Here is a 111249-nt window from a genome sequence, read left to right on the forward strand (position 1 = left end):
TCACGACAGATGGCGGTCAGCGACTTAGTATCTTCGTCGCGTCGACGACGTCGATAGTGATCACCTCCAATACCGTCGCGCTCGACAGCGCAGCGGCCGACGGCGACGCATCAGTTCGTCAATCGCAGCCGCCAGACGTCTTCGGTGAATGCGACGACCCGTACGACTACCTCTAGCGCGCGCGGGTCATCGCGTGCGATCACGTCCGGTCTTCTCTCCCCAGTCGGCGGCTGGCGGACCGGGATTGCCCATCGTCGCGAGGTAGGCGACGTGCACCTTGTGGCATGCGAGACGGAGCGTGTGGGCCCATCCGATGACCTCACCGCGCATGGTGACCCTGTATGCGACCTGTTCACCGTTCATCACGCGGCGGATATCGATAGTCCCGTACTCGCGGTCCTGTGGGTCGATCATTCGCCAGGTGCCGGTGGGGCCTTCGACGGCCGCCATGATGGGGTGCCATTCGCTCACGGGTGCGCCGGATCCTTTCTCCGGCCGAGAGGACACCAGGCTAGGTCAGACCGCCGACATCGTCGGAGCTCAGACGGGTTCCCAGCTCTCCATCCATGCGTCGAGATCTTCGCGGAACAGGATGATGTCTCTCCCATGTCGCACTGCGGGTAGCTCGTTCCAGCGGATCGCGCGCTTCACCTTATCGATGCTTACCGCACAGTAGTCGGCGGCCTGCTCGCGGCTGAACCCGCGTTTCCACTTATAGGGGTCTGGGACTTCACTGTTCATGCGGGCACGCTAGCAGGCGCCCGGGCACATAGAAATACCTGATGAGAGACGTTATCAGTGGGGATAACGAGCGCCGTGCTCTAGAAGGGGGCGGGAGGGAGCCGACACCCTGCCGGGGGGCGTAAAGAACCCGGACCCAGAGGGTCACGTTAGCGTCCGCAGTCCGCAGAGAGTCCGCGGAATCGCCTATCAGCACCAATCACTCTCAACTAGGCTCAACAAGATAAGACCAGGTGGGAGCAACATTGCCCACAGTTTCCAATCACGCCCAACCAGGTGGTCCCGATTCACGAACTACCGCTGAGCCCGTCCGCGGGGAGGATGACATGGCCGTCCGCGTCGATCTGAACATCTCCCTCGACGGCGTCGCCGCGCCCGCCGATCCGACGCCCGAGAACCCCATGGGCGCGGACTGGGGCCGGCTCGTCGAGGACTACATGGCGACGCGCACGTTCCGCGCGCGCGTGTTCGGCGACGCTTCCGGTGCCGGTACCACCGGGATCGACGACCGCTATGCGGCCGCGTACTTCGAGGGCATCGGCGCAGAGGTGATGGGGGCCGCGATGTTCGGCCTCCATTCCTTCCCCGACGACCCCGACTGGCGCGGATGGTGGGGCGACGAACCGCCGTTCCGTGTGCCCGTCATCGTGCTGACGCATCGACCGCGCGAGCCGATCTCGTTCGCCAACGGCACGCGCTTCGAGTTCTCGTCGGAGGCGATCTCGGATGCCGTCGCCCGAGCACGCGATCTCGCCGACGGCGCCGATGTCCGTGTCGGCGGCGGACTCTCCACCGTCCGCGCCGCCCTGGCCGCCGGTCTCGTCGACCGCCTGCATGTGGCGGTGCGCCCCGTGATCCTCGGTCGCGGCGGCCGCCTGTGGGACGACCTCCCCGGTCTCGACACCGGCTACACGGTCGCCTCGGAGGTCGCGGAGAGCGGCGTCGTCCACGTGACCTTCTCGCGATGAGCCGGCCGCTCGACCCCCTGACCTGCCCGACGTGCGGCGATCCGTTGCGCTTCGAGATCCTCGACGACGAGCGCTTCCTCGTCGCGTGGTCGTGCGTGAACTGCGGCCTGATCCGCACGACCGAGCCGGTGTGACCGTGCCGCGGGCGCGACGAGAACCGACGCCCGGGCCGGCCGTCAGTTGACGATCTCGGCGTTCTCGTCGCGCAGCGTCGTCAGGCGCTCGCGCCACGAAGCCAACGCCTCGGGGGTGAGTCGCGTCCAGTCGTCGCGCTCCGCGACGATGCGCAGAGGGGACGTGGTGCGGAACGAGCGGGTCGGGTTGCCCGGGAACTTCTTGTCGGTGACGTTCGGGTCGTTCTCGAAGGCTCCCAGTGGTTCGACCTCGTAGACGCGGGGTGGCGCGTCTCCGGGGATGATCTCGGCGGCCAGGCCGGCCCCGTCGAGCAGCGCCGTGAAGTAGACGTGGTTCATCACGATCTCGGGGCGGTAGTTCGACCGGAAACCGGGGGTGAGGAGGTCGCCCACGCCGAGAGCCGCCTTCGTGCCGTGGAAGAACGGACCGGGGTCGAGCACGTCATCCATTCCGTGAGTGTCGCACGTTGCGTGGCGAACGCGCGTCAGTACGTCAACGCCGCCAGGACGGCATCGGCGATCGCCCGGTGCCCGGCGTCGTTCGGGTGGAACTCGTCGCCCGCCCCGGCGAAGGTGTCGCGCCCCGCGGGCCCATGGAAGTCCGCGTTCGCGAACGGTTCGGCGAGCGACACGTACACGCCGGCGCGCGCGGCGCACGTGCGCGAGACGACCTCGTCGTAGGCCCCGCCGTCGGCGGTCCAGGTGCCGAGGCACACGAGCCCGGCCCGGGGGGATGTCGACCGGATGCGATCGAGCAGGCCTGCGTACTGCTGCTCGAAGTCGGCGAGAGGGGTCGGCACGCCGACGTCGTTGGTGCCGAGCTCGACGACGGCGACCCCGACGTCGGCGGGCACGTCGGTCACGGCCGCGACCGTCGACAGCGTCTGCTGCGCCTGCGCGGCACCCGTGATGTCGACCCGTCCGATCTCGGCGGCCACCAGGTGGATGAACCCCTCGTCCTTGGTGGTGGCGAAGAACCCGGCGGTGAGCGAATCCCCGGCCACGAGCATGCGAACGCTCTCGTCGCCCTTCCGCTCGACGAGCACGGTTCCCGGCCGCGCCGTCGGCGTCGGCGTCGGAGTCGGAGTCGGAGTGGGCGTCGGCGTCGGGGTGGGCGTCCGGGTAGCAGATGCGCTCGGCCGGGGGGACGCGGATGCCGCGGGGGCCGTCTCCGGCGCGTTCCGTCCGGCGGAGATCACCACGGCGGCGACACCGACGACGGCCGCGACCGCGACGACGCTGATCGCGACCGTCCAGGCCGCTCGGGGACGCAACGAGGGACTCAGCCCTCGATGCCGTTGATCATCTGGGTGATCTCGCGCTCGGTGTCGCGTCCCACGTTGCGTTCCTCCTGCAGCGAGGGCATGTCGCTCTCGTCGTCGACGGTGGGGTTCTCGAAGGGCTGCTTCTTCTCGTGGTCCATGTACCGATGCTCACATGTCGGCGGGCGCGATGCGAGGGGTTGCGGGCCGTGTCATCCGCGAAGGGAATCGTCGCGCCACTCCACGCAGACCACCTCGCCGCGGAACACCGCCTCCTCCCGCTGACGCAGTTCGACCCGGCGGATCTTGCCCGAGATCGTCTTCGGCAGATCGAAGAACTCCACGCGACGCACGCGCTGGAAGGGAGCCAGTCGCTCGCGCGCGAAACGCAGGATGTCCAGCGCCACCTCTTCGCCCTCCTCGTGCCCGCCCGCCAGCACGATGTACGCCTTGGGGACGGCGAGGCGCAGGTCGTCGGGGGCGGGGACGACCGCGGCCTCGACGACGGCGGGGTGCTCGATGAGGACGCTCTCGAGCTCGAACGGACTGATCTTGTAATCCGACGCCTTGAAGACGTCGTCGGTGCGGCCGATGTAGGTGATGCTGCCGGTCTCGTCGCGGCGGGCGACGTCGCCGGTGTGGAAGAGATCGTCGGCGAACGCCTCGGCGTTGCGCTCGGCATCCCCCACGTACCCCGTCATGAGGTTGACCGGGCGCGCGGACAGGTCGATGCAGATCTCGCCCTCGTCGGTGCGCTCACCGGTCACCGGATCGACCAGCACGACCGGGCACCCCGGGAGCGGACGCCCCATCGACCCCGGCACGAGGTCGGCGCCGGGCGTGTTCGCCACGACCGCCGTCATCTCGGTCTGCCCGTAGCCGTCGCGGATGTCGAGGCCCCACGCCCGCTGCACCGAGGCGATGACCTCGGGATTGAGCGGCTCGCCCGCCGACACGACCTCGCGCAGCGCCCCACGGCGACCGGTCAGGTCGGCCTGGATGAGCATGCGCCACACGGTCGGCGGAGCGCAGAAGGTCGAGACACGGTCGCGCTCGAGCTCGGCCAGGAGGCGCTCGGCCGAGAAGCGCGTGTAGTTCAGGGCCAGCACTGTCGCGCCCGCGATCCACGGCGCGAAGAACAGGCTCCACGCGTGCTTCGCCCATCCCGGAGAGCTGATCGCCAGGTGCACGTCGCCGGGCTGCAGTCCGAGCCAGTACATGGTGCTGAGGTGTCCGACCGGGTACGAGGCGTGCGTGTGCTCGACGAGCTTCGGCTTCGACGTCGTTCCCGAGGTGAAGTACAGCAGCAGGCGCTCATCGGCGGTGGTTCCCGGATGCCCTGCCGGCTCGGCATCCTGGAGGAAGGCGTCGTCGTACGAGACCCAGCCCGGGTGGGTTCCGCCCACGACGATGCGGCCGAGGCCCTCGGGCAGGTCGTCGAACTTGTCGGCGTCGGCGGCTCCCACCACGACGTGGCGGATGTCGGCGCGCGCGATGCGGTCGCCCAGGTCGACGCGGCCGAGGGCGGTCGTGGTGGGGGCGATGACCCCGCCGAGCTTCATGATGGCGAGCATCGCCTCCCAGAGCTCCACCTGGTTGTTCAGCATGAGCAGCACGGCGTCGCCGCGAGCGACGCCCTGCGACGACAACCAGGCCGCGACCTGATCGGAGCGACGCGCGAGCTCGTCGAAGGTGCGCTCGTGGTGCGTCTCGTCGTCGTCGACCACGATGAGCGCCGTCGCGTCGTTCCCCCGCGCCATCGGGTCGAACCAGTCGATCGCCCAGTTGAACGGCCCCTCGAAGCGGGGCCACGCGAAGGCGGCGGCGCGCGCCGGGTCGGTGCGGGCGGCGAGGAGTTCGTCTCGGGCGGCACGGTAACGCTCGGTCGCGGACGTCGACGCGGATGCGGTGGGGATCATGGTGCTCCTTGGATCGCGTTCTACGCTAGACCCGTCATCCCCCTCCGCAGCGCCGCGTACGCGGCATCCCGCGCCGCGGGCGCCGACAGGAACACGTCGTGCAGCGCCCCGTCGATGCGGGCCAGGGTGACGGTCGCCGAGATGCGGGTGGCGGCTCGCGCGATGTCGTCGACGACGAGCACCGAGTCGCTCGAGAGCATCGCGTCGCTCCAGCTGAGCGCCGAGGTCGACCGCTTCGACAGCAGCACGAGGGCCGGGCACCCGACGTCGAGCCCGGATGCCACCCGTGCGTGCCCCGCGATGATCGCCGCGAGCCAGCCGGGGTGGGTGGGAAAGCCCTGCGCCGGACGCCATCCGTCGGGGGCGTCGGGCAGCGTCCCGATCTCCCGCTGAGCGCGGGTGTAGAACCCCAGATCGACGACCGGATGGGTGCCGAGCGGGTCGAGCCTGGCGCGGACGTTCACGATCGGCGCGAGCGCCTGACGCCCGAGCGGGCCCAGCTGCAGCTCGAGCCACGGGCTGTTCAGCACGAGCAGATCGGCCACTCCCGGGTGTCGCGCCGCCCACAGCGTGAGGGTGAGGCCACCTGTGCTGTGCCCGAGCAGCACGAGGCGACGCCCCTCGCCGGCGGTGCCCATCGCATCGAGGGCCGCGGCGATGTCGGCGTCGTAGACGTCGAGCGACACGGTGTAGCCGGGTGTCTGACCGGGCCGGAGGCTGCGACCGTACTTGCGCAGATCGAGGGCGTGAAACCGCGCGCCGCGATCGGTGAAGAAGTGCGCGAGGTCGGTCTGGAAGAAATAGTCCGACCACCCGTGCACGTACAGCACGTCGACGTCGCGCCACTCCCCGAACAGGCGCGCGCCCGGGTGGGGACGTGAGCGCACGAGGGTGGCGACGACCTCCCCCTCGTCGTCGGGGCGCAGCGGGAGAGAACGCTGTTCGAAGCCCTCGCCGAGGACGTCCGGATGCCACTCGCCCATCGCCTCAGCCTACGGCGGCGATATCCGCCTCGAGGATGACGCAGCGCCCTCTGCCGGCGGACGCGCGGACGGCCGGGTCTTCCTAGCGTGGGAACGTGCACCCCCGCCACTGGCTCGTCCCCGCTCTCTCCGTCGCCGCCGCCTCGCTCGTCCTCGGTGGACTGACGAGCGTCGGCCAGACCGTGCTCCCCGCCGCCCTCGTGTCGTTCGCCAACTCGGCCGGCGGCTGGACGATGCTCGCGTTCGGTCTGGTCTGGCTGACGCGCGCACGTCCGCCGGTGGCCGCGGCGCTGGGCATCGTGTCGTTCGTGCTGCTGATCGAGGGCTACCGGATCGTTTCGGGCTGGCGCGGTTTCTTCTACGCCGAACCGTTCCAGGACACGTTCACGGTCATCGGAGTCTTCGCCGGGCCCGTGGTCGGACTCTCGGCGTCCCTCCTGCGCAGAGGTGCCGCCGCGTGGAAGCCGTTCGCCGCCGCGCCCGTCGCCGCGGTGCTGATCGGCGAAGGGGTGTACGGCCTCACGGTCGTCGCCGCCTCGACGAGCCCGGTGTACTGGGTGGTGCAGATCGTGGCCGGGCTCGCGCTGATGACCGCCGCCGTGCATGCCGCGCGACACCGGATCGTGCCCGCGGTCGTCGGCGTCGTCCTCGCGCTCGGCGGTGCGGCGGCGTTCATCGCCTTCTACCTCTGGTTGGGGCAGCTCGGCTCCGCCGGCTGAGGACCGGGACGGTCAGCTCGACGCCGAGGCCTCCTCGCGCGACGCCCGTTCCTTGGCCCGCTCCAGCGCGCGCTTGCGTGCGGCCCGGGCGTCCTCCTCGAGCTTCTCGGCCTTCGCCTCGTCGCGCGTGAGGTTCACGCCCGTCTCCGGGTCGAACAGGTGCAGCGAGTCCGGCGAGAACCACAGGCGCGCCGCGTCTCCCGCGCGGATGGAGCTCATGGCATCCAGGGCCACGACGAGTTCGGTCCGCAGGCTCTCGCCGTCGAGGTCGCGGTCGAGCTCCGACAGCTTCTCCTTCACGGTGGCGTCGGTCTCGTAGGGCACGTAGGCGTAGAGCACCTCTCCGAGCCATTCCGTCATCTCGATGTCGAGCTCGGCGGTGATCCCTCCCGCGAGGTCGCGCTCGGTGGCATCCGCGTCTTCGAAGGCGTCGGGGCGGACCCCGACGATCACGAGGTCGCGGCCCTCGACCGCTTTGCGCAGCCGGTCGTCGAGCGGCACGTCGGCGATGGGCAGGCGCAGCACGTCGCCGTCGACCGTGCCGCTGAGGAAGTTCATGGGCGGCGACCCGATGAAGCCCGCGACGAAGAGGTTCACCGGCTGGTCGTAGAGCCCGCGGGGGCTCGCGACCTGCTGCAGCTCACCCCGGCGCAGCACCGCGACCCGGTCGCCGAGGGTCATGGCCTCCGTCTGGTCGTGCGTGACGTAGACGGTCGTGATGCCGAGCGAGCGCTGCAGCCGCGCGATCTCGGTGCGCATCTGGCCGCGCAGCTTCGCGTCGAGGTTCGACAGCGGCTCGTCGAAGAGGAACGCGCTGGCGTTGCGCACGATCGCGCGCCCCATCGCCACGCGTTGGCGCTGACCGCCGGACAGGTTCGCGGGCTTGCGCTCGAGGTGCTCGTCGAGCTCGAGCAGCTTCGAGGCGCGTCGCACGCGCTCGTCGATCTCCTTGTCGTCGAGGTCGCTCGACTTCAGACGCATCGGGAAGGCGATGTTCTCGTAGACCGTGAGGTGCGGGTACAGCGCGTAGTTCTGGAAGACCATCGCGAGGTTGCGGTCCTTCGGCGCTTTGTCGTTGACGACCTCGTCGGCGATCTTGAGCTCTCCGTCGGAGATGTCCTCGAGACCGACGATCATGCGGAGCAGCGTCGACTTTCCGCAGCCCGACGGCCCGACGAGGATCACGAACTCCCCGTCGGCGATGTCGAGGTCGACGCCCTTGACCGCGGTGAAGCCGTCGTCGTACGTCTTGACGATCCTGTTGAGAGTGATGGATGCCATGGACTCGCTCCTTAGCCTTTGACGGCGCCCTGCGTGAGACCGGACACGATCCGGCGCTGGAAGATCACGACGACGATGACGATGGGGATGGTGACGACGATGGCCGCGGCCGAGATCGCGCCCGTGGGTTCCTCGAACTGCGAGGCCCCGGTGAAGAACGACAGGGCCGCGGGCACCGGGCGGGCGGCATCCGTCGATGTCAGCGAGATGCCGTAGACGAAGTCGTTCCACGCGATGAAGAAGGCGATGATCGCGGTGGTGAACACCCCGGGAGCCGCGAGCGGCACGACCGTCTTGCGGAACGCCTCGAACGGGGTCGCGCCGTCGACCTGCGCGGCCTGCTCGAGCTCCCACGGGATCTGGCGGAAGAACGCGGCGAGCGTCCAGATCGAGATGGGCAGCGTGAGCGACAGGTACGGGATGATCAGGCCGAGCCACGTGTCGTAGAGGCCGATCACGCGCCACAGGTTGAACAGCGGCGTGACGATCGACACGATCGGGAACACCGAGACCGCGAGCGCCGTGGTGAGGATGATGCGCTTGCCGGGGAAGTCCAGGCGCGCGATCGCGTAGGCGCAGAGGGTCGCGAGCACCACGGCGATGAAGGTCGCGATGAGCGAGATGCCGATCGAGTTACGCAGGGCCGGGAGGAACAGGTCCTGCGCGCTGCCGCCCGGGGCGAGGATCGTGGCGTAGTTGTCGAGCGTCCACTCCTGCGGGAGGAGCGTCCCCGAGAACAGGCCCGCCTGGGTCTTGAACGACGTCATCGCGATCGAGAAGACCGGGAAGAGCGACCAGACGAGCACGGCCGCGATGATCACGAGCCACATGATCCGCTGGGGCCAGGTCATTGCGCGCATCAGGAGTTCCTCCCCGCCGACAGGTCCACTTTGAAGCCCTTGATGAAGATGCCGGCGATGATCAGGACGCTGAGGAACAGCAGCACCGAGATCGCCGAGCCGAGTCCGATCTCGAGGCGCCCGATCGAGGTGTTGTAGGCCAGCAGCGACAGCGCCTCGGTGTCGTTCGCCCCCGCGGTCATGATGAAGATGTTGTCGAAGATGCGGAACGCCTCGAGCGTGCGGAAGAGCACGGCGACCATGATCGCGGCCTTCATGTTCGGCAGAATCACGCGGCGCAGCACCTCCCAGCCGGTGGCCCCGTCGACCTTCGCGGCCTCCTCGAGGTCGCCGGGCACCTGTGCAAGACCCGACAGCAGCAGGAGAGAGATGAAGGGTGTGGTCTTCCACACCTCGCTGAGGATGATGACCGTGAGCGAGGTGCCCTGATAAGCGAACCAGTTGAGGTTCTCGTCGAACCCGGGGATCCACGACAGCCAGCTGTTGACGTACCCGCCGGAGTTGATGTCGAAGGCGTAGAAGAACGCGAAGGCCGAGACGACGGTGATGATGCCGTAGGGCACGAGGATCGCCGTGCGGGCGAAGCCGCGGAGCTTCTTGATCGCGCGGTGCATGACGAGCGCGAACCCGAACCCGATGATCAGTTCGAGCAGCACCGTGACGACGGTGATGAACAGCGTCACGCCCATCGACTGCCAGAAGGCCGGGTCGCCGAGGATGACCTGGTAATTGCGGAACCAGATGAACTCGCGGTCGTCGGGCGCGGTGAGGCGCAGGCTGAACAGCGAATCCCACAGCGCCTGCACGATCGGGTACAGCGTGACCAGGAGCATGATGCCGAACGCGGGGCCCGCGAGCATCCAGCCCAGCCGGGCCTCCGCCCGCGCGCGGTCGGAGCGGCGCTTCTTGGGCTTCGCACCCGGTTCCTTGTCGGCCCGGATCTTGCCGGCCGCGGCGATTTCGGCGGTCACAGCAGTCGCTCCCCTCTGAGCACCGCGAGGATGAAGTCGGTCGAGGTCTGCGGCGTCGTATCGGGGGTGACGGCGTTCGGCGGATGCCACGTGCGCTGCAGTCCGATGGAGATCTCGTTGTAGTAGGGCGTCTGCGGTCGGGGCGCACCCAGCTGCAGGGACTCCGCGATCGTGGATGCCATCGGGAACTTCTCGTTCACCTCGGCGTCGTCGTACGCGGCGAGGTTGGACGGCGGGTTGCCGTTGGTGACGAAGTACTGCGCCTGATTCTCCGGGGTCACGATGCACTGCACGGCCTGCCAGGCGAGGTCGACGTGCTCGCTGTACGCCCCGACGCCGAGGTTGATGCCGCCGACGGGAGGGGCGGCCGGGGTGCCGGCATCCACTCGGGGGTACACCGCCCAGCCGAGGTCGTCGACGACCTCGGGAGCTGCCCCCTGCATGGCCGGGTAGACGAAGGGCCAGTTGACCATGAACGAGCCGTTGTCGCCCTGGAAGAGGTTCATGCTCGCGTTCTCATCCGCGGTCGGCAGCCCCGCGCCGCCCAGGCCCGAGGAGCCGATGCGCCCGATGATCTCGGCGGCCTTCTTGCCCGCGTCGGACTCGAGTCCGAGCTGCATCTCGTCGGGCTTCGCCTCGGGGTCCTCGAGGATCTTCCCTCCGCCCGACGCGACCAGGGCGTTGATCCAGACCGTGAGCGACTCGGCGAGGGCGCCCTGCACGCCCAACTGCTTGTTCTGGTCCTCGGCGGCTTGGATGATCTGGTCCCAGGTCACGGGCTGCGTCATGTCGAGGCCCGCGGCCTCGGCGACCGACTTGCGGTACCAGAGCAGCTGCGTGTTCGCCCAGAAGGGCACCGTCACCAGCTCGCCGTTCCAGCTGGCCGACTGCACCGCCCCTTCGACGATGCCGTCGGTGTTCTGCAGGTCGTCGGGAACCGGCGCGAGGAAGCCGGGCTCGGCGAGCTCGGGGATGAACGGAGGGTCGAGGCTCATGATGTCGAGCGACCGGTCACTCGCCGCCAGACGGCGGGCGAGCTGCTCGCGCTGCGAGGCGGCATCGCGCGGCAGCAGCGAGGTCTCGATGCGGTACGCCCCGTCGGCGGCCTCGGTACAGGATGCCGCGATCTCGGCCTGACCGCCGTCGTCGGGGTTGATGTACCAGGTCAGGGTGGGCACCCCGTCACCGGCGGAGCAGGCCCCGAGAGTGCCCGCGAGGGCCAGCGCCGAGGCTCCGGCCACGATCCGTCTCACCGTTCGCATCCGGCCCCCTCGCCTCGGTGCGGGAACCGGACGGCCCCCTCGTCGTGGGCTCCATCCTGCCGAGCAAAGGATTTTCACAGCCTCAGGCTTGCCCCCACGACGGGCGGATGATATTCGCGAGGAGCCGCCCCGGCGGCGCGGAGAGACGGCGGTCGCGCGCTCCTGCGGGCGCGCCGGCGCGGCTGGGCCCGACGCGGAAGAGCCGCCCACGTCGCGACGACGGGGCGGCTCTTCGCACACGCGGGTTACTCTCCGCGCGAGATCGCGATCATCTCGTCACGGGGCACGACCTTGATGCGCGCACGCTCGTGCGGCGCGCCGAGGGCCATCTCGTGCTCGTCGAGGCGGTGCCAGCCGTCGAGGTCGGTCCAGCGCACGCCACGCTCCGCGAGCAGGGCCGGGATCGACTCCTCCTCGGGGTGCTCGGGGCGCCACCAGTCGCCCTGGTCGTTGATGACGTGGCGCACCGTCTCCATGGCGTCCGACTTGGTGTGTCCGATGAGACCGACGGGGCCGCGCTTGATCCAGCCGGTGGCGTACAGACCCGGCATGCGGGAATTCGAGTCGGCCGAGAGCACCTGGCCCTCGTGGTTGGGGATGACGCCGCGCAGTTCGTCGAACGGGATGTCCTTCAGCGGGGAACCGAAGTAACCGACCGCGCGGTAGATCGCCTGGATCGGGACCTCGCGGACCTCGCCGGTGCCGACGACCCCGCCCTCGGCGTCGGGCCGGGTGCGCTCGTAGCGGAGGGCGGCGACGCGGCCGTCCGCGTTCTTCACGACCTCGAGGGGCTTGGCCCAGAAGTGCAGGTGCAGGCGGCGCGAGGCTTCTCCCCCGGCGTTGTTGACGCCCGGGCGGGTGCGCCACTGCTGCAGCACCCGGTCGATGACCTTGACCTGCTTGTTCGTCTCGATCGCGGTCTTCGACGCCTCGTCGTAGTCGAAGTCCTCGTCGTAGACGACCATGTCGACGTCGCGCAGCTCGCCGAGTTCGCGCAGCTCCAGGGGGGTGAACTTCACCTGCGCGGGGCCGCGGCGGCCGAAGACGTGCACGTCGGTGACGGGCGAGGCCTTGAGTCCCTGGTAGACGTTGTCGGGCACCTCGGTGGGCAGCAGGTCGTCGGCGTGCTTGGCGAGCATGCGCGTGATGTCGAGGGCGACGTTGCCGTTGCCGATCACCGCGACCGACTCCGCCTCGAGCGGCCACTCGCGCGGCACGTCGGGGTGCCCGTCGAACCAGCTGACGAAGTCGGCGGCGCCGTAGGAGCCCTCCGCGTCGATGCCGGGGATGTCGAGGTCGGCGTCGCGGATCGCGCCGGTCGAGAAGATCACGGCGTTGTAGTGCTTCTTGAGGTCGTCGAGGGTGATGTCCTCGCCGAAGCGGACGTTGCCGAAGATGCGGATGTCGCCGCGGTCGAGCACCTCGCGCAGGGCCGTGATGACGCCCTTGATGCGCGGGTGATCGGGGGCCACGCCGTAGCGGACCAGGCCGTAGGGCGCGGGGAGCTGCTCGAACAGGTCGATCGACACGTCGAACTGACGCTCGGCCTTCAGCAGGATGTCCGCGGCGTAGATGCCGGCGGGGCCGGCTCCGACGATGGCGAGGCGCAGCTTCGTCATGGGTTCCTCTCGATCGCGATCGGGGGGGGTGGGGGAAAAGGGTCAGGCCGAGCGGTCGGCCACGGCGCGGGCGAAGCGCGTCAGCGCCTCGCGCACGGCACCGTCGGGCAGCGGCGCGAGAGCGTCGATGGCCTCCTGCGACCAGCGGTGCGCGAGAGCCAGGGTCTCGTGCGTGGTCTCGTGGTCGCGCAGTTCGGCGAGCGCGCCGTCGAGGATCGACGGATCGGCGCCCGCAGCGATGCGCTCCTGGCCGTCGTCGATGCGCGCGCGCAGATCGGTGGATGCCGCGTCGGAGCGATGCCCGAGAAGCAGGTACGGCATCGTCGGCACGCCCGCACGCAGGTCGGTGCCGGGCACCTTGCCCGTCTCGGACGGGTCGGGCGAGAGGTCGATGACGTCATCGAGCAGCTGGAAGGCGACGCCCGCCTTCTCACCGAAGACGACCATGGGCTCCTCGAACTCCTCGGGAGCACCGGAGTAGATGATTCCCGACTGCGCGGCAGCCGCGATGAGCGACCCCGTCTTGTCGGCGAGCACCTGCAGGTAGAAGTCGACGGGCTCGTCGCCGTCCTGCGGGCCGACGGTCTCGTGCATCTGCCCGAGCACGAGACGCTCGAACGTGTCGGCCTGCAGCTGGATCGCCCGCTCGCCGCGGCGGGCCATCAGCTGGCTCGCGCGGGCGAAGAGCAGATCGCCGGTGAGGATGGCGATGTTGTTGCCCCACACCGTCTGAGCGCTGGGCACACCGCGACGCTTGTCGGCACCGTCCATGACGTCGTCGTGGTACAGCGAGCCGAGGTGGGTCAGCTCGAGGGCCGTGGCGACCTCGACGACCTCCTTGGTCGTGCCCTGACCGAGCTGCGCCGTGAGGATCGCGAGCATCGGCCGGACCCTCTTCCCGCCGGCCTCGTAGAGGTAGCGGGCGGTCACGTCGGCGAGCTTGTCGGCGCTGCGTACCTCGCCCTCGAGCTCGCTCTCGACGCGCGCCAGTCCGGCCTCCACGGTGGAGAGGAGGGTGCGAGAACGCAGGCCGGCGAAGATGCGGTCGCTCAGGCCCAGCTTTCCCGACAGGCGGGTGCTGGCCGCAGACGGTCTCGGGGTCACGATTTCAGCCTATCCTGGCGCAGCCGGAGGCCGCCGCGGGTATCTCGACGGTTGACAGGGCCCTAGGAGGCCGGGCGGATGCCGCGGTGCAGCGCCACGATCCCGAATGACAGGTTGCGGTAGGCGACGTCATCCCATCCCGCGTCGCGCATCCAGCGCGCCAGGGTGGGCTGGTCGGGCCAGTCGCGGATCGACTCGTTGAGGTAGTCGTAGGCCTCGGCGTTGCTGCTCATGGCCTTGGCCACGACGGGGAGGACCCGGTCATTGTAGAAGCGGTAGAGACCGTTGAACGCGCGGGACGGCGGGTGCGAGAACTCGCACACGACGATGCGGCCGCCGGGGCGGGTCACCCGGCGGAGCTCCCGGAGCGCGCGACGGGGGTCGTTGACGTTGCGCAGACCGAACGACATCGTCACCGCGTCGAACTCGCCGTCCTCGAACGGCAGGTCGGTGGCATCCGCCTGCACGAACTCCAGGTTCGGCACGTCGCCGTGACGACGGCGCCCCTCGGCGATCATGCCCTTCGAGAAGTCGGCCGCGACCACGTGGGCCCCGCTGGGCACGAAGGCCATCGACGAAGTACCGGTCCCGGCCGCGAGGTCGAGGATGCGCTCCCCGCTCTTCGGCGCCACGGCCCGCAGGACGGCCGCGCGCCACAGGCGGTCGTTGCCGAGGCTCAGGACCGAGTTGGTGCGGTCGTAGGCTGCGGCGACCTGGTCGAACATGCCGCTGACGCGCTGCGGGTCTTTGCCGAGGTCGGCGCGGTTGGGGTCGCTGCTCACCCGTCGAGTCTAGGCGCGCGCCGGGTCGTCGTCGCCGGGGGTTGCCAGCGCCGCCAGGCGTTCCAGCCAGGGACCCGTGACGTCGTCCGAGAACGGCGCCTCGCGATCGCGCACGCGTCGCTCGAGGTCGCTCGCCGTGGCATCCAGGTGCTCCACGATGTCGAGGGGGTAGCCGTACCGCACGCGGTGCTCGTCCCACTCGTCGCGGTCGTCGATCCAGGTGCCGCGTTCGTCGGTGCGGCGCACCACGTCGAGGTCCATGTCGATGCCCCGGGGCACACCGTCGTCGTGCCACCGCACGTCCCACGCGAGGTCGATGTAGACGGCGACCGGGTGGGGGTCGGCGTTGTGCGTGAAGGCCCAATCCCCACTCGCGGGAACGAGGGTCACGTTCGGCTGCCGGCACACGAACTCCGCCCCCGGTCGCGCGCTGCGCCAGCCCACCTGCTGACCGAACCACTCGCCCCATTCGTCGGAGCCGAGGTACACGCTGTCCTGCACCCAGTGCGGCGAACCGTCCCACTTGCGCCATTCGAAGAGCAGGCGGGTGCCGGGAGCGGGACGGTTATCCATGTTCCGGAGTCTAAATCGCACCGCGGCGCCGGGCTCTGGTCTCCACGCGAGCCACGGCGCACGACATCTGCGTCCGGGGCGGCGGACACCCGCCGGCGCGACCATCTCGGCCGCGTCCCCTCGACGCCGTAGCATCCGGAGACCGCGGACCGCCGGGGCGAGGAGCGCGGGTCTACGCTGAAAGACGTGCTCGAACCCGCGGATGACGTCGTGCCGCGCCTGCGCGTGGTGACACGAGAGCTGGCCCCGATGGACGACGTGCTGGCGTACACGACGCCGTACGACCCGCTGTTCTGGAGCCGTCGCGGCGAATCGCTGGCCGCCTTCGGCGACCTGCTGACGCTGCGCTACACCGGCGCGCAGCCGGGCGACGCGACGATCTCCGAGCGCTGGCGCGCGATCGCGGCGGCCGCCGAGGTCGACGATCCCGTGCAGGTGCCGGGCACCGGACTCGTCGCCTTCGGATCCTTCGTCTTCGACCCGCAGTCCGAGCGCGACAACGTGCTCCGCGTGCCGGGGACCATCGTCGGGCGCCACAGCGGCCGCGCGTGGGTCACGCGCCTCGCTTTCGACGACACCCCCGACGAGCCCGAACCCGAACTTCCGCCGCGCTCCCCCTTCGGTCCGCACTGGTCGGCGACCCTGGGCCCCGGTCGGCAGACGGCCGAGAAGTACCAGGATGCCGTCCGCCAGGCGATCGAGGCGATCGGCGCCCGCGAGGTGGCCAAGGTCGTGCTGGCCCGCGACATCGCGGGGACGGTGCCCGCGGGGTCCGACCTCCGCCGCCTGGTGAGGTCGCTGCTCGAGGGCTACCCCGACTGCTGGGTGTTCGCCGTCGACGGTCTCATCGGCGCGAGCCCGGAGACGCTGGTGACCGTGTCGAAGGGCACCGTGACCGCACGCGTGCTCGCCGGGACCGTCGCGCGCGGAGGAGACGCCGACGCCGACGTCGCGGCATCCGTCGGTCTCACGCGGAGCACGAAAGACCAGGACGAGCACCGCTTCGCGGTGCAGAGCGTGCTCAAGGCCCTTGCACCCCACACGTCGTCGCTCGCGGCCGAGGACCAGCCCTTCACCCTCAAGCTCCCGAACGTCTGGCACCTCGCCACCGACGTGGAGGGGGTGCTGAGCGAAGACGCCTCGTCGCTCGATCTGCTCTCGGTGCTGCACCCCACCGCGGCCGTCGCGGGAACGCCGACGACCGCGGCGATGGAAGTCATCCGCCGCCTCGAGCCCTTCGACCGCGGCCGGTACGCCGGAGCGGTCGGCTGGACGGGGGCCTCGGGCGACGGCGAGTGGGCGATCGCGCTGCGGTGCGCCCAGATCGACCGCGCGGCTCCGTCGTCGCCCACCGCGCCGATCACCGCCTACGCGGGGGCGGGCATCGTGGCCGACAGCGTCCCGGAGTCGGAGCTGCTGGAGACGCGCGTGAAATTCCGTCCCATCGTCGAGGCTCTGGCCTGAGTCAGGACTCGGCGAGACGCCGGCGCTCCACCTCGACGTCGTAGTCGGCCGCGGGCCACTGCGGATCGATGTCGACCAACGCGTCGATCAGCAGCTGCTGCACGGCGAGGCGGGCGTACCACTTGCGGTCGGCCGGGACGACGTGCCACGGCGCGACCGGTGTCGACGTGCGCTCGATGGCGACCTGATAGGCGTCCATGTAGTCGTCCCAGAGCTCGCGCTCGTCGACGTCGGAGGGGTTGTACTTCCAGTGCTTGTCGGGGCGCTCGAGCCGCTTCGCCAGGCGCTCGCGCTGCTCGTCCTTCGAGATGTGCAGCATCACCTTCACCACCCGGATGCCCATCTCGGCCGCCTGCGCCTCGAAGGCGACGATGGCGCCGTAGCGGCGGTCGATCTCATCCGCCGGCGCGAGGGAACGCACGCGTCCGATGAGGACGTCTTCGTAGTGCGAACGGTCGAACACCCCGATGTGGCCGGTGTTCGGCAGGCGTTTCTCGATACGCCACAGGAAGTCGTGCGCGAGCTCCTCGGCCGTGGGCTTCTTGAACGACGCGAGCTCGACACCCTGCGGGTCGACCGCGCCGACGACGTGGCGCACGATCCCGCCCTTGCCCGCGGTGTCCATCGCCTGCAGCACCAGCAGCACCGACCCCGTGGCCGTGCCGGCCACGCTCTCCGCGAAGAGTCGTTCCTGCAGGTCCTCCAGCGGCTCCCGGCCGGCATCGAGATCGGCCTTGCCGTCGTCCTTGTCTCCGTCGTAGCCGGGCGTCGACCGCGTGTCGATGTCGGCGAGGCGGAACCCCGGGTCGACGCGCAAGGCGTCGGCGGCGGGTGTGGACCATCTCTGGCTTCTGCTCATCCCGACATGGTGCCGTGGCATCCGGGATCGACGCGAGAGGTTGACGGGATCGACCTCTGCGCGGGACGGAGCCACCGGCGGGGGCGAATCGGCGCTCGGTCCGCCGATGAACGCGATCATCACCCCTGCTGCGACTCGGAACACGCGTCAGGGTACGACGATGACCTTGCCGGCGATGCGCCCCTCGGCCGCCTCGGCGTGCAGAGCGGGCAGGTCGGTGAGCGGGATGCGGCGGGTGACGTCCACCGCGAGGTCACCCGCGTCGACGAGCCGGACGATCTCGGTGAGACGGGCCGAGTTCGGGCGGACGAACACCGTCGCCGCACGGACGCCGCGTTCGTCGTCGCCGGGGGTCGTCATGAATGCGGTGGTGCTGACGACCACGCCACCGTCGCGGACGAGGGGCACCAGCGCGGTGAATTCCTCGGGGGAGATCGGAGCGAGGTTGAGCAGCACGTCGACCGGCTCGGCGACCGCGTCCCGCAGCATGGTGCGGGTGTGGTCGACGACCTCGTCGGCACCCGCGGCGCGGACCGCCGACGCACTGCGCGGGCTCGCCGTCGCGATGACGTGCGCTCCGGCACGGCGAGCGAGACGGATCGCGTGAGCCCCCACGGCGCCGCCGGCCCCGACGATGAACAGGCGCTGGCCCGCCTGAAGCCCACCCTCGTCAAACAGTGCCTGCCACGCGGTCAGAGCGACCGAGGGGAGAGCCGCCGCATTGGCGAGATCCACCCGGGAAGGAGCAGCGGTCAGGGACCGGGCCGGGGCGACGACGTACTCCGCGGCGCCGCCGTCGCCCTCCATCGGCAGGAAGCCGATCACCGCGTCGCCCACCGCGAGGTCGTGGACGTCCTCGCCGACCGCGTCGACCGTGCCCGAGACGTCGTAGCCGGGAACGTGGGGCAGCTGGATCGGGATCGGGAGGAATCCCGCCCGCATGCCGTTGTCCGCGGCGTTGAACGCCGACGCGGCGACCCTCAGGCGTACCTGATCGGCGCCGGGCTCAGGAAGCTGGATCTCCTCTGCGCGCAGCACCTCGGGTCCGCCGATCTCGTGGAATCGCATTGCCTTCATGATGTTCCCCTTCGTCAGATACTTCGTATTCGAAGCAACATCGGAACCCTAGCACTGCTACGAATTCGAAGCAACGCTAAGATGGGGGAATGAGCCGCGACGCATCCACGGTCAGTCCCACGCAGCTGCGCGCCTACCTCGCCTTCACCGAGGTCAGCAACCTCCTGCGACACGCGGTCGAGAAGCAGCTGCGGGATGCCGGCGAGCTGAGCTACGTGCAGTTCCAGCTCCTCGCGACCCTGGGGGAAGCGGAGGACGGACGCCTGCGCATGACCGATCTCGCCGATCAGCTGGTGCACAGCCGCAGCGGCCTGACCTACCAGGCGCAGACGCTGGAGCGGCGCGGACTGGTGACACGTTCGCCGTCGCCCGACGACGAACGCAGCGTCGTGGTCGCCCTCACCGCGGCCGGGCGGGACGTGCTCGCCAACGTGTTCCCCGGCCACATCGACGCGCTGCACCGATTGCTGTTCTCGTCCTTGACGGACGCGGACATCGACGATCTCGCCCGCATCCTCCAGCGCGCGGCCGACCATCTGCGCGCCGATCCGCCCCGCTCAGCCGCGCCGCGGTCGGCGTCGAGCCGCTGAAAGCGCAGAACCCCGACACGAACCGCTGACGGCACGCGCGGTGTCGGATGTCAGCGCGACAGAGGCACCTCGATGAGCTGTCGACGCCCGCTCGGGGCCGTCAGCACCTGATCGAGAGCGACGCGGGTGGTGCAGCGGTGGTACTCCCACCCAAAGGCGAGGGCGAGCTGCTCGAGACGCGCGGTCTGGGGGGTGTACTGCACGCGCGTCATCGCATCGTCGCCGGCGACGGATGCCACCTCGAGGCCGTCGAAGATCGTGCCGCCTCCGTCGTTCCCGACCACGACCTGCAGGCGCGGCTCCTGCTCCCCCGGCGGCAGCAGCAGCGCGCCCATGTCGTGCAGGAAGGCGAGATCGCCCAGCAGCAGGCGCGTGACGCCCGGTCTCTCGTCGACCTGGCTGGCAAGGGCGACGCCCGTCGCGGTGGCGATCGTGCCGTCGATGCCCGCAAGGCCGCGATTGGAGTGCACGGTCACCTTCTTGCCCCCGAGCAGCTCATCGGCCACGCGGACGATGCGCGACGAGCCGAACACCAGACGGTCGTGCGGCCAGGTGGCCCGCCACAGCGCGTCGACGAGGGCGGCCCGATCCACGGGCGCCCGCATCACGCCGACCTCGGCGTTGATCGCCCCGAGCCGCTCCGACGGGACGACGGATGCCAGCCCCTCGGCGTCGGGAGCGGGCGGCGACAGGTCGACGGCGGCGTCGCGCGAAGCGCGCATCCACTCGCCGAGCCACGCCCGATCGCCGGTGCCCGCCGGTCGCACGGCATCGACCGCGACCGTCGCGCCGTTCAGGTTCACGGGCTCGCCCGGTCCGCGCACCGCGAGGATCTCGACGTCGTCGCGCATGAGCAGCCGGGTCACCTCGCGGCTGAGCGTCGGGCGACCGAACACCACGACGCGCTCGATCCGCCCGCCGAGGTCGGGGTCGCGCAGCAGAGCGCGGTAGCCGTGCACCACGTGGCGGCCGAATCGCGCGCCGCTGACGATCTCGGCGACGAGGGGGAACCCGCCGTCGTGCGCGAACTGCTCGGCGGCGGGACCGGCGTCGGCTCCCGCGACCACGATGGTGCGGAGGCCGGAGGGCACGGGGTGCGCCGCCTCGGTCTCGGGCGCGACGTCGGCGACGCCGATGCCGCCGCCCCCCTGGTACAGCGCGCCGGACACGTCGGGATCTTCGGCGGCGGCGACGTCGTCGGATGCGGGGGATGCCGCCCGCGCGGCGAGCCACGACGGGGCGGCGCCGGCGAGGGGCTCGCGGAAGGGCACGTTGAGGTGCACCGGACCGGCGGCACGCGCTCCCTCGCCGAGAGAGGCGGCGAGCGCTTCGGCCGCGACCTGGTCGAGAGCTGCGCTCTGCTCGTCATCCCCGGTGTGGTCGACCGCCTCGGGAACGGCGAGATCGGCCTCGAACCGGGTCGCCGAGCGGAACAGCCCCGGCTGCCGGGTGGTCTGGTTCGCCCCGACCCCGCGCAGCTCCGGCGGGCGGTCGGCGGTCAGCAGCAGCAGCGGCACGCCGGCATGGTGGGCCTCGAGGGCGGCCGGCACGAGGTTGGCCACGGCGGTGCCGGACGTGCAGACGACGACCGCCGGCATCCCGGTCTCTCGACCGATGCCCAGCGCGGTGAAGCCGGCGACGCGTTCGTCGATGCGCACGTGCAACGCGACCAGGCCCGCGCGCTCGAGCTCGGCAGCGACGAGGGCGAGAGCCTGCGAGCGCGAGCCGGGGCTGACCACGATGTGCCGCACGCCACGGGAGACGAGACCGGCGAGCAGCGCGGCGGCCGCATCCGTCGAGGGCGCGGCGGACCGATCGTTCGGCGAGGTCACGAGCGGCTCAGCCGACGGTGCCGCGCTGGCCGCGGGTGTCGTCGTCGCCGGGCTTGCCGCCATCGGGAGTGTCACCCGGGTCGGTCGTGCGGGGCGGGCGCGGCGGTTCGTCGGCGTCGGCGTCGAGCTGGGCGAGCTCCTCCTCGAGACGTCGGATGCGCTCGTCCTGCTCGGCGCGCGCCGAGGCGGTCATGCGCCCGAGGAACTCGGGGTCGTCGTCGGGGGCGCGACGTACGACCGGCTGACTCGCCCGGCCACGACCGATGAGGAACCACAGGATGCCGCCGAGCACCGGCAGCAGGATGACGATGGCCATCCACGCCGGCTTGCTGACCCCGCGGTGACGCGAGGGGGGTTGCACAGCGCAGTCGACGATCGTGTAGACCCAGAACAGGACCGCCACGAACGCCAGGATGAGAAGCAGCCGTGCCATGGACCGATTCTACGTGCGTCGGCTGGACGAGGGCCCGGAGCTCTTCCTCATCCCCCACCGTCGAACGACCCGGGAAGGAGGCGAAGGCCGCCGCCGTAGAATGGACGAATGCGCGCACGTTCGGCCCTCGTCTACACGGTGCTGCGATTGCTCGCGTTCCTCGTGCCGCTCGGCGTCCTGCTGCTGTTCCCCGTGTTCCAGGAGCTCCCCTGGCTCGCGGCGATCTTCGCGGCCCTCATCGGCTTCAGCCTCTCGCTGCTGTTCCTCCGCCGCCCCCTCGAGAAGGTCACCGGCGGACTCGCCGAGCGCCGCACGCAGCGCAGCACGACGACAGGACGCCGCTCCGGTGCGGACTCCGACGCCGATGCCGAAGACGCGGTGGTCGACGCCGCACGCGTCGACGTCGACCGCGAGCAACGGCCCGCCGCGGACTGAGCTCCCACCGGCCGACTCGGCCGCACGGGAACCCCCGGCCGGACGCCCGCACCCCTCCCGTCATCCGGTCCGACCGGCGCGCTCGACCGACGGCGGGGCGACGCAGATCACGGCGCCCCTCCGCAAGGGGCGGTCGGACCCCCGCGGGGTCCGGATCAGCCGGCGAACGCCCAGAAGAGCAGCGCGCCGTAGGCGACGGACGTGAAGCTCGTCACCTGCAGCGCCGTGATGAGCTCCCGGGGTGTGCGGTACGTCCACACGATGAGGATCGCGGCCAGGCCGCCGAGCGACGCGATGAGGGTCAGCCAGGCGATCGGGTACACGAACGCCAGGAACACGGCGATCGCGAACGGGACGAGCACGAAGAGCGTGAACAGCACCTGGGTGGGACGCCGGCCGATCAGCACCGACAGCGTGCGCTTTCCGGCGAGGCGGTCCTGATCGATGTCGCGCAGGTTGTTGGCCAGCAGCACGGCGCACGCGAGCAGACCCGCGGCGACCGCGCCGAACCATGCTTCCTGCGGTAGCGCCTGCACCTGCAGCCACGTCGTGCCGAGGGTGGCGACGAGGCCGAAGAACACGAAGACGAAGAGCTCGCCCATCGCGTTGTAGCCGTAGGGGCGCTTGCCCCCCGTGTAGAACCACGCGGCGACGATGCAGACGGCCCCGACCGCGAGCAGCCACCACTGTCCCGTGCGTACGACCAGCGCCAGCCCGATGACGGCGGCGAGCGCGAAGAACGCGAGCGCGACGATCAGCACCGTGCGCGGCTTCGCCTTCCGGCCCCCGGTGAGGCGTCCGGGCCCCACGCGCACGTCGTCGGTCCCCCGGATGCCGTCGGAATAATCGTTGGCGTAGTTGACGCCGATCTGCAGGGCGAACGCGACCGCCAGACAGGCGAGCGCGATCACCCAGTGGAGCCGCTCGTCGACGAGCGTCGCCGCTCCCGTTCCGATCAACACGGGGGTGATGGCGAGCGGAAGGGTCCGCAGGCGGGCGGCCGCGATCCAGTCGCGCGCCGTGGCCGGGGCGGTGGCCTGCGGCGCACCCGCCTTCGCCTTCTGCGGGTTGCCGCCGGGGCGACGCTTCTTGGCGGGGTGCGAACGCTTGCGAGAGGGTGCTGCCACGGAGGGCAATCCTATGCCCGCCGGTCGTGCCCCTGTCCGCGCGTCGTGCCCGTGCCCGTACGATCTCGCCCGCGGGTCGCGCTCATGCCCGCGAGTCGAGCGCGACCGCGGCGCGCAGCGCCGCTCGGTCGGGCTTTCCCGACGACAGCGTCGGGAGCTCGGCGATCGAGACGACCCGCGCCGGACGCGCCGGTGCCCCCATCGACGAACCCACCACCGCGCGGATGCGCTCGAGGACCGCGGCCTCCGCGGCCGGTGGGATGCCCGGGACCACGACGGCGGACCCCTGTCCCCACTCGGCATCCGGGATCGGGACGACCACCGCCTCCTCGAGCCCCGCGATGGCTCGCACCGCCGCCTCCACCCGGTCGAGGGAGACGTTCACCCCGCCCGAGACGACGACGTTGTCGATCCGACCGGTCACGCTCAGCACGCCGTCGACGATCTCGCCCCCGTCGCCCGTGCGGTACCAGCGGGTGCCGTCGGCGCCGACGGGAAAGACGGATGCCGTGCGCTCGGGGTCACCGAGATAGCCCTCCGCGAGCGTGGGTCCCGACAGGAGCACCTCGCCGTCGACGACCGTCATCCCGACCCCGTCGAGCGGCACGCCGTCGTAGACGCAGCCCCCGCTCGTCTCGCTCGAGCCGTAGGTGCGCACGATCCGGGCGCCGAGGGCCTCCGCACGCGCCGCCACCGACGGCGCGAGGGCCTGACCGCCGATGAGGATCGCCTCGAACGAGCGCAGCGCCTCGGCCACCGTCGGATCGGCGTCCGCGGCATCCACCAGCCGCTGCAGCTGCGCGGGGACGAGGGAGGTGTAGGTCGGCACGCGGGCGCCGTTGTCGTGCGACGCCATTCCGCGCGCCGCCGCGGCGAACGGCTCGGGGCGGAAGGGCCCCGCGACGACCGCGGGCTCGCGATCGGCCAGCAGGGCGCGCACGAGAACCTGCACGCCTGCGACGTAGGTCGCCGGCACGGCCAGCAGCCACGCCCCCTCCCCGATGCGCGCCGCGGTCGCGTACGCGCTCGCGATGAGGGCGTTCCGGCTGATCACGACCGACTTCGGCACACCGGTCGAGCCCGAGGTCGTCACGACGACGGCGGTTCCGGGTGGCACGTCCTCGGGCAGCGCACCGCCGCCCAGGGCGGCGGCGGGACCTGCTCCGACGACGGCCGCCCTCAGTGCTCGCAGCACATCGCGCGGATCCGTGGATGCCGGCGGCTCGAGCCTCACGGGCGGGTCCGAGCCATCAGTAGTGCCACGGCACGTCGGACCAGTCGGGCTCGCGCTTCTCGAGGAAGGAGTCACGTCCCTCGACCGCCTCATCCGTGCCGTACGCGAGACGCGTCGCCTCCCCGGCGAACAGCTGCTGGCCGACGAGCCCGTCGTCGACGGCGTTGAAGGCGTACTTGAGCATGCGGATCGCGGTGGGCGACTTCGTCAGGATCGTGCGGGCCATCGACAGCGCTTCGCGTTCGAGATCGGCGTGCGCGACGACTCGGTTGACCGCGCCCATCTCGTACGCCCGCTCGGCGGAGTACTCCTCGGCGAGGAAGAAGATCTCCCGCGCGAACTTCTGACCGATCTGGCGCGCGAAATAGGCGGAGCCGTACCCGGCGTCGAACGAGCCGACATCGGCATCCGTCTGCTTGAACCGACCGTGCTCGCGGCTGGCGATGGACAGGTCGCAGACGACGTTGAGCGAGTGGCCGCCACCGGCCGCCCACCCGGGGACGACGGCGATGACGACCTTCGGCATGAACCGGATGAGGCGCTGGACCTCGAGGATGTGCAGACGACCGGCGCGGCCCGGGTCGTGCACGATATGCTCTTCGTGCGAGTACTTGTAGCCGTCGCGCCCCCGGATGCGCTGGTCGCCCCCGGAGCAGAACGCCCACCCGCCGTCTTTCTGGCTCGGGCCGTTGCCCGTCAGCAGGACGACGCCGATCCGGTGGTCCTGCCGCGCGATGTCGAGGGCGCGGTACAACTCGTCGACGGTGTGCGGACGGAAGGCGTTGCGCACCTCCGGGCGGTCGAACGCGATGCGCGCGACGCGGCCGTCGTGGGTGACGTGGGCGGTGATGTCGGTGTACCCCTCGGCGCCGGGCGCCAGGGTCCATTCCGCGGGGTCGAAGAGCTCGGAGACGGTCACGGTTTCAGCCTACGCGCGGGCGCCCCGCACGGACCGGCGGGCGCCCACCTGTGGACGGACCCCGTGGAGCGCCGTAGCCTGGGCAACCCGACGATCGGAGTCAGCATGACGAAGAAGGTGTCGATTCTGGGCCGCATCCGCGAATACTTCCTGGGTGCTCCCTCACACGACCAGTCCGAGGATGCACGGCGCTCGATGAACCATCAGAGCGAGACGGCGTACCACGCCGGCGAGGCCGTGAAGAACTGGACGGGCACGTCCGGCGGAGCACAGTTCGAGCCGTGAACGACGACAGCGGCGCCCCGATCGAATCGGGGCGCCGCTGTCGTCGTGGGGCGCCCTCAGCGATCGGGGCGCCCGCGGTCACGCGTTCTTCGCGTCGCGCCAGCGCAGCCAGCGCTCGACGAGCGAGTAGTCCCACTCAGGACCCGAGAAGCCGAGCGTGAACAGGCGGGTTCCGGCGTCGAAGAGCGCGTCGGCGACGTCCTCGTCGCGGTCCTTGAGCTCGTTCGAGACGACGAGGTTCGAGAGGTCGCGCTGCTCGGTCTCGGCCCAGCGCTCGATGACCTCGAACTTGTGCGGCAGCTCGTCGGGCGTGACGAAGCTGTGCCAGATGTGGGCGTGACGGGCGACCATCCGAAGGGTCTTCTGCTCGCCCTTGCCGCCGATCATGACGGGGATCTCACGGGTGGGTGCGGGGTTGAGCTTCGACCAGCGGGCGGCGATGCGATCGAGGTCGGTCGCGAGGGCGTTCAACCGCGACCCCGCGGTGCCGAACTCGTACCCGTACTCGTCGTAGTCGCGCTGGAACCATCCGGAACCCGTGCCGAAGATGAAGCGACCGGTGTCGCCGCCCTTCTTGCTGATGTGGTCGACGGTGCGGGCCATGTCGGCCTGCAGGTCGGCGTTGCGGTAGCTGTTGCAGTTGACGAGAGCGCCGAACTCGACGCGCTCGGTCTGCTCGGCCCACGCGGCCAGCATCGTCCACGCCTCGAAGTGCTCGCCGTCGGGATCGCCGTAGAGAGGGAAGAAGTGGTCCCAGTTGAACAGGACGTCGACGCCCATCTCCTCGAGACGGAGGACGGCGTCGCGGATGTCGGAGTACTGCACGTGCTGCGGCTGGATCTGGACGCCGAGCCGGACGGGGGTGTCGAAGAGCATGGCGTCAGCCTATGCCCGCTGCCGGGCGCCGAGACGGGTGGACCTCGCGGGCGACCGCACGTAGCGTGGAGGGTTCACGACGATCGGAGTCATCATGACGAAGAAGGTGTCGATCCTCGCGCGGATGCGCGACTACCTGTTCGGCCCGCGACGCACGCGGGCGGAATTCGAGGGGGCGATGGAGTCGCTCGACCACCAGCGCAACCTGTCAGCGTCGTACAGTGACGAACGGCAGAAATTCCTCCCCGGCGGGCCCCCTGCTCCGAACCACCGCTGAGCACCATGATGAGGGCATGAGCACCGTCGCCCTCCCCCCGCTCGCCGACATCCTCGCCACCGCGCGGGTGGTGTCGCTTCCCCTCGCCGCCCGTTTCCGCGGCATCCTCACGCGCGAAGCGCTCGTGTTCGAGGGACCGGAGGGATGGACGGAGTTCTCGCCCTTCGTGGAGTACGACGACACCGAGGCCGCGACCTGGCTCGCCGCCGCCGTCGACTACGGGTGGGCGGCCTCCCCCGCCCCGGTCCGCGACGGCGTCGGAGTGAACGCGACGATGCCCGCGGTCGCGGCATCCGAGGTCGCCGGGCTCCTCGCCCGATACGACGGATGCCGGACGGTCAAGGTGAAGGTGGCCGAGGCCGGGCAGACCCTCGCCGACGACGTCGCGCGGGTCCGCGCGGTGCGCGAGAGCATGGGCCCGGAGGGGCGTGTGCGCATCGACGCCAACGCGGCGTGGAACGTCGACGAGGCGGAACGGGCCGTGCACGCCCTGGCCGAGTTCGACCTGGAATACGTCGAACAGCCGTGCGCCGAGATCGAGGAGCTCGCGCAGCTGCGGGAACGCATCGCCTACCTCGACATCCCGATCGCCGCCGATGAAAGCGTCCGCAAGGCGGCGGACCCGCTCCGCGTCGCGCGCAGCGGCGCGGCCGATCTGCTCGTCATCAAGGCGCAGCCCCTCGGCGGTGTCCACGCGGCACGCGAGATCGTGCGGCAGGCGGGACTCCCCGTCGTCGTCTCCAGCGCGCTCGACACCTCGATCGGGCTGTCGATGGGCGCCGCCCTCGCGGCATCGCTGCCCGCGCTCCCCTACGACTGCGGGCTGGGCACAGCCTCGCTGTTCGCCGCCGACGTGGTGGCATCCCCCCTTGTGGCCCGTGGCGGGGTGCTCTCCCTCGAGCGCCCGCGCCCCACCGGCCTCGACCTCGACCGCGTGGCCGCCGACGACGAACGGCGCGACTGGTGGGTGGCGCGCCTCGGCCGCTGCCACGACCTGCTCACTCGAGGATGAGGCCGACCACCTGTGACAGGCGATCCGCCAGACCGGACCGCGACTCCGACGGCGCCTGACGAGTGAGCAACGCCGTCTCGGACGTCGAAATCCACACCGACAGCAGAAGATCGGTGGCCACGTCCGCAGGAACGCGGAGCGAGAGTCCCCGCGCGGCGGCGATGTCACGGACGAGCTGGGTGACGCTCTCCCCCATGCCCTGGTTGAGAGCCAGGTAGGCCTCGGCGAAACCCGGGTTGCGCAGCGCCTGAAGGCGCGTTTCGGCCCCGAGGAGGACGTCCAGCCGGTCCTCGCCGGTGGCCTCGAGCACCTCCTGGACGAGCTGCAGCACGTCGCCGGCGTCTTCGAGGCCGCGACTCTCGATCGATGTGACGCGCGCGCGCACCGCCGCGATCGTCGTCTCCGCCGATCGCGCGCACAGGGCCAGGAAGAGCTCCTCCTTCGACCCGAAGTTGGAGTAGAACGCGCCGCGAGTGAAGCCGGCACGCTCGCAGATGGCCTCGACCGACGCTCCGTCGATGCCGACCTCGGCGAACATCTCGGCTGCGGCATCCATGAGACGGACGCGTGTGTTCTCGCGGCGGCGCGTCGTCGCGGGCGCGGAATCGGTCATCCGAGGCCTCCTGTTCTCGGGTGACATCCAGGTTCGACAGCACCCCCGAGGGTCTAGGATACATTGTTGTATCCGATACGGTGATGTATCGACCCGTTCACCGATCTGGGAGTCACCGTGTCGACATTCCTGTACACCCTCGGGCGTTGGTCGTTCCGTCACCCGTGGCGCGTTCTCACGGCCTGGCTGCTCGTGCTCGTGCTCGCCGGCGGAGGTGTCGCGCTGTTCGCGAAGGGCACCGACAACACCTTCACTATCCCCGGCACGGAGTCGCAGGCGGGTCTCGAGATGCTCGGGCGCACGTTCCCCCAGGTGAGCGGCGCCAGCGCCGAGATCATCGTGGTCTCCGCCGACGGGGCGAAGGTCACCGACCCGGCGTATCAAGACGCCGTGCAGAAGACGTCGACCGACATCGGCGACCTCGATTTCGTCGAAGCCGTGACCGACCCCTACGACACCCGCATCTCGGGCGGCATCTCCGACGACGAACGCGCCGCCATCGTCCGCATCCAGTTCTCCGGCGAGGCCACCGAGGTGCCGCAGGCCACCGAAGACGGGCTCCGCGAGGCCGCGACGGTTCTGGGCGAGGCACTTCCCCCCGGTTCGCAATCCGTTCTCGGTGGGCAGCTGTTCGCCACCGAGATCCCCGGCGCCTCACTCACCGAAGCCCTCGGCGTGCTCATCGCCGCGCTCGTGCTGATGGTGACGTTCCGCTCGTTCCTGGTGGCCGGGATGCCGCTGGCCACCGCCATCCTGGGCGTCGCCCTCTCGATCGCCCTCATCTTCATCGCGACCGGCTTCGCGACCGTGTCGTCGACGACTCCGCTGCTGGCGGTGATGTTGGGCCTGGCGGTCGGCATCGACTACGCGCTCTTCATCGTGTCTCGACATCAAGACCAGACGAGAGCGGGCATGGACCCCGAGGAGTCCACGGCCCGCGCGGTCGGCACCGCGGGTTCGGCCGTGGTGTTCGCCGGCATCACGGTGCTCATCGCCCTCATCGGGCTGAGCTTCGCCGGCATCCCGTTCCTGACGACCATGGGGATCGCCGCCTCCGTCGCCGTCGCGATCGCGGTGTGCGTCGGGCTGACGCTCACGCCGGCCTTCCTCGGCTTCGCCGGTCACCGTGTCGTCGGGTGGGGATACAAGCGCCCGAAGAAGCGCTCGCGCACCGCCACCGCCGAAGACGACACGGCCGCCGCCGAAGAGGCCGCCGCCGAGAGCGTGCGACGCGCCACCACCGCGGCCATCAAAGCCGAGCGGAACGGCCCCGCCAAGCGCTGGGTCGGCCTGGTGACCCGGCATCCGGTGGTCACCACCGTCGCGGTGATCGGGCTGCTCGGCGTCACCGCCGTTCCCGCCGCGTCGCTGGCCCTGACTCTGCCGAACGCCGGCCAACTGCCCGAGGGCGACGAGGCGCGCGTCGCCTACGAGCTGACCGACGAGTACTTCGGACCGGGAGCGAACGGGCCGCTCATCATGACCGGCACGATCGTGACCTCGAACGATCCCCTCACCCTCATGACCGACATCGGCGACGAGATCGCCAAGATCCCCGGGGTCGCCGAAGTGGCCCTGGCCACCCCCAACGAGACCGCCGACACCGGCATCGTGCAGATCGTCCCCGAGACCGCACCCGACGACCCCCGCACCGCCGACCTCGTGCGCGAGCTGCGGGCTCAGGAGGATCGCCTCTACGACGAGTTCGGCGTGCGCCTGCTCGTCACCGGCTACACCGCGGTGACGATCGACATCTCCGACCAGCTCGGAGCCGCGCTCCTGCCCTTCGGCCTCTTCGTCGTCGGACTCTCCCTCGTGCTGCTGATGATCGTGTTCCGCTCGATCTGGGTTCCGCTCACCGCTGCGGGCGGATATCTGCTGTCGGTCGCCGCCTCGTTCGGCGTGGTCGCCGCGGTGTTCGAGTGGGGCTGGTTCGCCGATGCGCTGCATGTCGCGAAGGTCGGGCCCATCATCAGCTTCATGCCGATCGTCGTCATGGGCGTGCTCTTCGGCCTCGCCATGGACTACCAGGTCTTCCTCGTCTCGCGCATGCGCGAGGACTACGTCCACGCGAAGCGCGAGGGGCGCACACCCCGCGAGGTGGCACTCGGCGCGGTGCGCAGCGGCTTCGCGGCATCCGCCCGTGTCGTCGTGGCGGCCGCGGTCATCATGTTCGCCGTGTTCGTCGCGTTCGTGCCCGAGGGCGACTCGAGTCTCAAGCCCATCGCCCTGGGGCTCGCGGTCGGCGTGGCCGTCGACGCGTTCCTCGTACGCATGACCCTCGTCCCGGCGATCCTCGCGCTGCTGGGCGCGAAGGCCTGGTGGATGCCGCGCTGGCTCGACCGCATCCTGCCCAAGCTCGACGTCGAGGGCGAGGCCGTCGAGCGCGAGGTGCACCTCGCCGAGTGGCCCTCCGAGCCCGCGATGGCGATCGCCGCCGACGACCTGCGCACCAGCGTCGCCTCCGAGACCGAGGAGCCGGTCTTCCGCGACGTGTCGATGCGACTGGGGTACGGCGGCACCCTGCTCGTGACGGGAGAGAGCCGCACCACGCGCGCACTTCTCCTCGCCCTCGCCGGTCGCCTGTCGAAGATCGAGGGGAAGCTGCGCGTCGACGGGCTCCTGGTGCCCGAACGCGCCGGTGCCGTACGCGCCCGCGTCGGTGTCGCCCTCCTCGACGACCCCTCGACGGCGGAGGCGGACGTGGCCCAGGCCGTCGCCCGCGGCACACGCATCGTCGTCGTCTGCGACATCGACCGCCTCGACGACGACGCCCGCGATGACGTCGCACACGTGCTCCGCCGCGCGGCCGTCGAGGCCCGCGAGCGGTCGGGCGACGCGTCGTCGCCCTTCACGCTCGTCGTCTCTGCCCGCGACGAGCGCCGTGCCCTCGCCCTGCTGTCCGAGGCGCACCGCCCCGACGTGACCTCCCTCCCGTTGCCCACGCCGCGACGGCACCGCTCCGAACCCGAAACCTTCGCCGATCTCTCCGAGGTGTTCGCATGACTCTCCCCGTCGAGCGCTCCCGCTCGCGCCGCCCCGTCACGTGGTTGACGCTCATCGGCGTGCTCCTGCTGCCCGCCGTGATCGGCGGCATCCTGGTGGGCGCGCTGTACAACCCCACCGACCGACTCGAGAACATCACGGCCGCGATCGTCAATGACGACAAGGCCGTCGAGCTGAACGGTCAACTCGTTCCCCTGGGGCGCCAGCTCACCGGCGGCCTCGTGAAGGGCGCTGACGACCAGCCGAGCAACATCGACTGGGTGATCTCGAATGACGAGGATGCCGCGGCCGGTCTCGCCGACGGCACCTACACCGCCGTCGTCACGATCCCCGAGAACTTCACCGCCGCCTCGTTGTCGACGCGCCCCGGCGAGACGCCGGTCAAGGCGACCATCGGCGTGCAGACCGCTCCCGACGCGCGCGTCGTCGACGGAGCGATCACCTCCGCGCTCGCAACGACCGCCACGAGCGTCTACGGGGGCGAGCTGTCCTCTCAGTATCTGAAGAACGTCTTCCTTGGCTTCACGACGCTGGGCGACCAGCTCGGTTCCGCGGCGAGCGGCGCCCATCAGCTGGCCGACGGGGCATCGCAGGCCGCGTCCGGCGCGGGTGATCTGCGCGACGGCCTGGGACAGCTCTCGAACGGAGCCTCGAGCCTCGCCGATGGGGCGTCGCAGCTCGCGGCCGGCGCGGGTCCGCTCGCCGACGGCGCGACGCAGTTGGCATCGGGCTCGACGGCGCTCGCGAACGGGACGCGGGATGCCGCGGCGGGAGTGAGCAAGCTCGCGACCGGTGCCGACGGCATCGCGGCCGGCAATCAGCAGCTCGCGACGCAGATCAACGGTCTCGCCGACCAGATCCCGCCGGGTTTCGCCGACGACGCGCAGAAGCTCGCCGATGCCGCCCCGCAGGTCAACAAGGCTCTCGTCGACGCGAACGCCGCCCTGCAGAAGGCGGCGGCGGAGTGCACGGGGACCCCGGAGCAGTGCCAGGCGCTGCGCGATGCGGCAGCCGCCGCCGCGGCCTCCCTCGACCGGGCCACCGACACCGTCACGCAGATCGGCGACCTCGCCGGTCAGGCGGCGCAGCTGCCCACGGGCATCCGTGCGATCGCCGACGCCAACCAGCAGCTCGCCGACGGCGCGACCGGCCTCGCCGGTGGCGCCCGCGAGGCGGCCTCCGGACTCGGCACGCTCGCCGGCGGCATGGACGGCATCGCCGGGGGCGCGACGAAACTGACTGACGGCGCGACGCAGTTCGGCACCGGAGCCGCGGCCCTCGGCTCGGGCGCCGCGCAGCTGGCATCCGGAGCCTCCGGCGCAGAGGACGGCGCCGGCCAGCTCGCCGACGGCGTGCAGCAGGTCGCGACGGGAACATCCTCCCTCGCCGATGGGCTCGACACCGCCGTCGCGCAGTTGCCGACGTACACCGACACCCAGGCGACCACCCTCGCCGACGTCGTCGCCGACCCGGTCTCGGCCACGGGCGCAGACAATTCGTTGTTCGGCCTCGCCGCGGTGCCCCTGTTGGCCATGGCCGTGCTGTGGTTCGGCGGGCTCGCCTCGTTCGTCGCATTCCAGGCGGTGTCGGCGCGCGCTCTCACCAGCCGTCGCCCGTCCGCGCTGGTCGCGCTGCGCGGCTTCGCCCCCGCTGCGCTCGTCGGCGCCGTGCAGGGCCTGCTGGTCGCCTCCGTCGTCCAGATCGCCTCGAAGTACGACTGGGGCGACTGGGCCCTCTTCGCCCTCGTGTGCATCGCGGCCGGCATCGCCTTCGCCGCCGTCCACCAGGCCCTCGTGGCGGTGTTCGGCGGAGCGGGCCGATGGATCGCGGCGGTGATCGGCGCCCTGGCCCTGGGCGCGAGCATCGTGTCGACCGTGCCGCCCGCGCTGGCCGCCGCGGCATCCCTGCTGCCGACCGCCCCCGCCTACGACGCGATGCTCGGCGCCCTGTCGTCGGCCGGCGGAGTCGGGGCGGGTATCGCCGGGTTCGTGGTCTGGGCCGTGCTGTCGCTCATCGCCACGACACTGATCGTGGTGCGCCGCCGCACCACCTCCACCCGCGCCGCCGCCCAGCCCGCGTAAGCGCGCGGGTGCCATGCGCGGCGAGGGCCTCGGCTCCGCAGCCGCAGCACGCCGCCGTCTCGATCCAGTGTCCAGAACATACGGACTCTTTCGTCAAGTGTCCGGGTGTTCTGGACGGTCGATCGGGCGCGAAAGCGGGATCCGCCGGGGCGCAGGCCATCTCGTACGGTTCCTCCCCTGCGCGATCGTTGTGCGATCGGGCCACAGAAGCCGAGGAACCCAACACCACAAGCGTCTCTGCTGCGCTGTGGTCAAGGTATGCAGAGGTTGCCCCTCCCGGAGGAATTGGGTCCCGCGTTCACCGTGAGTGAGGCGCGACGCCTGGGCGTGTCGCGCGACCGGCTCACCGCCCGAGACCTGCACGCCGCGTTCCATGGAATCCGCGCTCGTGCGCCTCTTCCGACGGATGACGTTCTCGCACGGTGTCGTGCGTACGAGCCGCGCCTGACCTCCGCGCAGTTCTTCAGCCACACCACCACGGCGAGCTTGTGGGGCCTCCCGTTGCCCGCGTTCGGCTCGATCGACCTGCATATCTCGGCCCTCCCACCGGCCCGAGAACCGCGGACCCGCGGGGTCAGGGGGCACCGCCTCGACCTGCCGATCGAGCACCTCACACTCCGACACGGGCTGCCCACTCCCACCCCGGAGGAGACCTGGGCGCAGCTCGGCACGCTGCTCGGCATGGATGATCTCGTCGCCGCCGGCGACGCCATCCTCACGGGGAAGCTGGCCGACCTCCGTGACCTGGAAGAGGCTGTCCAGCGCCCCGGCCGACGCGGTGCGCGTCGTCTGCGCGAAGCGCTGCCCCTTGTCCGGGCAGGCGCGGAATCACCCAGGGAGACGACTGTGCGTCTCATTCTCGTGCGGGCGGGCCTGCCCGAGCCCGAGCTGAACCCGGAGCTTCGCGACGAGGACGGCAACTTCGTCGCCCGCCTGGATCTCGCCTACCCCGAGTACCGGGTGGCCGTGGAGTACGACGGGAGACAGCACGCCGAGCTCGCCCAGTTCCGACGGGATGCGGACCGCTGGCCCGCTGTCGCGGCCCAAGGGTGGCTCCTCATCAGGGTGGTCGATCACCATCTCCTCGACCCCGTCAGAGGGGTCGTGCACCCGGTGTCTCGCGCTTTGCGCTCACGCGGATGGTGTCCCTGACGGGCTCGAGCGTCCAAAACACCCGGACGTTATCGAGAACTGTCCGGGTGCTTTGGACGCTCATGCGTCCTGCGGCCAGAACGGGACGTTCCCGCCGAGCGTCTTGCGACGAACGGCACGCCCCGGCACACACGAAGGGCCCGCCCGGCGACAGCCGGACGGGCCCGGGAACCGCGTGAGGGTCCTTACGTCGTCAGGCCGCTGTAGGCGTGCAGGCCCTTGAAGAAGACGTTGACGATCGTGAAGTTGAACAGCACCGCGGTGAAGCCGATGATCGACAGCCACGCCGAGCGGGTGCCGCGCCAGCCTCGCGTCGCGCGGGCGTGGATGTAGCCCGCGTAGAGCACCCAGATGACGAAGGTCCAGACTTCCTTGGTGTCGAAGCCCCAGAACCGGCCCCACGCGTCGTTCGCCCAGATGGAGCCGGCGATGAGGGTGAAGGTCCAGAAGATGAATCCGACGATCGCGAAGCGGTAGGCCAGCGACTCGAGGGCGTCGGCGTTCGGAACCGTGCGCAGGAAGCTGCGCTTCGGTTCGGCATCCACCGGGGCTTCGGCGAGCTTGCGCTCGCGCCGCGTCTGGATGAGCTGCACGACCGAGAGCCCGAAAGCGAGGGCGAACAGTGCCGTCGCGAGACTCGCGACGAAGACGTGCACGACGAGCCAGACCGACTTCAGCGGGTCGGCCAGCGGAACGACCTCGACGTGGAACGCCAGCGTCGCGCCACCCAGCAGCAGCACCGCGAGGCCGGTCATGAGCGAGCCGAGGAAGCGCAGGTCGTAGCGCGTCAGCACGGCGAGGTACACCGCGATGATCAGAAGCAGGCCGGTCATGGCGAACTCGTACATGTTCGACCACGGCACGCGCTCGGCTGCGATCCCGCGCAGGACCGTCGCCACGAGGTGGAAGACGAAGCCGAGCGCCGTCAGCACCGTGCCGAGACGCGCCCACAGGTAGCGGGGCTTGGCGGTGGAGGCACCGGATGCCGACGACCCGGCGCCCGCGGAGATCACTCCCCCGCCGCCCGCGGTCACGAGCTCGCGCGCGACGACCTCGTCTTTGGCCTTGAGCGCGAGGTCGGAGCGGCGCGCGAGATCGATGGCGTACGCGATGAACGCCAGCACGTAGATGGCGACCGCCGTCCACACCAGGAGGAGGGAGATCTCGTCGAGGAGAAGCGGGTCGGTTCCGGGCATGGTCTCAGTCTACTTTTCCGGTGTCGGGGTGGCTCTGGGGAGGAGGGCCGGGGAGGGTCGCGCCGTGCTTCTCGGCGAGCTGATCGACGGCGGCGGCGAGCGTCGGGTCCTCACCGCGCGCGAGGCCCGCGTACTCCACGAGCACCGAGCCGCCCTGCGGGGTCGCCTTGACCCACATGCGGCGACGCGGGACGAAGAGCGCGGCGAGCAGGCCGAGCAGCGCCAGCAGGGCGAAGGCGAGCACCCACGGTCCGGCGAGGTCGCGGTGGATCGACAGGGATGCGAAGCGCTTGACCGATCCGTCGTACCCGACGGCCCCCGCGGGCGCCTCGTTCTCGAAGGTGATGGTGCCGAGGCCGTTGGGCAGATCCTCGGTCTGCCCGGGCATGAGCTGGATGGCGGGGTTGCCGCTGTCGCCGCCGGCGATCTGCGTCATGCCCGACGGGTCGAGCGTGTAGACCGAGCGGGGCGTTCCGTCGTCGATGCCGAGGTCGCCCTCGTATACGCGCAGCGTCAGGGTCGGGTACTCCAGCGCCCCGTACGTGGAGGTCAGCGCGCCCGAGGGCAGCACGTCCATCGTCGGGTAGAAAAATCCGAGCAGACCGAGCTGTTCGGGCAGACCGTCGGCGACCTTGATGACGCCGAGCGAAGTCATGTTGGCATCCTGCGGCAGGAACGCGACCGAGTCGTGGAACACCTCGTTGCCCTCGGCGTCGCGGATCGTCACGGTCGGGGCGTAGCCGTTGCCGAGCAGGTAGACGCGGTCGCCCTGCACGTCGAGCGGGTGGTTGACGCGCACCTCGCCGTCCTGCGGGTCGGTGCCGGGGGCCTGCGTCGTCACGTGCGCCACGAAGTCGCCGGCTTGTCCCGAACCGGGCTGCCCGGGCGGAACGTACGACACGTCGAACTTGTCGAGCGTCATCGAGTAGGGCGTGAGGGTGTCTCCGCTGACGAAGCGACCCGGGTTGAACGAGGAGTAGTCGAGCAGGCTGTTCGCGAAGGCCTGGCCCTCGACGAGCACGCGTTGACCGGTGTAGGTGAAGCCCCCACCGACACCGACGGCGATCAGGACGCCCACGAGCGCGCCGTGGAAGAGCAGATTGCCGGTCTCGCGCAGGTACCCGCGCTCCGCCGACACCGAGAACGACCCGCGCCCGTCGTAGCGCGCCACCCGGTAGCCGCTCTTGCGCAGCTGCGCGGCCGCGCTCTCCACGGCGGCGGTCGCCAGGGCATCCGCATCCGCATCCGCGTCGACCGCGATCGAGCGGGAGCGGTGGTCGTCCAGGCGCGACAGACGCGCGGGCGTGCGCGGCGGCTGCGAGCGCAGCGCCTTCCAGTGGTGCTTCGTGCGCGGGAGCACGCAGCCGATCAGCGAGATGAACAGCAGCAGGTAGATCGCCGAGAACCAGGGCGAGGTGTAGACGTCGAACAGGCTGAGCTTGTCGAGTACCGGCGCGAGATCGGGGTTGTCGGTGAAGTACTGCGTGACGCCGTTGGGGTCGGCGCTGCGCTGGGGCACGAGCGATCCCGGGACGGCGGCGATCGCGAGCAGGAGCAGCAGCACGAGGGCCGTGCGCATGCTGGTCAGCTGGCGCCATCCCCACCGCAGCCATCCCACGACGCCCAGGCGCGGCTGGGTGACCTCGTCGGACGTGGAGTCGGCGTGGTCGGACGGACGCAGCGGGTCGGTCATCGTGTTCCCTCGATCAGAGCGGGAGTTGGACATTGCCCATCACCCCCTGCAGGGTCGACATCCACTGGCCCCACAGGCCCGTCACCATGAGCAGGCCGAGCACGATCAGCAGCGCTCCGCCGATGAGGTTCACGACGCGGATGTGCGTGCGCACGAACGCCACGGACTTCGTCGCCCACCCGAAGCCGAGGGCGAGGAGCAGGAAGGGGATGCCGAGGCCCAGCGAGTACATCAGCCCGAGCAGCGCCGCCCGGCCGGGGTCCCCGAGGTTGTACGACACGGAGATGATCGCCGCCAGCGTGGGCCCGATGCACGGGGTCCAGCCGATGCCGAGGGCGATGCCCAGCAAAGGGGCGCCGATGAGCCCCAGGTTGCCACGGGACTGCATCCGCACCGAACGCTGCGCGAGGCCGAACAGCCCGATGAACACCAAGCCCATCAGGATGATGACCACGCCCATGACGCGCGTGATCACGTCGGCGTAGGCGAGGAAGAAGGCGCCCAGCGTTCCGCCCAGCACATTGACGGCCATGAACACGACCGTGAACCCCGCGATGAACAGCAGGGTCCCGCCGAGCAGCCGTCCTCGACCGGGCCCGGATGCCGAGCCCCCGCGCGGGGCGACGGCACCGCCGATATACCCGAGGTAGCCCGGAACGAGCGGCAGCACGCACGGCGAGAGGAAGGAGATGAGGCCGGCCGCGAGCGCGATGGGAACGGCGACCCACAGCGCGCCGTCGAAGACGAGGGCGCCGGGGTTCACGCGCTCTCCGCCACGAGCGTGCGCACGATCGCCTCGAGGATCGAGGCCTCGGGCAGCTCGCCGACGATACGGGCGGCGACGCGGCCCTGCTTGTCGAGCACGAGGGTGGTGGGGGTGGCGTTCAACGGCGTGGCCTTGTTGAACGCGAGCTTCAGCTGGGCGTCGTCGACCGCCATCGCGCTGGAGTACGACACCTCGTGGTCGCGCGCGAACGACAAGGCGGTCGCGGGCTGGTCGTAGGTGTTGATGCCGAGGAAGGCGACGTCCTGTCCCTGGAAGCTCTGGTAGGCCTGCTCGAGACGCGGGGCCTCGATGATGCAGGGACCGCACGTGGCGTACCAGAAGTTGACCACGAGCACCTTGCCTGAGAAGTCGGCGCTCGAGACGGGCGAGCCGTTGTCGAGCGTGCCGGAGAACTCCACGGGCTCGCCGCGCTGATCCGCCGCGATCTCCTTGGTCTGGAAGCCGTTGGCGGCGATGTAGCCCTTGTTGTCGCCGGCGCGGTACTGGTCCGCGAGGGGGTCGGCGCTGCAGGCCGCCAGACCCGTGACGAGCGCGGCGGAGGCGAGGACCGCCCCGACCGCGGAGAGGATTCGGCGCATCACACGGCTCCTACGTCGACGGCGCCGGCGGTGGACGCCGGCGTTGCGTACGCCACCTCGACGAACCGCGGACCGCCGGCGCCGTCGCGCCGTTCGAAGCTCGTCACGCTCGACAGCGCGCAGCGACGCTTGCGCGGGTCGTGTCGGGTGGGCTGGTGGGACAGGGCGAGGTGGGTCACCCAGATGGGGAGCTGGTGCGAGACGACGACGACGTCGCCCGCGGGCACACGGTTCCAGGCGTCATCCATCGCCGCGACCATGCGGGCGACGATCCGCTCGTACGGCTCGCCCCAGCTGGGGACGGCCGGGCGGCTGAGGTGGCGCCAGTTGAGGGGATTCGCGAGCGCCTGCTTCATCCGGCGCCCTTCGAAGACGTTGGTGGGCTCGATCACCCGGTCGTCGATGAACGGCTCGGCACCGAACAGCTCGACGAAAGGCTCGGCGGATTCGCGCGTGCGCTGCAGCGGCGAGACCACGAGAGCGCTCACCGGCCGCTCGAGGCTCTTCACGTACTCGGCCGCCTGCCGCGCCATGCGCCGACCGTCGACGCTCAGGCCGAATCCGGGGAGCCGACCGTAGAGCACGCGACGGGGGTTGTACACCTCTCCGTGGCGCACGAGATGAAGGCGATCGGCGGGCACGATCCCAGTCTAGGCGCGGGTTCTGTGGTCTGACTGAGTCCGGATGCCGGTTGCCTCGACGTGGAGATATCCCGCCGGGTCAGGCGTCTTTGCGCGCGGCGAGCAGCGAGCGCACGCGCGAGTACAGGAACCACGCGAGACCGATGCCGACCGCCGCGATCACGATGTACTGCAGGATCGACGCGTACTCCTCCACGATGTGCCAGTTCTCGCCGAGCAGGTACCCGGCGAGAACGAAGATCGTGTTCCAGATGAGGCTGCCCGCACCCGTGAGGAGCCCGAAGCGCCAGAGCGGCATCTTCGCGACTCCCGCGGGGATGCTGATGAGGCTGCGGAAGATCGGGATCATGCGCCCGAAGAACACCGCCTTCCCCCCGTGCCTCTCGAACCAGGCGACCGTGCGATCGACGTCTTCGGGGTGCAGCAACGGCATCTTCGCGGCGAACGCACGCAGACGCCCCGCGCCCAGCCACCGCCCGAGCCCGTAGAGCGCGAAGGCGCCCACCACGGATCCGAGCGTGGTCCACAGCAGCGCCTCGAAGAGCGTGAACGAGCCGCGGCTCGCGGTGAGCCCGGCCATGGGCAGCACGACCTCGCTGGGCAACGGCGGGAAGAGGTTCTCGAGGGCGATCGCGACACCGGCGCCGACGGGGCCGATGACCTCCATGAGCGACACGGTCCAGTCGGCCAGCGAGGTCAGCCACGACTGGCCCTCCGTCGAGCCCGACCCGGCGCGCACCGGGGAGAGGGAGGGAGACAGGGAGAGGGTGACGTCGGTCATCGGGTGCCTTCGCGCTCGGTGATCGGCCGCCCGTGCGGGCGCCCACGAGTCAGGTTACGGGCCGGTCAGGCGCCGTTGCTGGGGGTTGCCCCGGAACGGTTCAGGATGCCGTGAGCCCGGCACCCACGAGCGCCGCGGCGATGAACCACACGGCGACCATCGAGAGGATCGCGACCAGCGGCACCCAGAACGCCAGGCGATGCCGTACGAGACGGATGATCGCCACGACGAGCCCGACCACGAGGATCACCCACGGCGCGATGACGGCGATCCAGAACCCGAGGTTCATCAGACCGGCGTCGCACGCCTGCGCTCCGCAGACGCGCGCGGCGGAGGCGAGGACGACACCCGCGTAGGAGGCCGCGAGCGCCAGGAGGGGCAGGAGCACCAGCAGAACGATGGTCGTCGCGACGTCCCACGGCCGGGGGGCACGCCCCCGTGGTTCCGGACGCAGCGTCCGGAACGACTCCGGGGGGAGGGAGAACGTCACGAGCGCCATCATAGGGATGCCGCGTCGGAATCCGAGGGTTCGCGCCCGCCCGGGCCTCGACGAGCGACGAGCGGCGTCTCTTCCGCCCGCCGCACGGGGCCCACGTCCCGCGACACCGGGCGACGAGGCGCGAGGACGGCGGGTGGGGGCCGCCACCACCCGCACGTAGACTGGTCGATCGTGAGCGAACGCGTCCTGGTCAACCAGCTGAAGTCCCTCCCCGCCGGCCCCGTCGAGGTGTCGGGATGGGTCGAAACCGTACGCGATCAGAAGAAGGTGCAGTTCGTCGTCCTCCGCGACGAGACGGGCGCCGTGCAGCTGGTCAACCCGGCGACCCGCCCGACGGAGGACGCCGCGGACCAGGATGCCGCGGCCCTCGCCCTGACCGAGACGATCGGCGCCCTCGCGACCGGCACCTTCCTGACGGTGCGCGGGGAGCTCAAGCACGACGAGCGTGTCAAGCTCGGCGGCGTCGAGATCAAGGTCGGCGAGCTCGTGATCGCTGCCGCGGCGAACCCCGAGACCCCGATCGCCGCCGATAGCAGCCCCGACAAGCGCATGGACTACCGCTTCATCGACCTGCGTCAGCGTCGCAACAACCTCATCTTCCGCGTGCAGACGACGCTCGAGCACGCCATGCGCACGTACTGGGTGGAGCGCGATTACATCGAGGTGCACTCGCCCAAGCTCATGGCATCCCCTTCGGAGTCCAACGCGGAGCTGTTCGAGGTTCCCTATTTCGAGGACAAGACGGCCTACCTCGCGCAGAGCCCGCAGTTCTTCAAGCAGATGGCCCAGGTCGCCGGCTTCGGCAAGATCTTCGAGATCGCGCCGGCCTTCCGCGCCGACCCCTCGTTCACGAGCCGTCACGCGACCGAGTTCACCTCGATCGACGCCGAGATCAGCTGGATCGACTCGCACGAAGATGTCGCCCGCATGCAGGAGGAGCTCCTGCAGACCGCGTTCCAGGCCGTCGCCGACAAGCACGGCGCGGAGATCCAGGAGCTGTTCGGCGTCGAGGTGCAGGTGCCCACCCTGCCGTTCCCGCGCATCCCGCTCGCCGAGGCCCGCGAGATCGTCGCCGCGCGCGGCTACGACATCCCCCGCACCGACGGCGACCTCGACCCGGAGGGCGAGCGTCAGATCGCGGCGCACGTGCAGGAGACCTACGGTCACCAGTTCGTGTTCATCACCGACTACCACCCCGCGATCCGCGCTTTCTACCACATGCGCGACGAGGAGACCGGACTCACCAAGTCGTACGACCTGCTGTTCAACGGCGTCGAGATCACCACGGGCGCGCAGCGCGAGCACCGCGTCGAGGTGCTCATCGAGCAGGCGAAGGAGAAGGGGCTCGACCCCGAGCACCTCGACTTCTACCTGGACTTCTTCCGCTTCGGCGCCCCGCCGCACGGTGGCTTCGGAATGGGCCTCGCCCGCGTGCTGATGCTGCTGCTCGGTGAGTCCTCGATCCGCGAGGTCACCTACCTCTTCCGCGGACCGACGCGTCTGGCCCCGTAAGTTTCGACCTGACGACGCCCGGGGTTCACCCCCCGGGCGTCGTCGTGTCATCCGGGGTCTCTAGCGTCGGGTCATGGTCGCCGTCACTCCGCTCGATTCCCCATCGGGAGGCGCGTCGCGCCCGACGGGCTGGACCATCGTGCTCGACGGCGTGCGTCGCGAGCGCGCGGGCACCGTCGTCCTGGACGACGTCGACCTCGATGTCGCCCCGGGCCGCATCGTCGGGCTGGTCGGCCCCTCGGGCTGCGGAGCCTCCACACTGCTGCGGCTCGTCGGCGGAGCCGAGCGACCCGACGCCGGGACGGTGACGATCGAGGGACGGGTGGGCGCTGCGGCGCCCCGCGTCGCGGAGGTGCGGGATCGCACCCCCGTCGCCCGCTTCGGCCGCGCCCGCGCGGCGATCGTGGCCGCAGCCCGGCAGGCGGGCGTGATCGACCCGGATGCCGAGGCCGACCGTCTCTGCGACCTGGTCGGCCTCTCGACGGGCCACAAGAGCGTGCACCGTCTCTCGCACGGCGACCGTCAGCGCTGGGCGGTGGCCCGCGCGCTGGCCTCGCGGCCCCGGGCCCTCGTGCTCGACGACGCCCTCGCCGCTCTGCACACGAGTGCTCGCGCCGAGACGCGCGACCGTCTCGTCCGGGAGCTCCGCGAGCGCGGTGTCACCACGCTCTGGGCGACGCGCGACACCGCCGAGGGGGCCGCGGTCGCCGATCACCTCGTCGTGATGGATGCCGGACGCATCGTGGCGGCGGGCAGCCCCGACGAGGTCTACGCCCGCGTCGCGGACGCGGCGGTTGCGGAGGTCCTCGGTCCGGTGAGTGCGGTGCCCGGGATCGTCGAGGGAGTGGTCGTCGAGGTCTGGGGGCAGGAGTTGCCGCTCGCGGGCTCCGCCCACGACGGGCACTGCGAGGTCGTCGTGCGGCCCGAGAACGTGCTGCTGGTCGGCCCCGACGTTCCGGGGATGGACGCCGTCGTGGAGGAGACGACGTTCCTGGGCAGCGTGCGGCGTTCGACCGTGCTCACCCGCGACGGCAGCCGCGTCGTCGTGGAACATGCGCCCGATCAGCGCGTCGACGACCGTGATGCGGTGCGCATCGCCCTCGCAGCCGTGCCGGCGACGGTGCGCCCGCTCGATTGACGACAGCCGACGGCGTCACCGCCGGCCCACGGCGACCCCTCAGAACGGGTAGTCGACGCAGGACCGCTCGGCGACCACCGAACGGACGAAGCCCGCGACCTCTTGGTGGGCCGGGTGCACCTGGTAGCGCTCCAGCGCATCCACGTCGGCGAACTCGCTGACCAGCGCGACATCCCAGTTGGACTGCGGGTTGGCCACGTTGCGCCCGACCTCGATGTGCGCGATGTCGTCGATGACCTCGCGAAGGGCCATCAGGCGCTCCGAGATCTGCTCGGCGTGCAGCGCACGGGTGTCGGCGTCGTCCGCCGCGAGCTTCCACAGGACGATGTGACGGATGCTCACGACGAGGCTCCTTCAGGATCTGCCGCCAGCAGCGCGGCACGGAGACGGTCGGCCGACACGCGCCAATGCGCGTGCAGGTCGCCGTCGATGAGGACGACCGGGATCTTCTCCCACCACGTGGCGAAGAGTGCGGGATCATCGGCGATCGACGCGTGCTCGATCTCGACGCGGTCCGCCACCTCGGCGGGGAGGCCGTCGACGACGCTCTCGACGATCTGCTCCGCCACGTCGCACAGATGGCACTCGGGCTTGCCGATCAGCGTGAGGGTCGTCACGCCTCCATCCTAGGAGGCGCGGACGGACGGGAGACGAAGGCTAGGCCTCGACGTCGTAGCCGGCGGCGATCCAGTCGCCCGTGCCGCCCTCGACGTTCGTCGCGTCGTGACCGCGCGCCGACAGGGCCTCGACGACACGCGCCGAGCGTCCGCCGGCCTGGCAGATCACATCGAACGGCTCGCCCGGGAGTTCGTCGAGGTGCTCGCCGATGCTCGACATCGGCATGTTGACGGCGCCGGGCACGTGGCCCGCGGCGAACTCGTGCTCCTCGCGCACGTCGATGAGGGGACGCTCGCGCCCCGCGTGCAGGTCGTGGACCGAGATGGACTGCATGCTTTCCTCCATGGAGACGGAACGAGCGGGCGCGGAGACGCCGCGCCGGTAGGCGGAACGTGCACGGATACACGAAGCGCCCGTCGCATCGGACAGGCGCTCGGTGTGGTGGCCGCGTTACTTCTTGTTGCGGCGCTGGTGACGAGTCTTGCGAAGCAGCTTGCGGTGCTTCTTCTTCGCCATGCGCTTACGGCGCTTCTTGATGACAGAACCCACGGAAAACCTCACTAAGTCGGGGTCTGGGTGCCGATGTCGGCGCCCGGGAACACTAGGCGTTCGGAAAAAAGCCTCGGATCAGTCTAGCCGACGTCGGACACCGGTCGCTGCACAGCCTCGACGACGGCCGATTCCGGCACGCGGTAGCTGCGTCCGAACCGCACCGCCGGCAGTTCGCCGGCGTGCACGAGACGGTAGACCGTCATCTTCGACACGCGCATCAGCTCGGCGACCTCGGCGACCGTCAGAAACCGCACGTCCGGCAGCTCGGCCATCGCTCACCCCTCGTTCCGGGTGAACTCACCCTCCTGATGCTGAGCACACTCTAGGGTCTGCGCGCGACGGCTGTAAACCTGTGGGCCCTCTGTGACGGATGTGCTGTGTGGACGCCGCACAGCGGCATCCGGATGCTCACCGGCCGGGAAGTTTTCGCAACGCCGTCGAGAAAGAGTGCTTGACGGATGCCGCGGCCCGGCCGACGACCTCGGCGGCGTGCACGGCGGACTCCGGCAGGGCCGGTTCGTTGTCTTCTTCGATGGAGAAGAAGGGCACCAGCCAATCATCGACCTCGTCGAGCGGAGCAACGGCGAGGCTGTAGTAGCGGTGCTGCCCCTCCTCGCGCACGGACACCAGCTCGGCCTCGCGCAGCACCTTCAGGTGCTTCGACACCGTCGGCTGGCTCACCCCGAGCGCCGCCACGATCTGGGAGACGCTCGTGCCCCGCTCACCGCCGGTCGCGCGGTCGAGGAGCAGCTGAAGGATGTCGCGACGCGTTCCGTCAGCGATCACGTCGAAGATGTCCGCCATGGCATCAGATTAGCCGCGCCCCGGCCCGAGTACCATGATTCGGGTTCGGGTATCGGAGGGAGCGGCGCATGGCGGCGACGCCGAATGAGGCGCGACTGCCGGTGCGCGCGCGGCGCATCGCCTACGAGGCATGGGATCGTCTGCGCAATCTCACGACGGCATCCCCGGCCCGTTTCGCCGTCCTCGTCTTCGCGACTCTCATCGCCCTCTTCACGGCGCTCTTCTCCCTCCCCGCCGCTTCCGCGACGGGCCAGCGCATCCCCCTCGCCGATGCCCTCTTCACCGCGGTGTCGACGATCTGCGTCACGGGTCTGTCGACGATCAACATGTACTCGGACCTGTCGCCGCTCGGCCGTGTCATCACGTACATCGGCGTGAACGTGGGCGCCCTCGGCGTGCTGACGCTGGCATCCATCCTCGGACTCGTCATCTCGAAGCGCCTGGGACTGCGGGCGAAGCTCATCGCCGCCGGAGACAGCAATCCGCTGCGCGCCCACGGCGGCCCGGTCAACGAAGGCCAGACCGTGCGCCTGGGAGAGGTCGGTCAGCTGCTGCGGACGGTGGCCCTGTCGACCCTCGTGATCGAGGCGGTCCTCACGGTGCTGATCTACCCCTCGTTGATCATCGGCGGCATCCATCCCCTGGTCGCCCTGTGGGAGGCGCCGTACTACGCGGCCATGGCGTTCACCAACACCGGCTTCATCCCGAACGCGGACGGGCTGACCCCGTTCGCCCAGGACTACTTCCTGCTGACCGTGCTGATGGCGGGGGTGTTCCTCGGGTCGATCGGGTTCCCCGTCATCTTCACGCTGTGGCGGCACTACTGGAAATTCCGCCTGTGGTCGCTGCACGCGAAGCTGACGATCATCACCACGGTGGTGCTCTTCTTCGTGGGAGCCGGCGTCATTCTCCTGCTGGAATACGACAACCCCCTCACATTCGGGAGCATGGATGCGTGGGACACCACGTTCCAGGCCTTCTTCCTCTCGGCCATGACGCGCTCCGGCGGCTTCAGCGTCATCGACATCGGCGACCTCAACGGGGCGACGCTGATCGTCGGATCCATGCTCATGTTCGTCGGCGGGGGTTCGGCATCCACCGCCGGCGGCATCAAGGTCACCACCCTCGCCGTGCTCGCCCTCGCGGTCTTCTCCGAGGCGAAGGGCCGCCCGTCGGTGCAGGCGTTCGGCCGCCGCATCCCCAGTGATGTGCAGCGCGTCGCCCTCTCGGTGGTCGCCTGGGGAGCGACGATCGTCGCGGTCTCGACGGTGACCATCAGTCGCATCACCGACGCGCCCATCGAGCATGTGCTGTTCGATGTCGTCTCGGGGTTCGCGACCGTGGGGCTCTCGACCGGACTCACCGCCGAGCTCTCCGACCCGGCCGTCTACGTGATGGCGGCCACGATGTTCATGGGGCGCATTGGTACAGTGACTCTCGCCGCGGCCGTGGCGGCATCGTCGCGGTCGCAGTTGTACGCGCTCCCCGTGGAAAGGCCCATCGTTGGTTGAACGCATCCGCAGTGACGCCCCCGTCCTGGTCATCGGCCTCGGGCGCTTCGGGGCGGCCTGCGCGGGCGAGCTCGACCGCCTCGACCGCGAGGTGCTCGCCGTCGACGGCAACCTCGAGCTCGTGCAGAAGTGGTCGGAGCGCGTCACCCACGCCGTCCAGGCCGACGCCCGCAACATCGACGCGCTCCGCCAGATCGGCGCGCAGGACTTCCAGGTCGCGGTCGTCGCCGTCGGGTCGCTGATCGAGGCCTCGGTGCTCATCACCGCCAATCTCGTCGACCTCAAGGTGCCGCAGATCTGGGCGAAGGCGGTGTCGCAGTCGCACGGCAAGATCCTCGCCCGCGTCGGCGCGAATCACGTCATCTACCCCGAGGCCGAGGCCGGAGAGCGCGTCGCCCACCTCGTGAGCGGGCGCATGCTCGACTTCATCCGCTTCGACGACGACTTCGTGCTGGCCAAGATGTACCCGCCGAAGCTCGTGCGCGGCGTGGGGCTGAACGAGTCGGGCGTCCGCAGCAAGTACAACGTCACGGTGGTCGGGGTGAAGAGCCCCGGACGCCCCTTCCGCTACGCCGAGGCGAACACGGTGGTCACCAATCACGACCTCATCATCGTCTCGGGCACGAACAGCGACATCGAGCGTTTCGCCTCCCTCGATCGCTGACACGGCGCCGCGGCGCGCCCTGCGTCCGCGCTGACGCGACCCTGCCGCGCGGCGGTCCCGGACGGGCGCCCTGCGAGCGCTCGACGCTCTCCCCGCCCGGGGGCTTTCGCCCCTTGCGAGAGCGGTCGCCGCGGGGAGACCCGTCACGCGTCGATGTCGAGCACGACCTCGATCTCGTCGTCGACGCCGAGCCCCTCGGCATCCTGGAGCGCCTTCTTGACCGGGACCACGTAACCGCCGTCCTTCGGCCAGAGGGCCGTCGCGACGCGCGTGGAGCCGACGGTGACGGAGGCCGGGATCATGCCCCAGCCGTACGTGACCACCCGCGAGACCTCGGCGATCATGGCCGCCTCCCGCGGCGGCACGGTGACGAAGTGGTACGGCGCGGGGCCGCGCCAGTACCAGATCGTGCCGGGGAAGCGCAGGCGCATGTCAGCTTCCGGCGGCGAGCTCTCTCGCCCGCGCCAGGGCCGCCTCGGCGCCCCGGGTGAACGTGTCGTCGAGGTGCGCCGCCTGCAGGACGGCGACCGCGCGCTCGGTGGTGCCCTTGGGGCTCGTGACCCGGCGGCGCAGCTCGGCGGGGTCGACGTCGGAGGCGTCCAGGAGCGTCGTCGCGCCGATGAAGGTCTGCTCGGCCAGCAGCCGGGCCTGGTCGTCGTCGAAGCCCATGCGTACGGCGGCCTTGGTGAACTCCTCCACCAGCAGGAAGACGTACGCCGGGCCCGAACCCGAGATCGTGGAGAGCGCGTCGATCTGCGCCTCGGGTACCTCCAGCACCGCGCCGACGGTCTCGAAGAGCGCTCGGACGACGGCGACGTCGTCGGCGGATGCCGCGGGTCCCGCCGCCAAGCCCGTCACGCCCTTGCCGACGAGCGACGGGGTGTTCGGCATCGACCGCAGGGTCGCGACCTCCTCGCCGAGGTGGTGAGCGAAGGTGGCGAGGGTCACTCCCGCGGCCAGGCTCACCACGATCGCCCCGGGCCGCAGGTGCGGCGCGATCTCGTCGAGCAGATCGGGCACCATGGCGGGCTTGACGCCGACGAGCACGATGTCGGCCTGCGCGACCGCCTCGGTGTTGCCCCGGGGGTTGGCCTCGAGAGCAACACTCGTCACGCCGTCGAGCTCGGCGAGCTCCGCGGCCTTGGCGATGGAGCGGTTGGTGGCGGTCACTCCCCCGTCGGCGAGTCCCGCGGCGACGAGTCCGCGGAGGATCGCACCGCCCATCGAACCGGCGCCGAGAATCGCGATCGGGGGCAGCGAGCTGGTGGCATCCGTCATGAAGCCCAGTCTACGAAGCAGCCCCGTCGCGCGGGGCAAGCCTGAGTGCGACCGAAAGGGGCGGGCGTTAGCATCGGAAGCCGGTGTACCGGGGCACCGGCGAGCGACACGGAGGACCTGCATGACTCTCTTCGACGGCATCAGCGCACGCCTGGTCGAGACCGACCGGCTGGGTGTCAACGTGCTCGAACGGGTCGGCGACGACCCGGCGACGACACCGGATCACACCGTCGTCTTCGTGCACGGCAATGTGTCGTCGTCGCTGTTCTGGCAGGAGATCATGCAGGACCTGCCGAGCGACCTGCGGGTGCTCGCGGTCGATCTCCGCGGGTTCGGACGCACCGAGCACACCCCGATCGACGCCACCCGCGGCGTCCGCGATTTCAGCGACGACCTCTTCGAGACCATGCAGGCGCTCGGCATCCCCGAGGCCCACCTCGTGGGGTGGTCGATGGGCGGGGGCGTCGTGATGCAGTACGCGCTCGATCACCCGGTGCGATCGCTCACACTGCAGTCCCCCGTGTCGCCCTTCGGGTTCGGTGGCACGCGACGCGACGGCACGCGCCTCACGGATGACGACGCGGGTACCGGCGCGGGCGGTGCGAACCCGGACTTCGTGCAGCGTCTCATCGATCACGACACCACGGCCGACGCACCCACGTCTCCGCGCTCGGTGTTCCGCTCCGGCTACGTCGCCCCGGGCTACACGAGCGAGCACGAGGACGTGTGGGTCGAGTCGATGCTCACCACCTCGACCGCCGGTGGCAACTACCCCGGGGATGCCGTGACCACCGCGACGTGGCCGGGATTCGCCCCGGGGACCACGGGCGTGCTGAACACCCTGGCGCCGAAGTACTTCGACGTCTCGGGGATCGTCGACCTCGACCCCAAGCCGCCCATCCTCTGGATCTACGGCACCGCCGACGCGATCGTCTCGGACGCGTCGTTCTACGATCTCAACCACCTCGGCGCCCTCGGCGTCGTTCCGGGATGGCCGGGCGCCGACGTCGCACCGGCCCAGCCGATGGTCTCGCAGACCCGCGACGTGCTCGCGGCCTATGCCGAGAAAGGCGGGGAGGTGACCGAGGTCCCGGTCGAGGGTGCGGGGCACTCGGTGCACCTCGAGCGTCCGGCGCAGTTCCGCCGCGCCCTGCTCACCCACATCGGTTACGTGGGCCGCCCCGCCGACCCGGCGCCGCCCACCGAGGCCATCATCCTGCGTTCGGCCGACTGACCTCCCCCCCTCGACCCCCCGGAGACCCTCGTGGAGTACTGCCTGTTCACCGAGCCCCAGCAGGGCTTCAGCTACGACGACCAACTCGCCTTCGCGCAGTCGGCCGAGCGCCACGGTCTCGACGGCTTCTTCCGGTCCGACCACTACCTCCGCATGGGCGAGGGCGACCCGCGCCCCGGCCCCACCGACGCGTGGACGACGCTCGCCGGCCTCGCCCGGGAGACCTCTCGCATCCGCCTCGGAACCCTCGTCTCGTCGGTCACCTACCGCGTCCCCTCGATCCTGGCGATCCAGGTCGCCCAGGTCGACGCGATGTCGGGCGGTCGTGCCGAGCTCGGCCTCGGCACGGGCTGGTTCGAGCGGGAGCACGCGGCTTACGGCATCCCGTTCCCCGCGAAGCGGTTCGACCTGCTCGAGGAACAGCTCCAGGTCGTCACGGGCCTGTGGCAGACCCCGGATGCCGAGACCTTCAGCTTCGAGGGCGTGCACTACCGGCTCGACGAGGCGCCCGCCCTGCCGAAGCCCGTCCAGCCGCAGGTCCCCGTGATCGTCGGGGGCGGAGGACCGAAGCGCACTCCCGCGCTCGCGGCTCGCTATGCGACCGAGTTCAACATCGGTTTCGTCGCCGAGGACGTCGTCGCCGAGAAGTTCACCGTCGTTCGCGCGGCGTGCGAGGCGATCGACCGCGATCCCGCCTCGCTGAAGCTGTCGGTGGCCCTGCCCACCATCGTCGGGCGCGACGACGCCGAGATCTCGCGTCGCGCCGAAGCCGTCGGCCAATCGCGGGAGCAGTTCGACAACGGCGCCAACCTCATCGGCACCCCCGCGCAGATCGCCGAGAAGGTCGAACGGCTGCGCGCGCTCGGCGCGGAGCGCGTCTATTTCCAGCTCATGGACCTGCGCGACATCGAGCACGCCGACCTCGTCGGCGCCGAGGTGCTGCCCCTCCTGCCTCGCTGACGGCCGTCGGGCGCGGGAACGCTCAGCGGCGGCCCGCGAAGAAGGAGCGCAGCTGCGCGGCCGCCCGCTTCTCCTCGACCCCGCCGACCACCTCGACACGATGCGGCAGGCGCCGGTCGCGCAGAACGTCGTACATGGATCCCGCGGCGCCCGCCTTGGCATCCCACGATCCGAACACGACGCGGGGCACGCGCGCCTGCAGGATCGCCCCGGCGCACATGACGCAGGGCTCCAGCGTCACCACGAGCGTGCAGTCGGCGAGGTGCCAGGACCCGATCCGGGATGCCGCTTCGCGCAGGGCCACGATCTCGGCGTGCGCCGTGGGATCGTTCGTGACCTCGCGGAGATTGCGGCCCTCACCGATGACGGTGCCGTCCGCATCGAGGACCACGGCGCCCACCGGGACGTCGCCGTCGCCCTGCGCGTCGTCGGCGAGGGCGAAGGCGCGACGCATCGCGGCGAGGTCGCGATCGGTGGGCGTCACGGGGGCTCCGGAAAACGAGGGCTGAGGCGCGCGGGGGAAGCGGTTAGCCTTGAGCCTATGCGTGTCCACGTCGCCGACCACCCCCTCATCACCCACAAGCTCACGGTGCTGCGTGACGTGCAGACGTCGTCGCCGGTGTTCCGGCAGCTCACCGAGGAGCTCGTCACGCTCCTCGCGTACGAGGCGACCCGGAACGTCCGCGTCGACCCCATCGAGATCCAGACGCCCGTCACCACCACGATGGGGGTGAAGATCAGCGAGCCGCGCCCGATCGTCGTGCCGATCCTGCGCGCGGGTCTCGGCATGCTCGAGGGCATGGTCAAGCTCCTCCCCACCGCCGAGGTCGGCTTCCTGGGCATGGTGCGCGACGAAGAGACCTTCGAGCCCACGACGTACGCCGAGCGTCTGCCCGACGACCTGAGCGACCGTCAGTGCTTCGTGCTCGACCCGATGCTCGCGACGGGCGGGTCGCTCGGCGCCGCCATCAAATTCCTCTTCGCCCGCGGAGCGCAGGACGTCACGGCGATCTGCCTGCTCGGCGCCCCGGAGGGTGTCGCGGCGATCGAGAAGCAGGTCGAGGGGCACGACGTGACCCTGGTCCTGGGCGCCGTCGACGAGCGCCTCAACGAGAAGGGGTACATCGTGCCCGGACTCGGTGACGCGGGCGACCGCCTGTACGGCACGGCCTGACGGAGCCCGTCGAGGTCAGGCGTCGGCGCCCACCGGACGCGCGGACGCACTGCGGCGGGCTCCCCTCGGTACCCCACCGCCCGACGCCGCCCCTCGACGTCAGGCGTCGGCGCCCACCAGACGCGCGAACGCACTGCGGCGGGCTGCCGTCGGTACCCCACGGCCCGACGCCGCCCGTCGACGTCAGGCGTCGGCGCCGATCAGACGCGCGAACGCGCTGAGGCGTGCGACGCCCTCGGGCGTGCGGGGCAGGTCGTCGAGCAGAGCAGGCGACGAGATGACGTACGCCGCCTGCATCGCGCGCGAGATGGCGACGTTGATGCGGTTGCGCAGTAGCAGGAACTCGAGCCCGCGCGGGGCGTCCCGGCCCGATGACGCCGCCAGGGTGAGGATCGCGACCACCGCCTCCTTCCCTTGGAACCTGTCGACCGTCCCGACGGGGACGTCGCCGTAGCCCGCCGCGGCCAGCGCTTCCTCGACGGCGACCTGCTGCGCGTTGTACGGGGTGATGACGATGATGTCGTCGGCGCGCAGTGCACGAGGAGGCTCCACCGTCGCGGAATCTCCGGCCCCGCCCTCGGCCCCCGTCCACTCGCGACCGACCAGGTCGGCGACAGTGCGCACGACCTCGTCGGCTTCCTCCGGCGATGCCGTGGCGTTGCCCCGGTGCGGCACCGGACGCACGTGCACGCCCGGGGCGATGCCGTCGAGCTGCCGGAGCGCCGTGGACGGGTGCGCCGCGAGGCGACCCTCGTACGACAGGCGCGACACCGGCTCCGCGACCGCGGGGTGCATACGGCGGGTGCGCGCGAGGAAGTACCCCAGTTCGGGGGGCACGACCTCGGCCCCGTCGATGATCCACCCCAGCGCCGACGTGTCGACGGGCTCGGGGTGCGTGCCCTGGCTGACCTGCGGGAGCTGCTGCGGATCGCCGAGAAGGAGCAGACGGGTCGCGGCGAGGGAGACGGCGATGGTCGAAGCCAGCGAGAACTGACCCGCTTCATCGATGACGAGGAGGTCGAGGCTGCCGCGGGGAATGCGCGCCTCGTGACTGAAGTCCCAGGCGGTGCCGCCCACGACGAATCCGTGCGCCGCGTTCTCGCCGGTGAAGGCCGCGACGCCGTTCTTGGGCAGCACCGTGAACGCGTGCGCGGCGCCGGGGTCTTTCGGCGCCTTGCCGACCCGGGACGCCGGCACACCCGCCGCGATGACCCGGTCGAGCATGTGCTCGATGGTGGCGTGAGACTGCGCCACCACGCCCACACGGAAGCCGCGCTCGGCCACCAGCCGCGCGATGACGTGCGACCCGACGTACGTCTTGCCGGTGCCCGGGGGTCCCTGCACCGCGAGGTAGCTGTGGTCGAGGTCGGCGACGCTGCGGGCGATCGCCGCGACCTCGTCGTCGCCGGCACCGCCCGCGGTGGCGGTCACGGGGGCGAGTGCGCCGGACCGGGTGCGCGGGGGGATGCGGCGCAGGATGTCGGCCGCGGGGCCGTCGGGGATACTCGGCGCGGCAGCGAGCACCGCATCGGCCCACGCGTCGATCGCCTTCTGCTGGTTGCCGGCCCGCGGCGGGGCGGGAGGAGTGAGGGCGAGCGGCAGATCGTCCCAGGTGACACCGTCGGCCGCGATCTCCTCGATCACCACGCCGTCGTCAAGCACCTCGCGCACCGTCACGCGGCGCGCACCGTGGATCCAGCGGGGGCGCGTCTCGAGGGGGAACGGCGCGGGGAGGTCGTAGACGGCGAAGGGTTCGGCATCCGGGCTCACCCGGGTACCGGGAGCCAGCTCGCCGCGCAGCTCGACCAGACGCCGCTCGGACCCGCGTCCCGATTCGGAGATGTGCCAGTCGGTCCGCACCCGGGAGCGCGCCGCGTCGACGACGATCACGTCGCGCGTCTCCTCCCACACCGACAGCGGCTCGCGCAGGCGCAGGAAGTGCGTGGCCCAGTAGGTCTTCTCTTCTCGCGGGTAGTAGTCGATCGCGGCGGCTGCGAGCCGCAGGGCTGTGGCGTCGGGCTCCGCGGCATCGGCGGCCCACCTCTGCAGCGCCGTCGCGCGCGGCGACGGCTCGTACGCCTGCTCGTCGGGCTCGGCACTGCGCGAGGGGACGGCTCCCGACTCGCGCGCCCGATCGACCAGCCAGTCGCGCAGGCGCCGGGTGGAGACGCAGTCGTAGCGGTTGTAGTCGGCGAGGTCGTCGAGCACGCGTCGGGCGCCCGCGGCGTCGCCGTCGGCGGCCAGGGCCCGCGCCTCGACGTACTTGACGATGGAGTCGTCGCCGCGCTGGACGTCGCTCGTGCGCACCTCGTCGCCCATGTAGAGCGGTTCGAGCTTCTTGATGGAGTAGGACCGCGACCCCACGCGCAAGGCGCGCCGGACCACCGGGTAGAGGTCGACGAACACCCCGTCGCGCAGGAGCCGGTCGACGTCGGCCTCGCGCACGCCGTAGCGGGCCGCCATGGTGAGCAGATGCGTCGGCTCGTAGGGGGCGTAGTGGTAGATGTGCATCCCCGGGTACTGCTGACGACGCAGAGCGACCATGTCGAGGAACCGTTCGAGGGCGGCGCGTTCCTCGGCGAACGTGTGCGCCCACAGGGCGCCGTAGGTCTCTCGGCTGTCGACCCAGCCGAAGAGGTAGTCGATGCCCCAATGCTCGCCGGTGCCCTCGGTGTAGAGCGGGTCGCCCTCGAAGTCGAAGAACAGGTCGCCGTGATCGGGCCGGGGCAGCACGCCGAGCGATTTGGGCGCGACGACCTCGAACGTCGGTACGGCGTAGGCGGGGACCTCGGCGCTGGGCACGCCCGCGGGGCTCTCGAGCTGCAGTCGCGCCTGTGTCCGCAGCGAGGCGAACGTGTCGGCGCTCATCGAGGTCGGAGCCTGCGCGCCTGCGGCCAGCTCGTCGATCGTTCGAATGCCGGCGGCGCGAAGCCGCTCGCGCTGCACCGGTCGCATGCCCGCCACGAGCAGCAGGTCGCGGTGCGCGACCACCTCGAGTTCGCAGGTCGCGCAGCGGCCGCACGCCACGACGTCGAGGGCACCCCGACCGTCGCCCCAGGCGATCGCCTCGCCCGCGGCCCCTCGCGCGACATCGCGATCGGCGATCAGGGCGCGCAGACGCGCACGGCGCAACGCGAAGACCGGCAACAGGTCGTCGACCCGATGCGTGCTGGTCGTGCCGTCGCCGAGGAGCAGCTGCACGTCATCGGACCTCCGTACGCCGAGCCGATCGAGCTGGTCGACGTAGGCCGCGAGCTGCATGAGCGCGGTGACACGCGCCCGACGTGCGAGCTTCGTGTCTTGCACGATCCAGGGACGGATGCCGTCGGCATCCGCTTCGTCGGCGCGCACGAGGAAGTCGGCGAAGCCGACGAACTCGGCCGTCGAGAACGCGGCCTGATAGACGACCTCGACGGCGGGATCGGCGAGGGCGTCGTCGGTGAGGCGCACCGCCTCGGCGAGGGCCTCGGCGTCGGACGAACGGGCGGCGGGGATCTCACGTACCGCGTCGCCGAACCGCGCGCGGTAGTCGTCGAGGACGCGCAGCTCGTGGGCGGTGCCGAGACGAGCGGCACGCTCCAGGGTGGCGTCTTCGGGATCGTCGACGGGGGCGACCCGTCCGAGCTTCGCGTCGATCGCTCGGAGCCAGGCGAACTCGCATTCCGCCGCCGCCTTGAGGTCGCTGGCGCTCCACACGACCCGATCGTCCTGCTCGATGTACCGCATGGTGTTCCACGCTAATCGCGACCTCCGACATCGGGTTCACGGCATCCACAGGGTGACCGTCGCGCACATCCGCCGTCGCGCTGTCGGACGGGCCTGACAGACTGGTCCGGTGATCACCGATCTGCCGTTCGAGAGCGTCTACCGGCACGGGTTCGCGCGCGTCGCCGCCTGCACCGTCCCCGTCGCGGTGGCGGACCCCGCCACCAACGTCGACGCCGTACTGACGTCCGCTCGCGCCTGTCACGACGAAGGCGTCGCCGTCGCCGTCTTCCCCGAGCTCTGCCTCACCGGATACGCAATCGACGACCTCGTCATGCAGGATCCGCTGCTCGACGCCGTCGAGGCGGCCCTCGACCGGCTGATCACCGCCTCGGCCGACCTCCTTCCGGTGCTGCTGGTCGGGGCACCACTGCGCCACGGAAACCGCCTCTTCAACTGCGCCGTGGTGGTCCACCGCGGGCGCGTGCTCGGGGTGGCCCCGAAGGCGTACCTGCCGACCTACCGCGAGTTCTACGAGCACCGCTGGTACGCCCGGGGCGACGATCAAGCGGGTCAGGTCATCACGGTGGCCGGCCGCAGCGCCCCGTTCGGCCCCGACCTCCTCTTCGAGGCGGTCGACGTGCCGGGCCTCATCCTGCACGCCGAGGTGTGCGAAGACGTCTGGGTCCCCGTACCCCCGTCATCGGGTGCGGCTCTGGCCGGGGCGACGGTGCTCGCCAACCTCTCCGGCAGCCCCATCACGATCGGCCGGGCCGACGATCGCACGCTCCTGTCCCAGTCGCAGTCGCTGCGCTGTCTCGCCGCCTACGTCTACGCGGCGGCGGGGCAGGGCGAGTCGACGAACGACGTGTCGTGGGACGGCCAGACGATGATCCACGAGGGCGGGCAGCTGCTGGCCACGACCGAACGCTTCCCCGACGGTCCCCGTCGCAGCGTCGCCGACGTGGACCTCGACCGCCTCCGCCAGGACCGCCTGCGGCAGGGAACCTTCGACGACAATCGGCGCACCGTCAACCCGGTGTTCCGCACGGTCTCGTTCGAGCTGGCGCCGCCCGCGACCGACGTCGGGCTGCGGCGCGCGCTCGACCGTTTCCCGTTCGTCCCCGACGACCCCGACCGCCTCGCCCAGGACTGCTACGAGGCGTTCAACATCCAGGTGTCGGGCCTGGTTCAGCGTCTCGAGGCGATCGGCCGGCCCCGTCCCGTGCTCGGAGTGAGCGGTGGACTGGATTCCACCCACGCCCTGCTCGTCATCGCCCGTGCCATGGACCGTATGGGGCGCCCGCGCAGCGACATCCTCGCGTACACCCTCCCGGGATTCGCGACCAGCGACAAGACGAAGAGGAACGCGATCGCCCTCGCCGAGGCTGTCGGAGCGACGATCGAGGAGATCGACATCCGTCCCGCGGCATCCGAGATGCTCTCCCGCATGGGCCACCCCTTCGCCGCGGGCGAACCGGTGCACGACGTGACTTTCGAGAACGTGCAGGCCGGCCTGCGCACCGACTACCTCTTCCGCCTCGCCAACATGAACGGCGGCATCGTCGTGGGCACCGGCGACCTCTCCGAGATCGCGCTCGGATGGTCGACCTACGGCGTCGGCGACCAGATGAGCCACTACTCGGTGAACCCGGGCGTGCCGAAGACGCTCATCCAGCACGTCATCCGCTGGGTCATCGGCTCGGGCGAGCTGAGCCCCGAGACGGTCACCGTGCTGCAGGCGGTGCTCGACACCGAGATCAGTCCCGAGCTCGTCCCCGCGGGTCAAGACGGACGCATGCAGTCGACCGAAGACCGCATCGGCCCGTACAACCTGCACGACTTCACGCTCTACCACGTGCTGCGCTTCGGGTTCCGACCCTCGAAGATCGCCTTCCTCGCGGCGCACGCCTGGTCGGATCCGGATGCCGGAGCCTGGCCGCCCGGCTACCCCGAAGGCGAGCGGCCGTCGTACGACCTCGTCACCGTGGCGAAGTGGCTCGAGGTCTTCCTCTCCCGCTTCTTCGGGTTCGCGCAGTTCAAGCGCACAGCCATCCCGAACGGGCCGAAGGTCTCGCCCGCGGGATCGCTGTCGCCGCGCGGAGACTGGCGCGCCCCGTCCGACGGCAACGCCCGCGCGTGGCTGGCCGATCTGCACGCGGCCGTGCCGCAGGCTTTCACGCACGACTGACGGCGCGACGGACGAGGAGCCGGGCTACCAGCCCATCGATCCCGGCACGCCCTTGAACGGGCCGGCGAGGTCGCTCGTCACCCAGCCGCCGTAGAACCCGCCCGGCTGCGGCTCGACGACCTCCCCTCCGAGGACGCACCGGTCCATCTCCCCGGCGTAGACGGCGACGCGATCGTCGAGGATCTCGTACCCGGGCATCGGATGCGGGTAGTTCCAGGCCGCGCGCACGGCGACCGCTCCCCCGCCGCCGTGGACGTCGAAGTAGCGCGCACCGCCCTTGAACTCGCAGAACGACGCTCCCTCACCGAGCGTCAGCGCGTCGCCGAAAGCCGCGATGGGCAGGTAGTAGACCGGAGGGTGGCTGGTCTCCAGCACGCGCACCACGTCGTCGGTGTCGACGATGCGCACGCCGCCGAAGTCGATCTGCGCGCGCTTCCTCACCCGTTCGACGCGGGGCGGCCGCGGGTAGTCCCACACGGACTCCTGGCCGGGGCGGACGGGATCGGGAACGGGACGCGCCATGCGCATACGCTACGCCGGGACGGACGGGGGTGGGCCCGATCGGCTCAGGAGAACCACAGCTTTTCGGTAGCCTGGGGGGAAGGGGGACAGCGTGAGCGATCAGAAGACGTCGAACGTCAGCCGGCGGTACCGGGTGTATCAGATCGTCGGCATCGTCCTGGCCGTGCTGTTCCTCGCCCTCGGCGTGGCCGCGTTCCTCACCGGGGGCGGGCCGATCATCGCCGCCATCGCCGTCATCGGAGGTCTCGCCGTGCTCGTCGTCTCGATCGTCATGATGGTGCGCTCGTGAGCGCGCCCGAGGGCCCTGCCGGCGACGGCAAGAAGAAGTACCCCGCCGGGACGGTCGTGATCTGGATCGCCGGAGCCGGCATCGGCCTGTGGCTGCTCGTCAGCGGACTCATCGGCATCCTGTCCGGCGGAAGCTGACCCGGCGCGCCGCGGGGACGCCCGCGAGAGTTGCGCGATCACGCGCGCGCGATGAGAACGCGCGCGGCGGAACGCGCGCCGGCGCGAGGCCGAGACACGCGAGCGCGTGGACCCGAGACACGCGCGAGCGCGCGTCCCGGGAATGCCCACGACAGCGCGCGGTTGTCCTCGAGGTCACTCGACCTCTGCAGAAAGGGCATCATGACGCGCATCGGACGCAGCGACCTCGACATCCTCCCCCTCTCGCTCGGCGGCAACGTCTTCGGATGGACCGCCGACCGCGACACCTCGTTCGAGGTGCTCGACGCGTTCCACGCCGGTGGAGGCAACTTCATCGACACCGCCGACGCTTACAGCGCCTGGGTTCCGGGCAACGCGGGTGGCGAGAGCGAGACGCTGATCGGCGAGTGGCTGGCCTCGCGCAAGCCGGAGAACGTCGTGGTGGCGACGAAGGTCAGCCAGCACCCCGATTTCCGCGGCCTGTCCGCCAAGAACGTGCGCGCTGCCGCAGAGGCCTCGCTCGGTCGCCTCGGTGTCGACACCATCGACCTGTACTACGCGCACTTCGACGACGAGCAGACGCCCCTCGAGGAGACCGTCGCAGCCTTCGCCGACCTGGTCACCGACGGTTTGGTGCGCTACGTCGCCGTGTCGAACTACTCCGCCGCCCGGATCCGCGAGTGGATCTCGCTCGCCGAGGCCGCCGGCGCCGACCTCCCCGTCGCCGTGCAGCCGCACTACAACCTCGTGCACCGCACCGAGGTCGAGCGCGACATCGTCCCCGTCGCCGAGCAGTACGGCATGTCGCTCGTGCCGTACTACGCCCTGGCCAGCGGCTTCCTCACGGGCAAGTACCGCAGCGCGGATGCCGCGGGCGACTCGCCCCGGGCAGAGGGCGCCGCGAAGCTGGCCACCCCGGCCGGACTCGCCCTGATCGACGCCCTCGATGAGGTGGGTCGTGCCCACGAGGCGTCGATCGCGTCGACGGCCCTCGCGTGGCTGCGCGCGCAGCCGACGGTCGCCGCCCCCATCGCGAGCGCGTCGAAGGTCTCGCAGGTCGCCGACCTGCTGGCCAGCGCCTCCCTGGAGCTGACCCCGGATGAGATCTCGCGCCTCACGGACGCGTCGGACGCGGCCCAGAGCTGAGTTCGTGCCCGTGTTCCGCTCGGCGGGACACGGGCACGCTCGGCCCCTGTTCTCGGCATCCGTTCTCCTCCGCCGATTCCGGCGAGAATGAGAGGGTGAAACTCCTGGTCGCCGCCCACGCATCCGAACTCGTCGCCTTCGAGGACGATCTCCCCGGCTTCGAACGCCTGCTCACCGGAGTGGGCAAGATCCCGGCCGCGTACGCGTTGACGCGTGCGCTGTCGACGGGCGAGTACGAGGAGATCGTGGTCGTCGGAACGGCCGGCGCGATCGACGACGAGGTCGAGGGCGGGATCTACGACCTCGCCGGCGCGATCCAGCACGACGTGAAAGGGCTGGACGGCACCTTCGGCGAGCACGTCTCGCTGCCGACGCGGGTCGAAACGGGCCACGAGGGCCTCGTCATCGCCACGGGCGACCACTTCGTCGACGACGCCGACACCGTGCGGCTCATCCGCGAGCTGGGGGCGAGGCTGGTCGACATGGAGTCGTACGCGCTGATCTGGGTCGCCCAGCAGTTCGGTGTGCCCATCCGCATCCTGCGCGCCGTGTCCGACCGCGCGCAGGACGGCGCGACCGAACTGTGGGATGACGTGGTCGAGCGCTGCAGTCACGACCTGCGTGCGGAGATCCGCTCCCGCTACGGCGTCTGACCCGTGACCGCAGAGGCCGCGGCTCAGGGCGTCTGAGACCCCGACCGCGCGCGGCCGGCGAGGTCTGCCACGCCGACGATGAGCGCCAGCCCGAGGAAGATGCCGACGGTGATCATTCCCGACGCGTAGGCGTCGTGGTACAGCACGACGGTGTCGTCGACGCTGCCCTGCTCGCGGTACACCGTGGCGTAGAAGAGGGCGAGGGCGATCGCCGTGCCCACCGCCGTGCCGATGCGCTGGCCGAGCTGACCGACGGATCCCGCGACCCCCCCACTGCGGACGGGGATGTCGGCCAGGGTGAGGGTCTGATTGGGGGAGATCACCAGGCCCCCGGCGAAGCCGCCGAACACCATCACGGCGGCCATCGCCCACGGCGTCCATTCGGGCGCGGTGAACAGGGCGACGAGCACGAGCCCGCCGGCGGTCACCACCATGCCGAGGATGCCCCACACCACGAGCGGACGTCCGAGCCGGGTCACGAGGTTCCCGCCGACCCATGAACTCGCCGCCGACGCGACCGCGAACCCGATCGTGACCATGCCGGCGAAGACCGGCGCGAGTCCCAGACCGCCCTGCAGGAAGAGCGTGCCGAGCAGGAACATCGCCGGCACAGCCGAGAAGTACGCGGTCGAGATCAGCACGCCGTTGCGGTACGACGACAGCGAGAAGATCGAGAACGGCATGAGCGGCATCCGCCCCCGATCCGCATAGCGGCGCTCCCAGAAGACGAAGGCCGCGGCGAAGACGACGGATGCCACGAGCAACCACCACCGGTTGGGGTCGTCGTCGGGGCTGCCCGTCGTGAACAGGAACGGCCACATGAGCGCCAGGATCGTCAGCGCGAACAGCAGGACGCCGACGGGGTCGAGGTCGAGGCGGCGCCGCGATTTCTCGCGCGTGTTCGGCAGCAGCCACGCCGCGAGGGCGATGACGACGGCGACCAGGGGGATGTTGATCCAGAAGATCAGCCGCCACCCGTCGGTGTCGCCGCCCAGCGCGATGAGCAGACCACCGAGCGTCGGTCCGAAGGCGGTGGCGATACCGATCGTGGCTCCGAAGAGACCGAAGGCGCGCCCGCGCTCCTTGCCCTGGAACAGCTGCTGCACCAACCCGAGCACCTGCGGCATCTGGATGCCGGCGGCCACGCCCTGCAGCAGACGGGCGACGAGCAGCACCGTGGTGTTCGGCGCGAGCGCGCAGGCCAGGCTCGTGACCAGGAACAGCGACAAGCCCACGAGGAAGAGCACGCGGCGCGAGCGAATGTCGCCCAGACGCCCCGCCGGCACCAGGACGAGCCCGAAGGTGAGGATGTAGCCCGAGACGACGAGCTGCAGCTCGGTGGGGCCGGCGTTCAGAGCTGCCTCGATCGACGGAAGAGCGACGTTGACCTTCGTGAGGTCGAGGATGGTGAGCGCCGCCACGGCGACCGCGACCCAGTAGGCCCTCCAGCGATGCTTCGGCGACAGCGCGATGTCGCGGGTGGCGGGGTGGGCGGTCTCTGCGGGGGCGGGCGACTTCTCGGACATCGAGGGGGACGCTACTCCCGACCTCCGACACCACGGACGGGCTTGCGTCGGCCCGACCGACCGCTACGCAGCGGATCGTCGGCGCGCGGGACTCATCGCCGACCGGTGCTGTCGCGGCGGAACGTCACCCCTGCGGGACCGATCGCCGACCGCCCGTCGACATGGCGCACGGGCGCGCCCGGCGCATCACTGTATCGGTCGCCCCCGTTGCGGCACAGGAGCGGGTCGCCGACGCAGCGCTCCGTCGGTCAGTCCACGTCGCGGCGCGCGAAGACGGCACGCAGCACGAGGAACACGATGAGCGCGACGATCGCGACGGCGACGAGGCGGAAGACGAAGGCGATGAGCGAGAACAGCACGTTCACGACGACCCAGGCGATGATCACGGCCGCGATGACCCCGAGAACGGTCCAGAGGGTGCTCTTGCGCATGCGATCAGCCTAGACGGGCGTGCTGCCCCCTCTCTCAGACAGGCGTCACCGCGTGGTCGTGCCGGATCACGCTCGGGCCCCGCGGGGTGGCCGTCACGTGCAACTGCGCCGGCAGTTGATCCTTCATCGAGGCCACGTGGCTGATGACGCCCACCGTGCGTCCGCCCTGTCGCAACTCGTCGAGGGTGCGCATCGCGAGGTCGAGCGTGTCGTCGTCGAGGGAACCGAACCCTTCGTCGATGAAGAGCGTGTCGAGATGGATGCCGCCCGCCCGGGCGGTGACCACCTCGGCGAGCCCCAGGGCGAGGGCGAGCGAGGTCAGGAAGGTCTCTCCCCCGGACAGCGATTGCGGCGGTCGGCACTGCCCGGTGAACGCGTCCATGATCTCGAGCCCGAGCCCGCTCGCGGCGCCTCGAGCCGCGAGCGCGTCGGTGTGCTGCAGGCGGTAACGGCCGGACGACATGTCATCGAGGCGGACGTTGGCGGCCGCCACGATCTCTTCGAGCTCCGCCGCCAGGACGAAGGTCTCCAAGGTCATGCGGCGCGTGTTCGGCGCGCGTCCCGCGACGGTGTCGGCCAACCGCGCGATGACCGCGTGCTCCGCGACCAGCGCGGCGACCGAGGCGTGAGCGGCATCGGCGCGCTCCGCGAGCGCCCGCAGTCGCTCGGCCAGCGCCCGCGCTGCCGCGTGTGCCGCAGCCGCATCTTGCACGGCCGTTCGCGCGGAGGCGACCTCGGCGACGAACGGGGCGAGCTCGAGCGGCTCGTCATCGGCACCGGCGAGCTGGAGCTCGAGCTCCAGGAGCCGTTCCCGGGCGGAGGTCACGGTCGCGGTGTACTCGGCCACCACGCCCTCAAGTCGACGTCGGTCGATGTCGGAACGCAACGCGGCCGCGACGGAGGCCGCGTCGGCGAACGGGCTGTCGGCGATCAGCGCAGAAAGGGCCCGGTCGGCCGCCTCCTGCGCCTCGAGCGCCCGGGCCAGATCAGCGCGCGCGTCACGGAGCTCGCGGATCACGTCGCGTCGTGCCCGGAGGTCGCGCTGGTGCGCGGCGACCGAGTCGAACGACCCGCGCGCGTCGGCCACGACCCGTTGGAGGTCTTCGGCTCGCTGCCTCGCGAGCGCGAGCTCCTGGCGGGCCTCGGCGAGCTCGTCGCCCACTTCGTCGAGGCGTCGGGCGATCTTCTCCCCGAGATCGCTCGCTGCCGCGCGCTCGAGCCGCACCCGCTCGTGCTCCTCCGCATCGGCGGTCGCCTGAGCGACCTCCTCCTCGCTTGTCGCGAGTCGGGCCGTCAGCGTCTGGACGTCTTCTCCGCCCGCCCGAGCCGCGGCCAGGGCATGGGCGTCTCGCGCGACCCGCGCCGCGTCGGATGCGAGGCGGTCTTCTTCGGCGGCGAGGTTCTTGCGCTCCTCAGCGGACGCCAGCTCATCGTCGGAGACCGGTGCGGCGCCGCCCCGCGCGGGGTGCGGATGCTCCCGCGAACCACACACGGCGCACGGCTCGCCGTCGACGAGATCGTGGGCGAGCTCGACGGCGGCTCCGTCGAGCCGTCGCCGGAGGAGCGTGGTCCACGCCTCGACGGCTCGCTGGAGGGCGTCGGAGCGGACGAGCGACGCGAGGTCGGCCTGATCGCGGTGCTCGAGCAGACGGGCCGCTTCGCGAGAGGCCTCGAGGCGGCGACGCACTTCATCACGCGCGACGATCGCGGCCTCCCGACGCGCGGCTCCCGTGACGAGTTCGGTCAGACGCTCGTCGAGCGTCGCGAGCATCGCGGGGAGGTCGGCGCGGCCGCCGACGAGAGCCTCTCGTTCCGCGTCCGCCGTCGACACACGCGCGAGGATCCTCTCGATGTCGGCGTCGACCACGCGCGCCTCGCCCTCGGCGGCGAGCGCCGCCTCTCCGCGGGACAGCGATGCGGTGAGGTCGTCGGCGCGCCGGGCCAACGCGTCGTCGAGGTCGACGGCGACGCTCGACTCGACGGGAGGCGTGCTCATGTCGGGCTCGACACCCGGCGCACGCAGGAGGGCGATGTCGTCGTCGGTGCTGCCGACCGATTCGCCGAGCACCCGCGCGGCGTCGGCTGCGGCGCGCACGCGATCGGTCGCGTCGGCCGCGGTCGAGGCCGTCGCCGCCCCGCTCTCGAGGGCGCTGCGAATGCCTTCCGCGTCCGCCGCGAGGGCGGCTTCGGCGCGGAACGCGCGGATGCGTTCGTCGTCGCCCTCCAGAGTGGCGAGCCGCTCGCGGACCCGTTGCCGCTCGTCCTGACGCTCCCGCAGCGCGGTCGCATCCCGCTCCGCGAGCAGGGCGGCGTCCAGGCGCGCATCGGCTGCCTCGCGTTCGCGCGCGAGGGTCTCGACGCGGTACTCGGCGCGTTCGACGGACCGCACGATACGGGCCAGCCGGTCGACGCTCGACAGCGAACCGGCGTGGGCGTCTGCGCCGGCATCCCCCGACTGGTCGGCGTCGACGCCACCGTGGTCGGAGTCGACGGCATCGAGCTCTCCGGCCAGGCGTTCGGCCTCGTCGAGCAGCGTGGTCACCTCCACCCCCTCGGCCGCGAGCGCGTCGTGGGCGCGCTTGCGGCGGTCGTCGAGATCGGTGGCGTACTGCTCGAAGGTGCGGGTGCCGAACAGGGTGCGCAGGAGGCCCAACCGCTCGTCGTTCTTCGCGAGCAGGAATCGCGCGAAGCGGTTCTGAGCGAGCAGGATGACCTGAAGGAACTGCTGCTGCGAGAGCCCGAGGATCTCGTCGAGCTGCGCGGCCACGTCGACGGGGCGCGCGGCGATGCCCGTCCACCCCTCGTCGGTCGACACCTCGAGCAGCGCCCGGTGGGGCTCCTTGGTCGTTCCCCCGCCTCGGCGCTTGGGGCGCTCGAACTCGGGCGAACGCGTGATGCGCCAGCGTCGCCCGGCGGCGCTGAACTCGAGCGTCACCCGCGTCGGATCGTCGGGTGCGCAGTGATCGCTGCGCAGCCGACGCTCGGCGCCGTCGTATCGCGGGACTCCCCCGTACAGGGCGTAGCAGACGCCGTCGAGCACACTCGACTTGCCCGCGCCCGTGCGGCCGGTGATGAGGAAGATGCCGTCCGCGGCGAAGGCGTCGAAATCGACGGTCTGCGTCTCGAGGAACGGTCCGAAGCCCTCGAGTTCGAGGCGGTGCAGCTTCACGACCGTGCCTCCGCGACTCGACGCGCGTCGAGCACCTCCCGGATGAGGGCGCGTTCGGCCTCCGACGCCGCCTCGCCTTCGCGAACGTGCGAGAGGAAGGCGTCGATGACCTCGCCGTCGTCGCGAGCCGCACGCACGCGTCGGGCATAGCCCACGGCGTCGTCGTCCCTCATGTTCTCGGGGAGGTGCACGACGGTCGCGCACCATGGGAAGCGGGCCTGCAACCGGCGCATCGGATCGGGCTGCGGAGTGGCGTCGGTGTATTCGGCGCGCACCCAGTGCTCGTCGTGACCGGCGAACCGGTCGGCCGTGAGCAGCTCTTCGAGCGACCCCCGCAGGGTCGCGAGAGGCCGTGGGACCGGCAGGGCGAGCCACGACACCGTGGCGAGGCCGTCGGCGTCGAGATCGACGAGCCAGGACCCTCGCAGCTTGCCCGCCTCGCCGAAGCTGTAGTGCACCGGCGCCCCCGCATACCGGACCCGGTCGGACAACTGCTGACGACCGTGGATGTGCCCCAGTGCCACGTAGTCGGGCCCGTCGAAGGTCGACAGCGGGACGACGTCGAGACCGCCCTGGCGGATCTCGCGCTCGATGCCGGGCGTGGAATCGACCCCGGCGGCGAAGCAGTGGGCGGCGACCACGGCACGACCGCCGCGCTCGGCCATGTCGGCGCGGATGAGCCCGAACGCGTGCGCCATCGTCTGCGCCTGAGTGCGCAGCTCGACGCCCTTCCACAGATGGCGCACGATGGCGGGCTCGAGGTACGGGATGCCGTAGACGTGCACCGGACCGTGGGCGTCGACGAGGGTGACCGGCGTCCCCACCGTCGCGGGGTCGGTGATCACCGTGATCTCGTCGCGCAGCAGTGCGGACTGGAAGCCCAGCCGCGCCGCCGAATCGTGGTTGCCGCTGGTGACCACGACCTTCGCCCCGGTCTCGGTCAGAGAGGCCAGCGTCTGCGTGAGCACGGGGTAGCAGGCGGCCGACGGAGCGGCCGAGTCGAAGACGTCTCCGGCCACGACGATCAGGTCGACGGCGTTCTCGCGCACCTGCTCGACGAGCGCGGCCAGCACCGCGCTCAGCGCGTCGAGCGTCGAGTGCCCGTGGAAGGTGCGCCCGATATGCCAGTCGGAGGTGTGCAGGATCCGCATGCAGCCACGGTACGTCGCACCTCCGACATCGGCTCGCAGCGACGCCCGACGGGGAGCCCGCGCGCGGCGCGGCGCGGCGTCGTCCGGGAGGGCGGGTCGCCGCCGAACGCACGAACGCCCCGCATCCCGGAGGAGTGCGGGGCGTTCACGACGGTCAGGAGCCGGCGACCTCCGCCGCGATGGCCCGGATGCGGTCGTCACCGAGGTCGAGTCCGACCTCTGCGAAGCGCTGACGCAGCACGTCGGCGATGCGCTCCTCGCTCTTGTCGCCGACGTCGGCGCGCGTCTGCACGATCACACCCTGGATCCGGGCCTCGTCGTCGGTGGGGTGCGTGTCCATCGCCGGCCCCGACTGCTCGTCGGGGCGCGCGGCCTTCCGGTCGCTGTGCAGCGCTCCGCCGACCGAATCGGCTGCTCCGGCGCCGCCGTCCGGGCCGTCGGCGGGCTCGGGGGCCCGTGTCTCGTCCGTCATGTCAGTCCTCCGTGCTCAGGTCGGGGTCGATGCCGTGGCTGGCGGCATCGCCTTCGATGGGATCCGAGGGCGCGGCGTCGTTCAGACGCGGCGAGCCCTTCGCGCTGTCGTTGCGCTCGGCGGTCTCGGCGTCGGCGACGTCGCCGCTCTCCCATCCACCGGGCGGGTCGGCGTCGATGACGCCTTCGGGCAGATCGCGGTCGTCGTTCATGACTCCCCCTTTCGAGATCTCCAGCTTCCTCGGGCCGCGGAACCCGCGGGCAGGGGTTGACGCTCGCCGACGGCGCGCGTAGGTGCGGGCATCAGCCCCGCTGCGACGCTGAACGGGGTTGCGCGCGCGCCTGCCTGCGGAGCGGCCCGGAGCGCAGTCGCCGGCCGAGCGTCAGGACGTACGACGAGCTTGCAGCAGACCCGCGCGCTCGGGGTGCGCCTCGAACCACTCCCCCACGTACCAGCACACGGGGATGATCTCGCGGTCACCCGCGGCTTCGATCGCGTCGACCGCCCGCTCCGTGATGACGGCGGCGTACCCGTGCCCGCGGAAGGTCGGGACGGTGAAGGCCCGTGTGAGGGCGACGGTGCGCCCGTCGTCCCGGTAGTCGAGGACGGAGACGAGGTCGTCCCCGTCGTGGAGGGTGAATCGGGATGCCGTCTTGTCGTCGGCGAAGCTCAGATCGGCCATGCCGAGAGAGTACGCCGCTCCTGCGAGGGCGAGCTCTTCCGAGCAGAATGCCCGGCTCTCTCCGAGATCCCCCACCGACGCTGAGCAGAATGCTCGGCGATCCGACGCGCAGGACGGATTTGACGGTTCCCGACGCGGTAGGTAATAATCGCCCCCATGACTGTGACTGCGCGTTCTCTGTCCGCCCGGGAGGCGAACAGGACTGCCGGCATGATGATGCCCGGCCGCGCCGTCATGTGTTGTCGAATGTGCCGCTAACAGCGACCCCTCGCACGGACGACCTCGTGCTTCTGAACGCCGACCTCGTCCCCCGGTCACCTGAGACCCGCGTCGATCACGCGCTCCACGGTGCCGCGCTCCGGCCCTTCGGCCCTCACCTCCCGTCGAACCCCGCTCTCTGACGACGCTTCCGGGTTCACCCACCCAAGGACTTTCTCCTCATGTCGATCTCCGCTGTTCTCGACCGCCCTCAGACCGCCTCCGCCGCCCGCCCGCAGGCTCCGCGCGTGACCGTCCCCGCCACGCCCCGAGCCGCCGCTCCGCGCCCCGCCGCAGTGACCGACCCTGCGGCCGCCGCCGACGCTCCCCGGGCGGCGACCGCCACCGCTCCGCGCGGGTTCGCCCTGTACGTCGGCATCGACGAGGCCAAGGCCGCCGCCGCCGGCGTCAGCCTCGGCACCCTGGTGGAGGCCCTGCGTCGCACGCTCGGCGAGCTGGCGCCCGCCGCGGAGACGTACGCCACGGTCGCCCTGGCCCCCGTGGGCTCCGGCGGTCGCGACGTCGACGTCGTCCGCCTCGCCCTGCACGAGCCGTCGGCCGTCGCGCGCACGAAGGACGAGCCCGCCGAGGAGGACCGCGCCCCCGGCGGCGTGGTCGTCGACATCTCGCGCAAGCGCGTCCTGATCGACGGCGAATCGGCGGCCTTCACCTTCAAGGAGTTCGAGCTGCTGCAGTACCTCGTCCTGCGCGAGGGCCGCACGATCGAGCGCACCGAGCTGGTCGCCTCATTGTGGGAGGGCGCGACCGACGACGACGCCCCCGGCGAGCGCACCATCGACGTGCACGTGCGGCGCCTGCGCGCCAAGCTCGGCGCCTACGAGGACATCGTGCGCACCGTGCGCGGCGTCGGCTACCGCTTCGACCGTCACGCCGACGTCTCGATCCGCTACGGACACGGCACGCCCTCGCCCGACCGTTTCTGATCGTCCCGGCCTCCGCGCAGCGGATCGGGCCCCACGGATGCCGCGATGTCGGCGATGCGACGTAGGGTGTCGGCATGAGGTCGACCGGGGTGCGCACGCGGCGCTCGACGCGCGAGCTCGTCGCACCGGCTGAGCGCCCCCTCGAGACCGAGTATCGCCCCGCTCGTGCGGTCGACATCGGTCGCACGGTCTCGGCGCAGCGCCACGGCACCAACGACCCGACCTACCTCGCAACCGCGCCGCTGGCGAACGGCGGCGTCGTCTGGCGGGTCAGTCGCACACCCATCGGTGTTGCGACTCTCGCCCTCCGTCAGCGTGTCGGGGGTGGCGTGAGGGCGGCGGCCTGGGGGCCCGGCGCCTCCTGGGCGCTCGACCAGCTCCCCGCCCTGTGCGGCGCGCACGACGATCCCGACGATTTCGATGCGTCTCGGCACCCGTCCGTCGCGGCGTGGCACCACCGGCATCCCGATCTGCGTATCGGGCGCACCGACCTGGTCTTCGACGCTCTGGTGAGCGCCATCATGGAGCAGAAGGTCACGAGCATGCAGGCGTTCTCCGCGTGGCGGAGCATCGTCACCTGGTACGGCGAGCGGGCACCGGGTCCGACGCCGCGCCCCATGTTCGCCCCGCCCGACATCGAGGGTTGGCGACACGTGCCCTCGTGGGCCTGGCACCGTGCGGGTCTCGAACCGCCCCAGTCGCGCACCATCGTCGAGACCGCGCGTCGCGGAGCCACCGTCGTCCGCGCGGCGAGCGCGGCGACCGACGGCGAGGCGCGAGATCGCGTCTTCATCAGCCTGCGCGGCGTCGGTATCTGGACGAGCGCCGAGACGCGCATCCGCGCCTTCGGAGACCCGGATGCCGTGAGCGTGGGCGACTACCACCTCGCTCACCAGGTGGGGTACGCCCTCACCGGTCATCGCACCGACGACGACGGGATGCTCGAGCTGCTCGAACCGTTCGCGGGGCACCGGCAGCGCGTGATCCGCCTCATCTACGCCGGTTCGGGGCTGGAGCCCCGACGCGGTCCGCGCCTGCACCCGGAGGATCACCGCGATCGGTGACCGCCCCACGGGGGCGAACACGCCGGGAGGCGATGCTCGCCTGTGCCGCCCCAGGAATGCCCGCGGAGCGCTCGACGCGTTCGAACGGAAACGGGCCGCGGCACCGACCGCGTCGCACCGAGGACGCAACCACCCGCCCGGGCGAGCACGCGCCGCCTAGGGTGGGCGCATGATGCAATCGGGCACCGGCTGGCCGCGCGGACGTACGTACTGGGTCCTCGGGAGCGTGCTGCTGCTGGGGCTCGGCATCCTCTTCGGACTCGTCTGGCAGAACGTCTGGCTGGGTGTGGTCATCGCCGCCGCCGTATCGGTCGGCTGGCTCATCGCCTACGAGTCGAGTCGGGGCCGCAACGTCGGCGTCAACGACGAGGACAACGGCATCCAGCTCTGACGGCTCACCGGTAGTACACCGCCAGCGGATACGGTCCGTCTCGACGCACGTCGACGGGGGTGCCGAAGACCTCCTCGAGGGTGTCCGGGGTCATGAGCTCTCCCGGGGTGCCGACGTGCACCACCCGCCCCTCCGCGAGAGCGACGATGCGATCGGCGTAGGCCGCCGCGAAGTTGACGTCGTGCACCACGATGACGATCGTCTTGCCGAGTTCGTCGGCCGCGCGGCGGAGCTGCCCCATCATCGCCACGGCGTGCTTCATGTCGAGGTTGTTCAGCGGCTCGTCGAGAAGGATGTAGTCGGTGTCCTGCGCGAGCACCATCGCCACGTAGGCCCGCTGGCGCTGCCCGCCCGAGAGCTGATCGAGGTACCTGCCCGACAGCTCGGTGAGGTCGAGGAAGGCGATCGCCTCGTCGATCTTCGCGTGATCGAGAGCGGTGAGCCGCCCCTGCGAGTGCGGAAAGCGTCCGAAACCGACGAGCTCGCGCACCGTGAGGCGCGTGACGAAGTGGTTCTCCTGCCGCAGGATCGACACGATCTTCGCGAGCGTCCGCCCCGGCGTCGTCGTCACGTCGTGGCCGGCGACGGTGACGCGGCCGCTCGTCGCGGTCGTCAGGCGCCCGACGATCGTGAGCAGGGTCGACTTGCCCGCGCCGTTCGGGCCGACGAGCGCCGTGACCCCACCGGCGGGGATGTCGAGGGTCACGGGGCCCAGCACGGTCAGGTCGCCGTAGGTCATCGTGACGTCGGTGAGCGAGATCACAGGCTCCCCTTTCGGAGGAGGTAGACGAGGAAGAAGACGCCGCCGACGAACTCGATGATGATCGAGAGCATCCCGGCGGCGTAGAACACGTGCCGCAGCACGACGTACGCGCCGAGCAGGGTCGCCATGCCGAGCAGCACCGCGAACGGCAGCACCACGCGGTGCTGCGCCGAGCCCGCGAGCTGGTACGCGAGGGTCGCGACGATGAAGCCGAAGAACGTCATCGGCCCGACCATCGTGGTCGACACCGAGATCAGCACGGCCACGAGCACGAGCATCCCGATGACCTCGCGCCGGTAGGCGAGTCCCAGATTGACGGATGCCTCGCGGCCGAGCGCCAGCACGTCGAGGCGATGCCGCGCGCGCCAGACGAGCACGAGCACCACGGCGACGACGAGGGCGCCCCACGGCAGGTACTCGGCATCCGAGTTGGAGAGGTTGCCGAACAATCGGGCCGAGAGGATGTCGAAGTCGCTCGGTGTGAGGAGCCGCTGCATCACGGTGGAGAGCGAACCGAAGCCGACGCCCAGCACCACGCCGACCAGGAGCATGATGTGGAGGTTCCCGCGACGACCGGCGAACAGCCAGCCGTACAGCAACGTCGCGAAGCCCACCATGAGCACGCTCTGCACGACGATCTTGAGCAGGCCATCGGTCGCCGAGAGCGCCGCACTGCCGAAGAAGAACACGAGGGCCGTCTGCATGACGACGTAGAGCGCGTCGAAGCCCATGATCGACGGGGTCAGGATGCGATTCGCCGTCGCGGTGTGGAACAGCACCGTCGCCACCGCCTGACAGCAGGCGACGAGGGCGATGGTCGCGACGCTCACGACGCGGAGGTTCACGGCGAGCCAGAAGGCCCGCGAGCCCGGCTCCCCCGGCACGTTCCAGGTGAGGACCCCGACGGCGGCGACCACCACGACGAGGATCAGGATGCCGAACCGCAGGGCGATCCGCGGGCGTCGGGCCGTGCGCGGCGGGGCGGAGCGGACCAGCACCTCAGCCACGGGCACGCACCCGCAGCAGCAGGGTGATGAACACCGCGGACCCGACGACCCCGAGGATCATCGAGACGGGGACCTCGAACGGCATCCGGATCACCCGCCCGACGATGTCGCACACGACGACGATGGCCACCCCGCCCAGGCATACCCAGGGCAGGTTGGCGCGGGCGTTGTCGCCGCGCCACATCGACACGAGGTTCGGCACGACCAGCCCGAGGAAGGGCAGGAAACCCACCACCACGGTGGTGACGCCCGTGGCGACCGCCACGAGAGCGGTGCCGATGAGCATCACGCGCGTGTGGTCGAGCCCGACCGAGGTCGCGATGTCGCGCCCGAGGCCCGCAACCGTGATGCGGTCCGCGTACAGGAAGACCAGGAGGACGACGATGGCGACGACCCACAGCACCTCGTAGCGTCCGCGCACGATCGAGGTGAAGCTGCCCATGAACCACGTGCCGAGCATCTGCAGCGAGTTGGTCGAGACGGCGAGGTACGTGGTGAAGGCCGAGACGACCGCGCCGAGCATGATCCCGATGAGGGGCACCACGAGCGAGGACCGCAGGGAGATCCGGCGCAGGATGCCGATGAAGACCATCGTTCCGACGAACGCGGCGACCGATGCCACGACCATCCGGACGATGAGCGGCGCGGCCGGTGCGAAGAGCACCGTCACGAGCAGACCGAGCGCGGCCCACTCGGAGGTGCCCGTGGTGGAGGGCTCGACGAAACGGTTCTGCGTGAGCAGTTGCATGATGAGGCCGGAGACGGCCATCGCGCAGCCGGCGAGGACGAGGGCGAGGGTGCGGGGCACGCGCGAGATGAAGAACATCTCGGCGCCGAAACCGTCGCCGGCGATGTCGTAGGCACCGACGAAGAGCGACAGGACGACGAGGCCGGCGACGCCCGCGAGAGCCGTCGGCAGGGCGAGGCGACTCCGGAGCGTGGGCGGAGAGGGAGCAGTGACGATCATGAGCGGGGTGGGGGCCCGGCATCCGGACCCCCACCGGGGTCAGGAGGCGAAGGCCTCGGCGGCCGAGCGGTAGAGCTTCGTGTAGGCCTGGATGCCCTCGTCGAGGTAGAAGCTGCCGTCGAGGTACACGATCTGGTTCTTCTGCACCGCGGGGACGTTCTTCAGCGCTTCGGCGTTCTCGACGAGTTCCTTCGCGGAGACGTATCCGTCCTCCCCGAACATCGCGTCGCGGTCGAGCACGAACAGCCACTCCGGGTTCGCGGCGGCGATCGCTTCCACACTGATGTCGTCGCCGTGCGAGGCGTCCTCGGCCGCGCGGTCGAGGGCGGGGGTCAGGCCCAGCGTCGGGAAGAGGTGTCCGACCCCGCGGCCTTCTCCGGGAGCGGCGTACGAGATCTTCCCCCCGGAGGTGATCAGCCCCATCACCGTCTGCGACGGGTCGTACGCGGCCTTCGCGTCGGCGATGGCGGCATCCAGATCCGCGTTCAGCGTCGCCGCCTCGTCGTTCTTGTCGAAGACCCGGCCGAGGATCGCGGTCTGACGCTTGAGCTCGGACGTGTGCTCCTCGCCGTCGCGCGGGCTCGTCTCGATCGTCGCGGGCTGGATCTCCTTCAACTGGTCGTAGATCTCGCGGAAGCGGTAGCCGCCGACGATGAGATCGGGGTCGGCCGCGAGGATGTTCTCGATGTTCGGCTCGCGGTGCAGGCCCGCGTCGAGCACCTCGTCGCCGCCCGAGAGCGAGGGCCAGAGGTCGTACATGAGCGGCTTGGGGGCCGCGACGAGGGTCACGCCCCACTCGCTGAGCGTCTCGAACGTCGTGTTGTCGAGCGCGACGACCCGCTCCGGCGCCACCGGCACCTCGATCGATCCGTGGTTGTCCTCGACCGTGACGGTGGTCGCTGCGGCGCTCTCGGCGGGCGCGGCTGCTCCCGAGGCGCAGCCGGTGAGGGCGAGCGCGGCAGCGAGCGAAACGATCGCGGCGGGGCGGAGGGCGGTGCGGGACAGGCGAGAACTCATGTGTGTCACTCCGGTGCTGTGTACGGTGCGCGAGCGGTGGGAGGACCCCGACCCTCGGAAAAGTTAGGTTAGCCTTAGCTATGTGAATCTGTCGAACTCGCGGTGCGACGCCCGCCTCGAACCCCGCCGACATGACCTCGTCTTCCGTTCGGCGACGCTCGCTGCTCGGACGTTCCTCACGCCGGCATACGTGCGCCTGCGCCTCGAGGGCCGCGATCTGCGGGGTTTCGACTCCCCCGGCGCCGACGATCACGTGCGCGTGTTCTTCCCCGAGGCAGCGGCCACGACGGACGAGATGCGGACGTCACCGAACCGGGAGTACACGCCCGTCGGGTGGGATGCCGAGGCCGGACGACTCGATATCGATGTGGCTCTGCACGGCGACGGGGTCGGCAGCCGATGGGCCGAGACGGCCCTGATCGGCGCACCCGTCGGCGTGGGCGGACCGCGGGGATCGATGGTGCTGACGGGCCGACCGGACGCGTGGCTGCTCGCCGGCGACGAGACGGCGGTGCCGGCGATCCGGCGGTTCGCCGAGGCGATGGATGACGAGGCCGTGGGGCGCATCGCCGTCGAGGTCCCTTCCGCCGCCTACGACCTGCCCATCGCCGCACCCACGGGTGTGGAGGTGGTCCAGCTGCACCGCGGAGAACGCCCCGCGGGCTCGGAGCTCACCGATTGGTTGGACGCGCTCGACCTCGAGGAGCGGCCGGACGGCTGCGTCTTCGGCTTCGTCGCCGCCGAGCAGTCGATCGTGCGGGCGGGTCGGGCACTCCTGCTCGACCGATGGACCGGCGACCCTGCAGCGACGATCGTGAAGGGATATTGGAAGCGCGGAACGGCGGAGTATCACGCGCCGCACTGATCCGTCGCCCGCCCTGCGCCGGCACGAACCCGCGGCCGCCCGGTCAGTCGCGCTGCACTCCGCCCGCGAAGGCCAGCACCCGCGCGCGCAGGAACGGCGTCGTGAACACCGCCGAGGCACCCGGGACGGGAGAGGATGCCGCGGCGGACGCCGCATCGGTGAGAGCGCCCCGCAGGAGGGGAAGGGCGGCACCGGTGGCCGTGAGGGCGTCGACCGCCCGGACCGTGTATTCGTCGGCGATCCCGATGCGTTGGGCGACGGCATCCGAGGTGTCGACACCGTCGGGCACCCGCACGGCGGACTGCGCCGACAGCGCCGCGGAGCTGCGCGCGAAGGCGGCGGTCGAGACACCCAGGGCGAGCCACGCTCCTCCCTCGTCGGCCCGCGCGCCCAACGCGTCGCGTGCCGTCTCGAGCGCTGTCGTGCGCAAGCCGTTCAGGTCGTCCGCCGCCAGCGGGCTGTCGCCGCGCCGCGCGTCGTAGGCGTCGGTCGCGGCCACCGCCGCCCGTCGCAGCAGCGACGCGAGACCGTCGAGGTCGGCGTCGGACGCGAGCCCGCCCGCCCCGTCGATGTCGGTGCGCAGTTCCGCGAGGGCCCGTGCGGTCTCTACCGCCGAGGATGCCAGGGCAGCGGAGGTCAGCCCCGCGGCGGAGAGCGAGGGGTCGGCGTCGGCCGCGAGGAACGCCTGCGCCTGCTGGGCGAGCGCGTCGGCGTCGGCCGCCCACCCGATCGCGGCGAGCACCGGATCGGCATCGTCGAGCGACGAGGGTGCCGCTGCCAGTTCACCCAGCAGCGCGTCGGCGTCGGCAACGGCGGCCGTCGCGAGCGTCTGCGCCTCCGTCGATGCAAGCGCGGGCGCCGCAGCCGCGGCGGCGGTGTCGGCGGCGGTCGTCGCGGCGGCCCACGCGCCGCCCGCGTCGTCCTCCGCGAGCAACTGCTCGCCGCGCGCGACCGCCGCCCGCGCCCGGTCGGCGAGGGTGCTTCCGGGCGCGGAGTCGAGCGACGACCGCGCGCGATCCAGCGCATCGTCGACGGCGGTGGCCACGGCATCCGGCACCGCGGGTGCATCCGCCGCCGTGGGCAGGGCCGAGGGCGAGGGGGGAGGCGTCGGGAAGACGGACTCGGGGAGGTCCTCCCCGGTCATGACCGCGTACGCGCTCGCGATGTCGGCGACCTCGGTGATCGTCATCCCCCCGGTCGCGGCGAGCTGATCGAGGTCGACGGCCATGCCCTCGGCATCCACCGCCGTCCGCTGGCCCGCGGGCACGAGGATGGTGTCGACCCCGCCCGCCTCGATCGCTGCCGAGACCTGTTCGGGAAGCCCCGCCACCGGACTCACGGCACCGAGCGGGGTCACCCCGCCCGTGAGCGCGACCCCGGGCTGCACGTCGGCGCCGTAGTACAGCGCGAGCACGCCGACCGCGGTGACCGCCCCCGCCGCGGGGGTGGCGATGCGCGCATCGAAACCGAACGTGTACGCGGTGTCGGGCCGGGCTCCGGTGAGCAGCGTGGCCGCGGTCACGGCCGTCCACGTCGCCGACTGGGTGACCGGGTCGACGCCGCTGACGTCGTTCTCGGTGATGTCGATGCTCAGGTCACCGCCGTCTGCGGAGTCGGCCGTGATGCGCTGGCTGGTCACCCCGCCCTTCTTGCCGCTCGCGTAGAGCACGGGCACGGTCAGCTCCGACCCCGAGAACGACCCGTCGGAGCCCGAGCCGAACCCCAGCGAGAACTTCAGGTCGCATCCCGCCAGAACGAGCACGCAGGCGAGCGCGAGGGCTGCGACCGGCAGCGACCGACGCATCACGCGGTGCCGACGCTGGGCGCGCGACTCATCGGCACGTGCGGGATGCCGTCCTCCGAGAAGCGCTCGCCCGAGACGACGAAGCCGAACCGGCCGTACCACGGCGCGAGGTGCTCCTGCGCGTCGAGCAGGATCGGGATGCCGGGAGCCTCGGCATCCAGGTGGGACACCGCCGCGCGCATGAGGTCGGCGGCGATGCCGCGGCCACGGGCAGCGGTGGCGGTGGCGACCCGACCGATCCGCGTGTTCGACGGCTCGCGCAGGAGACGGAGCGTCGCGAGCACGTCGTCGCCCTCGCTCGCCCACATCAGCTCGGCGCCCGGCTCGATGTCGCGCCCGTCGATCTCGGGGTAGGCGGCCTCTTGCTCGACGACGAACACGCTGACGCGCATCCACAGGATGCGGTACAGCGTCAGCGGGGCGATGTCGGCGACGGGCGCCCGGTGCAGGGTGACGGCCATCCTTCGACCGTACCGGGGCGTCGCGCACGGCGCGGACGCGACCGCCTCTTCGATGGACGTGGTCGGGACGGCGACGCTAGCCTCGCGTCATGTCGTTCCAGGCGTTCCTCGACAACATCGAGACCAAGACGGGGCTCACCCCGCGCCAGTTCCTCTCGCTCGCCGACGAGCGCGGCTTCGGGCCCGGCACCAAGGCCGGCCCCATCCTGCAGTGGCTGAAGGACGACTACGACCTCGGACGCGGTCATGGGATGGCGCTGGCCCACGTGATCACGAAGGGTCCGAAGATCAGCGACGCGCACGTCGGCCGCCCCGGTCCGCACGGCGACGCGACAGACGAGCTCTGGCTCGACGGGGCCGCGTCGAATCCGCGCGCCTAAGGGGCGCCGGAGCCGAAGCGTCGCGAGGCGGCCACCTGCTCGGCGACGCGACGGAGCGCCAGGATGAGCGGCTCGACGAGCGCCGTGCCCAGCACCACGTAGCGCACGGCGTCCTCGATCGAGGTGTCGGGAGTCGCCGCGAGCTCGGCCTCGGCAAGCGCACCGAGGTGCTCGAGGTAGGCGTCCATGACCGCGTCCGGCACCGTGAACCCCGCTCGATCGAGGGTCGCGAGGGCGTGCGCGACCGCGGCGACCTGGTCGGGGAAGCAGTGTTCCGCCGAACCACCCATGCGTTCCAGAAGGGCGAGCGCGGCGGTGAGGTCGAGGTCGCTCGACACCTCCGGCGTCACGGCGGCGTTCGCCGCGCCGAGGAGATCGTAGGGGTTCTCGGGCGGCTCCTCGAGCACGCCGACGACCTTGCGCACCCCGGCGATCCCGACGCCGGCGTCAACGAGCGCGCGGATGACCCCGAGCCGCTGCACGTGCGCGACGCCGTACGAGGCCTGCGTGGGCGAGGAGCGCTCGCCCTCCGGCAGCAGTTTCTCGCGCAGGTAGTACTTGATGGTCGGCACGGGCACGCCGCTCTGCGCCGACAGTTCTGAGATCCGCACGCCGCCCCCTTGACTCGATAGCCCTACTATCCAACACTGGATAGCGACACTATCTAGAGAGGACGAGCCCATGGCATCCGTCAATCGGGGTCGAATGACCCACCGCTACGACGGCGAGCTCGTCGTCTTCCACATCGGGATGACCGTCAACAAGTGGTGGCGACCCGACCAGTGGATGCCGCTGATGGGCGACATGCCCCGGATGCTGCGAGAACTCAGCACGGACCCCGACTCGGGGCTGCTCGGCTTCACGATGCTCATCGGCTCGCGCGGGCCGTATCTGGTGCAGTACTGGTCGTCGCTGGAGAAGCTGTACGCGTACGCCTCCGACCCGGAGCACGAGCACCGCCCCGCGTGGACCCGTTTCAACCGACGTGCGCGGAAGACTCCGGGCGCCGTCGGCATCTGGCATGAGACGCACGTCGTCGAGCGCGCCGAGACCATCTACGTCGCGACACCCCCGATGGGGTTGCCGAAGGCCACCGAGATCGTGCCGATCGCGTCCCGCCATGACCGCGCCCGGGCCCGCGTGGCCGACGGTCGGACCCGGGGTCCCGCGGCGATCGACTGAGGGCCAGACTGGGACCATGCCCTCGATCCTCACGACCGCGCCCGACCTCCACGACGCCCTCGCCGCCGGGGCCTTCGCCGACGGCGGGCCCGTCCGGGTGCTCGACGTGCGCTGGCGCCTCGACCGGCCCGACGGGCGTCCCGCCTACCGCGCCGGACACATCCCGGGCGCGCAGTACGTCGACCTCGACCACGATTTGGCCGCCCACGGCGCGCCGACCGAGGGCCGGCATCCTCTTCCTCCCGTCGAGACGCTGCAGGAGGCGGCGCGACGATGGGGAATTGATCAGGGCGACACGGTCGTGGTCTACGACGACCTGAAGAACATGTCGAGCGCTCGCGCGTGGTGGCTCTTGCGGTACGCGGGGGTTGCCGACGTCCGGTTGCTCGACGGGGCGCTGGCGGCCTGGACCGAAGCCGGCTTCGCGACGGAGGAGGGGGATGCCGAAACCCCGACGCCCGGTTCGATCGAGCTCGCGTACGGCTCTCTGCCGGTGCTCGATCTCGATGCCGTCGCCGACTTCGCCGCCGAGGGACTTCTGCTCGACGCGCGCGCCGGCGAGCGCTACCGCGGCGAGGTTGAGCCGATCGACCCCCGCGCGGGACACGTGCCCGGGGCGGTCAGCGCCCCCACGACGGAGAACATCGGCGACGACGGCCGCTTCCGCTCACGCGAGGAGCTGGGATCGCGTTTCCGCATGCTCGGCGCCGAGGACGGCGTGAGCGTGGGGGTGTATTGCGGGTCGGGGGTGACGGCGGCGCACCAGGCCGTGGCCCTGACGCTCGCGGGATTCGAGCCGCGGCTGTACCCGGGATCGTGGAGCCAGTGGTCGAACCACGCCGAGCTGCCCGTGGCGACGGGACCCGACCCGCGCTGAGCAGGCTGAGCCCGCTGGCGCCCCCAGTATCCGCAGGAGGCTGAGCCCGCTGACGCCCCAGTACCCGCAGGAAGCTGAGCCCCTCGAAGCCTCCGGTCCCTTCGACAGGCTCAGGGACCTCCCGCGGCCGAAGGCCTCCCGCGGCCGAGGGACCTCCCGGGGCTGAGGGCCTCCCGCCGCGACCGGACCTCCCGCGACGAGGGACCCCGCGCCGCGGCGTCAGGCCCAGAGGTCGCTGACCGGCACCTCGCGGCCCAGAACGTTCTGCGCGGCGCGGTGCCCGGACAGCATGGCGCCGGGAACCGTCGCCGGGTCGTCTCCCCACGTCGCCTCCCCGGCCAGATGCAGTGTCCCGCCCCCGAGGGGTGCGGCGAGGTCGTCGTGGTCGGCGCCGACCGAGCCTGGCAGCATGTAGGCGTAGGAGCCGCGCGAGAACGGGTCGTCCTGCCAGCGGGTCACGATCGCACTCTCGGGCTCGGCCACGGCGTCACCGTACAGGCGCCGCAACTGCGCGAGGGTGGAGGCGGCGATCTCGTCGTCGCTCCACTCCCGCGTGGCGACGGCGGCAGGACCCGCCGCGAATGTCAGCAGGGCGGGTTCGTCGTGCAGGCGCCCCAGGTCGTACCAGGAGTGCCACCACTCCCCCTCGTCGCCGAGCTGGCGGATGCCGTAGACCCCGGCATCCCAGAACCGTTCGGCGAAACGCAGCACGACCTTCTCGAAGGCGTTCATGCGCAGAAGGCCGAGCGCGCGGGCGTGCGCCGCGGGCAGGGCGGGCTCAAGCACGAGATCGCCCGCGTGCAGCACCCCCACCGGCACCGTGACCACGACGTGCCGAGCGCGGAACGTGCCGCGGGCGGTCTCCACCTCGGCTCCCTCCGACGACCACCGCACGCGCGAGACCGCGTGGTCGAAGCGCACGTCGAGCCCCTCGGCGAAGTTCGAGGCGAGCTCGTCGTAGCCCTGCGGGAACACCACCTCGTCGCCGTTGACGGTGTCGTCGTCGAGCCCATGGGCGCCGAGGCCGTGCATGCCGATCCCGTACTGCTCCTGGGCCCGACGGTCGTTGTACTCCCGCACGCGCTCCGCGCGTTCGGCGCCCCACCCCTGCGCGGCGAGCGCGCGCTCCACGACCTCACCGTAGGTCGCATCGTCGTCGGCCGCGGCGATGACGTCGACCAGGACGGCGTTCAGCGTTCGGATGTCGTCGGCGTACTGCCGCACGGCCTCCGGGGAGAGACGGCGCCCGGCGGCGTCGAAGTACGTCAGCGGACGAGAATCGGGCTGGTATCCGCCGACCGTGAACTCCACCATCGGCATCCCGAACGCGCGGGCCGCCTCGGCGACCGGGCTGTCGTCGATGCCGTGGATCCACGACGCGCCGCGATCGGTGACGTGCCCTCCGCTGCGGTCGGTGAAGACGCGCCCGCCGACGCGGTCGCGCGCTTCGAGCACGACCACCCGATGCCCGTGGCGAGCCAGAAGCCGAGCGGCGGCCAGGCCCGAGATGCCCGCCCCGACGACGAGGGTGTCCACCGTGTCCATGCGTCCTCCGCGTGCTCGTGGTGAAGCGACGGTACTGCGGGGCCGGGCCCGGCGGCATCCGCCACCCCGGCGAGCCGACGCGAAGCGGATGGACAGCGCGTACAGCGCGTCAGTCGAGCGGTGCCTCTTCGTCGCGCCGAACAGGAGTGACGCCCTTGCGCCCGTAGCGCAGCCAGAAGAACAGGTAGCACAGGCCGACGAAGGGGATGCCGAAGTACAGGGCCGCGACCTGATTCTCATCGAACGCGATCGCCACGATCGACGCGGTGAGCAGCACGAAGGCGAGGATGGGCACGAGCGGGTACAGCGGCGTGCGGAACGCGAGGGTGGAGACGTCACCGCCGTCGCGGAAGAACTGCCGCCGGTGGAAGAACTGCGCGGCGACGATCGACATCCACACCGCGACCGCCGCGAAGCCGGCGATCGACACGAGCACGAGGTACACGGTCTCGGCGGCGATGACGCTCGAGATGAGCGACACCAGACCGATGGCGAGGCTGACCAGCAGGGCCACCATCGGGATGCCGCGCCGCGTGAGCCGCGTGAAGGCGCGCGGCGCGTAGCCCTCCTCGGCGAGCGAGAACAGCATCCGCGCGCACGAGTAGAGCCCGCTGTTGCCCACCGAGAGCAGCGCCGTGATGACGACGAAATTCATGATGTCGGCCGCGTAGGGCACGCCGACGTACTCGAAGACGTCGACGAACGGGCTCGACGACAGCCCCGCCTGCTCGTAGGGCAGGAGGGCGGCGATGACGACGATCGAACCGACGAACAGCACGAGCAGACGCAGCACCGTCGAGCGCAGCGCCCGCGGGATGTTGCGGCCCGGATCCTTCGTCTCGCCCGCCGCGACGCCGACGAGCTCGGCGCCGCTGAAGGCGTAGAACACCGCGAGGGAGGTGATGAGCACGCCTCCGAGACCCGCGGGTAGCAGCCCGTCGGGCGTGGCGAAGTTGCTGAGGCCGACCGCCGCGTGCGGCTCCGACGACAGCGGCGTGAAGCCGAAGATCGCCATCGTCCCCAGCACGATGAGCGCGACGATCGCGACGACCTTGATGAGGGCGAACCAGAACTCGGTCTCCCCGAACACGCGCGCCGAGATGGCGTTCAGGGTGAACAGCACGCCGGCGAACACGATGCACCACACCCAGACCTCGACGTTCGGGAACCATCGCTGCATGAGGATGCCGGATGCCGTGAACTCCGACCCGAGCGCCACCACCCAGCACAGCCAGTAGAGCCACGCCGTGGTGAAGCCGGTGGCCGGCCCCATCGTGCGCGCCGCGTAGATGTGGAGCGATCCCGAGACGGGATAGGTCACCGCGAGCTCGCCCAGGCAGACCATGACCAACCACACCACGAAGGCACCCAGCAGGTAGGCCAGCACCGCACCGAGGGGGCCGGCCTGGTGGATCGTGTAACCCGAGCTCAGGAAGAGGCCCGAGCCGATGACACCGCCGAGGGCGATCATGACGAGATGCCGGGCATCCATGGCCCGGCGCAGTCGGCGCGGTGCGCCCGCGGGGCCGGACGTATCGAGGGAGGAATCGAGGGGACGACTCATGGAGTGCTCGCATTCATGATCGAGCCCGGAGCCGTCGAGGCGTCCGGGCGACGCAGTCACAGTAGTCGACGGCGGGCCCCGACGCGCCCTCACTACGCTGGACGGGGCGCGCGAGCCGCGCCGCAGAGCGAGAGGGGCCACGATGACGGCATCCGACGAGATCTCCCCGATGCCCGCCGTGCGCCCCGACCGCACCGATGCTCCGACCCTCGGCGAGTCGAGTCTGGCCGTGCACGGCGGCATCGAGCTCGACAGCACGCGGTCGCTGCGCACACCGCTCGTCATGTCGAACTCGTTCGCCCTCCCCGACGACCCCAGCGAGATCAGCTGGTCGGCCACCGCCCCGGGCCTGTACACGCGCAACACCGGCGTCAATCAGCTGGCGCTCGAGCGCAAGCTCTCCGCGCTGGAGCACGGCGAGGACGCCGTCGCCCTGGCATCCGGAGTCGCCGCCCTGCACGCGGTGTTCTTCACCCACGTGCGCGCGGGAGACCACGTGGTCGTGAGCGACGTCGTGTACGAGGCCACCTGGCGCCTGTGGACCGAGCTGCTCCCGGGCCGCTACGGCATCGAGGCGACCTTCGTCGACGTGACCGATCCGGATGCCGTCCGCGCGGCGATCCGGCCCGAGACGCGGCTCGTGTGCGTCGAGGCGATCGCCAACCCCACCACGAAGGTCGCCGACATCGCGCTGCTGGCCGAGATCGCCCACGCAGCCGGGGCTCTGCTGATGGTCGACTCGACCTTCACTCCCCCGCCGTTCTACCGGCCGCTCGACGACGGCGCTGACCTCGTCGTGCATTCGCTGACGAAGTACATCAACGGCCACGGCGACGCGATGGGCGGAGCGGTGATCGGTCGGGCGGAGCTCATCGAACCGATCAAGGCCGACGCGATGGTCGACGTCGGCGGCATCATCTCGCCGTTCAACGCGTGGATGATCACGCGCGGTTCGGTCACGCTCCCCCTGCGTCTGAGGCAGCATTTCGCCTCCGCCCAGCGCGTCGCCGAGCTGCTCGAGGCCGACCCGCGCGTCGCGTTCGTCGCCTATCCCGGGCTCGCCTCGCACCCCCAGCACGATCTCGCCCGCCGGCAGTTCGGCGGTGCCGCCTACGGCGGCATGATGGCCTTCGCGCTCGACGGCGACCCCGACCTGCAGAACAGGTTCGTGTCCGAGCTGCGGCTGATCACCTCGGGCTTCTCGCTCGGACACGACGACAGCCTCATCGTGCACACGTCCGCCGACGGCCCCCGTACCGCGACCTACCCGGAGCCGTTCCGCCGCTACGGCCACCTGCGTCTGTCGGTCGGACTCGAGGATGCCGACGACCTCCTCGCCGATCTGGCGGCGGCTCTCGATGCCGCCGGGCGATGACGATACCTATGAATCGGGAATGTCCCTCGGCATCCTCTTCCACTCCGTTACCTCACCGTTATAGAGTGCTCGCACGGTAGTTGTTTTGCTGTGGCAGCTATCGACATGTGATTGCAGGACACTCTGGTGCAGGAAAGGGCCGGTCGGGAATCCTCCGACCGGCCCTTCTTCGTGCGGTCGGGCCGGCCGCTCGCCCAGGAGCGGGAGGATGGACGCGTGAAGGATGACGAGCTGACCGAACCCGACGGACGCATCGTGCTGGTGCGACACGGCGAGACCGCGTGGAGCCGCACCGGACGGCACACCGGCCTGACCGACATCCCGCTGACCGAGACCGGCGCCTACAAGGCCGAGCTGGCGGGCACGCTGCTCGCCACCCGACGGTACGACCTGATCCTGTCGAGCCCGCTCCAGCGCGCGGTCGAGACGGCCGCCCGCGCCGGGTACCCCGACGTACGGACCGATGCCCGTCTCGTCGAATGGGACTACGGCGCCTACGAGGGGCTGACCACTCCCGAGATCGTGGAACAGCTCGGCCGTCCGTGGACGATCTGGGAGGGAACGCCCGCCGGCGCGACCCCGGGCGAGTCCGTCGCCGACGTCACTGCACGGGCGGAATCGCTCCTCGCGGAGCTGCGCCCTCGGGTACGGGCCGGTGAGCAGGTCCTGCTGTTCTCGCACGGGCACTTCCTCCGCGCTCTGGCCGGCACCTGGCTGGGCCTGACCGCCGCCGGGGGCCGGTACTTCGTCCTGGGCACCTCCGCCGTGAGCGAGCTGGGCTTCGAGCACGGCTCCGAGGTCATCACGCAGTGGAACCACGTGCGCGGACGCTGATCGCGTCGGGACGGGCCATCCGGGACCCGCAGGTGTTCGATGCCAGGCGATTTGACAGCGATACGCAGCCCCGATTTCCGGATTCACGCGGGTGTGGCTGCGCGCGCGCATCTGGTTTCCGACACGGAGCGTGTCAGTAGTCGAAGCACGGCTGCAAGTCTGGACTTCTTCGGAGTTGAGCGCGTCGAGTGATCGGGAGCCCGACGACCAATAGTGAGAGATCGACGTGCGTTCGTCGACGCTCCTACCGCCGAACGCTGTCGCCGCGTTCATCAGATATGGCGGCCGGCGAGTGAAGTCGTCGACTAGCCCTAGGAGATGATTGGTAGGCGGCGATGTGTTCCGCTCGCAGCGCCTGTTCCGCGTCGTAGATCTGCAAGCGCTCGACTTGGGCCTTGGCCCGGACTCTCGCATCGCACCCTCGCGATCCCCGCGGTCGGGCACACCCTGTTCAAGAACACCGTGCTAACACGGGTCAACTCGACACGCTCAATCCTTGCGCTCGGTCGAGGTCGACGTCGATCTTGGACTTCCGGCCTCGGCCGGTGGGGCGTCAGTAGTCTATGCAGATGCAAAGTTCCGCCCGAGCCGTCTATGACTATGTTGAGGGGTGGCTTGGCGAAGAACTCACCGTCACGAATGCGCAACTTGTCGCGGACTGGCCATGGGAGCAACTCGCTCTATTGGCTGAGCAATGGCCGACGCCGTCGGGCGCCGATCTCGACCTGCAAATCCCGCCCGTCGTACCTGGTGAACTACGGCCCGTAACAGCGATACGGGCCCCGGGGGCAATACGCCGCCGGACAGTCTCGAGCCTCCTGCTCTACGCGCCCGCAATTGTCATCCCCGCCGACGACCTAGTCCAGGACTGGTACGTCGACGGCGTACGAGACGACGAGGCGAGGTCCGCTCTTCGCGCCAAACTGAAGTGGCTGGCGCGGATCCGAGGACTGCTAGAGGACGGAACCATCGTCTACTCGCGTCGCCTTCCTGGCGACGAGTGGATCTCATTGATTGACGGCCTGGACCCGGATCTGCAGGCGCGCTTCCGCGTACTTGATCAGATGAGTTGGAGCGACTGGAACGATGCTGGATGGTCGTGGCCACATGTATCTCCGGAGGAGATGCTCGGGATCAACCGAGCAGTTGGAAGCGTCATGGGCACCTCGCTGGAACTCGTATCTCGGGGGGCGGGTCAGGCGCTTTCGCTCGAGCCAGTGGAGTCAATCGCGTTTGATCGCGTCCTCAACGGACGGAAGATCGGAGACGGTCGTCTCACTGCGCTGGAACGCATCGGCGAGTTCGAGGTCCCAGACTTCTCGTTCAAGTTCGAGGACCTGATCGCTCTGCGCAACTCAGATGATTGGGAGGACTGGCGAGAAGCGCTACGGGCCGGAATCGACATGGTCACTAACATCCCTGCCGATCCTGCTGGCGCCAAGGAAGCGACCGCTATTCTCACAGACCACCTAGGACGCCGGTTGCTCAAAATCGACAAGACGTCGAAGACCTCGAGGGCGCTCCGCGCTATGAGGAGCGGATCCAAGGGGTTCGCAATCACCGGAATCGGAGCCGTCTCAGCGACCGTGGCCACAGGCGATCTCAGTGCTCTCGTGGCCGCAGGACCGGCCGCGATCGCCGATCCAGTAGCTGAGTACATCTCGGCTCTCGTCAAACGGCGCAAGAATCGCGCCGTGCTTGACGTGCTGCTCGAGTTTCACCGCATGCGATAGGGCTCCCCTGGTTCGCCAGCTCCTTAGCGCAGGAGTTGCTCTTTGAGCTGCCGCCGATGTGGGGTCAGCTAGCCCCTCCGATCTTCGGGAGTCCTTCCAGATCGAGAATTTGGTGGAACCGTTCGCGCCAGGCCAGAGCTCGCTCTCGTTCGACGCCCAACGCGAACGCTATCCAGCCGTCCAGGTGATTGACGAATGAGAACACTGAGTCGAATCCGCGATGCGCGGCGTGGCGCGCCAATCCGTTCTCTTCACATCCCCGCAGGTGCACTTCGATGCGCCGTCGATGCTCTGGCAGTAGGCGGACCGAGCTATCGACGAGCAACCCGAGCACAACCCTGCGCGCGCCAGGCGGTACGATCCGCGTCTTCGATCGGTGTACGACGAAGCCAGCTTTCCGAATCAGGCCAGCAATCTCGCCAACGAGGCTCTGGGCCTCAGCTCGCTGGAACGAAGTGCGGCCCGAGAACACCAGGTCGTCCGAATAGCGGGTGTACGTAAGTCGACGCGAAAGCGCAAGATTCTGCAGGAACATGTCAAGCCTCGCCGCAGCGGCGTTTGCAAGCGTCCCGCTCGTCGGTCCGCCCTGCGGAAGCACGCCGACGCCTGCCACGGCGTAGCTCGGGATCACCGCGGTCTGGACACGCCAGGACGCGGTGCGAGCGCCTTCTGCCCTAGTCGTGATCCGAGTGAGCTCAAATGCAAGAAGCTTGCGATACCCGAGCCGCCTGAAGATCCGATAAACCGAGGGCTCGTTCACTGTGCCGAAGAAATCGTGAAGGTCCATCTTGACCATCCAGTTGGCACCCAAGTGCTGCGCCGCACACTGGACGATGGACGTTTCCCGTTCGTATGCGTAGCTCGCCGGATGAGAAGTCAACTTGTCGAGCACATGATCAAGAAGCCATCGTTGGACATCCATGAGGATTGGCTCCGGTGCTGAGATCGCCCGTACACCGCCGGTCGTCTTGGGGACCGCGATCGAACGATAAGGATCCCTTGTCCGGCTTACAACCTCGCGGAGGTACGAGTAAGTCGCACCAGTCTCACGGGCCAAATGGGCGAGGGAAAGCAGCGGGTAGGCACCCGCTGCAGTCAACCGGGCAACCTCTGCGGTTGCTCTGTCCAGCGAGTCGGCCTCTACGCCAAGGCGACGACCTTGCTCGTAGTAGAGGTTCGGAGGGATCACGGCACTTACCTTTCGACCCGATAGGGTCCGCACGGTCTGGATGGAGAATCCCCGAGGCCCACGAGGGCAGGCATTCTCCATCCAGCCCTACGCGTAGCCTCTGATCGCCCTCTGACCGCAGTTAGCCGCAGTCTTTGAGCACGACGCGAAGGTCGCACTCTAGCGAGCTGCCACGACGTGGCAGCTTCATCACTAAGCCCGTGATCCCCCCTCACCTCGTATACCGAGGGTAGTACGGCGAAGGATCTGGCGGCGTGAGCACTGATGCACCGCTGCGCGCCTTCCGACGCTGAGCGGCGAGCTCCCTCCGACCAGCGGACGTGACCGCTCGGCTTCCGTCAATCAGAGAAAGCCGCTCAAGCGATTCGAGAACGTTGCGGATCGCTCGCAAATCGAGACCGAGCGCGAGGGCCAGTTCTTCGTCGGAGCGCGGGAGCAAGCCGAGCACACCGACGAAGTTCTGCCAACGAGATTCGATGTAGCCGTCACGATGACGTGCGGCGAGACTTAACTGACCCGCCTCCTCGAGATGACCCGGAAGGTCAACGTCCGGTCGATGCTCGCCGATCTCGTCCGCCAGATCGACGGGCACTGACCGGCCGTCGAAGAAGGGCACCCACCGATCAGAACGCCGAATGAGGATCGCCGGGAGATTGTTGGGAACTGAGAACGAACTCGCGTACAAGCCAGCGCTACCGCGATGGCCGAGAGCGGGCCACACCTTTCCGCGCCTCGCGTACACGCGACAGACCTCTTCTGCTTTGCCCTCAGGTCCGGCGCGGCGCAACTCGTTGATCCCCGGAACGATCTCGATGACTTGAACATCCTGGATTAGCTTGCTGGCGTCCAGTGCGCGCTTCCCAGACAACGTCGCTGCGTACGCGACTACGGCGATCTTCATCCACCCGAACGAGCACCAGCTCTTGATCGTGGTGTTGCGGTACCAAGTCGCCACATAGTTCAGGACCTGCTGACCAGAACCGACGTAGTCGGTGATGCAGATGAGGGTCCGCACCCTGAGAATTCGCATTTCGTCGAGCGTGAGCGGGGTCGGAGCGATCCATGCTGCGGCGCTTGAGCGGCGCAACTCGCCGATGAGATGGGCGATAAGCGCCTCGCTACCTGGATTGTTGGCAAGCGGTTGCGCCGGATCAAAGTCGATGAATGCCGTTGCTCGTGCGTCGACCTCCGCTCCGGTGGGACGGATGAGGTCTTCGTCCGATAGCACTGGGACGAGAGCCACCGGAAGTTGTTCTCCGTTCTCCGCGATGAAGCGCTCGACTGTGCGCCTGACGCCTGCGACCACATCGCCGCCGGGAATGAACCTCACTGCGTCGAGTAGAGCAATGGCCCCTGCGCGGTCATCTACTTCAAACTGATCCAACCACTCGGCGGCTCGAGCGGTCATCGATAGCTTCATCGGACCATCCGACCGCGCATGACTGACGCGGCATTCCCCGCCAGCGATACTCCTGGGGCAGTCTCGCCCGCTCCTCGTGCGTCACGAGATGCACCGGCTTGGAGTTCGATCGGCCTCCCATTTCGCGGCCTCGCATGCGCACCATTCGGTCCTAGCCCATTGATACGCACCCCGAAGACCTCAGCACGGTTCGCTCGAGAGCGAATTGCCTCAACCTGATCCTCCGTGAGGTAGCGAAAGCTCTGCGGCGGTTCAAGTCCGAGGGTTTCACGGAGGAGACCGAGCGAGACCGGCCTACTCCAGCTCTCTGGAGCCTCGACTTGGAGCACCGTCGAAGAGTCCGCGCCGACCAAGTAGTCTTCCAGCGCATCTTCTTCGATGCCTATGTCCTCCGAGTAGGTCTCCCAGACCGCGTTCGGGTTAACTCGGATCGCACGCGTGAGCCGGACCGTCCCCAGAACCGCTCGCTCAGGCGAACTTGAGTAAAGCACGACAGTCGTCCCTGCGGGGACCTGCGGGAACCTTCTTCGCACCTCGACAGTCTTGCGGCCTTCCAGGATGGCGCGCGCGAAGCGGGGCTTGACCGAGAGTAGGAGTGCCCTGGTCATCGTTCAGACTCATCCCGCTGCAGACTGAGGATCTCGTCGAAGAAACCCGGCTTGGCAGCTCGCATCGTAATCAGCGACGTGGTGATTTGGTGCTTCTTCAGGAGCTGGTTGAGCGTCCTCCGCCCCACGGGGCGAGAGAACTCGTGCGTGTCCTCGAACCGCAGGACAAGCACCTCACCTTTGTGTGCACGCGCGCGAATCTCTCGCTCACGGAGAACGCCTAGAGCCCGATACTGTTCTACGGCGTCCTCAACACTCATGACGGCCGAGTCTACGACTCGCGAGAAGGCGACAACTGCGCGGATTGATCGCCGTTCATCTGCGTGGTCGTCTTTCGTTACGTACCAAAGCACACGAGCCGGCAGCTGCCAGCGCTTGACCTTGGGGGCGGCGAAGTAGACGAACTCGCGAGCGAGCCCCAGCGCCGGCTTCTCTCGTACCTGCAGAAGTGTGTCGTTGTAGCCGATCAACTCGCGCGCGAACCGGGGCTGGATCGGAATGATCCATACGGGGACGTCCCGTCCCGCTATCACCTGGGGCCAGTTCCGACGCTCATACGCGGCTACGTCGTCTGCGTCTAGAACCGCGGCGACAGCCGATTCCTCCGGGGTTCGCGCCAGCGACACGCTCAATGGCGTTCCCGCAAATCCGTCAGCCTCCAACGCTTCCCCTACCGTCGAGCCCAACGTGGGTTCCGTGATGGTGATCGTCCTTGCACCGCGTGCGAGCGCGAGAGCGCGAATGTACCGAACCAGCTGGAAGGCGATCGTCGCCCCCAGCCGGCCTCGCCCGACCCGAACGGTCGAAACTGACAGTGTCTTGTCCGCCACCTCGGTTCCGAGAAGAGCCCACCGTCGGCCGCGACCATCAACAAGTTCCTCAACTCGAGCTACGGCTGGGTGCGCGAGCGTCGCCTGTAGTTGCTTGCGGAAAGCCGTGCCCTTCTCTGCCGCAGCGGAGTCGAGGAACGCCTCTTCGAGATCGCGTGTCACCTCAGCAACCTGCACCCATCGAAGCCCGACCGACTCGAGTTGCTCCGAACGGAACGCCGACATCGCAACGGGCGGCATGAAGCGCTGGATCACCTCAACCGGACGCACCACCTCGATACCGTGCTCCGCGAAAGCCCACCCGTGCGTCGCGTCCAGAAGGTTCTGGTCGCGTGTAACGAAGTAGTCAGCGCCAGCGAGGATCGCATCCGCCAGATGCTTCGCGTCATCTCGCAAGCTCGGATCCTTCTGCACGAGTTCAAGAGGCATCCGCGCGATCAGCTCCTCCGCGGTATCCCGCATAGCACCATCCCGCCGCAGCGAGACGAGCGCGCCTATTCCACTCTGAACTCGTTGACGTTCGATGGGCGGCTGGAGGTTGTTGAGGTCAACCCCCACCTCGGGCGACACGGCGAAGTCCACAAGGTCATCGAGCCAGTCAGCTGAAATACCCATCGACTCCTGGCGGTCGGGCCGCTCCACGGCTTCGGACGAGTACAGGTCGATTATGACGTTGGAGTCGAGCACCGCCAGAGCTCGTGAGGAGTCATAGAGTGCACTCTCAAGAAGATCGAGCTGGCCGATCCGACGCATCCAGATCGTTAGCGTCGAGCCGGCGGTTGCCCTCCCTGGGCGCTGACCGACGGGTGTCATGTCCAGAGACCGCCAGAAGCCGTCGATACCGTAATCAGAACGACAGTGCGCGGTCATGATTGCGCGCGCCGGGTTGGCATCGGTGGCCATGGCGGTCATTGCTCTCGCTAGGCCGTGGCCCCGTGCGTCGCCACTCACGCAGACATGGACGAGCTTGAGGGTCTGATGTCGAGGAGTGCTGTAGAGCAGATACCCACGAACTGCCCCATCGACGAAACCGAGCAGCAGGTGCGCGCGCTTGCCCGCCTCGCGGAACGCAGAAAACGGCAGATGCCCCAGTGTCGCCTTGTTGGACCGGTGAAGCTCTACGACTTTCTGAAACTCGTCCTCAGCGTTCGGTGACGTCGGATCCCACGGGCGCACCTCAACCTGGTGTTGATTTGACGACCCCGCAACTACTCGACCACTGGCCATCATGAGTCCGCGTTACTGCTTGCGAACAGCTCCGCTTGCTCCAGCACCAGCTCCACGGCCTTTGCCTCGGCGTCCGGCGGATAGTCGTAGCGGGCGAGGAGACGTCTCACCTTGGAGCGCATCGCTGCGCGGACGCTCTCCTTCTGGTCCCAGTCAATGACCACGCTTGACCGCACCGCCCAGACGAGATCGACCGCGATCTTCTTGAGCGTGTCATCGCCCATCTGCAGAACCGCGGCGTCGTTCTGAGCGATCGCGTCGTAGAGGGCAACCTCGGCCGCGGACAGGCCCAAGCGCTCATTGCGCTTCGCGTCGTCCCGCATCTGCTTGGCGAGCTTCACCAGTTCGGCGATGATCTCCGCTGTGGTGAGGGATCTGTTCGTGTAGCGATTGATCGCCTCGTCGAGGAGCTCGGAGAACTTCCGCGCTTGCACGAGGTTGGTGCGCTGCACGGTGCGGATCTGGTCATTGAGGAGGCGGCGCAGCAGCCCCATCTGGAGATTCGGCTTTTCTTTGTCGGCCAGCGAGTCGAGGAACTCGTCGCTGAGGATCGACAGCTCCGGGGTCTCGACGCCTGCCAACTTGTAGATGTCGACGACCTGGTCGGCGGCGACCGCCTCGTTGAGGAGCTGCCCGAGCGCAGTGTCGATCTCGACGGCTCCGGATCCACCTCGTCCAGAATCGGGGTTCTGGATCTTAAGGATGGCAGCGCGCACGTCGGTGAAGAGGCGTACGTCGTTTCGGATTGCAGCAGCTTCGTCGCGCGCGCCGGCGAGAGCGAACGCCTTGGCGAGCGCGAGCACCTGATCGTTGAACCGAGCCGTGCGGTCGGGGTCGGCCATGACAAAGTCGAGCACCTTGGCGTACTCAGCCAAGCGCTGGGACGGCGAGAGCGTCGGCGACGAGTCGTAGTCGACGCCGTGCAGCAGACCGCGGATGATGTCGTGCTTCTCCAGCATGACCGTGACCATCTCGTCGATGGGTACGCCGGCCTGATCGCGGTCAGAAGGTGAGTACTCGGCCAGGGCGGCTTGCAGGTTCGAGAAGACCCCGATGTAGTCGACGACGAGTCCGCCAGGCTTGTCACGGAAGGTGCGATTGACGCGCGCGATTGCCTGCATCAGACCGGCGCCCTGCATCGTCTTGTCGACGTACATCGTGTGCATGCTCGGCGCATCGAAACCGGTGAGCCACATGTCCCGCACGATCACCAGCTCGAGCTCGTCGTCCGGGTTCTTGGCGCGCAGCTTCAGATCCTTTCGGGCGTCCTTGGAGTGAAGGTGTGGTTGGAACTCCGCCGGATCAGCAGCCGAGCCGGTCATGACAACCTTGATCTTGCCCTTGGCTGGGTCGTCAGAGTGCCAGTCCGGTCGAAGGGCCACGATCTTCTCGTAGAGGCGCACCGCGATGCGGCGGCTCATGGTGACGATCATGGCCTTGCCGAACAGCGCCTCGCGCCGCTTCTCCCAGTGATCCACCATGTCCCTGGCAATGAGGTCGAGGCGAGAGTCCGCGCCGACGATCGCCTCCAGCCTGGACCAGCGGGACTTCGCGGCGGTGGCGGCGTCCTCTTCAACCGTCTCGGTGATCTCCTCGGCCAGCTCGTCCAGCGCTTCGAGGTCGGCGTCGGACAGGTCGACTTTCGCAAGGCGCGACTCGTAGAAGATCTTGACCGTCGCGCCATCCTCGACGGCCTGAGTGAGGTCGTAGACGTCGATGTAGTCGCCGAACACCGATCGGGTGCTCTTGTCGCCAGATTCGATCGGCGTACCGGTGAAACCGAGATAGGTCGCACCGGGCAGTGCATCGCGCATGTGCTTGGCGAGGCCAGCCTTGAGGCGCCCGTGGCGGTCGAGGTACTCCCCGAAGCCGTACTGACTGCGGTGCGCTTCGTCAGCCACGACAACAACGTTCCGGCGGTCGGTGAGCACCGGGTTTGCGTCGCCATCCTCGCCGGGTGCGAACTTCTGCAGGGTCGTGAACACGATGCCGCCGGAGGCGCGCTTCAACTTGGCGCGCAGGTCGGTACGCGTCGCCGCCTGCACCGGCGTCTCCGGCAAGATGCGGGCGGGGGCAAAAGTTTCCCCGAACAGCTGATCGTCGAGGTCGTTGCGGTCGGTGATGAACACCAGCGTCGGATTCGCCATCCGGGCATCGCGCATGATCTTTGCGGCGTAGAACACCATCTCGAAGCTCTTTCCGGAGCCCTGAGTGTGCCAGACGACGCCGCCTCGGCGGTCGCCGTCGGGCCGGGACGCCTGCACCGTGTGCTCCACGGCAGCGTTTACAGCCCAGTACTGGTGGTACTTCGCCACGCGCTTGACGAGCTTGCGGGTCGGCTGCTTCGTGGCCCTGTCGGTCGTGGTCTCGTCGCTGAACACGACGAAGTTCTGCAGCAGATCCAGGAACCGCTTCGGCTCGAAGACCCCCTTTAGGAGAACCTCGAGTGCCGGGCGGTTGCTCACGACTTCGCGGCCCTCGATGGTCTTCCACGGCGCGTAGTGCTCGAACGCGCCGGTGTAGCTGCTCATTGCCGCCGACGTACCGTCTGAGATGACCGTCACCGCGTTCGGGACGAAGACCGACGGGATGTCCTTGCGGTAGGTCTGCACCTGATTCCACGCCGACTTGAGCGTCGCGTGTTCGGCAGCCGGATTCTTGAGCTCCAGGAGCGCGAGCGGCATCCCATTGACCAGCACCAGCACGTCGGGCCGACGATTCTTGCCGTTCTCGACGATCGTGAACTGGTTCACGACAACCCAGTCGTTGTTGTCGGGCTGATCGAAGTCCACCAGCCACAGTCGTGTCGTGCGTAGCGTCCCGTCTGCGTCGCGGTGCTCCACCGGCACGCCCTCGGCAATGAGCTGATGCAGTCGGTAGTTCTCGTCGATCGGGCTCTGCGACTCAGCCCGTCGCACTCGCTTGATCGCCTCGTCCATCAGCGCGGGGGACGTACCAGGGTTGATTCGGCGGATCGCGTCGCGCAGTCGTCCCCAGAGGAAGACGTCCTCGTAGGACTCGCGCTCTGTGCCGGGTTCCCCCGGCGCGATGTCCGGTCCACGAATCGTGCGGTAGCCCACCTCCGCGAAGTACTCGAGCGCAGCTAACTCGACGACGTTCTCGTTGAACGCGCTCATCCGGCGACCTCCAGCGTCGACTCATCGACCCAGCGTGCCAACACGCTAAGGGCGGCCAAGTACTCCAGCGCCTGCTGCTCCGGCATCTCATGGTCCACCTCGTGCGCGAGCGGGTTTCGGATCCCCGCGAAAACTCCCTCAGCGAACATGCGTGCACCACGCTGCACCGACTTGAACGTCTTGCTGCCATCGTCCGTCATGCGGTGCAACCGAGGGTTCCTTGCAGCCGCCGACTGCTCGCTGAACGCCTGACTGAAGAGGTCGGTCTCGCTCACGTCGCGACGACCGAGCTTGTTCTGCGCCTCCGCGTTCAGCTTGCGGATCGCTCCCTCGACCGCCTCGCGGTAGTGCCCAGAGTTCCAGAGAGACGCAGCACCACTCCAGATCCACGGGTGCAGGTTCGCAGCTGACAGTTCGGGCGCGTCGTCCCCAAGGTTCTCTCGGATCTCTTCCGTGCGCTCCAGTTCCGCCTTCGCGCGGATGGCAGCCTCACGGTGCCGCGTCCATCGGTTGCTACTCCGCAACGCGATCTCATTGCGCCACCCGGGGATAACACGGTCGAAGATCTTCTCGACGACCTGCGCCTGCTGTGCCACCTCGGCGTCTGGCGCCGACGTGCTCGACTTGTTGGAGATGGAGACGTACCCAGGCCCGCTGCGGCTGTTGTTGGTCATGACCGTTTGCTGGATGAACTTGTCGAGCTCCCCAATGGCCCACGCGACATTCAGGCCGGTCACGGAACGGCTCCCTCGGCAGGAACTCGGACACGACCCGACAGAATTTCAGGGAGTAGCGCATCACGGAGAGCAACAAGGCGAGCTGATTCCTCGGACAGCGCGTCCATACGAGCAAGCATCGGCCGAACACTCTCGGCAAAGCGCTCCTGCTCGTCGAGGGGAACGGTCGGTGCGCTCCACGTTGGCATCGCGTCCTTCGCGAGGTGGAGGACGGTCGTCCCAGTGACATGCGCCCGGCAATGCTGGCGGAAGGCCTCGCTACTCAAGAGACCGTGAAGGTACTCGACGGGCATGCCCGCCAGTGGACGCACGATGGCAAGGTCCAAAGAAGCAACGAGGGTGTCGTATCTGACTGACCTGGGCACTCGAACGCCTCTCCCGACTACTTCCGCGCCCTGGGTTAGGTCTGTCTGGGCGACAACGATCTCGCCTGGGCGGACTTCTTGTTCGGGCTTGTGTGGACCGGTGTACGGCTTCAAGCCGTTCTCCTTGTAACCCCCGTTGCGGTCGACACTCTTCAGGGTGACGAGAGCTGTACTTGATTCCCGCAGCTCCGAACTCTTGTATGAGCGTCCATTCACAGCCCTGGCGAGTTCTCCGAGCGGCGCGTACACGACCTCGTGAGATGAAAGGACTTGCTCGAACAAGGTGCGTATCAGTGCCACCAACGTATCCGCCGCGCGGCGATTCGACTCGATCTTGTCGTCGACCGCGCCAAGCGTCGCGGCAATCGCCTCCTGCTCGGCACGCGGCGGGAGCGACACCTCGAGCGCGAATAGCCGATCGGTTTGCAGCCTCCCAGTGCCGTGGCCGGCCTCGTCTACCATGTCGAGCACGTCGTCTGATCGCGACTGAAGCGCATACGCGAGGAACGTCGGGTCGATGTCCGCTCGAGGGATGAGACCCTTCAGATCCTGGCTGAGGGCAACTTCACGCTGCGTAATCCCCATACGGAATTCACTCTTCAGACTCATCCCGCGCACCACCATGAGGATGGTGTCCTTCGGAACAACCTTTGTGCCGCTCTTCGCTCCCAGCTCAGAGAGCCGCCGGTCCGAGTCACGGATGCGAAAGTTGGTGAGGGACTTCGAGCTCATCCAGGGAATCTCGCCACCCCAGTAAGACTCGTCAGAGGTTGCCGGCGTGCCTCCTGAAACCCAGCGACCAGTATCTCCCAGTGTCATCGACGTCCATTCGGCGGTCACGAAACGAGACCTCCGAGGCGGCCGCGAATCTCCTCGTCGAGCTCGCGACCCCGATCGAACTCAGCGAACAGCTCAGTGGTCAGTCGCTCGATCTTCCGATCGATCGGCTCGTCGACTTCCTCAGCTGCCTCTGTGCCGACGTAACGTCCAGGAGTGAGGACGAAGTCGTGCTTCACGATCTCGCTCAGCGCCGCCGCCCTGGTGAACCCGGCAACGTCTTCGTAGCCACCGTCATGATTGCGCCATGCGTGGTAAGCACCGGAAATCTTTGCGATGTCATGGTCAGTCAGAATGCGGAGCCGGCGCGACTCCATGGTGCCCAGCTTCCTCGCGTCGATGAAGAGTACCTCGCCGCGGCGCTCACGGTGACCGTTGCCGTGCCGATCCTTGCTGACGAACCAGAGTGAGACCGGGATCCCCGTGTTGAAGAACAGTTTGTCTGGCATCGCGACGATGCAGTCCACAAGCTCCGCCTCGACAAGTCGGCGGCGGATCTCGCCTTCGCCGCTGCTCTTCGATGAGAGCGACCCGTTCGCGAGCACGAACCCTGCCGTGCCCTTGGGGCTCAAGTGATAGATGAAGTGCTGCACCCAGGCGAAATTGGCATTGCCCTGCGGCGGCGTGCCGTACTTCCAGCGCGGATCGTCGGCGAGCTTCGCTTCCCACCAGTCCGAAACGTTGAAGGGCGGGTTGGCGATCACAAAGTCTGCTCGGAGGTCCGGGTGGAGGTCTGCAGTGAAGGAATCGTCAGACCGTGGCCCCAGGTCGGCTTCGATCCCCCGGAGCGCGAGGTTCATCTTTGCGAGCTTCCACGTCGTGTCGGTGAATTCCTGCCCGTAGATGGAGATGTCGGCGCGGTTGCCGCCGTGGGCCTGCACGAACTCAGCTGACTGCACGAACATGCCCCCGGAGCCAGCCGCCGGGTCGTAGACGCGCCCCTTGTACGGCTCAAGCATTTCGACGAGCGTCTTGACGACCGAACGGGGCGTGTAGAACGCTCCGGCGTCCTTGCCCGTCTCCTTGCCGGCGAATTGGCCGAGGAAGTACTCGTAGACGCGGCCCAGCACGTCGTCGGCCCCGTGATCGTCGGTCACTGTGAAGCCGATGGAGCCGATCAGGTCAACCAACTCACCCAGACGGCGCTTGTCAAGACCATCGCGCCCGTAATTGCGCGGAAGCACACCGCGAAGCGACGGGTTCTCCTTCTCGATGAGATCCATCGCCTGGTCGATCTGCTGCCCGATTTCGGATTGCTTCGCGACTGACTGGATGTATCCCCAGCGCGCCAACTCCGGCACCCAGAACACGTTGTGGCTGGCGTACTCATCGCGATCCTCGAGGAAGGAAGCGAGCCGCTCGGGTTTGATTCCCTCCGCAACAAGCTCTCCTTCGAGGGCAGTGCGCCGCTCCTCGAAGCGGTCGGAGATGTACTTCAGGAACACCAGCCCGAGCACGACGTGCTTGTACTCGCCGGGTTCCTGGTTGCCGCGTAGCTTGTCGGCGGCTTCCCAAAGGGTCTGCTCCAGAGACTTCTGGGGCTTCGGCTTCGCTACTCGCGCCATCTCACACTCTCTCAACGGAGCACGATAGCTCCTGACTCTCACTACACGGGATGAATGTCACGCTATCGCGAGGCGCGGACGTGACCTTGTAGCAGGGTCACGCGTGGCTATCAGAGCAACAATCACTCGTCGTCTGTTGTAACGCTCGACATGGCGAACGCCCGCATCAGCGTCCGTTCGATCTCGCTCACTGGCTCATCGGGGAGCTCGAGTATCTCGCTCTCGAGGTCGCGCACAGCTTCGTGGAGAAGAGTGCGGTTGCGCTCGCGCCACGCTCGCGTGTCGGGGTCCGCAAGCAGTCCGTGCTCGCGAGTCCCCTCGTAGTCCGACAGAAACCCGTTCTCTATCACTGACCTGAGAACCCTGGCATCAACGGCGACGCTCGCTCGCAGGATGGCGATGCCCGTGGTCGCCTCAGACCCTGAGATTGACGCTCGATAACGGTGAATCTCGCCGTCTTCAAGCGGCTCAACGCCCACATGCCAGACCGATATGGTGCGGTCACCAACGACGATGTCACGCATGCGACCTCCTTGATCAGAACCGGCCACCATACTGCGGCAAGCTTGCGGACCGCGAGGGCGAGCGAATGTCCGAAGGTCAGCGCACGCTGAGGTCCGGCGCATCTCCCGGCAGAATCTCGGCGAGTCCGACGCCGAGTACTTGGGCAACGGCGAGGAGCGTCCGCACCGTCGGGTTCGCGGGCGTACCGGGACGAGACTCGCCCTTTTCGAGCTTCTGGTAGGTGTATCTGCTCAGGTTCGCCTCGTAGGCAACGCGGTCCTGACTGTAGCCGCGGGCGATCCGCTGACGCTGAATGTTCGTTCCGATAGCCCGTGCGTATGCATCCCACTCCGGGTTCGAAGACGATGCGCTGCCCACCTTCTCAGGTTCACGGCGAGGCTTGCTCCGTATGGCCTAATCGGTATGGCAATCTGCGTTCATGATGCGTGAACGGGCGGAGCACACAGCCTTCCGCACCCTCACGCCGGACCCATTCCTGGACGCCCTGCTCAATCTGCTTGCCGAGCCCAATGGTTCGTTTCTCGCAGCACACGCGTACGAGACAACGCGGGACTGGTGGGACGAGCACGCACAGGGCCCCACCTGTGACGAGCTCCTGGCCGCGATGTTCGCGCCCAATGACTGGCTCGAAGTCATTGACGACCCGTCACGCCCGCTCCCCGAGCGTCAGCACCAACTCGCCCTTGTCCGCGAATGGCTCATCGTGTCCTGGGCGCGCGCCGGAGCCATCAGTGTGGTGTTCGGGCACGACACAGTAATCCGACCGGGCTTCGCCATCGACGTCAGTTGAGCCACTTGAGGCGCGCGACGGCGAAGGTAGCGGAAGATCGAGGTCATCGGGCAGCAAGCGCGCTCGATTCAGGATGGAGTTGCGCGGCGCTCCCCAGGACGGCGGCGCGTCCCAACTACTTGGCATGCGCACCGTATCAAGGTGACGTAGAAGGCACGCCCGGTTAGACCGGGCCGAAGCGAGGAGCGCCTTATCGAGGCCGCAACTGATGGTCTTCACCCCGTACGCCTTCTTGGCTCCGTAGGCTGCCATGACGGCATCCTGACTTCGCTCCACGACCAGCCGCGAGATCTCCCGCAGGTGCCGACCGCCCGTTCCTCCGAGGACACCTGCGACAGCCGCCTGCATGATCTCGACCTGATCCCGCGACTTGTATCGCGGACTCAGCAGGTACCTCAGATACTCCGGATCGATCAGGATGCCAGTGAGCGCGACCGCCTCGGGGTAGACGCAGAGCAGAGCGTCTTCGTATGACGCCTCCAGCGAGACACCGAACTCGTCGGCGCGTCGTTGAGCGCGCTCTGCGGCGTCGGGCGAGTCCCGAAGCGCAGCAAGGAGGAGCCTGACCGCGAGTTGCAGTTCCCCGGTGTGGAGCGCGATGCCGTGGAACCAGAGCTTTCCACTCACCCATCTCTCTGCGCGACCGAACTCCGAGTGCATGGACACGTCGACGTCACGTCTGGAGAGATGCCAGCGTCGATGATGTAGACAGACTCCGGCACCGCGCCTTCGAGTCGTAGTCGGCGTTCCCGCTGAGCATCGCAGGCACTCGGAGCGCGGCGTCTGGGATTGAGAGCACTGCCGGCACTTGCCCGGGCGCCACCCGTAGTGGCTACACCTCACGAACATGTAGTGCTTCCTCGCGTGATTCTCGAAGTAGCCCGCGGCGAGCCCTCCGAGCGCCTCGACGAGCCTCGGAACCTTCTCGACGTCGGGGTTCGTCCCTGACAGCTGGCCAAGGTCTCGAATGTGGAGCCTCAGGTCGCGAAAGGTGAGACCGTTCGCGGGAGCAAGCCGCCCGACGTAGCCGACGATTGTCTCCCCGGGGAGCGGTCGGACGGAGACCGGAAGCGCGACCGGCTGAATCACTCGCCCGGCCCCTCGCAAAGTTGGCGCCGTGCACGGCGGCGTCGCTCGTCGTCCATAGCCGCGCGCAATCGACCGAAGTTGAGGCGCTCCGACTCCGACTCCATGGCCTCGATCACGGCCAACTCGATGATGCCTGCCACTTCGCCGACCCGGCCATGGCTGGCTTCCCAGAGCAACTCGGCGTCATCGATAATCGAGCCCGACTCCTGCGACACCAACTTCGCGTTGGCCTCCAGATCCTCGAGCAACGCGCACCATCGATCACGATCGCGCTGATTGTTCAACTTGTGTGCATCGAGGTCCATGATCCTGAACCGCGTCGCCACCTGCGCTGTCCAACCTCCGTCCAGGAGCCCGGTACCCCTGCAGCTTCCGCCAGACAGTGCGGGGATCGACCGACCCTCCCGGCATCTGCACCCCAACGGCGTGCACGACCTCGGCAATGATTCGGTTCGTCTCATCTGCGTCTCTTCGCGCTGAGCTGAGGAACTGATCGAGCCGGGTCACGTGCGGCAACCACAGCTGAATCTTCGCCTGTTGGGGCGACGGCAGCGCCTTCAGCGACTGTGGATCGAACGTCCGGACCTGACGAAGTGCGCGTTGCGGCCACTCAATGGATGGGTCCCTTTGCAGTTCATTGATGAGGGCCACGCGAACGTACCCCTCGTCCACGGCGCGCAAACGGGCCGACGTCGCGTCACACGCGATCAGTTCGAAGGCCACTCCGTCCCAGACCAATCGGTCACCGAGCTCCAGATTCATCCCCATCCCTTCCCGCGCATACGGCGACGGAGTCGAATTCGAGTCGGCGCCCGAGGTCCACCTCAAGAGCGCCGTGCCAGATAGCGGCGAGGAGCAGCCCTCGTGCGGGGCTGCTCGTTCCGCTCAGCAGGGGCTCCCAATCCCGAAGCGTGCGCGCCTCTCCTTGGCGAGCGGCAAGCATCTCGGTGACCGGGGCCGGGCAAGCCCATCGAGCATGGCGATAGCCAGCCAGAAGGCGAATGTTCCAGTCCTGAACCTTGGAGAGGTCCGCAAAGAGCCGATAGTCCATCTCGAGCGAGGCGGCCCACGCAGCCGTTATCGCGAAGAGTTCGGCGTCACGCGCCTTGATCCGTCGGCGGGGACGAACGTCGACGATGAGCCGTGACCCGTCCGACCTGCCGATCAGGAAGTCAGGGAAGTGCATCATGCCCAGGCGACCCCAGCGAAGCTTGAACGGCTGAGTGGCAATGTCGACCACGTCGGGATCGCGATCGAGAACCGACAGTGCCGTCTTCTCGTACAGCGACTCGAACCAGTGGTGGCGTCCTGTCGTCGCCGACCAATACACGCCGGAGTAGTTCTCCCGCCCCGGGTATACCTCGGAGATCCGGATTGGACCGATGCGCGACAACTCAAGGTCACTCACCTGCTCGGCGTCTATGTCACACACCCGACCGTCGTACTTCACCTCGACGGTCACTGCTGCGAGTTCCGCGGCGGTGTGCTGGGATGGCGCGAAGGTTGTCAGGATCACCGTGCGAGGTCTCTCGTGGTCGAGGATCGTGAGCCTGACAATGCGTACGTCGGGTACGTGCTCGGCGCAAAGCTACGGCGGCGCATGCCCGACGCGTTGCGCGACGCGCCGGGCGACTGACAGATTCAGTGGCGCGGATGACAGGCGCCTGACTCCACTGTCAGATCACGTGGCGCCGCTGACAAGATGCGAGGCAGCGGACAGCAGGATCGTCCCGCCGAATCGGTCACGGAAATATAACGGCGACCTCTTCCCCTCCGTTACCTCACCGTTATAGAGTGCTCGCACGGTAGTTGTTTTGCTGTGGCAACTACCGACATGTGATTGCAGGACACTCTTGGTGCAGGGACAAGGGCCGGTCGGAAGCCTCTCCGACCGGCCCTTACTCTGTCCACAGCCTCGGCGTCGACGTCGAGTCCGCGGCATCCGGCTCCCTCTACGCTGAAGGCATGACCGATCGCCGCCTCGCCGTGCAGGCCTGGGAGAGCCTCTTCCGCGCGCAGCACGAGGTGTTCGAAGACATCCGCTCGGATTTCGAGGGCGAAGAGCTCACCCAGGCCGAGTACGACGTGCTCCTCACGGTCACGCGCGCGCCGCGCATGACGGCGCGACTGCGCGACGTGACCGGCAACATGCTCATCAGCCAGCCGAGCGTCTCGCGTCTGGTCGAGCGCATGGTCGCGCGAGGCCTGCTCACGAAGTGCGCCGATCCGGAGGACGGCCGAGGGGCGCTGGTCACCGCCACCGAGGAGGGCGCCGTGACGTTCCGTCGCCTCGCCGCCGCGCACGGACGCTCGATCGCCGACCGTATGGCCCGCCTCACCGACGACGAGCTCGCGCAGCTGCGCGCGCTCACCGCGAAGCTGCGCGACTGACCGGCGTGATCGAGCGGATCAGCACTCGATGACGTTGACCGCGAGGCCGCCCTCGCTCGTCTCCTTGTACTTCGTCGACATGTCGATGCCGGTCTGCCGCATGGTCTCGACCACCGCGTCCAACGACACGTAGTGACTGCCGTCGCCGCGCAGGGCCAGGCGGGCCGCGGTGACCGCCGTCGAGGCGGCGATCGCGTTGCGCTCGATGCACGGGATCTGCACGAGACCCCCGACCGGGTCGCACGTGAGGCCGAGATGGTGCTCCATGGCGATCTCGGCGGCGTTCTCGATCTGCCGGTTCGTGCCGCCCATGACCGCCGTCAGCCCTCCCGCCGCCATCGCGCACGCCGATCCGACCTCGGCCTGGCATCCGCCCTCGGCGCCCGAGATCGAGGCATTCGCCTTGAACAGCGAGCCCAACGCGGCGGCCGTCAGCAGGAAACGACGGATGCCGCGCCTCCGGTTCGCCTCGGCGACCTCCTCGTCGTCCCAGTGCGAGACCTCGGAGCGGGTGACGGCGTGACCGTCGTATCCGAGCAACGCGCTGCCCACGAGCTCGCCGTGCGGCGTAACGGCGTTGCCGACACCGAGCCCCGAGTCCGCGAGGAACCGCCACCAGTACATCGCCACCGCCGGCAGGATTCCCGCTGCGCCGTTGGTGGGCGCCGTGACCACCCGCCCGCCCGCGGCGTTCTCCTCGTTCACCGCGAGCGCGAAGGCCCCGAGCCACTCCCCCGGGAGCTCGCGGTGCCCGTCGGCCTCGATGGCATCCAGCTGTTCGCGCATCACGGCGGCGCGGCGCTTCACCTTCAGGATGCCGGGAAGCACGCCGTCGTTGCGCAGACCCGCGTCGACGCAGGCCGCCATCGCATCCCAGATGCGGTCGAGGCCCGCGGCGATCTCCTCGTCGGAGCGCAGTGCCTCTTCGTTCAGACGCGCCGCCTCGGCGATCGTGATGCCGCGCTCGTCGCACAGGGCGAGGAGCGTTGCGGCGTCGTCGAAGGCGAGCGGCATCGGTGCGGCCGCCACCGGGGCGGGTTCGCCCTCACGGCGGATGAACCCACCGCCGATCGAGTAGAACGTCTCCTCGACGAGCACGCCGCCGTCGCGGTCGCGCGCGACGAGGGTCATGGCGTTGGGATGACCGGGAAGCCGCGTGCGCGGCTCGAGGGCGATGTCCGCCTTCGCGAAGGGGATCTCGTGCGTGCCGGCGAGCGCCAGCGGGCGCCCGTCCGGCCAGTCCGACCACGCGCGGCGGACGGCATCCGGGTCCACGGTCTCGGGCTCGAGGCCCTGCAGACCCGCGACGACGGCGTCGGGGGTGCCGTGACCGATGCCGGTCGCGCCCAGCGAGCCGTAGAGGGCGCAGGAGACGGATGCCACCCGCTCCAGGGCTCCGCTGCCCTGCAGTCGTGCGGCGAAGGAGAACGCGGCCCTCATGGGGCCGACGGTGTGGGAGCTCGAGGGTCCGATCCCGATGGAGAACAGCTCGAACGCGGAGGTGTATGCGCTCATCCCGCCAGCGTACGTCGCCGACTCGACACCTGCCGGTCATCACCGCGCCACGCCCGGGATGCACGTGGTTCGGGGCCGATTAGACGTCTCCCGGGGTCCCGGCTATGCTTGACCACGGCCTGCGCGCCGTTTCGCGCGGAGGCCCTGCGCCCGTAGCTCAATGGATAGAGCATCTGACTACGGATCAGAAGGTTAGGGGTTCGAGTCCCTTCGGGCGCACACTGTGTTGAGACAGTGACAAGCCCCGGCTGAGAAGAATTTCTGAGCCGGGGCTTTTTCCGTTTCCCACGTAGGTCGTCGACGAGTGCGCGCGTCGGCTTCGGCGCCTGCCGGCCGGGCCGACCGTGCCTCGGGCGCGGATGCCGCGCTGCGAGACGTCAGGCCGAGGCGCCGCCCCGGTGAGCGGCGTCCGTGGCGGCCGAGTTCAGCTGCAGGATCGCGATCGCTTCGTGCAGGGAGCCCAGCGGCGCCTCGATGTCGTCGTAGTGGTGCACGAAGCCGTTCGCGTCGCGCGCGCTCACCGAGACCAGGGCGTATCCGGGTCGTGCCACCCGGGCCGTGCGTCCGAACCGCCGTTGCGCCATGGCGTCCCTCTCGCTCGCCGCCGAGGCTACCCCTCCGCTCCTGTCGCGAGAGGTCAGCGCGCGGGGGACTTCTTCTTCTTGTCGCTCTTGGCGCTCTTGTCGGGCGCAGCGACGTCGTCGTCCACGGCCGCGGGCCGCTCTTTCGCCCGGCGCTTCGCCTGCGAGGCGAGACGGGCGAGGTCGACCATGCGCAGGGCGTCCATGCGCGCCTTGCGCATCTGGGCGTACTCGGGGTCGGCGTCGGCGGTCATCCCCTCGACGTCCAGCCGCTGGCGGAGGTTGGCCTCGACGTCGCCCCACGCGGCGATGCGGGCGTCGGCGACGAGGGTCTTCACGCGATCGGGGTCGTCGGCGAGAGCGCGCAGTTCCTTCGCGACCCCGCGCGACTGCTTCGCACGGCGGCGGAGGTTGCGGGTGTCGCGGTCGCGGTAGTCGTGGGTGCCCGAGGAGTCGGAGAAGCGCCCCCACGCGCGCTTGCGCTGGTGCGTCACCCGCTCGGCCGCTTGGTCCTGCTCGTCGGCGAGGGAGCGGAGGGTGTCGCGGGCGAAGTCCGCGAACACCTCGTTGTCGAACTGCCCGCCGCGGGCGATCGTGTCGACCAGGATGCGATTGCGCACGGTCAAACGCGCCGCGGCCGTCGCGATCGACAGCCCTTCGGCGATGGCCTCCTTCGTGCGCCCCACGGGACCTCCCCTCCCAGGCTATCGTCCGGGGCGGACGGCGCAGCGCTCAGCGGTCAGGACAGCTTCGACACGATGGCCGCGACGCGACGAGCGCGCGTGTCGGCAGCCTTCGCCGACTCCACGTTGGTCACATGCGCCTTGCGCGCGCTGGGGGCGAGGGCGTCGAACGCGGGCCGGACCCCGGCTTCCGCGAGCGCCGTCGCGAGATCGTCGGGAACCTCTGTCGTGCGGGGCGCCGTGTCGAGGGTCAGCTCGACGGTGATGGCATCCCCACCCGAAAGGCCCGTCGCCTTGCGCTTGTCGGCGGAGAACGGGATGAGCGAGCGACCGCCCATCGCACCGATCGTGCTCGAGAAGACGTACCCGTCGACGTCGACCGTTACGGCGGCGCGCTTGCCGCCGCCGAGGGCCTCGATGACCTCCGGGGGCACCTCGATGCCGGTGTTGTTTCCCATCTGCGACAGTGTCGTCTCGAAGCGCATGAGGGGAGTGTGACAGAAACGCAGCTAGGTGAACACTGCGGGAATTGCAATCCCCATCATCGGTGTGGGGGCGCGACCTATGGTCGACTCTGTTGCGGAGGGCCTCGGAGAGTACTCGGGGGCCTTCTGTCGTATCCGGGGTTCTACCCGATCGTCGCCCCGGAATGCAAAGCCCAATCCGATCGGCGCATTGTCTCCGAAGATGGTGGAGAGCGACCGGACGGTCGCTGCCAACAATCTGGGAGGTTCATCATGAGCTCGTCACCCAACCGCATCGTGGCCACCGTCTTCGGCGCTGTCTACCTGCTCGTCGGTCTGCTCGGCTTCGCCGTCACGGGCGGCGTCGGATTCATCGCGACCGAGGGCGGGCTTCTGCTCGGTATCTTCGCGGTCAACCCGCTGCACAACATCGCGCACCTCCTCATCGGTGCCGCGCTGCTGATCGCCGGTCTCGCGAACGCCCGCGCCGCGAAGGGCGTCAACACCACCGTCGGAGCCGTCTACCTGCTCCTCGGTATCGTCGGCTTCTTCCTCGTCGGCACGGCCGCCAACATCCTCGCGCTGAACACGGCCGACCACTTCCTGCACCTCGCCAGCGCGGTCGTGCTGCTGGGTGTCGGCCTCGGCACCGAGCGCAACGTCCCCCGCACCGCGGCGGTCTGAACATGAACGCCGCGACCTTCGTGCGGTCGTGGCCCTCCGTATCCGCGTGGGGGGCCGGCCTCATCACCGCTGCCCTCGGCGCGGGTGCGATCGTCCGTTCCGATTCCGGGGCCCTCGCAACGGGCCTCGGGATCGGGATGGTGATCCTCGGTCTCGCCTCCCTCGTCTGGGGGGCCGCGACCCTGTCGACGGGACGCCTCGTCGTCCCGCGCCTCGCCCTCGCGGGCGCCCTGTCGGCGATCGCCCTCTCCACCGCCCTGATGTTCGTCGCCTCGGCGCACACCAGCATCATCGGCGTCGCGGCGGGCTCGGTGCTGCTCGTCGTCGTGGGTGCGACCTCGGCCATCCATCTGCGTCGACGCGGCCAGCGCGCGACGCGCACCGCCCAGCCGATGAGCGTTACGGGACTGCTCGTCGCCGCGGCCGTGATCGCCGTTCTCGTCACCCCTGCCCTCGGCGCGACGCAGGATGCCGTCCTGCTCCGCGATGACGGCACCGTGCCGGTCGTCACGCACGACGGACACTGACCGCCCTTCCGGGAAGCATCGACGTCGAACTCTTCCCGAGCCCACCCGCTCAGACGGTGGCACGCTGGAACGGTGACCGACGCGACCTTCCCCTCCGTCCCCGGCTGGATCGCGAGCCTGCGCGGCAAGATCCTCGTCGCTCTGGCGGGGGACCCGACCGGCATGGCGCCGTACGTCCGCGCGATCGCCGACGGCGACGACACCGGGTACTTCGTGGAGAACGGCCCCGCGTGGACGGTGCATGCGGGAATGGGCACGCTCGTCGCCGGCATCCGGGCCCTCCTTCTCCAGGCGTTGCACCCGGGTGCGCTCGCGGGCGTGCACGACTGGTCGCGCTACCGCGAGGATCCCATCGGCCGGCTGACCGGCACGGTGCGCTGGGTCATCACCCTGACCTACGGCTCGCGGACGCAGGCGGATGCCGAGACCCGGCGCGTCGGCAGGTTCCACCAGCGTGTGAAAGGCGAGTACCGCGCCGGTGACGGCAGCGAGCGGGCCTACACCGCCGAAGCGGCCGACCTGGTGCGGTGGGTGCACCTGGCCTTCACCGACGCCTTCCTCGCCGGACACGAGGTGTCGAAGAAGCCCATCCCCGGCGGACCCGACGCCTACGTCGCCGATTGGGCGACCGCGGGTCGGCTGATGCGGGTGGTCGACCCTCCCCGCACGCGCGCGGCGTTGCGCGCCGAGATCGACGGGTTCTGGGAGCGCGGGGAACTCCGCGGCGACGAGAGGGTCGCCGAGGTGGTGCGGTTCCTGCGCAAGCCGCCGTTCCCCGGCTTGATGGGCCTGTCGTATCGCGTGCTGTTCGCCGCCGCCGTCGCCACGATCCCGCGGAGGTATCGCAAGATGCTCGGCGTGCGACGATGGCCGCTGCCGGTGCTGGCGCTGACGCGGTTCGTCCTGCGCGTCACCGAGCGCGCTCTCGGCTCCGGCCCGCGGGCGCAGGACATGGCCCGGCAGCGCCTCGCCCGGTTGGAGCGTGACGGTCGGGAGGCCGCGTGAGCGACGACGCCCGCCAGGCCGCCGAGCGCTACCGGCTCGACCGCGAGCTGCGCGACGCCGGGCTCGAGCCGGCACCCGCGGAGCCGACCGGCCCCGCACGCGGGTCGACGGCCGCCGAACGAGCGGCGTTCGTCGAGACGTCGATCCAGCAGGCGATCCGGCGCGGCGAGTTCGACGACCTCCCCGGAGCGGGCAAGCCCCTGGACCTCGGATCCTCGCACGATCCCGACTGGTGGATCCGCCGCAAGATCGAGACCGAGCAGCTGACGGGCCTCGGGCCTCCGGCGCTGACGCTGCGCGTCGAGCACGCCGAGATGGACGAACGCCTGGATGCCATCGCGCGCGAGCCCGACGTGCGCGAGGCGGTCGAGGATTTCAACCGGCGCGTGATCGAGGCGCGCCGCCAACTGCAGGGCGGGCCCCCGGTCGTGACGCCCACGGTGGACGTGGATGCCGTCGTGGCAGCCTGGAACGATCGACGTCGCGCGCGCGAGGAGGCGGCCGCCGTGGCCGCTCCCCCACCGCGGCGCCGATGGTTCCGGCGCGGGCGGTGACGTCCCGGTCCCTTCGACAGGCTCAGGGACCCGCGAGGACCGGCGGCGCGAGGTGGCTGAGCCCGCCGAAGCCACCGGGGCGGCGGCACGGACCGCCGCTGATCAGAGGGCGGCGAGAGCCTCGGCGCGGGCGACCAGGACCCGCGCGCGAGCGAGGGTCGGTGCGTACGAGCCGTCGACCGGACCGTCGGGAGTGGTCGACAGCAGCGACCGGGCCGCCTCCACCTCGACGGGCGCGGGTGTGAAGCCGGCGTGGGCGCCGGGGATCGCGGCATCCTGGAGCGCGAGCGTGCCGGTGAAACCCATGGCGGCGGCATGGCGTGCCGCGTCGTGCGCCTGATCGATCGGACCGCACGGACCGTCGATGGGGCCCGCGATGCCCGCAGCCGCCGACGCGACGACGAGCTGCGCACGCGGCCACGACAGCGCGATGCGCTCGGCCGACATGCCGGTGTCGCGGCGGAAGTCGCCGGTGCCGAACGCCAGGCGGCGGGTCGCGGGGTGCGCGGCGATCGCCGGGGCTTCCAGCAGCGCGGCCGCCGATTCGACCATCGCGACGATCGGGGTGCCCGCCGGCAGGGAGGCGGCGACGTGCGCGACATCGGCCGGGCCCGCGCACATGGCGAGGACCACGCCGGCGAGGCGGGCGTCGAGCTCGCGACCGAGCGCCAGGTCGGCCTGGCCGTCGCGGGTCCCGGCGGCGCTGATGCGCAGCCAGACCGGAGCCTCCGCGGCGGCGCGACGGGCCCGATCGCGCCCCTCCGCCTTGCGGGCGGCGGGCAGGCCGTCCTCCAGATCGAGGACGAGCACGTCGGCGTCGGTCTCGAGGTCGCCCGCGAGCGGCGAGCGCAGCATCCACGTGCGCGCCAGCTCGACGCGCGCAGGGGCGGGGGCGGCCGAAGCCGCCCCCGCCGAGATGTGCGCAAGACTCACGAACGGCTCCGTGCGGCCGCCTCCGCCTCCGCCTGTGCGCGGAAGGCGTTGAGCGCCTGGGTGTCGACGGCCGCGGGGCCGGCGCCGACCTCGGTCGACGCCTGCTCCTTGGCATCCGCCGCCGGCGTCGCCGAGTGGTCGTGGCCGGTGAGGAGGGTCTCGTCGAAGGGGATCTGCCCGGCGAGCACCTCGCGCACCCGCTGTCCGTCGTACTGCTTCGTCCAGGCGCCGATGAGGAGGGTCGCGACGGCGTTGCCGGTGAAGTTGGTGACCGCGCGGGCCTCCGACATGAAGCGGTCGATGCCGACGATGACGCCGACGCCGTTGACGAGATCGGGACGGTAGGCCGACAGGCCGCCCGCGAGGGTCGCGAGGCCCGCACCGGTGACACCGGCCGCACCCTTGGAGGCGATGATCA

General features: G+C 69.7%; 119 protein-coding genes and 1 tRNA gene (2 of these 120 cut by a window edge). 43 read left to right on the plus strand and 77 right to left on the minus strand.

Features of this window, described 5'->3' with window-relative positions; translation table 11 throughout:
• Window positions 1-176 carry the 3' portion of a hypothetical protein gene (locus AB0N82_RS09225; RefSeq protein WP_363390730.1) on the plus strand. It extends 133 nt beyond the left edge of the window, so 176 of the gene's 309 nt are visible here — the last part of the coding sequence; the start codon falls outside the window, past its left edge; it ends in the stop codon at window positions 174-176.
• A gap of 10 nt (window positions 177-186) precedes the next feature.
• Here AB0N82_RS09225 and AB0N82_RS09230 read toward each other — a convergent pair whose 3' ends face one another.
• Both AB0N82_RS09230 and AB0N82_RS09235 read right to left on the minus strand, forming a co-directional pair.
• Entirely contained in the window at window positions 187-471 is a 285-nt protein-coding gene (locus AB0N82_RS09230; protein ID WP_363390733.1) for a hypothetical protein, read from the minus strand.
• Window positions 472-540: 69 nt separating this feature from the next.
• A complete protein-coding gene (locus AB0N82_RS09235) occupies window positions 541-741 on the minus strand; it encodes a helix-turn-helix domain-containing protein (RefSeq protein WP_363390736.1) in 201 nt (66 codons plus the stop codon).
• 326 nt (window positions 742-1067) lie between these two features.
• Here AB0N82_RS09235 and AB0N82_RS09240 point away from each other — a divergent pair, with 326 nt between their 5' ends.
• Both AB0N82_RS09240 and AB0N82_RS09245 read left to right on the plus strand, forming a co-directional pair.
• Entirely contained in the window at window positions 1068-1709 is a 642-nt protein-coding gene (locus AB0N82_RS09240) for a dihydrofolate reductase family protein (RefSeq protein WP_363390739.1), read from the plus strand.
• A complete protein-coding gene (locus tag AB0N82_RS09245; RefSeq protein ID WP_167494239.1) occupies window positions 1706-1843 on the plus strand; it encodes a hypothetical protein in 138 nt (45 codons plus the stop codon). Before AB0N82_RS09240 ends, AB0N82_RS09245 begins: the two co-directional genes overlap by 4 nt.
• 42 nt (window positions 1844-1885) lie before the next feature.
• Here AB0N82_RS09245 and arr read toward each other — a convergent pair whose 3' ends face one another.
• Both arr and AB0N82_RS09255 read right to left on the minus strand, forming a co-directional pair.
• The gene (gene arr, locus AB0N82_RS09250) at window positions 1886-2293 is read right to left on the minus strand and encodes an NAD(+)--rifampin ADP-ribosyltransferase (protein WP_363390742.1); all 408 of its coding nucleotides are present in this window, start codon (window positions 2291-2293) and stop codon (window positions 1886-1888) included.
• Window positions 2294-2328: 35 nt separating this feature from the next.
• Window positions 2329-2847, minus strand: coding sequence for an SGNH/GDSL hydrolase family protein (locus AB0N82_RS09255; RefSeq protein WP_363390745.1), 519 nt, complete (start codon window positions 2845-2847; stop codon window positions 2329-2331).
• On the opposite strand from AB0N82_RS09255, the gene AB0N82_RS09260 reads away from it, so the two are divergent.
• The gene (locus AB0N82_RS09260) at window positions 2828-3145 is read left to right on the plus strand and encodes a hypothetical protein (protein ID WP_363390748.1); all 318 of its coding nucleotides are present in this window, start codon (window positions 2828-2830) and stop codon (window positions 3143-3145) included. The two genes, AB0N82_RS09255 and AB0N82_RS09260, sit on opposite strands and share 20 nt — an antisense overlap.
• On the opposite strand, the gene AB0N82_RS09265 is transcribed toward AB0N82_RS09260, so the two are convergent.
• The 3 genes from AB0N82_RS09265 to AB0N82_RS09275 are packed head-to-tail and all read right to left on the minus strand — an operon-like array spanning window position 3126 to window position 6007.
• The gene (locus AB0N82_RS09265; protein WP_315995088.1) at window positions 3126-3266 is read right to left on the minus strand and encodes a hypothetical protein; all 141 of its coding nucleotides are present in this window, start codon (window positions 3264-3266) and stop codon (window positions 3126-3128) included. The genes AB0N82_RS09260 and AB0N82_RS09265 overlap by 20 nt on opposite strands.
• A 51-nt stretch (window positions 3267-3317) precedes the next feature.
• A complete protein-coding gene (locus tag AB0N82_RS09270) occupies window positions 3318-5024 on the minus strand; it encodes an AMP-binding protein (RefSeq protein ID WP_363390752.1) in 1707 nt (568 codons plus the stop codon).
• Between the two features lie 20 nt (window positions 5025-5044).
• The gene (locus AB0N82_RS09275) at window positions 5045-6007 is read right to left on the minus strand and encodes an alpha/beta fold hydrolase (RefSeq protein ID WP_363390755.1); all 963 of its coding nucleotides are present in this window, start codon (window positions 6005-6007) and stop codon (window positions 5045-5047) included.
• 95 nt (window positions 6008-6102) lie between these two features.
• On the opposite strand from AB0N82_RS09275, the gene AB0N82_RS09280 reads away from it, so the two are divergent.
• Window positions 6103-6726 carry a DUF6518 family protein gene (locus AB0N82_RS09280; protein ID WP_315995094.1) on the plus strand — a complete coding sequence of 208 codons (624 nt, stop codon included), beginning with the start codon at window positions 6103-6105 and terminating at the stop codon, window positions 6724-6726.
• A gap of 12 nt (window positions 6727-6738) precedes the next feature.
• Here AB0N82_RS09280 and ugpC read toward each other — a convergent pair whose 3' ends face one another.
• The 8 genes from ugpC to AB0N82_RS09320 form a co-directional block, all read right to left on the minus strand.
• A complete protein-coding gene (gene ugpC, locus AB0N82_RS09285) occupies window positions 6739-8007 on the minus strand; it encodes a sn-glycerol-3-phosphate ABC transporter ATP-binding protein UgpC (protein ID WP_363390759.1) in 1269 nt (422 codons plus the stop codon).
• A gap of 11 nt (window positions 8008-8018) precedes the next feature.
• A complete protein-coding gene (locus AB0N82_RS09290) occupies window positions 8019-8867 on the minus strand; it encodes a carbohydrate ABC transporter permease (RefSeq protein ID WP_315995096.1) in 849 nt (282 codons plus the stop codon).
• A complete protein-coding gene (locus AB0N82_RS09295) occupies window positions 8867-9808 on the minus strand; it encodes a sugar ABC transporter permease (RefSeq protein WP_307387111.1) in 942 nt (313 codons plus the stop codon). Before AB0N82_RS09295 ends, AB0N82_RS09290 begins: the two co-directional genes overlap by 1 nt.
• A 26-nt stretch (window positions 9809-9834) precedes the next feature.
• Window positions 9835-11100 carry an extracellular solute-binding protein gene (locus AB0N82_RS09300; protein WP_315995097.1) on the minus strand — a complete coding sequence of 422 codons (1266 nt, stop codon included), beginning with the start codon at window positions 11098-11100 and terminating at the stop codon, window positions 9835-9837.
• Between the two features lie 245 nt (window positions 11101-11345).
• Window positions 11346-12719 carry an FAD-dependent oxidoreductase gene (locus AB0N82_RS09305; protein WP_363390763.1) on the minus strand — a complete coding sequence of 458 codons (1374 nt, stop codon included), beginning with the start codon at window positions 12717-12719 and terminating at the stop codon, window positions 11346-11348.
• Between the two features lie 42 nt (window positions 12720-12761).
• Window positions 12762-13823 (minus strand): polyprenyl synthetase family protein, encoded by a 1062-nt coding sequence (locus AB0N82_RS09310; RefSeq protein ID WP_315995099.1) that lies wholly within the window; start codon window positions 13821-13823, stop codon window positions 12762-12764.
• Between the two features lie 62 nt (window positions 13824-13885).
• A complete protein-coding gene (locus AB0N82_RS09315) occupies window positions 13886-14605 on the minus strand; it encodes a demethylmenaquinone methyltransferase (protein ID WP_363390766.1) in 720 nt (239 codons plus the stop codon).
• 9 nt (window positions 14606-14614) lie between these two features.
• Window positions 14615-15178 carry a DUF402 domain-containing protein gene (locus AB0N82_RS09320; RefSeq protein ID WP_363390769.1) on the minus strand — a complete coding sequence of 188 codons (564 nt, stop codon included), beginning with the start codon at window positions 15176-15178 and terminating at the stop codon, window positions 14615-14617.
• Between the two features lie 249 nt (window positions 15179-15427).
• Here AB0N82_RS09320 and AB0N82_RS09325 point away from each other — a divergent pair, with 249 nt between their 5' ends.
• A complete protein-coding gene (locus AB0N82_RS09325; protein WP_363391208.1) occupies window positions 15428-16642 on the plus strand; it encodes an isochorismate synthase in 1215 nt (404 codons plus the stop codon).
• 1 nt (window position 16643) lies between these two features.
• Here the strand turns inward: AB0N82_RS09325 and AB0N82_RS09330 are convergent, their stop codons facing one another.
• Window positions 16644-17501: a PPK2 family polyphosphate kinase gene (locus AB0N82_RS09330; RefSeq protein WP_363390772.1), complete on the minus strand. Its 858-nt coding sequence runs from the start codon at window positions 17499-17501 to the stop codon at window positions 16644-16646.
• Between the two features lie 147 nt (window positions 17502-17648).
• Window positions 17649-18578, minus strand: a complete 930-nt coding sequence (locus AB0N82_RS09335) for an NADP-dependent oxidoreductase (RefSeq protein WP_363390775.1) — start codon at window positions 18576-18578, stop codon at window positions 17649-17651.
• Window positions 18579-18667: 89 nt separating this feature from the next.
• Between AB0N82_RS09335 and AB0N82_RS09340 the strand changes: the two genes are divergently transcribed.
• On the plus strand, window positions 18668-19168 hold the full coding sequence (locus AB0N82_RS09340) for a MarR family transcriptional regulator (protein ID WP_363390778.1): 501 nt from the start codon (window positions 18668-18670) through the stop codon (window positions 19166-19168).
• A gap of 50 nt (window positions 19169-19218) precedes the next feature.
• Here AB0N82_RS09340 and menD read toward each other — a convergent pair whose 3' ends face one another.
• A complete protein-coding gene (gene menD, locus AB0N82_RS09345) occupies window positions 19219-21000 on the minus strand; it encodes a 2-succinyl-5-enolpyruvyl-6-hydroxy-3-cyclohexene-1-carboxylic-acid synthase (RefSeq protein WP_363390781.1) in 1782 nt (593 codons plus the stop codon).
• Window positions 21001-21007: 7 nt separating this feature from the next.
• Window positions 21008-21433 (minus strand): PLD nuclease N-terminal domain-containing protein, encoded by a 426-nt coding sequence (locus AB0N82_RS09350; protein WP_363390784.1) that lies wholly within the window; start codon window positions 21431-21433, stop codon window positions 21008-21010.
• A 108-nt stretch (window positions 21434-21541) separates the two neighbouring features.
• Here AB0N82_RS09350 and AB0N82_RS09355 point away from each other — a divergent pair, with 108 nt between their 5' ends.
• Entirely contained in the window at window positions 21542-21868 is a 327-nt protein-coding gene (locus AB0N82_RS09355) for a DUF4229 domain-containing protein (protein WP_315995107.1), read from the plus strand.
• A gap of 155 nt (window positions 21869-22023) precedes the next feature.
• On the opposite strand, the gene AB0N82_RS09360 is transcribed toward AB0N82_RS09355, so the two are convergent.
• The 3 genes from AB0N82_RS09360 to AB0N82_RS09370 form a co-directional block, all read right to left on the minus strand.
• On the minus strand, window positions 22024-22995 hold the full coding sequence (locus AB0N82_RS09360) for a 1,4-dihydroxy-2-naphthoate polyprenyltransferase (protein ID WP_363390787.1): 972 nt from the start codon (window positions 22993-22995) through the stop codon (window positions 22024-22026).
• A gap of 82 nt (window positions 22996-23077) precedes the next feature.
• Complete coding sequence (locus AB0N82_RS09365) at window positions 23078-24229, minus strand: AMP-binding protein (protein ID WP_363390790.1); 1152 nt, start codon at window positions 24227-24229, stop codon at window positions 23078-23080.
• Between the two features lie 16 nt (window positions 24230-24245).
• Window positions 24246-25148, minus strand: a complete 903-nt coding sequence (locus AB0N82_RS09370) for a 1,4-dihydroxy-2-naphthoyl-CoA synthase (RefSeq protein WP_363390793.1) — start codon at window positions 25146-25148, stop codon at window positions 24246-24248.
• A 105-nt stretch (window positions 25149-25253) separates the two neighbouring features.
• On the opposite strand from AB0N82_RS09370, the gene AB0N82_RS09375 reads away from it, so the two are divergent.
• Window positions 25254-25433: a hypothetical protein gene (locus AB0N82_RS09375; RefSeq protein ID WP_363390796.1), complete on the plus strand. Its 180-nt coding sequence runs from the start codon at window positions 25254-25256 to the stop codon at window positions 25431-25433.
• A gap of 78 nt (window positions 25434-25511) precedes the next feature.
• Here the strand turns inward: AB0N82_RS09375 and AB0N82_RS09380 are convergent, their stop codons facing one another.
• On the minus strand, window positions 25512-26309 hold the full coding sequence (locus tag AB0N82_RS09380) for an LLM class F420-dependent oxidoreductase (protein ID WP_363390799.1): 798 nt from the start codon (window positions 26307-26309) through the stop codon (window positions 25512-25514).
• A gap of 94 nt (window positions 26310-26403) precedes the next feature.
• On the opposite strand from AB0N82_RS09380, the gene AB0N82_RS09385 reads away from it, so the two are divergent.
• Together AB0N82_RS09385 and AB0N82_RS09390 are read left to right on the plus strand one after the other, a co-directional pair.
• Window positions 26404-26586 (plus strand): hypothetical protein, encoded by a 183-nt coding sequence (locus AB0N82_RS09385; RefSeq protein ID WP_363390802.1) that lies wholly within the window; start codon window positions 26404-26406, stop codon window positions 26584-26586.
• A 16-nt stretch (window positions 26587-26602) separates the two neighbouring features.
• Window positions 26603-27598 carry an o-succinylbenzoate synthase gene (locus AB0N82_RS09390; protein ID WP_315995114.1) on the plus strand — a complete coding sequence of 332 codons (996 nt, stop codon included), beginning with the start codon at window positions 26603-26605 and terminating at the stop codon, window positions 27596-27598.
• On the opposite strand, the gene AB0N82_RS09395 is transcribed toward AB0N82_RS09390, so the two are convergent.
• Window positions 27585-28211: a helix-turn-helix domain-containing protein gene (locus AB0N82_RS09395; protein WP_363390805.1), complete on the minus strand. Its 627-nt coding sequence runs from the start codon at window positions 28209-28211 to the stop codon at window positions 27585-27587. The two genes, AB0N82_RS09390 and AB0N82_RS09395, sit on opposite strands and share 14 nt — an antisense overlap.
• Before the next feature lie 117 nt (window positions 28212-28328).
• Here AB0N82_RS09395 and AB0N82_RS09400 point away from each other — a divergent pair, with 117 nt between their 5' ends.
• From AB0N82_RS09400 to AB0N82_RS09410, 3 genes are all read left to right on the plus strand, one after another.
• Entirely contained in the window at window positions 28329-31217 is a 2889-nt protein-coding gene (locus tag AB0N82_RS09400; protein WP_363390808.1) for an MMPL family transporter, read from the plus strand.
• Window positions 31214-33298, plus strand: coding sequence for a YhgE/Pip domain-containing protein (locus AB0N82_RS09405; RefSeq protein ID WP_363390811.1), 2085 nt, complete (start codon window positions 31214-31216; stop codon window positions 33296-33298). Before AB0N82_RS09400 ends, AB0N82_RS09405 begins: the two co-directional genes overlap by 4 nt.
• A gap of 681 nt (window positions 33299-33979) precedes the next feature.
• Complete coding sequence (locus AB0N82_RS09410) at window positions 33980-34450, plus strand: DUF559 domain-containing protein (RefSeq protein WP_363390814.1); 471 nt, start codon at window positions 33980-33982, stop codon at window positions 34448-34450.
• Window positions 34451-34635: 185 nt separating this feature from the next.
• On the opposite strand, the gene ccsB is transcribed toward AB0N82_RS09410, so the two are convergent.
• From ccsB to AB0N82_RS09445, 7 genes are all read right to left on the minus strand, one after another.
• Window positions 34636-35646: a c-type cytochrome biogenesis protein CcsB gene (ccsB, locus tag AB0N82_RS09415; RefSeq protein ID WP_363390817.1), complete on the minus strand. Its 1011-nt coding sequence runs from the start codon at window positions 35644-35646 to the stop codon at window positions 34636-34638.
• Between the two features lie 4 nt (window positions 35647-35650).
• A complete protein-coding gene (locus tag AB0N82_RS09420) occupies window positions 35651-37339 on the minus strand; it encodes a cytochrome c biogenesis protein ResB (protein ID WP_363390820.1) in 1689 nt (562 codons plus the stop codon).
• Between the two features lie 13 nt (window positions 37340-37352).
• Window positions 37353-38102 carry a cytochrome c biogenesis protein CcdA gene (locus AB0N82_RS09425; protein WP_363390823.1) on the minus strand — a complete coding sequence of 250 codons (750 nt, stop codon included), beginning with the start codon at window positions 38100-38102 and terminating at the stop codon, window positions 37353-37355.
• Complete coding sequence (locus AB0N82_RS09430; protein ID WP_315995122.1) at window positions 38099-38704, minus strand: TlpA disulfide reductase family protein; 606 nt, start codon at window positions 38702-38704, stop codon at window positions 38099-38101. The genes AB0N82_RS09425 and AB0N82_RS09430 overlap by 4 nt, the downstream gene beginning before the upstream one ends.
• The gene (locus AB0N82_RS09435) at window positions 38704-39345 is read right to left on the minus strand and encodes a histidine phosphatase family protein (protein WP_315995123.1); all 642 of its coding nucleotides are present in this window, start codon (window positions 39343-39345) and stop codon (window positions 38704-38706) included. Before AB0N82_RS09435 ends, AB0N82_RS09430 begins: the two co-directional genes overlap by 1 nt.
• 79 nt (window positions 39346-39424) lie before the next feature.
• Window positions 39425-40126 (minus strand): DedA family protein, encoded by a 702-nt coding sequence (locus tag AB0N82_RS09440; RefSeq protein ID WP_315995124.1) that lies wholly within the window; start codon window positions 40124-40126, stop codon window positions 39425-39427.
• A gap of 100 nt (window positions 40127-40226) precedes the next feature.
• Complete coding sequence (locus AB0N82_RS09445; RefSeq protein ID WP_363390828.1) at window positions 40227-40781, minus strand: DUF6264 family protein; 555 nt, start codon at window positions 40779-40781, stop codon at window positions 40227-40229.
• A gap of 15 nt (window positions 40782-40796) precedes the next feature.
• Here AB0N82_RS09445 and aspS point away from each other — a divergent pair, with 15 nt between their 5' ends.
• On the plus strand, window positions 40797-42137 hold the full coding sequence (gene aspS, locus AB0N82_RS09450; RefSeq protein WP_315995126.1) for an aspartate--tRNA(Asn) ligase: 1341 nt from the start codon (window positions 40797-40799) through the stop codon (window positions 42135-42137).
• Between the two features lie 73 nt (window positions 42138-42210).
• Complete coding sequence (locus AB0N82_RS09455) at window positions 42211-43275, plus strand: ABC transporter ATP-binding protein (protein WP_363390832.1); 1065 nt, start codon at window positions 42211-42213, stop codon at window positions 43273-43275.
• A 39-nt stretch (window positions 43276-43314) separates the two neighbouring features.
• On the opposite strand, the gene AB0N82_RS09460 is transcribed toward AB0N82_RS09455, so the two are convergent.
• From AB0N82_RS09460 to AB0N82_RS09485, 6 genes are all read right to left on the minus strand, one after another.
• A complete protein-coding gene (locus AB0N82_RS09460; RefSeq protein ID WP_315995128.1) occupies window positions 43315-43617 on the minus strand; it encodes a Dabb family protein in 303 nt (100 codons plus the stop codon).
• Entirely contained in the window at window positions 43614-43892 is a 279-nt protein-coding gene (locus AB0N82_RS09465; RefSeq protein WP_315995129.1) for a glutaredoxin family protein, read from the minus strand. The genes AB0N82_RS09460 and AB0N82_RS09465 overlap by 4 nt, the downstream gene beginning before the upstream one ends.
• Window positions 43893-43932: 40 nt before the next feature.
• Complete coding sequence (locus AB0N82_RS09470; protein WP_315995130.1) at window positions 43933-44226, minus strand: rhodanese-like domain-containing protein; 294 nt, start codon at window positions 44224-44226, stop codon at window positions 43933-43935.
• 117 nt (window positions 44227-44343) lie between these two features.
• Window positions 44344-44442, minus strand: a complete 99-nt coding sequence (locus AB0N82_RS09475; RefSeq protein ID WP_003792170.1) for an AURKAIP1/COX24 domain-containing protein — start codon at window positions 44440-44442, stop codon at window positions 44344-44346.
• Between the two features lie 83 nt (window positions 44443-44525).
• Window positions 44526-44717, minus strand: a complete 192-nt coding sequence (locus AB0N82_RS09480) for a helix-turn-helix domain-containing protein (protein WP_076677409.1) — start codon at window positions 44715-44717, stop codon at window positions 44526-44528.
• Between the two features lie 136 nt (window positions 44718-44853).
• Complete coding sequence (locus AB0N82_RS09485; RefSeq protein WP_315995131.1) at window positions 44854-45249, minus strand: metalloregulator ArsR/SmtB family transcription factor; 396 nt, start codon at window positions 45247-45249, stop codon at window positions 44854-44856.
• Window positions 45250-45317: 68 nt separating this feature from the next.
• Between AB0N82_RS09485 and AB0N82_RS09490 the strand changes: the two genes are divergently transcribed.
• Both AB0N82_RS09490 and AB0N82_RS09495 read left to right on the plus strand, forming a co-directional pair.
• Complete coding sequence (locus AB0N82_RS09490) at window positions 45318-46760, plus strand: potassium transporter TrkG (RefSeq protein WP_315995132.1); 1443 nt, start codon at window positions 45318-45320, stop codon at window positions 46758-46760.
• Window positions 46753-47424: a TrkA family potassium uptake protein gene (locus AB0N82_RS09495; protein ID WP_056224009.1), complete on the plus strand. Its 672-nt coding sequence runs from the start codon at window positions 46753-46755 to the stop codon at window positions 47422-47424. The genes AB0N82_RS09490 and AB0N82_RS09495 overlap by 8 nt, the downstream gene beginning before the upstream one ends.
• 143 nt (window positions 47425-47567) lie before the next feature.
• On the opposite strand, the gene AB0N82_RS09500 is transcribed toward AB0N82_RS09495, so the two are convergent.
• Together AB0N82_RS09500 and proC are read right to left on the minus strand one after the other, a co-directional pair.
• Window positions 47568-47855: a DUF1905 domain-containing protein gene (locus AB0N82_RS09500; protein ID WP_363390840.1), complete on the minus strand. Its 288-nt coding sequence runs from the start codon at window positions 47853-47855 to the stop codon at window positions 47568-47570.
• 1 nt (window position 47856) lies between these two features.
• Window positions 47857-48702, minus strand: coding sequence for a pyrroline-5-carboxylate reductase (proC, locus tag AB0N82_RS09505; RefSeq protein ID WP_363390843.1), 846 nt, complete (start codon window positions 48700-48702; stop codon window positions 47857-47859).
• A 121-nt stretch (window positions 48703-48823) separates the two neighbouring features.
• Here proC and AB0N82_RS09510 point away from each other — a divergent pair, with 121 nt between their 5' ends.
• Window positions 48824-49936 (plus strand): alpha/beta hydrolase, encoded by a 1113-nt coding sequence (locus tag AB0N82_RS09510; protein WP_363390846.1) that lies wholly within the window; start codon window positions 48824-48826, stop codon window positions 49934-49936.
• A gap of 30 nt (window positions 49937-49966) precedes the next feature.
• Complete coding sequence (locus tag AB0N82_RS09515) at window positions 49967-50896, plus strand: LLM class F420-dependent oxidoreductase (protein ID WP_363390849.1); 930 nt, start codon at window positions 49967-49969, stop codon at window positions 50894-50896.
• Between the two features lie 22 nt (window positions 50897-50918).
• Here the strand turns inward: AB0N82_RS09515 and tadA are convergent, their stop codons facing one another.
• On the minus strand, window positions 50919-51350 hold the full coding sequence (gene tadA / locus AB0N82_RS09520; RefSeq protein WP_363391211.1) for a tRNA adenosine(34) deaminase TadA: 432 nt from the start codon (window positions 51348-51350) through the stop codon (window positions 50919-50921).
• 87 nt (window positions 51351-51437) lie between these two features.
• Between tadA and upp the strand changes: the two genes are divergently transcribed.
• Window positions 51438-52070 carry a uracil phosphoribosyltransferase gene (gene upp, locus AB0N82_RS09525; RefSeq protein WP_076677423.1) on the plus strand — a complete coding sequence of 211 codons (633 nt, stop codon included), beginning with the start codon at window positions 51438-51440 and terminating at the stop codon, window positions 52068-52070.
• Between the two features lie 183 nt (window positions 52071-52253).
• Here upp and AB0N82_RS09530 read toward each other — a convergent pair whose 3' ends face one another.
• Complete coding sequence (locus tag AB0N82_RS09530; RefSeq protein ID WP_363390852.1) at window positions 52254-55796, minus strand: TM0106 family RecB-like putative nuclease; 3543 nt, start codon at window positions 55794-55796, stop codon at window positions 52254-52256.
• A 109-nt stretch (window positions 55797-55905) separates the two neighbouring features.
• Between AB0N82_RS09530 and AB0N82_RS09535 the strand changes: the two genes are divergently transcribed.
• Entirely contained in the window at window positions 55906-57966 is a 2061-nt protein-coding gene (locus AB0N82_RS09535) for an NAD(+) synthase (protein ID WP_363390855.1), read from the plus strand.
• A 24-nt stretch (window positions 57967-57990) separates the two neighbouring features.
• On the opposite strand, the gene AB0N82_RS09540 is transcribed toward AB0N82_RS09535, so the two are convergent.
• Window positions 57991-58488 carry a DUF427 domain-containing protein gene (locus tag AB0N82_RS09540; RefSeq protein WP_363390858.1) on the minus strand — a complete coding sequence of 166 codons (498 nt, stop codon included), beginning with the start codon at window positions 58486-58488 and terminating at the stop codon, window positions 57991-57993.
• Between the two features lie 91 nt (window positions 58489-58579).
• Between AB0N82_RS09540 and AB0N82_RS09545 the strand changes: the two genes are divergently transcribed.
• From AB0N82_RS09545 to AB0N82_RS09560, 4 genes are all read left to right on the plus strand, one after another.
• Window positions 58580-58777 (plus strand): hypothetical protein, encoded by a 198-nt coding sequence (locus AB0N82_RS09545; RefSeq protein WP_315995140.1) that lies wholly within the window; start codon window positions 58580-58582, stop codon window positions 58775-58777.
• Entirely contained in the window at window positions 58774-58914 is a 141-nt protein-coding gene (locus AB0N82_RS09550) for a hypothetical protein (protein ID WP_167494236.1), read from the plus strand. The genes AB0N82_RS09545 and AB0N82_RS09550 overlap by 4 nt, the downstream gene beginning before the upstream one ends.
• Before the next feature lie 201 nt (window positions 58915-59115).
• On the plus strand, window positions 59116-60060 hold the full coding sequence (locus tag AB0N82_RS09555) for an aldo/keto reductase (protein ID WP_363390861.1): 945 nt from the start codon (window positions 59116-59118) through the stop codon (window positions 60058-60060).
• Window positions 60061-60155: 95 nt separating this feature from the next.
• Window positions 60156-60713: a nucleoside phosphorylase gene (locus AB0N82_RS09560; RefSeq protein ID WP_363390864.1), complete on the plus strand. Its 558-nt coding sequence runs from the start codon at window positions 60156-60158 to the stop codon at window positions 60711-60713.
• 23 nt (window positions 60714-60736) lie between these two features.
• Here the strand turns inward: AB0N82_RS09560 and AB0N82_RS09565 are convergent, their stop codons facing one another.
• From AB0N82_RS09565 to AB0N82_RS09595, 7 genes are all read right to left on the minus strand, one after another.
• Window positions 60737-62239, minus strand: coding sequence for an MFS transporter (locus tag AB0N82_RS09565; RefSeq protein ID WP_315995143.1), 1503 nt, complete (start codon window positions 62237-62239; stop codon window positions 60737-60739).
• Window positions 62240-62487: 248 nt separating this feature from the next.
• On the minus strand, window positions 62488-62670 hold the full coding sequence (locus AB0N82_RS09570) for a hypothetical protein (RefSeq protein ID WP_315995144.1): 183 nt from the start codon (window positions 62668-62670) through the stop codon (window positions 62488-62490).
• 34 nt (window positions 62671-62704) lie between these two features.
• Window positions 62705-65839, minus strand: coding sequence for an SMC family ATPase (locus tag AB0N82_RS09575; protein WP_363390868.1), 3135 nt, complete (start codon window positions 65837-65839; stop codon window positions 62705-62707).
• Complete coding sequence (locus tag AB0N82_RS09580; protein ID WP_363390871.1) at window positions 65836-66990, minus strand: exonuclease SbcCD subunit D; 1155 nt, start codon at window positions 66988-66990, stop codon at window positions 65836-65838. The genes AB0N82_RS09575 and AB0N82_RS09580 overlap by 4 nt, the downstream gene beginning before the upstream one ends.
• A 154-nt stretch (window positions 66991-67144) precedes the next feature.
• A complete protein-coding gene (locus AB0N82_RS09585; RefSeq protein WP_363390874.1) occupies window positions 67145-67462 on the minus strand; it encodes a hypothetical protein in 318 nt (105 codons plus the stop codon).
• Window position 67463: 1 nt separating this feature from the next.
• Window positions 67464-67673 carry a hypothetical protein gene (locus tag AB0N82_RS09590; protein ID WP_315995148.1) on the minus strand — a complete coding sequence of 70 codons (210 nt, stop codon included), beginning with the start codon at window positions 67671-67673 and terminating at the stop codon, window positions 67464-67466.
• Window positions 67674-67844: 171 nt separating this feature from the next.
• Window positions 67845-68144 (minus strand): GNAT family N-acetyltransferase, encoded by a 300-nt coding sequence (locus AB0N82_RS09595; RefSeq protein WP_315995149.1) that lies wholly within the window; start codon window positions 68142-68144, stop codon window positions 67845-67847.
• 440 nt (window positions 68145-68584) lie between these two features.
• On the opposite strand from AB0N82_RS09595, the gene AB0N82_RS09600 reads away from it, so the two are divergent.
• The 3 genes from AB0N82_RS09600 to AB0N82_RS09610 all read left to right on the plus strand — a co-directional run bounded on the left by AB0N82_RS09600 (window position 68585) and on the right by AB0N82_RS09610 (window position 70801).
• A complete protein-coding gene (locus tag AB0N82_RS09600) occupies window positions 68585-69346 on the plus strand; it encodes a winged helix-turn-helix domain-containing protein (protein WP_363390878.1) in 762 nt (253 codons plus the stop codon).
• Between the two features lie 74 nt (window positions 69347-69420).
• Window positions 69421-70410: a DNA-3-methyladenine glycosylase 2 family protein gene (locus tag AB0N82_RS09605; protein ID WP_315995151.1), complete on the plus strand. Its 990-nt coding sequence runs from the start codon at window positions 69421-69423 to the stop codon at window positions 70408-70410.
• Window positions 70411-70579: 169 nt separating this feature from the next.
• The gene (locus AB0N82_RS09610) at window positions 70580-70801 is read left to right on the plus strand and encodes a hypothetical protein (protein WP_315995152.1); all 222 of its coding nucleotides are present in this window, start codon (window positions 70580-70582) and stop codon (window positions 70799-70801) included.
• Window positions 70802-70805: 4 nt separating this feature from the next.
• Here the strand turns inward: AB0N82_RS09610 and AB0N82_RS09615 are convergent, their stop codons facing one another.
• From AB0N82_RS09615 to AB0N82_RS09630, 4 genes are read right to left on the minus strand one after another with little or no spacing between them, the layout of a single operon-like run.
• Window positions 70806-71564 (minus strand): ATP-binding cassette domain-containing protein, encoded by a 759-nt coding sequence (locus AB0N82_RS09615; protein WP_363390882.1) that lies wholly within the window; start codon window positions 71562-71564, stop codon window positions 70806-70808.
• Window positions 71561-72571 (minus strand): iron chelate uptake ABC transporter family permease subunit, encoded by a 1011-nt coding sequence (locus AB0N82_RS09620; protein ID WP_363390885.1) that lies wholly within the window; start codon window positions 72569-72571, stop codon window positions 71561-71563. Before AB0N82_RS09620 ends, AB0N82_RS09615 begins: the two co-directional genes overlap by 4 nt.
• Window positions 72564-73538 carry an iron chelate uptake ABC transporter family permease subunit gene (locus AB0N82_RS09625; protein WP_363390888.1) on the minus strand — a complete coding sequence of 325 codons (975 nt, stop codon included), beginning with the start codon at window positions 73536-73538 and terminating at the stop codon, window positions 72564-72566. Before AB0N82_RS09625 ends, AB0N82_RS09620 begins: the two co-directional genes overlap by 8 nt.
• 39 nt (window positions 73539-73577) lie before the next feature.
• Entirely contained in the window at window positions 73578-74555 is a 978-nt protein-coding gene (locus AB0N82_RS09630; RefSeq protein WP_363390891.1) for an ABC transporter substrate-binding protein, read from the minus strand.
• Between the two features lie 82 nt (window positions 74556-74637).
• Here AB0N82_RS09630 and AB0N82_RS09635 point away from each other — a divergent pair, with 82 nt between their 5' ends.
• Window positions 74638-75420, plus strand: a complete 783-nt coding sequence (locus AB0N82_RS09635) for a siderophore-interacting protein (RefSeq protein WP_363390894.1) — start codon at window positions 74638-74640, stop codon at window positions 75418-75420.
• 43 nt (window positions 75421-75463) lie between these two features.
• On the opposite strand, the gene AB0N82_RS09640 is transcribed toward AB0N82_RS09635, so the two are convergent.
• The gene (locus tag AB0N82_RS09640; protein WP_363391214.1) at window positions 75464-77224 is read right to left on the minus strand and encodes a S16 family serine protease; all 1761 of its coding nucleotides are present in this window, start codon (window positions 77222-77224) and stop codon (window positions 75464-75466) included.
• Window positions 77224-77685, minus strand: coding sequence for a GNAT family N-acetyltransferase (locus AB0N82_RS09645; protein ID WP_363390897.1), 462 nt, complete (start codon window positions 77683-77685; stop codon window positions 77224-77226). Before AB0N82_RS09645 ends, AB0N82_RS09640 begins: the two co-directional genes overlap by 1 nt.
• A gap of 89 nt (window positions 77686-77774) precedes the next feature.
• Here AB0N82_RS09645 and AB0N82_RS09650 point away from each other — a divergent pair, with 89 nt between their 5' ends.
• A complete protein-coding gene (locus AB0N82_RS09650; RefSeq protein WP_363390900.1) occupies window positions 77775-78065 on the plus strand; it encodes a DUF4287 domain-containing protein in 291 nt (96 codons plus the stop codon).
• Here the strand turns inward: AB0N82_RS09650 and AB0N82_RS09655 are convergent.
• The gene (locus tag AB0N82_RS09655) at window positions 78062-78676 is read right to left on the minus strand and encodes a MerR family transcriptional regulator (RefSeq protein ID WP_363390903.1); all 615 of its coding nucleotides are present in this window, start codon (window positions 78674-78676) and stop codon (window positions 78062-78064) included. The genes AB0N82_RS09650 and AB0N82_RS09655 overlap by 4 nt on opposite strands.
• A gap of 70 nt (window positions 78677-78746) precedes the next feature.
• On the opposite strand from AB0N82_RS09655, the gene AB0N82_RS09660 reads away from it, so the two are divergent.
• Entirely contained in the window at window positions 78747-79247 is a 501-nt protein-coding gene (locus tag AB0N82_RS09660) for a DUF4188 domain-containing protein (RefSeq protein WP_363390906.1), read from the plus strand.
• 16 nt (window positions 79248-79263) lie between these two features.
• Window positions 79264-80124 carry a sulfurtransferase gene (locus AB0N82_RS09665; protein ID WP_363390909.1) on the plus strand — a complete coding sequence of 287 codons (861 nt, stop codon included), beginning with the start codon at window positions 79264-79266 and terminating at the stop codon, window positions 80122-80124.
• Window positions 80125-80343: 219 nt separating this feature from the next.
• On the opposite strand, the gene AB0N82_RS09670 is transcribed toward AB0N82_RS09665, so the two are convergent.
• Window positions 80344-81669: an NAD(P)/FAD-dependent oxidoreductase gene (locus tag AB0N82_RS09670; RefSeq protein WP_363390912.1), complete on the minus strand. Its 1326-nt coding sequence runs from the start codon at window positions 81667-81669 to the stop codon at window positions 80344-80346.
• A 109-nt stretch (window positions 81670-81778) separates the two neighbouring features.
• A complete protein-coding gene (locus AB0N82_RS09675) occupies window positions 81779-83233 on the minus strand; it encodes an amino acid permease (protein WP_363390915.1) in 1455 nt (484 codons plus the stop codon).
• Window positions 83234-83375: 142 nt separating this feature from the next.
• Between AB0N82_RS09675 and AB0N82_RS09680 the strand changes: the two genes are divergently transcribed.
• The 3 genes from AB0N82_RS09680 (at window position 83376) to AB0N82_RS09690 (ending at window position 87175) form a co-directional block, all read left to right on the plus strand.
• Window positions 83376-84608, plus strand: coding sequence for an aminotransferase class V-fold PLP-dependent enzyme (locus AB0N82_RS09680; protein ID WP_363390918.1), 1233 nt, complete (start codon window positions 83376-83378; stop codon window positions 84606-84608).
• Between the two features lie 216 nt (window positions 84609-84824).
• Complete coding sequence (locus tag AB0N82_RS09685) at window positions 84825-85442, plus strand: histidine phosphatase family protein (RefSeq protein WP_363390921.1); 618 nt, start codon at window positions 84825-84827, stop codon at window positions 85440-85442.
• 569 nt (window positions 85443-86011) lie between these two features.
• On the plus strand, window positions 86012-87175 hold the full coding sequence (locus AB0N82_RS09690; protein ID WP_363390924.1) for a hypothetical protein: 1164 nt from the start codon (window positions 86012-86014) through the stop codon (window positions 87173-87175).
• Window positions 87176-87239: 64 nt separating this feature from the next.
• Here AB0N82_RS09690 and AB0N82_RS09695 read toward each other — a convergent pair whose 3' ends face one another.
• The 4 genes from AB0N82_RS09695 to AB0N82_RS09710 all read right to left on the minus strand — a co-directional run bounded on the left by AB0N82_RS09695 (window position 87240) and on the right by AB0N82_RS09710 (window position 92134).
• Window positions 87240-88364: a reverse transcriptase family protein gene (locus AB0N82_RS09695; protein WP_363390927.1), complete on the minus strand. Its 1125-nt coding sequence runs from the start codon at window positions 88362-88364 to the stop codon at window positions 87240-87242.
• A 211-nt stretch (window positions 88365-88575) separates the two neighbouring features.
• On the minus strand, window positions 88576-89772 hold the full coding sequence (locus tag AB0N82_RS09700) for a hypothetical protein (RefSeq protein WP_363390930.1): 1197 nt from the start codon (window positions 89770-89772) through the stop codon (window positions 88576-88578).
• Window positions 89773-89780: 8 nt separating this feature from the next.
• On the minus strand, window positions 89781-90392 hold the full coding sequence (locus AB0N82_RS09705; protein ID WP_363390933.1) for an ASCH domain-containing protein: 612 nt from the start codon (window positions 90390-90392) through the stop codon (window positions 89781-89783).
• Window positions 90389-92134 carry a hypothetical protein gene (locus tag AB0N82_RS09710; RefSeq protein WP_363390936.1) on the minus strand — a complete coding sequence of 582 codons (1746 nt, stop codon included), beginning with the start codon at window positions 92132-92134 and terminating at the stop codon, window positions 90389-90391. Before AB0N82_RS09710 ends, AB0N82_RS09705 begins: the two co-directional genes overlap by 4 nt.
• Before the next feature lie 45 nt (window positions 92135-92179).
• Here AB0N82_RS09710 and AB0N82_RS09715 point away from each other — a divergent pair, with 45 nt between their 5' ends.
• The gene (locus AB0N82_RS09715; RefSeq protein ID WP_363390938.1) at window positions 92180-92377 is read left to right on the plus strand and encodes a hypothetical protein; all 198 of its coding nucleotides are present in this window, start codon (window positions 92180-92182) and stop codon (window positions 92375-92377) included.
• 71 nt (window positions 92378-92448) lie between these two features.
• Here AB0N82_RS09715 and AB0N82_RS09720 read toward each other — a convergent pair whose 3' ends face one another.
• From AB0N82_RS09720 to AB0N82_RS09760, 9 genes are all read right to left on the minus strand, one after another.
• The gene (locus AB0N82_RS09720) at window positions 92449-95586 is read right to left on the minus strand and encodes a type I restriction endonuclease subunit R (protein ID WP_363390941.1); all 3138 of its coding nucleotides are present in this window, start codon (window positions 95584-95586) and stop codon (window positions 92449-92451) included.
• On the minus strand, window positions 95583-96323 hold the full coding sequence (locus AB0N82_RS09725) for a TIGR02391 family protein (RefSeq protein ID WP_363390944.1): 741 nt from the start codon (window positions 96321-96323) through the stop codon (window positions 95583-95585). The genes AB0N82_RS09720 and AB0N82_RS09725 overlap by 4 nt, the downstream gene beginning before the upstream one ends.
• Window positions 96320-97507, minus strand: coding sequence for a restriction endonuclease subunit S (locus AB0N82_RS09730; protein ID WP_363391217.1), 1188 nt, complete (start codon window positions 97505-97507; stop codon window positions 96320-96322). Before AB0N82_RS09730 ends, AB0N82_RS09725 begins: the two co-directional genes overlap by 4 nt.
• A 17-nt stretch (window positions 97508-97524) precedes the next feature.
• Entirely contained in the window at window positions 97525-99090 is a 1566-nt protein-coding gene (locus tag AB0N82_RS09735; RefSeq protein WP_363390947.1) for a class I SAM-dependent DNA methyltransferase, read from the minus strand.
• A gap of 122 nt (window positions 99091-99212) precedes the next feature.
• On the minus strand, window positions 99213-99614 hold the full coding sequence (locus AB0N82_RS09740; RefSeq protein WP_363390950.1) for a hypothetical protein: 402 nt from the start codon (window positions 99612-99614) through the stop codon (window positions 99213-99215).
• Between the two features lie 76 nt (window positions 99615-99690).
• Window positions 99691-99972: a helix-turn-helix domain-containing protein gene (locus tag AB0N82_RS09745; protein ID WP_363390953.1), complete on the minus strand. Its 282-nt coding sequence runs from the start codon at window positions 99970-99972 to the stop codon at window positions 99691-99693.
• 289 nt (window positions 99973-100261) lie between these two features.
• Window positions 100262-101494, minus strand: coding sequence for a hypothetical protein (locus AB0N82_RS09750; RefSeq protein WP_363390956.1), 1233 nt, complete (start codon window positions 101492-101494; stop codon window positions 100262-100264).
• On the minus strand, window positions 101491-101799 hold the full coding sequence (locus AB0N82_RS09755; protein WP_363390959.1) for a hypothetical protein: 309 nt from the start codon (window positions 101797-101799) through the stop codon (window positions 101491-101493). The genes AB0N82_RS09750 and AB0N82_RS09755 overlap by 4 nt, the downstream gene beginning before the upstream one ends.
• Before the next feature lie 437 nt (window positions 101800-102236).
• Window positions 102237-103010, minus strand: coding sequence for a TnsA-like heteromeric transposase endonuclease subunit (locus tag AB0N82_RS09760; RefSeq protein ID WP_363390962.1), 774 nt, complete (start codon window positions 103008-103010; stop codon window positions 102237-102239).
• A gap of 449 nt (window positions 103011-103459) precedes the next feature.
• Between AB0N82_RS09760 and AB0N82_RS09765 the strand changes: the two genes are divergently transcribed.
• The gene (locus tag AB0N82_RS09765) at window positions 103460-103885 is read left to right on the plus strand and encodes a MarR family transcriptional regulator (protein WP_315995167.1); all 426 of its coding nucleotides are present in this window, start codon (window positions 103460-103462) and stop codon (window positions 103883-103885) included.
• A gap of 18 nt (window positions 103886-103903) precedes the next feature.
• On the opposite strand, the gene AB0N82_RS09770 is transcribed toward AB0N82_RS09765, so the two are convergent.
• The gene (locus tag AB0N82_RS09770) at window positions 103904-105400 is read right to left on the minus strand and encodes an L-serine ammonia-lyase, iron-sulfur-dependent, subunit alpha (protein WP_363390965.1); all 1497 of its coding nucleotides are present in this window, start codon (window positions 105398-105400) and stop codon (window positions 103904-103906) included.
• Window positions 105401-105546: 146 nt separating this feature from the next.
• On the opposite strand from AB0N82_RS09770, the gene AB0N82_RS09775 reads away from it, so the two are divergent.
• Window positions 105547-105619: transfer RNA gene (locus AB0N82_RS09775), tRNA-Arg, on the plus strand.
• Window positions 105620-105777: 158 nt separating this feature from the next.
• On the opposite strand, the gene AB0N82_RS09780 is transcribed toward AB0N82_RS09775, so the two are convergent.
• Genes AB0N82_RS09780 through AB0N82_RS09790 form a run of 3 tightly spaced genes read right to left on the minus strand, consistent with a single transcriptional unit; the run spans window position 105778 to window position 107149 of the window.
• Window positions 105778-105984 carry a hypothetical protein gene (locus AB0N82_RS09780; protein WP_363390967.1) on the minus strand — a complete coding sequence of 69 codons (207 nt, stop codon included), beginning with the start codon at window positions 105982-105984 and terminating at the stop codon, window positions 105778-105780.
• Window positions 105985-106037: 53 nt separating this feature from the next.
• A complete protein-coding gene (locus tag AB0N82_RS09785) occupies window positions 106038-106667 on the minus strand; it encodes an asparagine synthase (RefSeq protein ID WP_315995170.1) in 630 nt (209 codons plus the stop codon).
• 53 nt (window positions 106668-106720) lie between these two features.
• Window positions 106721-107149, minus strand: a complete 429-nt coding sequence (locus tag AB0N82_RS09790; protein ID WP_315995171.1) for a YdeI/OmpD-associated family protein — start codon at window positions 107147-107149, stop codon at window positions 106721-106723.
• 252 nt (window positions 107150-107401) lie between these two features.
• On the opposite strand from AB0N82_RS09790, the gene AB0N82_RS09795 reads away from it, so the two are divergent.
• From AB0N82_RS09795 to AB0N82_RS09810, 4 genes are all read left to right on the plus strand, one after another.
• Window positions 107402-107812 (plus strand): DUF4383 domain-containing protein, encoded by a 411-nt coding sequence (locus tag AB0N82_RS09795; protein ID WP_315995172.1) that lies wholly within the window; start codon window positions 107402-107404, stop codon window positions 107810-107812.
• Window positions 107813-107814: 2 nt separating this feature from the next.
• Entirely contained in the window at window positions 107815-108339 is a 525-nt protein-coding gene (locus tag AB0N82_RS09800) for a hypothetical protein (protein WP_315995173.1), read from the plus strand.
• Between the two features lie 72 nt (window positions 108340-108411).
• A complete protein-coding gene (locus AB0N82_RS09805; protein WP_363390973.1) occupies window positions 108412-109344 on the plus strand; it encodes an oxygenase MpaB family protein in 933 nt (310 codons plus the stop codon).
• Window positions 109341-109898: a DUF1992 domain-containing protein gene (locus AB0N82_RS09810; RefSeq protein WP_363390976.1), complete on the plus strand. Its 558-nt coding sequence runs from the start codon at window positions 109341-109343 to the stop codon at window positions 109896-109898. The genes AB0N82_RS09805 and AB0N82_RS09810 overlap by 4 nt, the downstream gene beginning before the upstream one ends.
• Window positions 109899-110000: 102 nt before the next feature.
• Here AB0N82_RS09810 and AB0N82_RS09815 read toward each other — a convergent pair whose 3' ends face one another.
• A complete protein-coding gene (locus AB0N82_RS09815) occupies window positions 110001-110831 on the minus strand; it encodes an aldolase/citrate lyase family protein (RefSeq protein ID WP_363390979.1) in 831 nt (276 codons plus the stop codon).
• A protein-coding gene (locus tag AB0N82_RS09820; protein ID WP_315995177.1) for a cation:dicarboxylase symporter family transporter crosses the window boundary here: on the minus strand, window positions 110828-111249 show its 3' end. The gene runs 1027 nt beyond the window's last position; only the last 422 of its 1449 coding nucleotides appear in the window; the start codon falls outside the window, past its right edge; it ends in the stop codon at window positions 110828-110830. The genes AB0N82_RS09815 and AB0N82_RS09820 overlap by 4 nt, the downstream gene beginning before the upstream one ends.

Origin of the sequence: Microbacterium sp. NPDC089186 (genome assembly GCF_040685115.1) — a bacterium.
GTDB classification, from domain to species: domain Bacteria; phylum Actinomycetota; class Actinomycetes; order Actinomycetales; family Microbacteriaceae; genus Microbacterium; species Microbacterium galbum.

Coding starts and splice junctions, on each gene's coding strand:
- arr (WP_363390742.1), bottom strand. CDS start 2,293: ATGGATGACGTGCTCGACCCCGGTCCGTTCTTCCACGGCACGAAGGCG.
- AB0N82_RS09490 (WP_315995132.1), top strand. CDS start 45,318: ATGGCGGCGACGCCGAATGAGGCGCGACTGCCGGTGCGCGCGCGGCGC.
- AB0N82_RS09275 (WP_363390755.1), bottom strand. CDS start 6,007: ATGGGCGAGTGGCATCCGGACGTCCTCGGCGAGGGCTTCGAACAGCGT.
- ccsB (WP_363390817.1), bottom strand. CDS start 35,646: ATGCCCGGAACCGACCCGCTTCTCCTCGACGAGATCTCCCTCCTCCTG.
- AB0N82_RS09485 (WP_315995131.1), bottom strand. CDS start 45,249: ATGGCGGACATCTTCGACGTGATCGCTGACGGAACGCGTCGCGACATC.
- AB0N82_RS09440 (WP_315995124.1), bottom strand. CDS start 40,126: ATGACCGACGTCACCCTCTCCCTGTCTCCCTCCCTCTCCCCGGTGCGC.
- AB0N82_RS09355 (WP_315995107.1), top strand. CDS start 21,542: ATGCGCGCACGTTCGGCCCTCGTCTACACGGTGCTGCGATTGCTCGCG.
- AB0N82_RS09290 (WP_315995096.1), bottom strand. CDS start 8,867: ATGCGCGCAATGACCTGGCCCCAGCGGATCATGTGGCTCGTGATCATC.
- AB0N82_RS09320 (WP_363390769.1), bottom strand. CDS start 15,178: ATGGATAACCGTCCCGCTCCCGGCACCCGCCTGCTCTTCGAATGGCGC.
- tadA (WP_363391211.1), bottom strand. CDS start 51,350: ATGCGTCGCGCCTTCGCCCTCGCCGACGACGCGCAGGGCGACGGCGAC.
- AB0N82_RS09350 (WP_363390784.1), bottom strand. CDS start 21,433: ATGGCACGGCTGCTTCTCATCCTGGCGTTCGTGGCGGTCCTGTTCTGG.
- AB0N82_RS09645 (WP_363390897.1), bottom strand. CDS start 77,685: ATGGCCGTCACCCTGCACCGGGCGCCCGTCGCCGACATCGCCCCGCTG.
- AB0N82_RS09330 (WP_363390772.1), bottom strand. CDS start 17,501: ATGAGCAGAAGCCAGAGATGGTCCACACCCGCCGCCGACGCCTTGCGC.
- AB0N82_RS09795 (WP_315995172.1), top strand. CDS start 107,402: ATGAGCTCGTCACCCAACCGCATCGTGGCCACCGTCTTCGGCGCTGTC.
- proC (WP_363390843.1), bottom strand. CDS start 48,702: ATGACGGATGCCACCAGCTCGCTGCCCCCGATCGCGATTCTCGGCGCC.
- AB0N82_RS09380 (WP_363390799.1), bottom strand. CDS start 26,309: ATGCTCTTCGACACCCCCGTCCGGCTCGGCGTCCAGATCCAGCCGCAG.
- AB0N82_RS09455 (WP_363390832.1), top strand. CDS start 42,211: ATGGTCGCCGTCACTCCGCTCGATTCCCCATCGGGAGGCGCGTCGCGC.
- AB0N82_RS09375 (WP_363390796.1), top strand. CDS start 25,254: ATGACGAAGAAGGTGTCGATTCTGGGCCGCATCCGCGAATACTTCCTG.
- AB0N82_RS09245 (WP_167494239.1), top strand. CDS start 1,706: ATGAGCCGGCCGCTCGACCCCCTGACCTGCCCGACGTGCGGCGATCCG.
- AB0N82_RS09705 (WP_363390933.1), bottom strand. CDS start 90,392: ATGACCAGGGCACTCCTACTCTCGGTCAAGCCCCGCTTCGCGCGCGCC.
- AB0N82_RS09600 (WP_363390878.1), top strand. CDS start 68,585: ATGTCGATCTCCGCTGTTCTCGACCGCCCTCAGACCGCCTCCGCCGCC.
- AB0N82_RS09625 (WP_363390888.1), bottom strand. CDS start 73,538: ATGATCGTCACTGCTCCCTCTCCGCCCACGCTCCGGAGTCGCCTCGCC.
- AB0N82_RS09670 (WP_363390912.1), bottom strand. CDS start 81,669: ATGGACACGGTGGACACCCTCGTCGTCGGGGCGGGCATCTCGGGCCTG.
- AB0N82_RS09690 (WP_363390924.1), top strand. CDS start 86,012: ATGCAAAGTTCCGCCCGAGCCGTCTATGACTATGTTGAGGGGTGGCTT.
- AB0N82_RS09755 (WP_363390959.1), bottom strand. CDS start 101,799: ATGGACCTCGATGCACACAAGTTGAACAATCAGCGCGATCGTGATCGA.
- AB0N82_RS09325 (WP_363391208.1), top strand. CDS start 15,428: ATGGACGACGTGCTGGCGTACACGACGCCGTACGACCCGCTGTTCTGG.
- AB0N82_RS09640 (WP_363391214.1), bottom strand. CDS start 77,224: ATGCGTCGGTCGCTGCCGGTCGCAGCCCTCGCGCTCGCCTGCGTGCTC.
- AB0N82_RS09565 (WP_315995143.1), bottom strand. CDS start 62,239: ATGTCCGAGAAGTCGCCCGCCCCCGCAGAGACCGCCCACCCCGCCACC.
- AB0N82_RS09385 (WP_363390802.1), top strand. CDS start 26,404: ATGACGAAGAAGGTGTCGATCCTCGCGCGGATGCGCGACTACCTGTTC.
- AB0N82_RS09510 (WP_363390846.1), top strand. CDS start 48,824: ATGACTCTCTTCGACGGCATCAGCGCACGCCTGGTCGAGACCGACCGG.
- AB0N82_RS09580 (WP_363390871.1), bottom strand. CDS start 66,990: ATGCGGATCCTGCACACCTCCGACTGGCATATCGGGCGCACCTTCCAC.
- AB0N82_RS09700 (WP_363390930.1), bottom strand. CDS start 89,772: ATGACCGCTCGAGCCGCCGAGTGGTTGGATCAGTTTGAAGTAGATGAC.
- AB0N82_RS09335 (WP_363390775.1), bottom strand. CDS start 18,578: ATGAAGGCAATGCGATTCCACGAGATCGGCGGACCCGAGGTGCTGCGC.
- AB0N82_RS09610 (WP_315995152.1), top strand. CDS start 70,580: ATGATGCAATCGGGCACCGGCTGGCCGCGCGGACGTACGTACTGGGTC.
- AB0N82_RS09765 (WP_315995167.1), top strand. CDS start 103,460: ATGACCGATCGCCGCCTCGCCGTGCAGGCCTGGGAGAGCCTCTTCCGC.
- AB0N82_RS09595 (WP_315995149.1), bottom strand. CDS start 68,144: ATGGCCGATCTGAGCTTCGCCGACGACAAGACGGCATCCCGATTCACC.
- AB0N82_RS09650 (WP_363390900.1), top strand. CDS start 77,775: ATGTCGTTCCAGGCGTTCCTCGACAACATCGAGACCAAGACGGGGCTC.
- AB0N82_RS09470 (WP_315995130.1), bottom strand. CDS start 44,226: ATGCAGTCCATCTCGGTCCACGACCTGCACGCGGGGCGCGAGCGTCCC.
- AB0N82_RS09735 (WP_363390947.1), bottom strand. CDS start 99,090: ATGGCGCGAGTAGCGAAGCCGAAGCCCCAGAAGTCTCTGGAGCAGACC.
- AB0N82_RS09480 (WP_076677409.1), bottom strand. CDS start 44,717: ATGGCCGAGCTGCCGGACGTGCGGTTTCTGACGGTCGCCGAGGTCGCC.
- AB0N82_RS09680 (WP_363390918.1), top strand. CDS start 83,376: ATGACGGCATCCGACGAGATCTCCCCGATGCCCGCCGTGCGCCCCGAC.
- AB0N82_RS09790 (WP_315995171.1), bottom strand. CDS start 107,149: ATGCGCTTCGAGACGACACTGTCGCAGATGGGAAACAACACCGGCATC.
- AB0N82_RS09590 (WP_315995148.1), bottom strand. CDS start 67,673: ATGAACGACGACCGCGATCTGCCCGAAGGCGTCATCGACGCCGACCCG.
- AB0N82_RS09710 (WP_363390936.1), bottom strand. CDS start 92,134: ATGACCGCCATGGCCACCGATGCCAACCCGGCGCGCGCAATCATGACC.
- AB0N82_RS09410 (WP_363390814.1), top strand. CDS start 33,980: ATGGATGATCTCGTCGCCGCCGGCGACGCCATCCTCACGGGGAAGCTG.
- AB0N82_RS09500 (WP_363390840.1), bottom strand. CDS start 47,855: ATGCGCCTGCGCTTCCCCGGCACGATCTGGTACTGGCGCGGCCCCGCG.
- AB0N82_RS09555 (WP_363390861.1), top strand. CDS start 59,116: ATGACGCGCATCGGACGCAGCGACCTCGACATCCTCCCCCTCTCGCTC.
- ugpC (WP_363390759.1), bottom strand. CDS start 8,007: ATGGCATCCATCACTCTCAACAGGATCGTCAAGACGTACGACGACGGC.
- AB0N82_RS09305 (WP_363390763.1), bottom strand. CDS start 12,719: ATGACGAAGCTGCGCCTCGCCATCGTCGGAGCCGGCCCCGCCGGCATC.
- AB0N82_RS09390 (WP_315995114.1), top strand. CDS start 26,603: ATGAGCACCGTCGCCCTCCCCCCGCTCGCCGACATCCTCGCCACCGCG.
- AB0N82_RS09240 (WP_363390739.1), top strand. CDS start 1,068: ATGGCCGTCCGCGTCGATCTGAACATCTCCCTCGACGGCGTCGCCGCG.
- AB0N82_RS09585 (WP_363390874.1), bottom strand. CDS start 67,462: ATGACGGACGAGACACGGGCCCCCGAGCCCGCCGACGGCCCGGACGGC.
- AB0N82_RS09395 (WP_363390805.1), bottom strand. CDS start 28,211: ATGACCGATTCCGCGCCCGCGACGACGCGCCGCCGCGAGAACACACGC.
- AB0N82_RS09530 (WP_363390852.1), bottom strand. CDS start 55,796: ATGCGGTACATCGAGCAGGACGATCGGGTCGTGTGGAGCGCCAGCGAC.
- AB0N82_RS09715 (WP_363390938.1), top strand. CDS start 92,180: ATGGACGAGCTTGAGGGTCTGATGTCGAGGAGTGCTGTAGAGCAGATA.
- AB0N82_RS09570 (WP_315995144.1), bottom strand. CDS start 62,670: ATGCGCAAGAGCACCCTCTGGACCGTTCTCGGGGTCATCGCGGCCGTG.
- AB0N82_RS09405 (WP_363390811.1), top strand. CDS start 31,214: ATGACTCTCCCCGTCGAGCGCTCCCGCTCGCGCCGCCCCGTCACGTGG.
- AB0N82_RS09675 (WP_363390915.1), bottom strand. CDS start 83,233: ATGAGTCGTCCCCTCGATTCCTCCCTCGATACGTCCGGCCCCGCGGGC.
- AB0N82_RS09800 (WP_315995173.1), top strand. CDS start 107,815: ATGAACGCCGCGACCTTCGTGCGGTCGTGGCCCTCCGTATCCGCGTGG.
- AB0N82_RS09730 (WP_363391217.1), bottom strand. CDS start 97,507: ATGACACTGGGAGATACTGGTCGCTGGGTTTCAGGAGGCACGCCGGCA.
- AB0N82_RS09340 (WP_363390778.1), top strand. CDS start 18,668: ATGAGCCGCGACGCATCCACGGTCAGTCCCACGCAGCTGCGCGCCTAC.
- AB0N82_RS09630 (WP_363390891.1), bottom strand. CDS start 74,555: ATGAGTTCTCGCCTGTCCCGCACCGCCCTCCGCCCCGCCGCGATCGTT.
- AB0N82_RS09660 (WP_363390906.1), top strand. CDS start 78,747: ATGGCATCCGTCAATCGGGGTCGAATGACCCACCGCTACGACGGCGAG.
- AB0N82_RS09420 (WP_363390820.1), bottom strand. CDS start 37,339: ATGACCGACCCGCTGCGTCCGTCCGACCACGCCGACTCCACGTCCGAC.
- AB0N82_RS09235 (WP_363390736.1), bottom strand. CDS start 741: ATGAACAGTGAAGTCCCAGACCCCTATAAGTGGAAACGCGGGTTCAGC.
- AB0N82_RS09300 (WP_315995097.1), bottom strand. CDS start 11,100: ATGCGAACGGTGAGACGGATCGTGGCCGGAGCCTCGGCGCTGGCCCTC.
- AB0N82_RS09540 (WP_363390858.1), bottom strand. CDS start 58,488: ATGGCGCGTCCCGTTCCCGATCCCGTCCGCCCCGGCCAGGAGTCCGTG.
- AB0N82_RS09720 (WP_363390941.1), bottom strand. CDS start 95,586: ATGAGCGCGTTCAACGAGAACGTCGTCGAGTTAGCTGCGCTCGAGTAC.
- AB0N82_RS09770 (WP_363390965.1), bottom strand. CDS start 105,400: ATGAGCGCATACACCTCCGCGTTCGAGCTGTTCTCCATCGGGATCGGA.
- AB0N82_RS09665 (WP_363390909.1), top strand. CDS start 79,264: ATGCCCTCGATCCTCACGACCGCGCCCGACCTCCACGACGCCCTCGCC.
- AB0N82_RS09270 (WP_363390752.1), bottom strand. CDS start 5,024: ATGATCCCCACCGCATCCGCGTCGACGTCCGCGACCGAGCGTTACCGT.
- AB0N82_RS09740 (WP_363390950.1), bottom strand. CDS start 99,614: ATGCGTGACATCGTCGTTGGTGACCGCACCATATCGGTCTGGCATGTG.
- AB0N82_RS09605 (WP_315995151.1), top strand. CDS start 69,421: ATGAGGTCGACCGGGGTGCGCACGCGGCGCTCGACGCGCGAGCTCGTC.
- AB0N82_RS09265 (WP_315995088.1), bottom strand. CDS start 3,266: ATGGACCACGAGAAGAAGCAGCCCTTCGAGAACCCCACCGTCGACGAC.
- upp (WP_076677423.1), top strand. CDS start 51,438: ATGCGTGTCCACGTCGCCGACCACCCCCTCATCACCCACAAGCTCACG.
- AB0N82_RS09430 (WP_315995122.1), bottom strand. CDS start 38,704: ATGCGCCGAATCCTCTCCGCGGTCGGGGCGGTCCTCGCCTCCGCCGCG.
- AB0N82_RS09780 (WP_363390967.1), bottom strand. CDS start 105,984: ATGGCGCAACGGCGGTTCGGACGCACGGCCCGGGTGGCACGACCCGGA.